Raw genomic sequence first — 115,343 nt, forward strand, 5'->3', positions numbered from 1 at the left:
GACCCGCGATCGACCACGGAGATCTCGATGCGACCAGCCGCCTTGTCATGGTGCTTGATGGCATTGCCGATCAGGTTCATCATGATCTGCTGCAAGGGCATGCGAAAGACCTCGATCGCGCCGAACGCGGGGTCGACGATCACCTCGAAGCCATCCGGCGGCGTCATCATGGCCAGCACGTCGTCCATGAGTTCGGCACCGGAAATGATCTCGCTGCCGGCGGCCTCGCGGCCAATGCGGCAGAATTCCAGGAGATCGTCGAGCAGTTTCTCGAGCCGTCTCACGCGGCCGCGCAGCAGCTGCATGCTCACCAGGTTTTCGCCGGTCAGGTGCGGCGCAAGATCCTCTTCGAGCCATTTCGAAGCATTGTCGATGACCCGCAGCGGCGCCTTGAGGTCGTGGGATGCCGCATAGGCAAAATCGTCGAGCTCCCTGTTCGCGGCCTCGAGCTCGGCGGTACGTTGCGCGACCTCTTGCTCCAGCCTTTCATTGAATTGACGGCGTTCCTCCTCGGCCAGCTTCCGGTGCGTGATATCGACGATCGCGCCGAGCACCATGACGCCCTCGTCCGTGTCGATCGGCGTGAGACTGATCTCGATGGGAAACTCGCTGCCATCCTTGCGCCGGCCATAGACTTCGCGCCCCGGACCCATCGCGCGTTGCAACGACTCCCTGAGCACCGGACTGGCGAAATACCATTCGAGGTGGGCATGGTGCCGATCTCGTTCGGCGGCCGGCAACAGCAGATCGATCCGACGCCGGAGCAATTCGTCGCTGTCGTAGCCGAACAGCCGTTCGGTCTGCCGGTTCACCAGCGAAATCAGACCGGAGCGGTCGACCATGACCATGGCGGTCGGGGTGGACTCGACCACGAGACGGAATCGCTCCTCTGCGGCCTTGCGCGCCGAGATGTCTCTGAGCGCGCCGACGATCCCGGTCGTCTCGCCCGAAGCCGGATCCTTGAGCGATCTCATCACCGCTTCGAGCCAGATCCGGCGGCCGTTCCGATCGTGGGCGCGGATGGAGATCGAACTCTGCTCGGCCTCGTCGGCCAGCAGCGAATTGAGGGTCGTCTGCAACTGCTCGACATCCTCGGGGTGGATCGGGCCGTACGGCTGTTGGCCCAGCAGCTCGCTTTCATCCACCCCCAAGATGTCCCGACACGCCGGAGAGACATAGCGGAGGCGAAGGTCACGATCGAGCTGGATGATCAGGTCCGAGCTGTTATCAGCCAGAATGCGATACCGGGCTTCGCTCTCCTTGATCATGCGCTGTGCTTCGCGCATCTCGGTGATGTCGGTGACGAGTACGAAAAAGCCGATTACGTCGCCGTTGGCGTCGCGATGCGGAATGTAGTTGGTCCAGGTGTTGCGGATGCTTCCATCCGCCTTGTTCAGCATGCGCTCGTAGTTCTGCGGCTGGCCCGACAGAGCGGCCTGGATATGAGGCTCGGCCTCGGCGAACAGGGTCTCGTCCAGCAGGGACGTGACGTGGCAACCGACGAGCTCCTCCGGCGACCGGCCGAACCATTCCGCATAGGCCGAGTTCGCGAAGCGGCATCGAAGGTCGCGGTCCCAATAGGCGATCACGCTCGGCACGGCATCGATGAGGGTCTTGAGCTCCGCCGTCCTGGCGGCGACCTCCTGCTCGAGGGAGACATTGCTCTTCCGAAACTGGTCCTCGACCCGCTTCTGCCGGCTGATATCGCGCTCGATGATCGATGCGCCGATGATCGTGCCATCACGCCGCCGGATCGGGATGGCCCTGATCGACACGTCGATCGCGGTGCCGTCCTTGCGCAAACGCCGCGTTTCCAGATTGTCGATATGTCGACCCTGCCTCACCTGATCGAGGATGTAGTCGTCATGGATCAGCTGCTCGGGCGGGATGTGGATACGGATGCTCCGGCCAATGACCTCGTTCGGCCGGAACTGGAAGAGACGCTCGGCCGCGACGTTCCATGACAGGATCGTACCCGAGAGGTCCTTGGCAACGATCGCGTCTTCCGATGAGTCGAGGAGGGCATCGGCGATTGCGGCCTTTTCTTCGAGCTCATTCTTCGCTCTTTCCAGTTCGCGGTGGCTCTTGCAGAGGATTCCGTTGATCTGTGAGCAGAGCGAGGTGGGATCGAAGGGTTTCGCGATGACCCCTGCGACGCCGACGCGCCGAAGGTCGTCCAGCTCCTTTGCGCTCGTGGTGCCGGTGACGTAGATAACGGGAATGCCTGCGGTCTGTGGTCGCTCCCGCAAACGCGCCAGCGTCGTGGGGCCGTCCATGCCTGGCATGTTGTGGTCGAGCAGGATGAGGTCGGGAGACCATTTTACGGTTGCGGCAAGTGCCTCCTCGCCGGAGGCGCAACTCCGCACATTGAAGTTCGAGTCGACTGCGATGGCCGTCCCGACGATCTCCCGGGCGTCGGCGTCGTCGTCGACATGCAATACGTCGACTGAGCGCAGCTGGAATTGCACATTCATGTCGATGTCGACCAACATCCAGTGATGAAAGTGAATACGCTGTCCATCGGACCAGATGCCGATGATAACTCTCAACTAATAGACGACGTGCATAAAAGGTGAGTTTCGCTGACGTGCGTAATGCTACCTAAAGCGGTAACTTAGACGATTGCATCACGAATATAAACAGCTAAGTGCAGGCTGATGCTGTTGCTGAGCCGTCGTTGTCGGCGTTATCCGGAGTTTTGCGGAGTTCTTTGTTCAGGCTGTGCAAAAACGATTGGCGAGAGAGAAGCGCTTCGATCGAGGTCTGGAGCGTGACGGTATCGGGTGCTTGGCCGACATCGAGTTTCGACTCCGAGTTGTGCAGGAAGTCGTTGATGTGAGAACCGTTGTCAGAATATCGACAGGCCGAATCAAATGCGCAGCAGATTCATGCAGCTCTTAGTTCGATCGGTGGTCTGGGGCGCGTTCGCCGGCTGCCTCTTCCATGGTCCGGCACTTGGCCGGCGCCTGGATGGCTTCAACGTCGTGGCGACACCAGATCATCCATTTGGCACCGCGACAGCGGAGCAGGCCTTGTCGATGGCGAAGAGGCTTGGCGCCAATTCGGTCGCCGTGATTCCATTTCTCTGGCAGTCGACCCCGTCGGCACCGGACATCGTCGCGGGAAGCGCCATGTCCGACGAGGCGCTGCGCGCGGCGATCCGGCAGGCGCGCCGGCTCGGTCTGACGGTGATCGTCAAGCCGCATGTCTGGGTGCCGGACAGCTGGGCCGGCGCCGTTGAGCCGGCATCGGAGCAGGATTGGAAAACCTGGTTCGTCCGGTACCAGGCCGAGCTTGAGCGCATGGCTCGAATTGCAGCCGACGAAGGTGCCGATGTCCTCGCCATCGGCACCGAGCTCGCAAAGACCACGCGGCGTCCCGAATGGAGCGCCGTGATCAAGACCGTGAGGTCAGCGTTTCCACGAACGCTGCTTTACGTCGCGCACAATGCGGACGAAGCCGAAGCGATCGGCTTCTGGCCGCTTCTGGATGTCATCGGCGTATCCCTGTATCCGCCCCTTGGCCCCGACGACGACCGTGGCGGCCGTATCGCTGCGATGGAAGCGGAGGCCAGGCGTGTCGACGCGCTGTCGGAGCGTTGGGGCAAGCCGGTGCTGGTGGCCGAGATTGGATTGCGTTCGGCCAAGGGCGCTGCCGCAAAACCCTGGGAGAGCGCCGAAGAGAGGGCTGCGCCCGTGGACATGCAGTTGCAGGCTGACGTGATCGCGGACTGGCTCGGAGTGCTCAAGCGCCCAGCGGTTGCGGGCGTGCTGGTCTGGCGCTGGTTTACCGATCCGGCCGCCGGCGGGACCGCCGACACCGACTTCACCGTGCAGGGCAAGCCGGCGGAAGCCGTGCTGTCCTGCGCATGGGCCGGCGTCTGCCGCAAACCCTGAGTCAGAACCTGTACCAGGCTCCGACCACGAGGCCGTTCTCTTGCAGCGCATTCCGCCCCCAATAGGTGGAGTAGCCGCCGATCTGCAGCGACAGCGCCGGAGTCAACGCGTAGACGGCGCTGAGCTGGGCCTTGTGATAGGCGTAGCTGCCGAAGCCTGTGGTGCCGGCGCCCTCGGACAGGACGTTGAACGATTGTGCGAGCAGCAGCCAGCGTTCGGTCGGGCGAATGCCGAAGGTGATGTCGGTCCGGAATTCGCTCGGCGGGCCGTTCAGGCGATAGCGTTGCGCGATCTGGAGATCGACGAAGGCGGGAAGCGTTCCTGCCTTGAAACTGTAGCCCGCGAGGCCGCGCAGCTCGATCTGCCGGTCGGTCTGGCCAATCGCTGCCAGGTTCGATGAGTCGGACGTGCCGGGCACGCGGAAGATCGCCTGTACGGAAAACACCCAGGAGGAGTCGGACCAGACACGGGCCCGGGCTCCGAGGTCGGTGTAACCGATGCCGCTGCGCTGCGCTCCGATGGGCGAGGCGATGTCGATGTGCTGCAGCGAGGGCTGGACGATGGCGGTGATCCAGTCCGTGAGGCCATACTCGATCAGCAGCTGGGCTTCGTCCTTGCTGTAGCGTGGGATGCGACGCAGCGCGCTGCCGCTGTCGAAAATGCGGGTCGACTGCATCGCCGTGCCGGTGAACACCAGGGCGCCTGTCCCGGCATCGAGCGTCCAGGCGCCGGCCCACGCCTGGCTCACGCAGCCCGCCGAGATCATGGCGATGAGGCACAGGATCTTCCAGCGCCCGGCCAGTGCGCTGAGCGACGTCGCGGCATACGCTCGGGCCGTGCAAAGAGCTAGGCGCATTGCGGCACGACACGGTCGCCGCCGGTTGCGGCAATGTCCGACACCGCCGCGATGGCGCGGGTGAGCAGATGGATGCGGCCTGCGCCATTGACGCGCTCGGTCACGACGGCAACGCTTGCGGTCGCGTGATGCGCCGCGATCGCTTCCGGATTGGAGATCCTGAGACCTGCGATCGAGGCGCGCAACGTCTCGGCCAGCTTCATGGCGGACGCGCGCGACTGGTCGGGGAGGATGAGGACGATGAGCCCGTCGCGGTAGATGGCCGCGACCACCCCGACAGAGGCCGTGGCGGCGCGCACCGCGGATGCGACCTTCGTCATGATGCCGGATTCCGCGGCCTTCCCGGTCTCCAGTTGCACGCAAAGCCGATCGACGGCGAGCGCGATGATGGAGGTCTCTGTGCCAGGCGGAAAGTTCACATCCGCGAGTAGATACGCCTCGGCCATTTCGCCGACGAACAGACCCGTGCTGCGATCGATCCAGTTCGATGCGCGACGGTCGCCTGATCCCGACGCCAGTCGCGTCAACTCGGCCTCGCGGGCTTCGCGGCGGTCGAATTCCGCCTTGAGCTTGAGCGCCGATCGCACGCGGGCCAGCAGTTCGACCCTGTCCACCGGCTTGGTGATGTAGTCGGTCGCGCCGGCGATGAACGCATTGCCGAGGCTCGCGGTATCGCCGAGCGCCGTCACCATGATGATCGGCACGCTGGCGTAGCGCGGGTCGTTGCGGATTCGCGCGCAGGCCTCGATGCCGTCGACCTCGGGCATGACGATGTCGAGCAGCACGAGATCGACCGTCACCGGCTCTGCCGACGATGCGCCGATCCCGAGCGCCCGGTAGGCATCGTGGGCCGACCCCGCCGTGACGACCTGTTCATAGCCCGCGGCCAGCAGCATCGCCTCGGTGATGTCCCGCCCGTCTTCGGAATCGTCGACAACGAGAATACGCATGGTGAACTCCCTCGAATGGTCCTCACATCAGAGCCGGCTGGCGGTTTGTCCGGGCATGACGTTCGTCCGCCCGAACAGTCGCCAGCCGGCCTTGTCGTAGATGAGCTCATAGCCCGCGGCTCCCCGCCGATAGAGCAGAGGGAAGGCCTTGTTCAGCCGGTCCTGCGCTCCGCTGCCGATGTCCGGATCGGGAACGGCCACGAACGGAGCGTCGATCCGCGAGAACAGAATCCCGAGCGTGAATGTCTCGTCGGATGGCGACAGCAATCCGCGCGCGCTGCCTCGCCCGATGACGATCGCGGGAGCGTTCAGCGTGTCGACGAGAATTCCATCGCGTCCGACGCTGGCCTGGCCGAGATCGATCGCCGCGCTCCGCTCCGCGTCGACGTGACGACCCTCCAGGGCGATGGCGACATTGACGGCTCCGCTGGGATCCGCGATCGCCAGGCCAGCGACGCCGCCGACCCAACCGAGCGCGAGCAATGCCATCACGATCTCCAACCGCTTGCGCACCGGCGGCATGTGGATGATGACGATCGCCGCCAGGACCGGCGGCATCACCGCAAGCGCCGCGGGATCACCGAACAGGCCGGTCGTGACCGCGAGAACGGCTGCCGCGACGGCCGTCGCGATGAACATCAGCATGGGCGCGAGCAGAGGCCGCTGGCGCCATATCGACACGATCGCGAAGCCTGCGATGGGCGCGCCGATCAGGATCGCCGCCATGATCGCAAGGCCGGCGTCGACCGAGAGGGAGCCGGACACTCCGCGGCCGAACAGGGTAAAGAATCCCGCCGCCCAGGTGGCGACCCCTTCTGCGGGCGCCACCAGGAAGGTCCAGCCGCTGCCGGGGAATATCCAGGACATGTAGGAGAAGGCCGCGACGCAGAACGCCGTCGGAAACAGCAAGGCGAGCACCAGGTTCAACGCCGTCCTGGAGAGCTGCTCGGGCTCGATCGCGAGAACCAGAAACGGGACGGCGGCACAAGTCATCGCGGCGCCCATCGGATGCGAGAAGGTCAATCCGAGCAGCGACAGCGCGACAGCCATCACCTCGGGCGCGCCGGTGCGGGCGCGCAGTCTGAACAAGGCGCAGCCGAGCAGGAACAGAAAGACCGTGAAGATCATCTCGGACGGCCCGGCCATCGCGGCACGCAGGATCGCGGGATGCATCACGATCAGAACGACGATCAACGGCGCGAGGGCGGCGGCGATGCCGATGCGATGGAAAGAGGTCAGCAAGCTGCCGGCGAGCAGCGCGAGGACGACGCCGGTCAGGAGAACGGGGGTGGGCGTCCCGGCCGGGGTGACGACTTGCAGCAGCGTCGTGGCGAGGAAGGGAATGGTGGGATAGGCCGCCAGAATGCGCCCGATCGGCATCTGCCCTTCGCCCGCGGTCATCGCGCTTGCCCACAACGTCACGGCATCGTTGGGAACGAGGCCGGCCGTTACGGCGCTGAGCGAGACGACGAAGACGGCCACGCAGGCGACGGCCATCAACGTCCCGAGCGGCAACAGGCGGCTCATGCGGCGGCCTCCTGCGCCTGCGCCAGTTCGCGAGCGACATGCTTGGACACGCCGTGGTGCGTCTTCTCCCAATAGAACGGATTGCGCAGCAACTGCCACAGACCGCGATAGGTCGCGATCGAGAGCATGACCCAGTAGCCGAACGCCGTGAGGCTATAGGGAATGAGATTGAGCCAGCCGCGCCGGATCGGCGCCAGCATGTTGAGGAACATCAACGCGCCATTGCCGGCGAGAAGGTTGAACAGGGCCAGGAACAGCAGCGGTTCCGGAAACACCGCCTCGAGCCCGCTGATCGCGGCGATCATCCAGGCGAGATAGAGCAGCCAGAACACCGGGTTGAGCAGGCCGGACAGCACGGTGCCGCCGATGAAGAAGACGAAGCCGAGAAAACCCAGCGGCCCGATCATGCGCATGAAGCGGAGCGGGCGCCTGGTGTGAACCAGAAGGGTCTGCATGTAGCCCTTCATCCAGCGCGAGCGCTGCCTGATCCAGTTGCCGGCGTGGCAGCTTGCCTCCTCGAACGTGGTGGAATCCACGATGCCGACGCGATAGCCATGCTGGGTCAGGCGCACGCCGAGATCGGCGTCCTCGGTGACGTTGAACGGATCCCAGCCGTGCAACTCGCGCAGCACGTCGATCTTGAAATGATTGGACGTGCCCCCCAAGGGGATCGGAATGCGGAGGTGGTCCAGCCCGGGCAGCATCTGGTCGAACCACAGGCCATAGTCCAGCGTGAACATGCGCGTGAGCCAGTTTTCGCTCGCGTTGAAATAGCTCAGGCTGCATTGCAGGCAGGCCGTATTGGCCGAGGACTTCCGGAACGTCGCGACCACCTTGCGAAGCTGGTCCGGCTCCGGCCGGTCCTCGGCATCGTAGATCACGAGGAATTCGCCGCGCGCGAACTGCAGCGCGAAATTGCAGGCCTTGGGCTTGGTTTGCGGCAGCGATGGCGGGACCCGGATTATCTCGAACATGCCTTCGAGACCGAGCTTGCTGGCGACCTCGATCGTCTCGTGGTCGCTGGCCTCCAGCACCAGCTTGATGTCGAGCTTTCCCAGGGGGTAGTCGAGGTCGCGCAGCGCCTGAGCCAGCATCGGCAGCATGGCCGGCTCCTTGTACATCGGCACCAGCACCGTGAAGACCGGCAGTTCGTCGTCCGTGAGCGCACGCGCTTCGATCGCGATGGTCTCGTCGGCCATGCGCACGCCGCCAAACAGCACGAGCAGGCCCTTGAAGGCGAAATTGCCGAGATAGAAGACGCTCATGGCGACGTTGAGGGCGATCAGCGTCGTGAGGGGCGATAGCGCCAGGCCGAGCAGGATCAGGCTGAGCAGCGCGTAGCCGAAGACGACCTGTCCCGGGGTGAAGACCCGCTGCGCGGAGAGCTCGGGGTTGAGGTCGGCGAGTTCGTAGACGGCGCGCGCCGACAATGCGTCGTCGAACGCGGCCTGCACCGCCCAGACGATGTCGAACTTGGTCGCGACGACGAAGCCGATGTTCGCTCCCCAGCGTTTTCTCGCAAACAGCAGCGTCTCGGGCCCGGGCTCGGCGGTCGCAATCATCAACCGCCCGTCGCTCTGCTTCCACGGCATGATCAGCATGCGGGCGTAGATATCCGCCTCCCCCTCGCGAAGGAGTGCGAGGTCCGGCGGATCGCGGATCAGGTCGACGAACGGCAATTCGTAATGGTAGGCGACGGCCTGATAGTAGATCGCCGGCTCCGCCCAGTTGCGCGACAGGATGGCGTTGCCGAGGCTGACGTGCCAGGCCTCGGCGAGGGCGATGGCCTCGTCGAGCTGGCCGAGCGTGAGGACGCGGCGGGCGACGAGGATGTCGCCGAGGGCGCGATCGGAAGCTGACAATGGCTGCATGGCAGAACCTATTCGCCGGCGCGGCGAGCTGCACGGCGGCGGTACATGCGCTGGGCCAGCATCAGCAGCGCGACGGTCGCGATCACCCAGGTGACGCCAACGATCCAGGGCCAGCCGCGATCGAGGTTGGCTGTCCACGACTGCTGGTCGGCATAGGTGACGCGTAGAAGGGTGTCGCGATAGCTGGAGAGCGCGAGGGCGACGCCGCTCCGGTCGAGAATTGCGACGTCGCCGCGGTCGAGATTGATGGCGGGCGCCGCGGACAATGATCCGTCGCCGCTCAGCGGGCGAATCCATAGTCCGGGAAAGCCATTCGCAGTCACGATTTGCGCGACGGCACCGGTGGTCATCCCGCCGAGGTCGAGCAGAACGCGGTCGTTGCGATCGGTGATGGCGACGCGGCCGCGATCGAACCGCACGCGCTGATCGGCTCCGGCGGGAGGCGAGCTGCCGACCGAAATGAAGGGCGCCGACGGTGACGCCGCGGCCTTGGCGTCGACATAGGTCACCTCGATCGGCGTCGTCCTGTTCGACAACCCGCTCACCACGCCGGACAACGACGCCAACACCGAGAGTGGGCGGTCAGCCGTCGATGCCGGCAGGTGAATCTGGATGCCGTCGCCCCACAAGCTCACCAGGTCGGAGAAGTCGCGTGCTGCCGGGCCGATCGGCGACAGAATCACCTGGCTCGAGCCGAGGAGCTCGGCAGGGTAGCCCTGCGGCTCGAACCGGCAGTCGCCCTGCGAACTGCGACGCTGCACCACCGTTCTGATATTCGCGATCGTGCCGACGAGTCCGTCCGGAAGGGCAAAATCGAGCCGCGTCGGTCCGCCGATCGCGGCGACCGTGCTGGCGAGCAGGTGCTCGTTGACGAAGGCGCTGACCACGGCCTTTTCGCCGGCACCGTCGGGAGCGACCATGACATCGAGGACGAGGCGCGAGGGACGGGTGCCCGCCGGCAGCGACTGGCTCGCGATCGTCATGGGAAGCTCGGCGCGGCCGAACACATCGACGCGCGGCGCAGTTAAACCGAGGTCGTTGAAGCTGATTCGATCGGTCGGCTTCCTGGCGACCGAGATCGTTCCGATCGACGCCGTCGGCGTATCACGGAGCGCCAGGAGCGAGGGATCGCCGAGCAGCCTTCCGATCTGAGACGAGCCGGAATCCGTGGCGAGAAGAACCGGAACGCCGCCGATCCGACCCGCCGCAAGCGCGTTGGTGGCGCGCGCGCCGCGCGCGTAGTTGACCAATGTTGCCGCCGGCCCATCGAGCCGGTCCGCGATTTCATCGAACGATCCGACGACGATCAGGCCACGCGTCCAGCGTCCTCTGTTGTCCTGGTCGACCAGGTCCGGCATGGCGTTCCTGCCGTGATGAAAACTGACGGTCCGGCCGCCGGCCTTCAGGGATCGGGCAATCGTCAACGCGGTCGCGATATCGGCAGCAGGCGGCGATGCGCTGGACAGCAGGATGCCGACGTCCCGGGGCATCAGCGCCGCGGTCACCGCAATGTTCGGTGTGCCCGAAAGTCCCAGGGTAAAATCGACCATGGTTTCGGGGCGGATGGTGACGCTGTCCCCGACATAGCGGACATCGATGCAGCGATCCTGCGTCGCTGCGCCGGAATACACGAACGACAGCTTGAGAAAGCCTTCGCGTGCTGACGCATTCGCAAGCGAGATGCGGGCGCTGCGCCCCGTACCCTTCCCATCCAAGGTCAGCGCGGCGATCGAACGATCGTTCGCCAGGATCTCCAGGCTGCGGCGCGCCTCGTGGGCGCTCACGTCGTCGTAGGCCAGAACGAGTTCGGCCAGATTGAGTTCGACGCCCTGCGGAACGCGAATATAGAGTTCGCGCCGGCCGCCGAGATTCGACAAACGAAACCCTTCGGGAAATCCGGCATCGGCGATGGGAATACCGACTCGCAGCGATTTGGGTGTCGTCTCGACGATCGTCGCCGGGAGCGCGGCCATGAGCGGCGACGGCTGGAAGGCGGCTGGTCGCGCCGGCTCCGGCGGAGCGGCTGGCGGCCTGCGTTGCTGGGCATGGACTGACGACGCCTGGATTGCGAGAGCCGCAGCCAGGACAAAACGCACGACATACGACACGATATTCCCCCGTCACTGTAGTATCAGGTCCCCCGGCTCGCATCCGTGCCGCATTGCGCGGCTTCAGCGGCAAGTCGCAGCCGTTCGAAATGAGTAGTCAAGTCATTGAGTTCTTCGGTCTCCAATCCTCGCCGCGAGCGATAAGGCCCGAGCAGAACGCTGTCGCATGCTCGCGCCGCCTGACCGATCGCCCCGAATCCGATCGTCGAGGCGATCCCGCAGATGTCGTGGATCCAGCAATAGGTCTTCGCGACCAGCTCCGCCGAAGTGGTCTGATCTCCTGTCATTCGCGGCAGGTCGATAGCGGCCTGCTCCAACCGTTCGGTCAGTCTGGTCGAAAAGCGCCCGCGCACGACGGCGAGGCGTGCCTCGAGTTGTTTGTCCATCGCCGCGCATTGTGACGTCTCGTCCAGCATCCGACGTTCCTTACGGTTCGACCGCCGCGGCCGCCGCGGAGAGATGAGGCAACACGACGGACGCACGCCGAAGCCAAGATGCTGCGAGCGCGGCCATCACTGGCATTCTTCCGATGGCATGGTGACATGGTGGTGCATGAATGACCGCTCCGCATCCCGGATGAATCGTCAGCGCGGCGTTCCCGCGCGTCGATAAAGGCTGAGCGACTTTCGTTACTTTCGGACGCACACTTTTTCGCGTAGAAATACGCTCGCTGACGACGGAGATGCTTCGTCGCGTCGAAACCGCGCTTGCGGGCGGCACATTCGCCGGGAGCTCCACGGCGACGATGCAGGCGCGATCGCTGCCCGCCGGCGGTCCACTCCGGTCGGCAATCGCGTAGTTCTACCTGCGATCGTCTTATCCTGACATTTAGGCTGCCTTGATCGGATCGCGGTGGCCGAACGCCGGATGCCGTCGGTGAGGTATTGCGCGGGTCGGCTGGAGCTACGGTGCAATCCCTCGTCAAGAATGGGATCTCGGACCGAAGTGGGAGCGCAAGCGATGGATGCACGACAGGTGAGCAGGGCGATCTCGACAATTTTAATTGTCGACGATGATCCCCTGGTCCTCAAGGCGACCGCCGACTGGTGTACTTGGATGGGCTTCTTCGTCCTGACAGCGACGACCGGATTGCAGGCTCTGATCAGGGCGGCCGAACACCGGCCTGACGTTCTCCTGATCGACGTGCACCTGCCGGAGATCGATGGATTGAGCGTCCTGGGCTATCTGTCGGACGCAGCCAAGAAAGCGCCTCATGTCATCGTGATGACCGGGAGGGCGGATGACAAGACCGTCGAGCTATGCGACGGGCTTGCCGCGACGTTCATACCCAAAGGCCGTCTGTTCTGGAAAGAGCTCGCGGCAAGCCTCGCCGAGATCTATCCCGAGCGAAATGCCGAGATCGCACAAGCGGCCGGACAATTTTCTGCGGCAGACGTCAGGCGACGTCCACGCGTGCTGCTCATCGATGACGATGTCAGCGTGAAGAAGATGCTCGAGCACCAGTTCGAAAGGCTGGGAGCCGATCTTCTGTATGCGAGCGATGCCACCCGAGGATTCTGGAAAGCGCGGCGTGAGCATCCGAGTGTCATCGTCGCTGATTTCTCCATGCCGTACGGCGATGCCAACTATCTTCTCGCGAAGCTGCGGAGTGCGTCAGAGACCCGCGACATTCCGGTCATCGTCCAGTCGGGACGGCATCTCAGCAGGTCGATCAAGCGCAAGCTTCAGGAGGATATCGACGGTCATCCTGGCGCGGCCCGGGTCCTGCATAAATCGACTGACGGCGCCGAGCTGCTGGACGTGTTGCGAAGGTATTGCGGTTTCGCCGCAATGCCAGAAGAGGCGCTGTCTGCCTGCTGATGGCAGCAATTCCCGCGTCGCAGGGATGGTCCTCCGTCGGCCTTCGCGGCACGCAGGGGCATCGCATCTGACCTCCAGCTGCGCCCGGCTGTTTCCATCTCCGCCGTCGAGGGCCCTCGAAATGCGATGGATGGCTGAGCCTTTGCCGCGCTGAAGCGGCTGCGGCCGCACGGGCGCGACAAGCCCTGGCACGGAGTGAACTATTGGCCGAGGGCAATCCGCGCTTGACGCATGTCGTCACATGCGATCGCACCTCGACGCGCGCTTCGGTGTGCCCCGCGTTCCATCGTCCCGATGAACAGTGCACGCGCGGGGGGCGGCGCCAGTGGCGCTCATGATCCGCTGCCCATTGGCAAGAATGAGCGAGGCGCCACCGCCCGCGCGCGGAGAGAGGCCAGCAAAGGCCGGCGCGTCTCAGCGTGTCGAAGCCCGTCGTGGCGGACGCGAGGACGTGTGATCAGGCGCGTCCTCACCGGGGCGGATCTGCTATCCACCGCGCTGATACATCATCCGCAATTCCGACGCTGCCGCCGATTGCAGATGAGCGAGCGCCTCCTTCAGGTTCGAGATCTCGCGACTGGTCGGCTTGCGCTTCTCCGCCATCGCGCGCAGCAGCGCCGTCTCGGCGGTGCGCGCCGCCTGCCCGGTCGCGGCGAAGCCGACCGTCGGACCGATGCCGCAGATGCCGTGCAGATGACGATACGACTCTGAAACGAGGGCGCCACTGGCGTCGTCTCCGCGCGACATGCGGTCTGCGAAGACGAGAGTAGCCGTGATCTTGCTTTCGAGTGCGGTTGCGAAGCGGTGCCTCACCTTGGCAAGGCGGGCCTCGAATTGGTCGCCGGTCATGCAGTCCTCCTGCTGCTACATTCCAGCAGCGTCCCGCTGAAGAATTAATTTCAAGTCATCGCACACGGATCAATGCGTTCGATCGCGAAGATGGTCGATCCGGCGAGCCCGCGTCGACGGTTCGCCGGAGCAAACCGCAGGCGGAGCCGCCCCGGGGCAGGGGCGGCCGATGGTTCAGGTAGTTTTACGTGCAGCGAAATTAACGCACCGTCAGACATGGCTGAATAGCTTTGCCGAGGCGTAGCGCCGCTGGTTGCATCGATCGCGGCGTTGCGAGGCTGTGATCTTGTCGCCGCTGGGGTTCTGCCATGTACGCGTCAGGGCAAGTCGCCCATATCCAGGTCGAACCAGCGGTCACGGCTGATCCGCTCTTGCGGGTTCTCGTCATCGACGACGACGAGAGCGTCGGAGCGGCGATCAAGGTGTTCCTGGCGCGCCGGAGATGTCGGACCGAGCTGGCGTCGGGCGCCTACGCAGGTATTCAAGCGCTCGCGCAATCGAGTTTCGACGTGGTTCTGGTCGATCTCTTCATGACCGGAATGAGCGGACTCGACGCGATTGCCTATATCCGGCAACGATCAGCGGTGCCCATTGTCGCCATGTCCGGCTTCAGGCTGCGTAGCTCGCTCGAGCCGGTCGACTATCTTCGGACGGCTCTCCAACGCGGCGCGTCGCGCTATCTTCGCAAGCCGTTCTCTTCCCACGAACTGATCGAGGCCATCGACCTGAGCTTGCCGCCTCACGCGCATTCTGGAGTTCTGCTGCGATGAGCCGGTTCAGCGGCGAGATGACGGACGCGGCTCCCTCCGAGGCGAAATCGCCGCGTGACGATCGTGCCATTGCCGCGAACGAGGTGGGCGCGGCGATCGCTCACCAATTGAATGGACCATTGACTGCGCTGCTGCTCTACCTCGAAGACCTTTGTCAGAGCGGCAGCCGCTTTCCCGAGATCGAACATGATGGCGTGTCGCTGAGGGAAGTCGCTGAGAACGCGCTGCGCGAGGCCGAGGCCGTCTGCAGACTGGTGCAACGGCTTGGCGATACGTTCGAGGCGCCACTCAGGCAGCAGACCGCGTTTGCGCAAAGTCGTGACGTCATCAGGTGGTGGTCGCGGGTCGGCAACGCCCACGATGAGACCAGACCGAGTCCGCAAAACGCAGTCTGGTTGCGTTCGCTGACCACGCGCGAGCAGGAGGTTCTCGGTCTGGTTCGGGACGGATATTCGAACAAAGAAGGTGCGGTGCGGCTGCAGATCAGCCCGCGAACCTATGAAGGTCACCGGGCGGCCCTGATGCGGAAATCCGGAGCGAAGAACCTCGCGGACCTGCTTCGCTTGGCGGCTCAAGATCAGGATGCGGCCGACGGTCAGCAATCGGCGAAGGCCGGGCGGCGTCGAGCGGTCCCGCCGGAGAGTTGCGGGAAGGTCAGATGCGGGAGTTGAACGGCGAGACCGAGATCGATCGTTCCGTCACCGAGCTGGCCGCTCGTCCAATCCAGGCTGACCGAAGCAGGCAGGCGCAATCCGGCACGTGCCATCGATCGATCAACGCGAGGCGGGGACAACATTGATCTCGGCATTCGGCAGGCACAGTGTTTTGCGGCGTGCGCGTCAGTCGATCCAGTCAAGGCTGTTCCGCATCATCCTCATGCTGTCGGTTCCTGCCTTCGTCGGGCTGGCTGCGCTGGCATGGGGGTTGTACCAGCACGAACGCGAGCAGGCCTCCCAGGGCGCTTTGGCGACAGTCCGCGCTCTCGTCGCAGCACTCGACAGGGACCTGGCGGGAACGTCCTCCGCGGCGCAGGTCCTGGCAGAGTCGGCGGCTCTCGCGACGGACGACCTGGCGACCTTCTACAACGAGGCGAAGGCAAGCCTTCCCTACCTGCACGGTTCTGCGGTCGTGGTGGCGGATGCGGCCGGCCAGCAGGTCGTCAACACGGGGCTGCCCTATGGCGCGCCGCTGCCCATGCGCGCAGATCTGGTGAACCACAGGAAGGTGTTTGAAACGGGCAAGCCGTCGGTCTCCGACATCTTCATCGGCGCCGTTTCGAAAAAGCCGGCTCTCTCTATCGATGTCCCGGTGTTTCGAGAGGGCAAGGTGAAATACACGCTCGGTGTGGGCCTGGGCATCGAGAGGCTGAACGGCCTGTTCGAGAACCAGAAACTGCCGGACGGTTGGATCGCGACCGTCACCGACTCGGCCGGCATCATCGTTGCGCGGACCCACGATCCCGAACTGATCGGCAGGTCGGCCCCCGTGAGGCTGGCCGACATCAAATCGTCGCAGCCGAGCGTCGTCGACACGACCCGGGCGGACGGGACGCCGATCTTGGTGGGCTTCGGCCGATCCGAGCGATCGAACTGGACGGTCGCGCTCGGGATCCCGCTTGCCGATCTGTATCGTCAACCGAACTCCATTCTCCTGTACGGCATCACCGGCATCTTCTGCGTCCTCCTCGTCGGGCTGATCGCGGTGATGTATGAGGCGAAGCGGATCGCGCGCGGCGTGCGAGGCCTTTTGCCGGCGGCACTGGCCTCGGAACCGGACGACGCCACCCCCGTTGCGCGATCTCACATCCAGGAAATCGACGATGTTGCCCTGGCGATCGAGCGGGCACGCCGATTGCTGCATCAGCGCACGCTTGAACGCGACAACGCTGAAATGGCCATGGCGGCAAGAAATCTCGCGGATGAGATGTTCCGCCTCGCGGTCGAGGCCTGTCCGAACGGGATGTTGATGATCGATGCCGAGGGCCGGATCTCGATGGTCAACAGCGAGATCGAACGGCAGTTCGGATACGCCAGGCAGGAACTGATCGGTCAACCCGTAAATATGCTGGTGCCGGAGCGTTCTCGCGTGAGCAGCGCCGCGCTCCAGCACCCTTTCGCGCTGCGGCCCGAAACCCGTCAGATGGAATCCGGCAGTGAACTCGCCGGACGGAGAAAGAACGGGACAGAGTTTCCCATCGAGGTCGGCCTCAATCCGATCCGGGCCGGAGAGGAGCTCATGATCCTCAGCGTCGTCGTCGACGTCAGCGAGCGTAGGCGTGCCGAACGTTTGAAGGACGAGTTCGTCGCGACCGTGAGCCACGAACTGCGGACGCCGCTGACATCGATCACCGGTTCGTTGGGCCTGCTCGTCGGATGCTGGAGCAAGAAGATCCCGGAGCCGGCGACGCGGTTGCTGAGCATCGCGCACGCCAACAGCGAGCGCCTGGTCCGTCTCGTCAACGACATTCTCGACATGGAAAGGATCGAGGCGGGTCATACCCCATTCCATCTCAGGCGGGTCGAAGTCAGATCGCTGGTCAAGCGTGTCGTCGAGGAGAGCCGCGGCCATGCGGACAATGTCGGCGTTCGCGTCGAACTCGGTGCGGGCGTTGCGGACGTCTATGCCAATGCCGATCCGCAGAGATTGGCGCAAGCGGTCGCGAACCTGCTCTCGAATGCCATCAAGTTCTCCTCGGCGGGCGGAAGCGTGCAGGTCACGGTGGAGGACAACGGGGACAGCCTGCGGATTGCCGTCCGCGATCACGGGCCGGGCATATCGGAGGATTTCGAGCCGCATCTGTTCGAGAGGTTCGCCCAGGCGGATGCGACAGATACCCGTCAGAAAGGCGGGACCGGTCTCGGCCTCAGTATCGTGAAGCAGATCGTGGCGCGCCTCGGAGGCAAGGCAGGTTTCGAAAATGCCGATGGCGGCGGCGCATTGTTCTACGTCGAGCTGCCGATGTGGGACGATACCGTCGGAGGTGCGATCGAGATCGCCACCACCGGCATTCCATCACGGATTCTGCTGTGCGAGACCGATCCGGTCGTGAAGCAGGCGGTGCGGATGAAATTGGCGCCGGCCGGTCTCACGGTGGATTTCGCGCATTCGGTCCAGGCCGCGCTGCTGCGCGCCAGCGCCAACCGCTACGCAGCGGTCGTCATCGGTCTTGCGCTCGACGAGATCGAGTGCCGCGACCTGGCGGCGCAGATTCGCCAGATTCCCCATCATGGCAACACGGCGATCGTCATCGCCTGCGATGCCACCTCGAGCGATCACTCCGATGCCCGATTGCGGGAGACGGGCGACCTGCAATGGATCAGGCGTCCGATCGACGTCGAGCAACTCCTGTCGCACCTGTCTGCCACGGCGCCGTCGTTCCGACCGAGGCCTCGCATTCTTCATGTCGACGACGATCCGGAGACGCTCGCCGCGGTCGCGCATGAGTTGGAGGTGATGGCCGACATGGTATCGGTCGGCAGCCCGGAGGCCGCGCGGCGCGTATTGGCGACGGAACACATCGACCTTGCGATCGTGGATGTCCGGCTCGGCGCTGAACCCGGGCTGGACCTGTTGCCACATCTGCGCGACGCCGCAGGCAAGATCATCCCCGTGATCATCTTCTCCAACTCAGATCAGAATTGGCCGGATGACGATCAGCTGCAACTGGCATTGTCCAGGAAGACGTCCCCGCTCCAGCGTCTGGGCTCCATCGTGCGCGATCGTCTGGGGCTGTCCCCGCCATTGACCGTAAGGGAGGTCGCATGACCGAAATTCGCATTCTGCATGTCGACGATGAGCCGGATATCCGCGAAGTCGTCGAGCTGTCACTCGGTCTGGATCCCGATTTCACGGTCCGGAGTTGCGGCTCAGGCCGCGAAGCGATGGCCATCGCGGCCGAACTGGCGCCGGACATCATCCTGCTCGATGTCATGATGCCGGTGCTGGATGGGCCGGCGACATTGGCTCAATTGCGTCAGAGTCCTGCGACCGCCGATGTCCCCGTGGTCTTCATGACGGCCCGGACCCAGGCACGGGAAACGGATCGCTTGAGGTCGCTCGGGGCCGTGGGTGTGATCCAGAAACCGTTCGATCCCATGACGCTCGCCGCATCGCTCCGGACCTATGTCCGGCCGTCCCGCGATCCGCTCGAGCATTTGCGGGCGGAGTTCGGGCGCAGGGTCGAGCGTGACGCCGAAACTCTTTCGGAGCACCGCGGGATGCTGGAGGCGGTGGGGCGATCATCAGATGTTCTGAATCAAATCAGAGTGATCGCCCATGCGCTGTCCGGCGCGAGCGGCATCTACGGCTTTGCAGAGCTGAGCGACGCGGCTGCGAATCTGGAGGATGCGGTCTTGGCCGAGATCCGCGGCGACGGGCCCCGTGCGGACACGGATCGTCTGCTGCAGGCGCTGCTGGTGGAGATGCAGCGGTGCGGACGGCCGGCACCTGTCGCCGCGCGGTCTTTGCAGCGGGCCTAGCGTTGATGGCCCGGTTGATCCGCGTAGTCATACCTGGGTGGCCGCTAAGGGAGCATTAGGTTCAACATTGTGATCTCGATCCCGGAAGCCGGACGAGCGTTTGACCAGGATCCGGCAATGATGACAGGAGCGAAGACATGCGGCAGGCAGCGCAGCCGATCGAAGCTTTCAGGGTACGGCGATCAGTCGACGGTTTCGATGCGGCGAGCTCATTTGGCCAGGCGCCCAGCCTGCTGATTGCGGATGATGACGCCGCGGTGGTCGGGCTCCTCTCACATCACTTCGCGCGCCTGGGCTTCGAGGTGGACACGGCGTCTGACGGCCTTCAGGCCTTTCTGAAGGCGACGCGGGGCAAGCCGAGCGTCCTGGTGATCGACGTCAACATGCCGGAGCTGGACGGCCTGTCGGTCTGCGGGCATCTTCTCGATGCCGACCGTGCGCCGGCCAACGTGATCATCATCACGGGCAGCAACAACCAGCATACGCTGCAGAGATGCGAGCGCGTGGGCACCCGCCACGTCAGGAAAGGCCCCGACTTCTGGAAGGACCTCGACGCCGCATTGCTCGACATGGACCCTCGGATGGCCCGTCGAATTCGGCGCACGACCTGCTAACAGCCGAACTCTCAGGATCGCCGGAAGTGTCGAGGCGTTCTACGCAAGACGTCGAGGCGCTGTACGCCGTGACGATGAGGAATTGCGACCACCGCTTCGGATGTATCGTGTCCCGACCATCACGGCCCAGAGCCTGCGCCCAGGCGTGGCGCCTCGCGCGGGACGAACACCTCTCGCTGTCCTGAGCGCCGCCGGCGGACGACATCGATGTTGTCGTGTCAAGTAATTATCCGGCCCGGGTCGCCACGTTTGCCAGCAAGCCGTTGAAATCGCTGGTGGGCCCGGCAGGACTCGAACCTGCAACCAGACCGCTATGAGCGGGAGGAGATTGATCGGATTTGTTGATTTGCTAGGTTTTCGTATGCTTTCGATCGCGTTTGTTGCATTCTGGTCAGTCTATGCGAAAAGGGTGCGCGCTAGAGACGTGCCCTTAGCGCGCAAGAGACGGCCTTCTTTCTGGAGCGATGAGATGCCGGCTGGAAGGACCTGATGCCTGAAGCGGGTGGCCGGCACGGTATCACGTCATGAAGTGGCAGATTTTCGTCGCTGCGGAACTCCAGAAGAGTTTCGTGCCCCTGAACTTGTCCATTTGCCAGGACATCCGGGGGCGGATCGTCAATCGCATCAATATCGGATGGTCGAGCAACGATTGGCCGCGCTGTTTTTGGCCGAGACTTTCACCACCGCCGATGCCTATCCGTTGGTGATCGCGAATTGGGCAAAGTTCTACCAGATCGATCGGGCGATCGTTCTTGTCGCGCGTTGGATCGCGCCACTCTGTTCGCGCCGCCCTTGCCGCCGAGAGGCAGGGCATGGTGAGTCTCGCTGAGGTCACGCCGGCGCCGTTAGCGTCCGGCGCGCAGTCCGGATAGCTCCACCACGGCCCATCATCTCATACCGAGACTCTACGCGCGGACGACGCGGCGCACATTTCTGTGCTGCCATGTCCAATGTTGGCTGTCAACCAATGCCTCGCTCAAGTTGACCGTCGCGAACACCTTCCTGTTTTTTTGCACCTACAACTTCCTCAATGGCACGCAGCACATCATCCTCTTCCCATAGCGCGCGCCGAGATTCATAAACGGGCTTGCAGTTTGCATCGAGAATTAGCAACTCGACGCTGTGCCGATTGGTCGTTGCTGGACCGAAGCCCACACCAAGATTGAAGTTCGCCTGGACCGGCTCGAAGGACCCGACGGTGCGGATGAACCGATTGTGGTCGTCGAACTTGAATCCGCGATCCATGCCGTACATCTGCAGACGAGCCGCTCGATCATAGGCGGGATCGTAAGTGAAGGCGCCGATATTGATATGGGATGCCAACCCCATCAGAGCGAGCCGAGCCTGCAACGCGGCAAGTTTGCTGATCGTGAGCGAGCACTTCCTGGGGTTCATGCAGCGCGTGTAGAAGAATGTCACCACGGAGGGCCGACCTTGGAAAAAATCTCGGTAGGTGAACGCTATGCCCGCTTGGTCTTCCAGAGCCAAGCCTTCTATGTCAGGTGGAGACTTTGGTAATCCGAGTTGTACCGGCGGCGGTGTCGTACAGCAGCAATGGCCTTCCGCCTGACTTGTAGGGGCGCTTCTGTCCCGATCTATCGCCGATACCACGCCGGGGCTGACCTTGCTGCCGCGAATTGCAGAAATGGTATTGTTTATTTCCGCTAGTGCGCTGGATCGGGGTGTAGTCCGGTCAGCCGGATCCATCGTCTCGTACTGCACGTAGTCATCGTTGATTTCGATGCGTTTAGCTGCCGCGATCAGAAACGCCATGGCGCGATCGGAAATAGCAGAGGCTCCGCGGAGCGCCCTAGCAGCCGCAGCAACTGTGTAAGGATTGTAACCGGTCTCGAGCTCCTCCAGCACGAATGGTAGCGCGGTTTCGGGAAGTCCCAACCGTTCGAAGCTCGCGAGCACGAATCCGCGAATCCGCTCCACCTCGCCGGTACCGAGTCCGCGATAGATCACCGCTTGCTCCACGAGCAGCGCGACCAGTTCCTCGCGACGTGCCGGCGAGAGGCGAAGCAAGCGGATGTGTTCCGCGATCGCAGACAAAATCGTTGGATATGCTTCCCCGGAGTTCATTCGACCGAGCGCATCTTTAGATATCTCGACGCTGCCGAGCGAAGTCCTTCGGACGTACCGGTCAGATCGAGCTTAGAAAGCGAATCCGTGAACGTCGGATCGGCTTTTGACGAGTAGCCTTGCAAGTGATCGAGCGCGCCAAGACAATTGGCGCGCACCTCGTCGTTCTCGCCGTCATCGACAACAATCTTTCGAGCCAGCTCTTCGAACTTCGTGGGATCAACCTCGCGAAGACTGGACGCACTGATGGACCTGAGTTGGGGCGGTTGCGCTCGATCCATCATAATCCGGGCGAATAGGTCGCCAGCTCCGAGATCCGCTGCCAGCACCCGCAATGCTTCTTCTTTGGCTCCGACGTCAAATTGACCGGCAACCACTTTGTGAGCAAGTGGTATGGCGACACCATGATCGTCATGGGCGAGAAGCTGGACAGCTTTGGCGATAGGCACTACGGCTTTGCCTGGATCATCAACGCCAGTCAGCAGCAGTTGCCGCGCCACGTCGTCCTTCTCCATGGCAAGGATCTCAAGAGCGGGCCTACGAACGTCTTGATCGGGATCCTGCAGGGCGACGGCACGCAACGCATCCATTTGGGCTGCGCGATAGGGAGCGAATCCCGGGCCCATGAAAGTTGCCGTCTGGACGTTACGTAGTGCAGCAAGCCTAACCTCGGTGGATTGCGTCTCATCCCGAAACAATGCGATCTCGTTGTGAATCCAGTGAGGGTTTCTTGTTAAGGAGGCGGCGGTCCCGGTCGCGTTCGACATCAAGACAAATTCGCTAGACCCGGACCCCCTCGTTGCTTTTTCGATTTCTGCCATATATTCCCTGCGGAATTCATCGACATCCATTATCGGCCTCCATTTTCCTGAGAATACAGCGCCTATTCTAATACGTAGCGTTAAACTAAACCGTCGGGCATCTCAAAGGGGACATCGTCATAGTCGAAGCCAAGATGTACACCGCCATTCACTGCTTGATAGTCTAGCATGCTGCTAACTTTCGGGCGCGGTCCCGGAGCAGAAGTCAGGGCCGAAGGTGCCAATGCCCCTCCCGGCGCTGTGTCAGGTCGTGTACCTCCGGTAACCCCGTTCCACGGCCACATCGTGTCGCCGAGGTTGTGACCCAGTTGGACAGGCGGCCCGTTGTAAAAGGCCTTAGCATCTACGTCGCTCGTGCGCTTGTAGAACCATTGCCATTTGGCCCATAGCCTATCGACGTTGGCATGCAAAAGGAAGAACATAGGATCGCGCGGCGCGAACCTTGGGTAATAAATCCGGCTGGCCGGCCCAAAGCTGGTATGAGCGTATCCGTGGGGGTCCAACTCCATGCCAGCATCGGGCGCACCGACGAACGGTTTGCCGAAAACGGCAAAGTTCCCTTCGCCCAGTGCAATAGTTTGGTCCTCAGTTTTCAGGCCTGGCGGTTTACTCGCAGGCGGAAATCCCCTCCCACGGATGATGCCAGGCTCGTCCTCCGCTTTCCATTGTCTGAAAGGGTGTCCGGCAGTGAACTGAACTCTATCGTGGCTATCGGGCACCCCCATGAAAGCAAGTGAGAGGACTTTCTCAGCGGGCTGATCAAATCGCCAATAAGGGAGACTTACGGTTGCGTCGATGGCCTGAAGTTCGCGCTCGAGATCGAGCAGATAGGAGCGGTGCCATGGCAAGAAGCCCCAATTGTTGTGGGACTCTCCCAATGTGACATCGACATGCATGTCGCGAAATTGAGTATAGCGGCCGGTACCTTGTCCGTTTAGAGTTGCGAACGCGGCGAGGAAGCGGTCGCGCTCTGCGTCAGACAAACTTTGTGCGTTCTTGCGAACACGCACCATCAGCTGCTTCGAACTCAGCGGAGCTGACGTATTAGCGTCCACCACCTCCAGGACTGCATCGCCGAAATTAGCGCTGGGTTTCTTGAATTCACCAGCGACCCAGAACTTTATCGGCGAGCCGTCCCCTGGCATATCTAGCTGTAAGGTCGGTGTTCCCCGATGCGAACGCTTCACATCGAATTTGACCTGTCCCACATTGCCGCCATTGCGCAGAAGGGCTTTCACGGTTTTGCCAGCTCCAGGGCCATCGATCAGACGGGCACTACATTGAATTGGCGTCCATGTCAGAAAGACGCGGCCATCAGTGTCACTGCTGGCTATTGAAACGTCGACGTGCATTAAAAACTCCTCCATTTTCTGAATAATAATTCTTATTGAAGGATATCAACCTGCAATTGCATCACGCCTAACGTTCGCATGCAATACTTTTTGTCGAGGTAATTTAGGTGAGCGCAGGCGTCGGTACGTTTTGCGCGCTGCCACAGACTGGCGGCATCTGCCCGAATCGTTCGAATCTGGATTCATGCAGCATTTCATATCGTTACCCTCCCGCCATTCGTGCATCCCGGGAAGGCCGATTAGATGTGCGACGTCTGCTGCGGCGCGAACAGCCGACAACCCGTCAATATATTCTTGTCATGCTGGTCATGGGCTGTGCGCGTTTAAGTTGGTTGCAGCCTTGCCGCGCGCGATCGATGCTGTCGTCTGCAGTCCTTTACCTCACCAAAACGTCCGGGTGCTGGCTTGAGCCGCTACTCGCTTAACTCTTCCAGCTTCCATACGAACAAAGATGGACATGGTATCTGGTGTGGCGAGGCCGCCGCAGAAAAATCAAAGCCAGCAAGGCGTTCAAATCGATGGTGGGCCCGGCAGGACTCGAACCTGCAACCAGACCGTTATGAGCGGCCGGCTCTAACCATTGAGCTACAGGCCCCGCGGCGCGGTGGGCTTGGCGGCGGCGGGCAGGGGGACCTGTCCGGCGCGGCGCGGATGGCCCGGCGACGGTGCGGGCTTCGTTTACAGCCTGACCGGCGATCCGGCAATGCCATTGCCGGCCGCTTTCGCGGACCGGCAGGGGGCATGAGCCCGCGCGTCAATCCACCGACACGCCGGCGAATTCGACCACCTTGCGCCATTTCTCGGTCTCGTCGGCGACCAGCTTGCCGAACTCGGCCGGCGTCATCGCGCGGGGGATGCCGCCGGTCTCGGCCAGCCGCGCCACCAGCTTGGGGTCCTTCAGCGCCTCGCCGACCGCCTTGTTGAGGGTCTCGACGATCTCCGGCGGCGTGCCCTTCGGGGCGGAGATGCCGTAGAAGCCGACTGATTCGTATCCTGGCACGGTCTCGGCGATCGCGGGCACGTCCGGCACCGTCGGCCAGCGCTGCGGCGAGGTCACGCCGAGCGCGCGCACGCTGCCGCCGCGCGCCTGCTCCAGCGCCGTCGGCAAATTGTCGAAGATCAGTTGCACCTTGTTGGAGATGATGTCCGGGAAGGCCAGCGCCGAGCCGCGATAGGGCACGTGCAGCATGTCGCATTTGGTCATCACCTTGAACAGCTCGGCGGCCATGTGCACCGAGGTGCCGTTGCCGGACGAGGCGAAGGCGATCTTGCCGGGATTGGCCTGGCAATAGGCGATGAACTCCTTCACCGTCTTGGCCGGCACGTCGTTGCTGACCACCAGCATGTTGGTGAGCTGCATGATGCTCGCGACCGGCACGGTATCGCGGATGAAGTCGTAAGGCAGCTTCTTGTACAGCGAGGTGCTGATCGCATTGTTCGGCGCGACGAACAGCAGCGTGTAGCCGTCCGGCGCTGAGTTGATCGCGGCGGCCGCGGCGATGTTGCCGCCCGAACCGGTGCGGTTCTCGACCACGACCTGCTGGCCGAGACGGTCGGACAGCCATTGCGCCATGATGCGCGCGACGATGTCGACCGGCCCGCCTGGCGCGAAGCCGATCAGCCAGCGGATCGGGCGGTCCGGATAGGCGGCTGCGGCCGGCTGGCTCATGAGGCAGGCCGTGGCCACGAGGCCGGCCAGGAACGCGCGCGCTAGTCTCATCTTGTCCTCCCGAAGCTGTTGTCATTGTCGTTGACGACATGCTTCCATAGATCCGCACGCTTGCCTACATGCGCGTGCCGGACAAAGGCCGGAAAGGCAGGCGAATGACAAGATGGCGATGGCTCGGGCTTGCGGTCGCGCTGCTCGCGGGCAGCGCCGCAGGACAGCAGGGAGGGACCGTGACCACCACGCGCACGCTCAGCCTCGGGACCGCGACACCGGGCGGCGGGTTCCCGCTCTATGGCGATGCGTTCGCCAAGGTCATGACGGAGGCCGATCCGGGGCTGCCGATCGTGCCGCGCAACACCAAGGGCAGCAACGAGAACATTCCGCTGCTGGAGCGGGGCGAGCTCGATCTCGGCCTCGTCGCCGGCGAGCCGGCCTATCAGGCCTTCATGGGCATCGATCGCCCGAAGACGCGGCTGAAGATCCTGACGGCGATCTTCTCCAGCCCCGGCCTGTTCGTGGTCCGGGCCGACAGTCCCTATCGCAACATCCGCGACCTCGTCGGCCAGACGGTCGTGTTCGGCGCCAAGGGCTCGGGCCTGCCGATCATGTCGCGCTACATGCTCGACGGTCTCGGCCTGAAGCAGGACGACGACTTCCATGCGATCTATCTCGATCGCGCCGGCGATGGTCCGGCCATGGTGCTGGATGGCCAGGCCGCGGCGCTGTGGGGCGCCGGCATCGGCTGGCCGGGTTTCCACGCGATGGCGAGCGCGCCGGGCGGCGCGCGCTTCATCGCGCCTTCGGCCGAGGAGATCGCGCAGGTCAGGGCGAAGCACAATTTTCTCAAGCTGCTGACCGTGCCGGCGAACAGTTATCCGGGCCAGAGTGAAGCCATCAATTCGATCGGCTCCTGGAGCTACGTGCTCGCGCGCGAAAACCTGCCGGACGACGTCGCCTACCAACTGGCGAGGACGCTGCATGGCGCCGAAGCGACGCTGTGTGCCACCCTGGCACAAGCGTGCGAGACCACGGCCGCCAACACCGTTGCGGCGGCGCCCAGCCTCGATCTCATTCACCCGGGCGTGCTGAAATATCTGCGGGAGGTCGGGTTGGCGAAATGAGAGGGGCCAATAGCGGGAATCAAAATGACCCCATTCGCCATTCGCTACTCGCCTATTTCATCGGACACGCCGGATCCGGCGGACCGAACGCGTCATCGCCTTTGATGGTCGCGAGGATCTTGTAGTAGTCCCACGGATATTTGCTTTCCTCCGGCGACTTGACCTGCGCCAGCACGAGGTCATGCACCATCAGATGGTCAGCGCGGAGCCTGCCGTTACGGGCGAAGAAATCCTCGACCGGCGTCTCCCGCATCTTGGCGGCGACCGCCAGCGGATCGTCGCTGCCGGCGGCCTTGACCGCGTTGAGATAGTGCGTGACGGCGGAGTAGACGCCGGCCTGCCACATCGTCGGCATCCGGTTCATCTTGGCGAAATAGCGCTTCGACCATTCGCGCGTCTTGTCGTCCATGTCCCAGTAGAACGAGGTCGTGAGCAGCAGGCCCTGCGCCGCGGGCAGGCCGAGCGAATGGATGTCGGTGATCAGCGCCAGCAGCGCGGCCATCTGTTGGCCGCCCTTGAGCAGGCCGAATTCGGCGGCCGTCTTGATCTCGTTCATGTTGTTCGGAGGGCCTGCGGCGATGCCGATGATCTTGGCCTTGGAGGCCTGCGCCTGCAGAATGAAGGATGATAGATCCGCCGTTGCGAAGGGCGGCCGGACGGCGCCGACCACCTTGCCGCCATTGGCGGTGACGACGCTGGAGGCGTCGCGCTCCAGCGAATGGCCGAAGGCGTAGTCGTCGGTGATGAAGAACCAGCTGTCGCCGCCGCGCTTGACCACTTCCTTCGCGGTGCCGGTAGCGAGCGCCTTGGTGTCGAACACCCACTGCATCGCGTAAGGCGAGCAGAACTTGCCATGGAAGTCGGCCGCGCCGGTCGACTGGGTGATGAACAGCTTCTTCTTCTCGGTGGCGATGGTCTGCACCGCCAAGCCGACCGCGGAGACCGGAACGTCGACGATCAGATCGACCTGCTCGGTGTCGTACCAGCGTCGCGCGATCGCGGCGCCGATGTCGGGCTTGAGCTGATGATCGCCGACGATCACGCTGATCGGCTTGTCCAGCACCTTGCCGCCGAAATCATCCACCGCCATCTGCGCCGCGGTGACCGAGCCCTGGCCGGTCGGCGTCGACGCCGGTCCGTTCATGTCGCTGAGCACGCCGATCTTGACGACGTTGTCGGAGATCTGGGCTTGAGCCGCCGTCGTGACCAGCAGCGCGGTGGCGGCCCATGCGGCCGTTCTCAAGGAGCTCAGTTGCAATGCGTCCTCCACGGATGCCGGCATGACACCGTTGTTCATCGCGGCTCTGCCGGCCGCTCCGCCTATCTGCAATCAATCGCGTGCGGCCGTCAATCACGCCGGGCATCGGAGCGGTGGAGCGATGCTGTGCGCTGCAGCGCCAGCGAAATGCCAGGGGATCACGCCCGGGCGGCCTCGTGCTCCTCATGCGCGGCTTCCCACACCTCGCGCGCGGCATCCGCATTCATCAGCGCGATGCCGATGCCGACGATCAGGTCCGGCCAGGCCGATCGCCATGCATAGGCCGTGACCAGACCCACGGCGATGATGGCGATGTTGGCGAACGCGTCGTTGCGCGCCGACAGGAAGGCAGCCCGGGTGAGGCTGCCCTGGTGATCTCGGACCCGTGCCAGGATCAGCGCGCAACTGAGGTTGACGATCAGCGCGCCGAAACCGGTGAGGGTGAGCGGCAGCGGAGCCGGCACGGCCGGCGCGAACAGCTTCTCGCCGGCGGTCCACAGTCCCGCGAGCGCCGGCGCCAGCAGGATCAGCGCCAGCACCTTGCCGAGTTGCGCGCGGCGCACGGGGCTCCAGCGCAGCGCCAGCGCGATCAGGATGTTGACCGAGGCATCCTCGAGAAAGTCGACGCTATCGGCGAACAGCGACACCGAGCCGATCGACAGCGCGACGGCGAACTCGATGCCGAAATAGCCGAGATTGAGCAGGGCGACCGCAAGCACCGCGCGGCGAACCGAAATCGTCGCATCCATCGGGAGTCCTCTAGCCGTCGGGGTCATCGTCCAGGGCGGCGAGCCGTTCCGCTTCGGCGAGATCGGCGATGGTGTTGGCATTGAAGAAGGGATCGCGCGGGGCGGCGGGCCAGCTCACGGTCGCGACCTTGTAGCGGGCCGTGAACCGGGTCACCTTGCGGATGTCCTCCGTCACCAGGGCGCGGCGGAGATCGTCGCGCAGGGCCACCGGCCACAGGCCGATCACCGGATGAGTCTGGCCTGATGACGCCGCCAGCGCCAGTTCGGCATGCTCCGCGGCCCGTGCTTCCGACAGCCGGACGGCGAGATCGCGCGGCAGGAACGGGCAGTCGCCGGGCGCGCTCAGCATCCAAGGCGCCGCCGGCAGATGCGTCGCGACCCAGTCCAGTCCGGCCAGGATGCCGGCGAGGGGGCCTGGAAAACCGGTCACGCCATCCGGCACGACGGGAAGGCCGAAGCCCAGGAATCGCGCGGGATCGCCGTTGGCGTTGAGGACCAGAAGGCTGCACTGCGGGGCCAGGCGGGCGATCACACGCGCGAGGATGGTCCGGCCGTCCACCAGGCGCAACGGCTTGTCGCCGCCACCCATTCGCTGCGCCAGGCCTCCGGCAAGCACCACGCCGGGAATCGAAGGAGAGATCGTCGCCATCATCACCGGTTCCGTACCACGTCTGCTGTCGTTGCGTCAGCGCGTGATGCGTCCGGCGTGTCGGAGCAGGGAGAGATTGCCCTCGCGGGGATGCAGCCTTGCGGAACCCGCGTGGCTGCTGGCATGAGGGGCTGGTCCATCGACGGAGCAGCGCGAGGCCTTGCCCGTCGATCAATCGTTTGCATGCGCCGCTTGCAGGAGCAGGCGCCCTCAGGAGACCGCGATGAACGTCATCGGCCTCGCCGGCTGGAGCGGCGCCGGCAAGACCACGCTGCTGACGCGGCTGATTCCCCATCTCATCGCGCAAGGGCTGCGTGTCTCCGTCATCAAGCACGCGCACCACAAGTTCGACGTCGATGTTCCCGGCAAGGATTCCTGGCGCCATCGCGAGGCCGGGGCTGCGGAGGTGCTGGTGGCGTCCGGCACGCGCTGGGCGCTGATGCACGAGCTTCGCGGCGCTGCCGAGCCATCGCTTGCGGACCTGCTGGCCAAAATGTCTCCGGTCGATCTCGTCATCATCGAAGGCTACAAGGCCGGACCGCATCACCGGATCGAGGTGCACCGTGTCGCCAACGGCAAGCCGCTGCTGTTCCCGAATGATCCCGGGATCGTCGGCCTCGTCACCGACGCGGCCGTCGAAACCGCTCTGCCGCGGGTGGACCTCGACGATGTCACGCGTGCGGCTGCGTTGGTTCGGCGACTCGCCATGCCCCTGGCCGACGTGCTCGCGCTCTCGAAGGCCGGCGAGTGAGTGCAGGAGCGAGCGCTGCGGAATCCGCGTGGAACTCGTGAGCCTGGCATTCCAGGAACCCGGTTCCACCATCGCGCCGCCGTTGCAACGATACCGTTGACGCGCCGGGCAGGCTTGGCCATGGTCCCGCGCATGACGAGAACGAGGCTGGATCTGACGGGCCTGAAGTGTCCGCTGCCGGCGCTGAAGACCCGCAAGGCGCTGCAATCGCTGAAGGCGGGAGAGCGGCTCGAGGTGTGCTGCACCGACCCGCTGGCGGTCATCGACATCCCGAACCTCATTCGCGAGACCGGTGATCACGTCGAGCTGCTCGAGCGCAGCGAGAGCCGTCTCACGTTTCTGATCGAGAAGGCGGCGAACCCCTAGCACGATCGATGCGAGCGAGCGTGGACGCGGCCTATGCTGCAGGTTGTCCCAACTAAGTAGTTCGTGCGCCGATCTTTCACGCTGCACGGCTGTCAAGCAGGCGTGCCGCTTCCTATCGTCGCAGCAGCGCCCATGCGCGCACATAACAATGCCGTCTTGTCAGTCCAAGCTTGCGTCATCGCCGCAAGGCAAGGCCTGGTTGTTGCTGCATCACTTTTTCGAGAGCCCGCGCGTGGCGCATCCGAGGGATCGCCTCTCTGCCGGCGGGCCATCTCATTAGTTGATTCTCTCAGGAATGGTTGTCGAGCTCTAAAGTAATCGACAGCAACAGGACTACAGCTGGGAGTGGCGGTGACGACGGTTGCACGCGAATTTCTGTGTTTGTTAGCAACACATCCGCGTTGCGGTGCAATCAATCCACGACGTTTGAGCAATTATTACCATTTTACTATCGACAATTTGCCTCGGTTCTGCACCAATTGGGGCGCTTCCGCAGAGGTTGCGGGAGGCGCGTCATGCCCGTTGGGGATCGGGCCAGGCGGAACCGCGGCACAACGATGGCAGCCGCATGAGGCCCGGTGGGGGGTGTCATGCCGTTGGAACCGTCTTTGGCGTTTGTGCGTCGCGAAAATGTTCTGGTACGTCCATAGCGGGCAGGGTGGGTAAGCGTATTGATTCTGATCAAGGGGACAGAACATGAGGTCGTTGCGTTGGACGGGTGTCCGTAGAGGGGGAAAGCATGGCTAGCATTGAGAGCGCGGGGGCGCTCCCCAACGCGCAAGCGGGCATCTTCGATCGTGAGCACACGGTCGCCAAGGCCGGGTTCAACCGCTGGCTGGTTCCTCCGGCTGCACTTTGCATCCATCTGTGCATCGGCATGGCCTATGGCTTCTCGGTGTTCTGGCTGCCTCTGTCGCGCGCCATCGGCGTGACGCAGAGCCAGGTCTGCACCGACATGACCCTGGTGCAGGAGCTGTTCACCACCAGCTGCGACTGGAAAGTCGCGAGCCTCGGCTGGATGTACACGCTGTTCTTCGTGCTGCTCGGCGGCTCCGCGGCGATCTGGGGCGGCTGGCTCGAGCGCGCCGGTCCGCGCAAGGCGGGCGCCGTCGCGGCGTGCTGCTGGGGTGGCGGCCTGCTGATCGCGGCGCTCGGCATCTATGTGCACCAGCTCTGGATGATGTGGCTCGGCGCCGGCGTCATCGGCGGCATCGGTCTCGGTCTCGGCTACATCTCGCCGGTGTCCACGCTGGTGAAATGGTTCCCTGACCGCCGCGGCATGGCGACGGGCATGGCCATCATGGGCTTCGGCGGCGGCGCCATGATCGGCGCTCCTCTGGCCAATTTGCTGATGAACTATTTCAAGACGCCGACCTCGGTGGGCGTCTGGGAGACGTTCGTCACCATGGGCGTGATCTACTTCGTTTTCATGATGATCGGCGCCTTCGCCTATCGCGTCGCCCCGGTCGGCTGGCAGCCCGAAGGCTGGACGCCGCCTGCGGTCAAGAAGGCGATGATCTCCGACCACCACGTCCACCTGAACAACGCGCACAAGACGCCGCAGTTCTGGCTGGTCTGGTGGGTGCTGTGCTTGAACGTGTCGGCCGGCATCGGCGTCATCGGCATGGCTTCGCCGATGCTGCAGGAGATCTTCGCCGGCAAGCTCATCGGGCTGCCTGACGTCAGCTTCAACCAGCTCGACGCCACGCAGAAGGCGACCGTCGCGGGTATCGCGGCAGGCTTTGCCGGCCTGCTCTCGCTGTTCAACATCGGTGGCCGCTTCTTCTGGGCGTCGATGTCGGACCATATCGGCCGCAAGGCGACCTACTACTGCTTCTTCCTGATCGGCATCGTGCTCTACGCGCTGGCGCCGACCTTCGCTGCGATGGGATCGAAGCTGCTGTTCGTCGGCGCCTTTGCCATCATCCTCTCGATGTATGGCGGCGGCTTTGCAACGGTGCCGGCCTATCTGGCCGACCTGTTCGGCACCCAGTTCGTGGGCGCCATCCATGGCCGGCTGCTGACGGCCTGGGCTACCGCGGGCATCATCGGCCCGGTGGTGGTGAACTACATCCGCGAGTTCCAGCTCGCCGCCGGTGTGCCGCGCGACCAGCTGTACAACACGACGATGTACATCCTCTGTGCCATGCTCCTGGCCGGCCTGATCTGCAACTTCCTGATCAAGCCCGTCGATCACAAGTGGAACATGAGCCCGGACGAGGTCGCCAAGTATCAGGCGCAGCTCGCCAAGAACGAGTCGGCGATCCAGCACGGATCGTTCGGCATCGGCAAGGGCGGACTCGACGCCAAGGCCGCGCTGTTCTGGGCCTTCGTCGGCGTGCCGCTGGCCTGGGGCGTCTGGAAGACACTGGAGAGCGCCGTCAAGATCTTCTGATCCGGTTCAATGGATTGAAGCAAACGGGGCGGCCGGTCTGGCCGCCCCGTTTCGTTTCGGCCCTTATGGCTTTCCTATGAAAGGCCCGATCGGCCCGTCTCGCATTCCTACGCCGAGGCGCCGCATTCTTCGCTTCGCCGGTCGATCTCGTGCCGGCTGCTTTGCGGAGAATGGACATGAGTTCGGTGACGCCGTTTCGTGACCTCCACGGTGCTGACGTCATCCGGGCACCCCGGCTGTCGCGCCTGGGCAGAGCATTGCGTCGGACCTTCAGGGCCATCCACGCGGCGATCGCCGCAGCCAAGCTCCGACGCCTGCGCAACGAGTTGCTGCTGCGCCGCGGCGCCATCGCGCGCATCGAGTCCGACATGTCGCGCCGGCCGCAGGTGCCGTTGCTTCTTTGTGAGAAGTGGGACTTCTGAGACCCGGCCGACCGGGGGCGCGGGCTTCTGTCTCATAGCAGGTCGGGCGAGCCCGGAGCGGTCTTGGAATGTGTAGTGCTCATCCGCGCCATGGCGTGGGCCACCATGCCTTTCGCAGCCGTGTCCAGCTCCGTCAGCGGCAGGCGGACATCGGCTGCGGCGAGGCCCTGCAGGCTCAGGGCCTGCTTCAAGGCTGCGGGCACCTCGCGGTTCGTCAACTCGATCAGCGGCAGCAACCGGCGATGCAGCCGTCGCGCCGCGGACCAGCGTCCGCACTGGCAGGCGGTGAGGATCGCGCTGCAGAGCTGCGGAGCGACATTGGCGACCAGTGAGAACCAGCCGTCACACCCGGCTGCCGCCAGCGGCACGGCTGCCGTATCATCGCCCGCCAGCAGGCGGAAGCCGGGCGGCACCAATGCGCGCAGGCGGACGACGCGCGCGACATCGCCGGTGGCATCGCGCAGGCCGACGAACTGCGCCCATCGTGCCAGCCGGACCAGGATCTCGTCGGGCAGCGCGCGGGCCGTCCGTGACGGGCAGTCGTGCAGGATGATCGGCAGCGCGGTGGCATCCCCGACCGCACGAAAATGCGCGTAGATGCCCTCCGCGGTCGGCCGGTTGTAGTAGGGGACCACCGACATCACCGCGTCGGCGCCCGCGGCAGCCGCCTGCCGTGTGTTCTGCACCGCTTGCAGCGTCGAATTGGAGCCGGCTCCGGCGATGACGAAAACGCGGTTGCGGGCCGCAGCCACCGCCGTGCGGATGACGGCGTCGCGCTCCGCCGCTGTCAGCGTGGATACTTCGCCTGCGATCTCGCACACCAGGATTGCGCTTGCGCCGGCTTCGATCTGCCGTGCGCAGAGTCTGTCGAGCGCTGGGATGTCGAGCGCACCATCGGCGGCGAATGGCGTTGGAATGTCCGCGATGGCGCCGGCCAGCCAGCGTGTCGCAGGTTCGCGTCGAGCCGGGGAGGTCTGGCTCATGCGACCGGCCGTTTTCCGTACAACAGGCCGACGGGAGCGAGGCGTCCCTCGGTGTCGAGCTCGATCGTGCGCGACAGCTCGACGATCGTTTCGGGGTGATGCCCGTTTTCGAACAGCGCGTATTTCATCGCCTCGGCGCGGCTGACGAACAGGCCGCCATAGAGGCCGGTCTGCTCCTGCGCGACCCATTGACCGCGGCTGTTGCGCCCGATCAGCACGAGCGCGGTCGCAGATTTGTTCGACGAGGGAGGTTCGACGAGCTTCATGGATATGGTCCTTCTGATGTGACGCGGAGCTGCCGCACGGCAGGGCGTCGGTGTCGTTGGTCGGATATCGGGTGGCCGGGATAGGAAATCGATGCGACGCAGCGGGACACCTCATAGCCACGGCATAAAGAGCGCGTGCTCTAGGATCCCGCCGATGTCGTCAGCGTCATCACGGCGCAATACAGCGCGAGGTATCCGGCCAACTCGTCCCAATGGTTCAGGCCGGCGGTGAAGGCGCGCTCGCGCCGCAGCGTGGCGAGCACGGCGCAGAGAATGACGGTCATCCACAGCAGCGCTGCGAGGCTGCGTCCGAAGCCGATGCTGCCGAAGCTCGCGAACACGACGAGGATCACGGTGCGCAAGCCGAAGCGCAGCAGGACACGGGCCGCGGAGAGCTCCACGGGATTGTCGGCCGAGACGATCATCGCAAAGCGCTTCGCCGTTAGAAATTGTCGCAACAGAGCAGGGCCGCGAGGTCGGGCTCGGCGGCGTGGCGTCCCGAGCCGGGGGCTGGCTGCGGCTCGAGACGCTGCGCCTCGACCGCGGCGTGGAGGATCGCCAGCGACAGGTCGCTATGCGTTGCCTCGGCGCAATGGTCGAGCCAGTCGGGCATCTCGCGCTGCTGTGACAGCGCGCAATGCCATTCACCGTCATCATAAGCGAGGCGGCGCAGCGACCAGCGCGGCAGCCGTAGCGCGATCAGCTCCAGCGCTGCGTCGATGCGAGCCTCGGCGCGCAGCAATTGGTCGATCCGCACCCGTCGCCGTCCGCGCGCCGACAGCGGCGAGACCCCCTCCTCCTCGCCGAGAAGATCCGTGAGCAGCGTGGCGGCTTCCTGCGCGGCCAGTTGGGGCTGCGCGGCATCCAGGGTGATCGTGTGCGGCATGATGTTGTTTCCGTCGTCCGTGAGCGGCGGCGGCCCGACCGGGGCCGCGCCCTGCAATCTGGCGGCAGAGGCCGTAGGAATGCGAGAGGGCGGGGACGGGGAAGAAATAGGCGCGGCATAAACGCCGGCCGCCAGCGCGGCTCCTATGCGCGCGAGCGCGGCGCCCGCCGATCCGGGCCGCGGAATCCTGCGGTCTTTATGGGATTCCTATAACTTTCCCGACCGCGCTGTCTCGAAAACCTATGCGGTCCGATGCCACCTGGGAGCGTGGAACGGACCGCGGCCGCCAATGCACGCGGCCGTCCGCTCCACGCGTTGCGCGCCCGTCGCGCACATGAGGAGCACACCATGCTGGACCTTCTGATGCTGGCGCTCGCCGCCGGCTTCTTCGCCTTGGCGATCGGCTACACTTATGCCTGCGAGCGGCTGTAGGAGACGCGCCATGATAGTCGACTATTCGCTCGCCGGCGCCGTTTCCATCGCGCTGCTCATCTATCTCACCTACGCGCTGCTGCGGCCCGAGCGGTTCTGATCCGCGCGCATCAGCATCTCCAAGGACAATCCCCATGACCGTCATCGGCTGGATCCAGATCCTGCTTTATTGCGCCGTCATCGTCGCGCTCGCCAGGCCGCTCGGCTGGTACATGACGCGCGTCTTCAGCGGCGAGCGTACCGTCCTCTCGCCCGTGCTGCGCCCTGTCGAATCCGCGATCTACTGGATCGGCGGCGTCGACGAGCGCCGCGAGCAGCATTGGCTGACCTACACGGTCGCGATGCTGCTGTTCCATGTCGGCGGCTTCCTGATCATCTACGGCGTGATGCGGCTGCAGGCCGTGCTGCCGTTCAACCCCGCCGGCCAGTCAGCCGTCGCTGAGGATCTGTCGTTCAACACCGCGATCAGCTTCCTCACCAACACCAACTGGCAGAACTACGGCGGCGAGAGCACGCTGTCCTATCTCGTGCAGATGCTCGGCCTGACGCACCAGAACTTTCTCTCGGCCGCCACCGGCATCGTGCTGGCGATCGCGCTGATCCGCGGCTTCGCGCGGGCTTCCGCGCGGACCGTCGGTAATTTCTGGGTGGATGTGACCCGCTGCACGCTCTACGTCCTGCTGCCGCTGTGCATCGTCTACACGCTCTTCCTCGTGTGGCAGGGCATCCCGCAGACGCTCGGGCCGTATGTCGAGGCGACGACGCTCGAAGGCGCCAAGCAGACCATCGCGGTCGGGCCGGTGGCCTCGCAGGTCGCGATCAAGATGCTCGGCACCAATGGCGGCGGCTTCTTCAATGCCAATGCCGCGCATCCGTTCGAGAATCCGACCGCGCTGTCGAACTTCATCCAGATGATCTCGATCTTCGCGCTCGGCGCCGCGCTCACCAACGTGTTCGGCCGCATGGTCGGCAACCAGCGCCAGGGCTGGGCGATCCTCGCCGTGATGGGCGTGCTGTTCATCGCCGGCGTCGCCGTGACGTACTGGGCGGAAGCGAGCGGCAGCAATGTGCTGAATGCGCTCGGACTGACCGGCGGCAACATGGAGGGCAAGGAGGTCCGCTTCGGCATCGTCGCGTCCGCGTTGTTCGCCGTGATCACGACCGCCGCGTCGTGCGGCGCCGTCAACGCGATGCATGACAGCTTCACCGCGCTCGGCGGCATGATCCCGCTGATCAACATGCAGCTCGGCGAGATCATCGTCGGCGGCGTCGGCGCCGGCCTCTACGGCATGCTGCTGTTTGTGGTGCTCGCGATCTTCGTCGCCGGCCTGATGGTCGGACGCACGCCGGAATATGTCGGCAAGAAGATCGAGGCCCGCGAGGTCAAGATGGCGATGCTGGCGATCCTCGTCCTGCCGCTGATGTATCTCGGCTGGACCGCGGTCGCCGTGGTGCTGCCGTCCGCCGTCGCGTCGATGGCCAATGCCGGCCCGCACGGCTTCACCGAGGTGCTCTACGCCTTCACCTCGGCGACCGCCAACAACGGCTCGGCATTCGGCGGCCTCACCGGCAACACCTTCTTCTACAATCTGACGCTCGCGTCCTCGATGTTCGTCGGCCGCTTCTTCATGATCATCCCGGCGATGGCGATCGCAGGTTCGCTCGCCGAGAAGAAGTCGATCCCGCCCTCCGCCGGCACCTTGCCGACGACTGGCGGCCTGTTCGTCGGCCTCGTCGTCGGCGTGATCCTGATCATCGGCGGCCTCACCTTCTTCCCCGCTCTCGCCCTCGGTCCCATCGTCGAGCATCTCGCGATGACCGCCGGCACCGTGTTCTGATCTCGGAGCAACCTCCATGGATACAATCAAAATGCAGACGCGCTCGTCGATGTCGACGATGCTCGATGTCAAGATCGTGCTGCCCGCCATCAAGGCCGCCTTCGTCAAGCTCGATCCACGGCTGATGATGAAGAACCCCGTGATGTTCGTGGTCGAAGTGGTCGCCGCGCTCACCACGGTCATCTTCCTGCGTGACGTCGTCACCGGCGGTGCCCATCTCGGCTTCACCTTCCAGATCATTCTCTGGCTGTGGTTCACCGTGCTGTTCGCCAATTTCGCCGAAGCCGTCGCCGAAGGGCGCGGCAAGGCGCAGGCGGAGTCACTGCGCAAGACCCGCACCGAGAGCCAGGCCAAGCTGCTGACCGGATCGAGCGCGGCTGACCACAGCTACAGACTGGTGGCAGGCACGAGCCTGAAGGTCGGCGACATCGTGCTGGTCGAGGCGGGGGACACCATCCCGTCCGACGGCGAGGTGATCGAAGGCGTCGCTTCGGTCAACGAGGCCGCCATCACCGGAGAGTCCGCGCCCGTGATCCGCGAATCCGGCGGCGACCGTTCGGCCGTGACCGGCGGCACGCAGGTGCTGTCGGACTGGATCCGGGTGCGCATCACGGCGGCCCAGGGCTCGACCTTCATCGACCGCATGATCAGACTGGTCGAGGGCGCCGAGCGACAGAAGACGCCGAACGAGATCGCGCTCAACATCCTGCTCGCCGGCCTCACCATCATCTTCGTGTTCGCGACCGTCACGATCCCGAGCTACGCGGCCTATGCCGGCGGCTCGATCTCGGTGGTGGTGCTGGTGGCGCTGTTCGTGACCTTGATCCCGACCACGATCGGCGCGCTGTTGTCGGCCATCGGCATCGCCGGCATGGACCGGCTGGTGCGCTTCAACGTGCTGGCGATGTCCGGCCGTGCGGTCGAGGCCGCCGGCGACGTCGATACCCTGCTGCTCGACAAGACCGGCACCATCACGCTCGGCAACCGCCAGGCGACCGCGTTCCGTCCCGTCAGGGGCGTCAGCGAGCAGGAGCTCGCCGACGCGGCGCAGCTCGCCTCGCTCGCCGACGAGACGCCGGAAGGGCGCTCGATCGTGGTGCTCGCCAAGGAGAAATACGGCATCCGCGGCCGCGACATGTCCGAGCTCGGCGCCACCTTCGTGCCGTTCACGGCGCAGACCCGCATGAGCGGCGTCGATGCTGGCGGCTCCTCGGTGCGGAAGGGCGCGGTCGACGCGATCCTCAACTATATCAACGGCGGCACGATGCAGGTCGCCTCGGGCAATACGATGCGCGCGATCCAGCCGATGGAGAGCGAGCTGGCCCGCGAGATCCGCGCCATTGCCGACGAGATCGCAAAGGCTGGCGGTACGCCGCTGGCCGTGGCGAAAGACGGCCGGCTGCTCGGCGTCATCCAGCTCAAGGACATCGTCAAGGGCGGCATCCGCGAGCGCTTCGCCGAGCTGCGCCGCATGGGCATCCGCACCATCATGATCACCGGCGACAATCCGATGACGGCGGCGGCGATCGCGGCCGAAGCCGGGGTCGACGACTTCCTGGCCCAGGCCACCCCCGAGGACAAGCTCAAGCTGATCCGCGACGAGCAGGCCAAGGGCAAGCTGGTGGCGATGTGCGGCGACGGCACCAACGACGCGCCGGCGCTGGCGCAGGCCGATGTCGGCGTCGCCATGAACACGGGCACGCAGGCGGCGCGCGAGGCCGGCAACATGGTCGATCTCGACTCCAACCCGACCAAGCTGATCGAGGTGGTCGAAATCGGCAAGCAGCTGTTGATGACGCGTGGCGCGCTGACCACGTTCTCGATCGCCAACGACGTCGCCAAATACTTCGCGATCATCCCGGCGATGTTCCTGGCGTTCTATCCGCAGCTCGACGTGCTGAACGTGATGCACCTCGCGAGCCCGCAGAGCGCGATCCTGTCGGCGATCATCTTCAACGCGCTGATCATCATCGCGCTGATCCCGCTGGCGCTGAAGGGCGTCGCCTACCGCGCCATCGGCGCCGGCGCGCTGCTCGGCCGCAACCTGCTGATCTATGGCCTAGGCGGCATCATCATCCCCTTCATCGGCATCAAGGCGATCGACCTGATCGTGACCGCCTTGCATCTGGCCTGACACCCCAATCGCCGTCATTGCGAGCGAAGCGAAGCAATCCAGATTCTCACACGCCGCCCTGGATTGCTTCGTCGCTTCGCTCCTCGCAATGACGGCAGACATAGGAGAGCTCATCATGCTCAAAGAAATCCGTCCCGCCATCTTCGTTCTGCTCGCACTGACGCTCATCACGGGCCTGCTCTATCCGCTCGGCATGACCGTCGTCGCCGGCACCATCTTCCCGGCGCAGGCCGAGGGCAGCCTGATCACGCGCAACGGCGAGGTGATCGGCTCGGCGCTGATCGGCCAGGAGTTCAAGGACGACAAGTATTTCCACGGCCGGCTCTCGGCGACGACGGCCGCCGACCCGAACGACGCCACCAAGACCGTGCCGGCGCCCTATAACGCCGCCAACTCCTCCGGCTCCAATCTCGGCCCGACCAGCAAGACGCTGGCCGATCGCGTCAAGGAGGACGTCGACAGGCTCAGGTCCGAGAACCCCGCGCAGCCGGTGCCCGTCGACCTGGTGACATCCTCGGCGAGCGGCCTCGATCCGGACATCTCGCCGGAGGCGGCGCTGTTCCAGGTGCCGCGCATCGCCAAGGCGCGCGGTATCCCTGAGGATCGCGTGCAGGCGCTGGTGGCGAAAAACACCGACGGGCGGCTGATCGGGCTGCTCGGCGAACCCCGCGTTAACGTGCTTGCGCTCAATCTGGCGCTCGATGCCGCAACGGCAACCAAGTAATGGTCGAGTGAGGTCGCGCCCCGCGTCCTCGTCTTGGTATCAAGATCTTGGCCTCGGGGGACCTCCGTCTATAATGCCGCATGGCCAGCCAACGCCGCGACCCTGACCAACGTCCCTCGCCGGAAGCCCTGCTCGAGGCCGCCCGGCGGGAGGAGAGTCCTGCCGGCAAGCTCAAGATCTTCGTCGGCGCCGCCCCCGGCGTCGGCAAGACCTATGAGATGCTGTCGAGCGCGCATGCCCGGATGAAGGCCGGCATCGACGTGGTCATTGGCTTCGTCGAGACCCACGGCCGGGTGGAGACCGAGGCGCTGGTGCGCGGGCTCGAGGTGATCCCGCGCAAGCGCATCGCCTACAAGGACCAGGTCATCGAGGAGATGGACCTGGACGCCGTCATCGCACGCCGCCCGAAGCTCGCGATCGTCGACGAGCTCGCGCATACCAACGTCGCCGGCAGCCGGCACCCGAAGCGCTATCTCGACGTCGAGGAGCTGCTGTCGCACGGCATCGACGTCTATACGGCCGTCAACGTCCAGCACATCGAGAGCCTCAACGACGTCGTCGCCCAGATCACCCATGTCCGGGTGCGGGAGACCGTGCCGGATTCGATCTTCGACCGCGCCGATGCGATCGAGCTGATCGACCTCACGCCCGACGACCTGATCCAGCGGCTGAAGGAGGGCAAGGTCTATGTGCCCAAGCAGGCCGAGCGCGCGCTGGAGCACTATTTCTCGCCCGGCAATCTGACCGCCTTGCGCGAGCTGGCGCTGCGCCGGACCGCCGAGCGGGTCGACGAGCAGCTGCTCAACCATATGCAGGCCAACGCGATCGCCGGGCCCTGGGCGGCCGGCGAGCGCATTCTGGTCTGCGTCTCCGAGGATCCGCGCGCCGCGGGCCTCGTGCGCTACACCAAGCGCCTCGCCGACCGGGTCCATGCGCCGTGGACGGCGGTCACGATCGAAACGCGGCGCAATCTCCAGCTCTCGGACAAGCAGCGCGACCGCCTTGCCGATACGCTGCGCCTGGCCGAATCGCTCGGCGGCGAAGCGCTGACCATCCCCGGCGTCGGCCGCCGCATCGCGGACGATCTCATCAGCTTCGCGCAAGGCCACAACGTCACCCAGATCGTCATCGGCAAGTCGCAGCGCTCGCGCCTGTTCGAGATCGTCAGGGGCTCGGTGGTGCACGATCTCGTGCGCCGCGCCGGCCACATCTCCATTCACGTCATTCCCGGCGAGGAGCCGTCGGACGCGGCAGAGCCCGTGGTGCAGACCCGCGCGCGCAGCGAGCCGCTGCGGCCCAAGCCGTATCTGATGGCGCTGCTGATCACGGCCGTCGGCCTCGGTCTCGCCGAGCTGATCCAGCCGTTTTTCGGCATCGAGAATGTCGACCTCGTCTTCCTCACCGCCGTGGTCAGCGTTGCCGCGCGCTACGGGCTGGGTCCGTCGCTGCTGGCGAGCTTCGTCTCCTCGCTCTGCTACAATTTCTTCTTCCTGCCGCCGCTCTACACCTTCACGATCACCGACCCGACCAACGTCGCGGCGTTCTTCTTCTTCATGCTCATCGCGATGCTGGTGTCGAACGTCGCCGCGCGCGTGCGCGTGCAGGCCGATGCGGCGACCCATCGCATCCGCACCACCGAGCAGCTCTATGCCTTCAGCCGCAAGCTCGCGGGGACGGCGACGCTCGACGACGTGCTGTGGGCGACGGCCTATCAGGCCGCGCTGATGCTCAAGGTCCGCGTCGTGCTGCTGCTGCCGCAGGACGGCAAGCTCACCGTGATGGCCGGCTATCCGCCGGAGGATCAGCTCGACGATGCCGATCTCGCCGCCGCGAGCTGGGCGTTCGCCAACGATCGCGCGGCGGGCCGCGGCTCCGACACCTTGCCCGGCGCCAAGCGCCTGTTCCTGCCGATGCGCACCGGGCGCGGGCTGATCGGCGTCATCGGCATCGACGACGACCGCACCGGGCCGCTGCTGACGCCCGACCAGCGCCGGCTGCTCGATGCGCTGGTCGACCAGGGCGCGCTGGCGATCGAGCGCGTGCTGCTGGTCGAGGACATGGACAAGGTCAAGCGCAGCATGGAGCAGGACCGGCTGCGCTCGGCGCTGCTGACCTCGATCTCGCACGACCTCAAGACGCCGCTCGCGTCGGTGCTCGGCGCGGCATCGACCATGCGCGACCTCGCGACGCGGTTGTCCGACCGCGAGAAGCTCGATCTGCTTGCCACCGTCATCGACGAGTCCGAGCGGCTGAACCGGTTCATCGCCAACCTGCTCGACATGACCAAGCTCGAATCCGGGGCCATCAAGCCGAACAGCGCGCTGCATGACCTCGGTGAGATCGTCGGCAGCGCGCTGCGCCGCGCCGGCAAGATCCTGTCGGGCCACACGATCGCGCTGGAGCTTGCCGCAGACCTGCCGATGCTCGAGCTCGACGCCGTGCTGTTCGAGCAGGTGCTGTTCAACCTGCTCGACAATGCCGCGAAATATGCGCCGGCCGGCACGACGATCGAGCTGCGCTCGCGGCGTGACGGCGCCTGGGTGGTGCTCGACGTCAGGGACGAGGGCGACGGCATTCCGCCCGACGAGGTCGAGCACGTGTTCGACAAGTTCTATCGCGTGCAGAAGGGCGACCAGGTGCGCCCCGGCACCGGCCTCGGCCTCGCGATCTCGCGCGGCTTCGTCGAGGCGATGCATGGCCGCATGACCGCGGGCAATCGCACCGACCGCAGCGGCGCCGTTCTCACCATCCGCCTGCCGGTGCCCGCGCAGGTGAGACCTCTGGAGACCGCCGCATGACCGGTGCGCCGATCAAGGTGCTCGTGATCGACGATGAGCCGCCGATCCGAAAACTGCTGCGGATGGGCCTGGCGACGCAGGGCTACGAGATCCTGGAGGCGCCGAGCGGCAAGGTCGCGCTCGAGAAGCTCGCCGAGGAACCGGCCTTGATCATCCTCGATCTCGGCCTGCCGGACATCGACGGCCACGAGCTGCTGCGCACCATCCGGGCACGCAACGACAGCATTCCGGTCGTGGTGCTGTCGAGCCGTGGCGACGAGGCCGGCAAGGTCAAGGCGCTCGATCTCGGCGCCGACGACTACATCACAAAGCCGTTCGGCATGGACGAGCTGCTGGCGCGCCTGCGCGCGGCGCTGCGCCATCAGTTGCAGGTCCAGGGCGAGCGCCCGGTGTTCCGCACCGGCGATCTCTCCGTCGATCTCGTTCGCCGCATCGTCAAGCTCGGCGAGCGCGAGATCAAGCTGTCGCCGAAGGAATATGATCTGCTGCGCGTGCTGGTCCAGCACGCCGGCAAGGTCCTGACGCATCGCTTCCTGCTGAAGGAGCTGTGGGACGAACTGACCGACGCGCAATATCTCCGCGTCTACGTCCGCCAGCTCCGCCAGAAGATCGAGACCGATCCGGAGCGCCCGCACTTCGTGCTCACGGAAACCGGCATCGGCTATCGCCTGCGCGCACCGGATTAGTGCTTCTTTGCAATGAAGAGCCACGCATGTCTATGGAGACGCGCCGTCTGGCCGACGCATCCCGAGCTGTTTGCCTCAAGCACGCTGCGCTCCCTCTCCCCGTTCTTACGGGGAGAGGGGTGGGGTGAGGGGCAGTCGCACGGGTAGTGTAGACCGACGTGCGAGAACTTTCCCAACCGCGTTAGTTCCTCCAAATCGGAACCTTCCTCTGCTCTCGTGATTGCCGTGCTGTCACAGGGAGACCATGTTGATGGCAAAGACAGCACGCAAATACTCCAAGGGCGCGTCGAAGGACGTCGAGCGCGCGATGAAGAAGCGCAAGGCCGGCACGCTGAAGAGCGGTGGCTCGGGGCGCAAGGTCAAGAGCCGCAAGCAGGCGATCGCGATCGGCCTGTCCGAGGCGCGCCGCGAAGGCAAGAAGGTGCCCGCGAAGAAAAGCGCGAAATCGTCGGCGAAGAAGACCGCAAAGAAGTCGTCGAAAAGTTCGAGCAAGAAGAGCACGAAGAAGACAACCAAGAAAACGACGAAGAAGAAGTCGTCGAAGACGAGCTGAGACCTCGGCCTCATGGTTCGAGACGCGCCGCCACGAACACCGCCTTCATGATCCGCTTTCGTGCTCGGCGCTCCTCACCATGAGGGTCTGGCACCCAAAAGGGGTCTTGCACACCGACCATGAACACGCTGAGAGGCGTGTTCATGGAAAGGGGCATGCACCGAGGGCGGTCCTGCACATTGACCATCAGTACGCCAGCCGGCGTCTCAATGGAGAGTTGAGGCGTAGAAAGCAGCGCCGTGGCGCTTAACTCTCCATGAACACGCCGGTCGGCATGTTCATGGTCGGTGCGCGGGACCCGTTTCGGTGCCAGACCCTCATGGTGAGGAGCGCCGAGCCGACCTGCGAACCAGACCAAAGGTGCACAGGGCGGCGCGTCTCGAACCATGAGGCCAGGATCGCGAGGCGGGCCTCTCCTGCGTGCTGTCCCCAAGATCCAGGGTCTCGCTAACCCGCCTTCCTCTGTCGCGCCGCCGAGCGATGCGCCTTCTTCGCCGGACGCCGATGCGCAGGCGCGCGCCGCGATGGCGCCCGTGCCGCCTTCTTCCCACCCTTGCCCAGGCTCTGCTTCAGCGCATCCATCAGGCTGACCACGTTGCCGGACGTCTCCTCCGGCTCCGGCAGCTTGATCGGCTTGCCCGCGGCCTTGCACTTGACCAGCGCCTTCAGCGCGGTCTCGTACTGGTCCTTGAACTCCGACGGCTTGAAGTGTGCGGCCTTGGTCTGGAGGATGTGGCCCGCCAGCTCCACCATGTCCTTGGTGATCTTCGGCGACTTGATATCGTCGAAGAACTCCGCCTCGTCGCGCAGCTCGTAGGGAAAGCGCAGCGTCGTCCCGAGCATGCCCTTGCCCAACGGCTCGATAGCGATGATGTGCTCGCGATGCGTCAGCACGATCCGCGCCAGCGCGACCCGGTCCTGGTCCTTCATGGCGTCGCGGATCACCGCGAAGGCGTCGACCGCCGCCTTGCCGTCGGGCGCGATGTAATAGGGGTGATTGAGATAGCGCTGGTCGATCTCCTCGCGCGGCACGAAGCTGTCGATGTCGATCGTATGGTTGCTCTCGATCTGGACCGCCTCCAGCTCCTCCGGTTCGATCTCGACATACTGTCCCTTGGACAGCTCATAGCCGCGGCCCTTCTGGTCGCCCTCGACGATGTCGCCGGTCTCGGCGTCGATCATCTGCTGCTTCAGCCGATTGCCGGTCTCGCGGTTGATCAGGTGGAAGCGCGTCTTCTCCACGGATGTGGACGCCGGATAGAGCACGACAGGACAACTGACGAGCGAGAGTTTGAGCGAGCCTTTCCAATAGGCGCGGGGGGCCATCGTGGTCTCCGTGAAAGCATTTTGAGCCCAACCAGATGGGACCTGTTTAGGTTCCGTCGGGATTGATGGACGACCGCAGCACGCTTGTGGCTTCGGCCAAACGGATCAACGATACTGCATGGATCTCGTCAGCTGCCACCATCTTGGCGGCGTGCTCAAGCGGGCGAGTTCATTGCCATTTATTGGCTTGAGAGTCCGAAGCTCGCTGAAAAGGTCTGCCCGTATCATCCAATCGCGGGGGTACAATGGCAGAGTCGCGGCGGTGTCCGTCGGGACGTTGAACAGGTAGTCTACCTTCCAGCGTGCGGCTTGGCTGGGGCGCTGCTTTGCGATCGCCGTGTCGCGCAGCTCTGCGAACTCTCCGGGAAGCGATCCCGTCGCCTCGAGATGGTCGCCGGCATCGTGTCGAACCTCCCACACACGCTCTCCGCCTTGCCAATATCCGGCATAGGAGACCATGGCATGTTCGAGCACGACGCACGCGACGCAGCGGGATTGCGCCGGCAGGCGAGCGAGCCGAGGCGGCGTCGTGCCGAACAGCATGTCCATAGCGAGCGCGTAATTACCAAAGATGGCGCACCAGCCTGGCTCTAGCTTGGCGCCCGCCAGAGGAACATGGCTCGTCCCAAGATCGGTATAATCCGGAGTTACGTCGGTGGGCTCAAGATCCAGAAATGTGTAGAGCTCGTGCAGGCTGACACCTTCTACGAATGCCCAAGACATGTTCGTTCCCATGATCGATCCTCCGCCCGCGCAACGTCCATGAAGACGCGATCCAATGCATTCACTGCGTTGGTAACATGTCACGCGGATGGCCGGGAAGAGACGCCTTCGTCGAAGGTCAACCCAAGACCACGTGCCCGTCGGGTTACTATGTCGCACCAACAATCCCTTGCCTCGTCGGGCAAATCAGACCGATCTTTCCGCGCATCCCGCCTCATGCAGAGGGCGTACGCGTCGTCACGATACGTGGAGTGTGGGAGGCGATGGACGAGACGGCAGCGTGCGCTTTCATGCGCGGACGAGCGCGGCCTCTCGGACGTGAAGTCGCGTGGTCCTGGCGCCCCGATGCTGGCGTCAAGTCCGTGCTGCCGGCGAGGCGCGCGGGCGACGGTGGCTAACAAGCCGGACACCGGGGAGATCGCGAAGTAAGCGTTAACACCATCGCGCAGGGAAGGCCGGTTGAGGGCCGTACCTGTGGTGACTGCCGCCTGCTTTTTGTGTTGCAGGCGGGCCATGGGCCGCGGTCAGCACCCGGCCTTCCCTGCACCCTCTCGCGTGTCGCGGAGGGCGGACGACGGCAACACCCGAGCCCCAACGAGCGCCGGGAACGCGGAACTTTGCCCGGTGTTATCCAACAGGATCGGCCGGTTCCACGACCCCGCCGGCTTTGCTACGCTACCGCTCAACGCGAGGGATCACCGTGGCGCTCAAGAAGCTCTCCACCTATCGCAAGAAACGTGATTTCGAGAAAACGGCAGAGCCGTCCGGCGAGGCCAAGGTCGCGCCGGCCGACCGTCCGCGCTTCGTCATTCAGAAGCACGACGCCACCCGGCTGCACTACGATCTCAGGCTCGAATTCGGCGGCGTCTTCAAGTCGTGGGCGGTGACCAAGGGGCCGTCGCTCGATCCGCACGACAAGCGGCTCGCGGTGGAGGTCGAGGATCATCCCCTCGATTATGGCGATTTCGAAGGCACCATTCCCGAAGGCGAGTATGGCGGCGGCACCGTCATGCTGTGGGACCGCGGTACTTGGGAGAGCGACGATCCCGAGCGCGGCTTCAAGAAGGGCGATCTGAAGTTCACGCTGGACGGCGAGAAGCTGCATGGCAGCTGGGTGCTGGTGCGGATGCGCCACGACCGCACCGGCGGCAAGCGCACCAATTGGCTGCTGATCAAGCATCGCGATGAATACGCCAGGGAAGGCGAGGCCAACGACATCCTCGAGGCCGACAAGTCGGTCGCGTCGGGACGTTCGATGGAGCAGATCGCCGCCGGCAAGGGCAAGGCGCCGAAGCCGTTCATGCTGGCCGAGAGCCAGCGCATGAACGCCGATGCGGTGTGGCACTCCAACCGCGGCGATAGCGAGACGAAGATCAACAAGGGATCGACCAAGGCGCGGTCGCCGAAAGCCAAAGCCACAAGAGCCAAGGCCACGAAGGCCAGTGGTGCGAAGGCCCAGCGTGCGACGAAGACGATCGAGCCCAAAACCGTCGCGTCGCTGCCCGACTTCGTGCCGCCCGAGCTGTGCACCTCCGTGGCCGCGCCGCCGAGCGGCGAGGGCTGGGCGCACGAGATCAAGTTCGACGGCTATCGCGTGCAGATCCGGGTCGAGAACGGTCAGGCGACGTTGAAGACGCGCAGGGGCCTCGATTGGACTGCCAAGTTCGGCGCGATCGCGGAAGCCGCGGCCAAGCTGCCGGATGCGATCATCGACGGCGAGATCGTCGCGCTCGACAAGGACGGCAACCCGAACTTCTCGGCACTGCAGGCGGCGATCTCGGCCGGGCAGACGGATGAGCTGGTGTTCTTTGCCTTCGACCTGATGTTCGTCGAGGAGTTCGATTTACGCCGCCAGCCGTTGCGTGAACGTAAGGCACGCCTGGCGAAGCTGCTGAAGGCGAACATCAAGGGCAGGACGCCCGTTATCCGCTATGTCGAGCATTTCGAGAGCGACGGCGAGGCCGTGCTGGACTCGGCACGCAAGCTGAACCTCGAAGGCATCGTGTCGAAGAAGCTGGACTCCGCCTATCACTCCGGCCGCACCGAGAGCTGGACCAAGGCCAAGACGCGGCCCGGCCACGAGGTCGTCATCGGCGGCTGGAAGACGACCAACGGCAAATTCCGCTCGCTGATGGTCGGCGTCAACAAGGACGATCATCTCGCTTATGTCGGCATCGTCGGCACCGGCTTCGGCCAGGATAAGGTGAAGGAGATCATGCCGGCGCTGAAGGCGGCTGCCTCCGACAAGAGCCCGTTCAGCGGCAAGAATGCGCCGCGCAAGGCGCGCGAGGTGCATTGGCTGAAGCCTGAGCTCGTCGCCGAGATCGAGTTCGCCGGCTGGACCGCAGACAACAATGTCAGGCAGGCCTCGTTCAAGGGACTGCGCCAGGACAAGCCGGCGCATGAGGTTGTCGCCGAGGAGCCGGTCGTCACGGCAAAGGTGACGAAGCCGGTGGCGCGTGCCGCGGCGACGGTCGCGACCGGCGGCACCACGATGCACAAGACGCCGTCGCGATCCAAGAGTTCGGCGACGGTAATGGGCGTTGCGATCTCGAAGCCCGACAAGGCGCTATGGCCGGATGCAGGTGACGGCGAGCCGGTCACTAAGCTCGATCTCGCCAACTATCTCGAAGCCGTCGGCGACTGGATGATCGATCATCTCAAGGGACGGCCATGTTCGATCGTGCGTGCGCCTGACGGTATCGGCGGCGAGCGGTTTTTCCAGCGGCATGGCATGCAGGGCATGTCCGATCTGCTGGAGCTGGTGAAAGTGTCCGGCGATCGAAAGCCCTATCTGCAGATCGATCGGGTCGAGGGCCTCATCGCGGTGGCGCAGGTCGCCGCGGTCGAGCTGCATCCGTGGAATTGCGCGCCGGATGCCTACGACGTGCCGGGACGCCTGGTGTTCGATCTCGATCCGGCGCCGAACGTCGCGTTCGAGGAGGTGATTGCGGCGGCCAAGGACATGCGGCAGCGCCTGAAGACGCTGGGCCTGGAGAGCTTCTGCAAGACCACCGGCGGCAAGGGGCTGCATGTGGTGACGCCGCTGCTGCATGGCGCGCGCGATAAGGTGACGTGGCCAGAGGCGAAGGCGTTTGCGCAGGGCGTGTGCCAGTGGATGGCCAATGACCATCCTGAGGATTACCTGCTGAACATGTCGAAGAAGCTGCGCAAAGGGAAGATCTTCCTCGACTATCTGCGCAATGATCGGATGTCGACCGCGGTCGCGGTGCTGTCGCCGCGGGCGCGCGACGGTGCGACCGCGTCGATGCCGATCACCTGGGCGCAGGTGAAGAATGGGTTGGATCCGAAGCGCTTTACGGTTCGCACAGTGCCGGGGTTGTTGGCCAAGACCAAGGCGTGGGATGGCTATGATGACGCGGCAGGAGCGATCAAGCCGGCGATCAAAAAGCTGACGGACAAATTGTGAGAGGCTGTTAGGACGTTCGGGCAGACATGGCCAATGCCACGTCTGCCCGAAGAATTATCGCACCTGAATCAAATCCGTCCGAGCAGGACCAGGATCAGCACGATAACGATGATCAGGCCGAGGCCGCCACCGCCGTAATAGCCGGTGCCGTAGAACGGGCCGCCGCCGATGCCGGAGAAGCCGCCGAGCAGGGCGATGATGAGAATGATGAGGATGATCGTTCCGATGGACATGTACTTCCCTCCAGAGCCCGGCAGCGGGGCGGTGCGTCACTCTGCCTTCGCCGAGGAAACTGGTCGGAACTTCGAAAGTTCCGGAAGTGGATCAGGTAAAATAAGGGGTGTGGCTTTGCGGTCGGAGCGCGGCGTGACTACATCAGGACGGTTGTTAGTCAGGAGATTGCGATGTCAAGGCCGCTTGTCGTTTCCATTCCGCACCGTCTCGGCAAGGACGAGGCGGTGCGTCGGCTGCAATCCGGACTGAGCAGGGCCGCGAGCAGTCTTCCGGTGCTCAGTGTCGATGAGGAGCGCTGGGAGGGCGACAAGATGTTCTTTCGCGTGCGCGCGCTCGGGCAGGCGGCGTCCGGCCATGTCGACGTCGGCGAGGATCGCGTCCAGGTCGAGGTCACGCTGCCCTGGCTGCTGCAGCGCTTTGCTGAAGCCGCGCAGAACGCCATCCGCAGTCGCGGCCAGCTGTTGCTGACGAAGAAGAGCTGATCAGCTCTGCGGCGCCAATGCAGGCGCTGGCTTGGCACTGTGATCGGAGGAACTTTCCACGCGGGCCGCAAGCACCGCAGCCGGGAGATGGGTGAACAGCGCGGAGACGGGGAGGGCGCCGTTCTGGATCTGAGGCGCGGAATAGCCGGGAAGATGCACGGTCGCGTCGAACGCATCCGCATGCGGCCAGACGCGGCCGCCGTCGGTGAACGGCGCCAGCGTGCGAGCGGCGACCACGATCACCGCCTCGCGGCCGCGGCGGCGCGCAAAGGCGATGATGTGATCGGCATGACGCCCGCTCACCTCGAGCGGCTCGTAGGCGCCGTCGGTGAACATCGATGGCATCTCGTTGCGGAGCTTAATGAGCTGCCGCGTCCAGGCCAGTTTGATGCGACCGTCCGGCCAGTGGTCTGCGAGGGCAGCCCAGTCCGGCGCTTCGCTCTCACGCAGCGCCTGCTCGCGCGCGGCAAAATCGACCGGGCGGCGGTTGTCGGGATCGACCATCGACAGATCCCAGAACTCCGTCCCCTGGTAGAAATCGGGTACGCCCGGCATGGTCGCCTTCAGCGTGACCTGCGTCAGCGAATTGACTGCGCCGAGCAGCGCCACGCGTTTGGCGACGGTCTCCAGCGACTGCAGGAACTCCGCCGAATGCTGGCGGTCCAGGATGCGCTCGATGAAGGCGCGCAATCCGGCCTCATACGCCTCATTCGGATTGAGCCAGCTGGTCTCCTCCTTGCCCTCCCGCGCCGCCTTCAGCGCATAGGCCTGCAAGCGCTCGGGGAGGCTGTCGTCCCAGCCCGTGGCGGGCCAGATGCCGACCAGGGTCTGGTAGAGCATGTATTCGAACGTCGCCGATGGCGCCCGCATGGAGCCGTCGGTGACGACATGCGGCGCGTTCATGGTCTTCCAGCGTGCCACTGCCGAGGTCCAGCCGTGGGGCAGCTCGGTCAGCGCCGCAAGGCGCGTGCGGGCGTCCTCGCCGCGCTTGGTGTCGTGGGTGGCCGTCGCCGTCATGCCGTGCGGCCAGTGCTTGGCGCGATCCTGCATCAGCTCGTGGAAGTCGGAAATCGCCATCGCATGCGCCGACGGATCGCCGCCGACCTCGTTGAGCGCGAGCAGCCGGTGGAAGCGGTAGAAGCCGGTGTCCTCCAGCGACTTCGCCATGACAGGCCCGGTGAACTGCTGCACCTTCAGCGCAAAGCGGCGCACGCGCGGGACGGAGTGGGTGGTGTTGCGGTCACGCTTGATGAGATCCATCGTCAGCGCGTCGCGCAGGAAATCGAAGATCGAGCCGTCGGACGCGAACCATTCGGCGCGGGCGCCGGCAATGGCATGGTCGATCAGCTTGCGGTCCGCCTCGGTCGGACCGGCGCCGGTGAGATAGGTGCGGTAGACCGGGAAGTGCAGCACGTACAATTCGAGTGCCTGGCGCAGGCTGTCCTCGGAATAGTCGCGCGTGGAGTAGTGGCCGTTGGCGATGCGTGCGAGCAGGCGCGTCAGCACGGTGAACTCGGAGGTCAGCAACGTCTCCAGCACGCGCCGCTTGGCTTCCTTGATGACGGGCGCAAGCTTCGGCGGCTTGTTGCTGATCTGGCGCCAGATCTCGTCGAGCGGCTCCAGCCCCTTGCCATCGATCAGGAGCTGCGTGATGACGTTCATCCACTCGTAGCCGGTGGTGCCGTGAACGCCGGCAAAGCTCGGCAGCTTCTCGTGCTCGCAGAGGATCTTCTCGATCACCACGTAGAACGGACCGACGGCCGGTCCGCGCGCGTCGCGAATGAGACGGCGCAGCCGCTGGAAGTACTGCGCGGGGTCGCGCAGGCCGTCGATATGGTCGAGCCTCAGCCCCTGCAACTGGCCGTCGGCGATCAGCTTCTTGACGAGCCGATGGATCGCCTCGAACGTGCCGGCGTCCTCGACGCGCAGGCCGGCGAGCGTGTTCACGTCGAAGAAGCGGCGGTAGTTGATGTCGCTGGATGCCAGCCGCCAATGGCCGAGCTTGTAGTGCTGCCGCTCCAGCAGATGGTGCAGAGCCAGTGTCTGCGCGGGGCGGCCTTCACCCGCCTTGTAGGCCGAGAGGCCGCGAGCAATGACGTCGGCAGCACCGGGAATGGTCTTGAGCGCCGCCTTGAAGCCCGGCGCTTCCTTGCGATTGGGATGGCGCAGGCCGGGATAGCGCGACACCAGCTCCAGGATCGCCTTGCCGGCCTCGCTGCTCTCCTCGCCGGCATCCTTGACGATGATGCGCAGCATCTCGCCATAGCGCTCCGGCGCGATCGGCAATCGGTGCTCGAAGTACCAGCAGGAGAACGAGCCTTCGTCCGGATCGTAGCGCAGCCCGATGTCGCCGTGTTCGAGCGCATGGCCGTAGGAGGTGCCGATGATCGGCAGCAGCACGCCGCCGCGCGCGCGATAGGGCAACTGGTCCCAGTCGATGTCGAACGAGGCCGCGTGCGGCGAGGCCTGGCCCCATTCGAGCACGTCGAGCCACCACGGATTGTCGTCGAAATGCACGCCGACATGGTTGGGCACGAAATCGAGGATCAGGCCGAGGTCGTGCGCCTTCAGCGCTGCGCTGAGCTTGGCAAAGCCGTCCTCGCCGCCGAGCTCCGGATTGAGCTTGGTATGGTCGGTGATGTCATAGCCGTGGGTCGAGCCCTTGCGCGCCGTCATGAACGGCGAGGCGTAGACATGGCTGATGCCGAGCGCCTTCAGGTACGGCACGATGCGCGCCGCCGCCTCGAAGTTGAAGTCGGCGGTGAGCTGCAGGCGATAGGTCGCGAGCGGAATGGCTGGAGGCATGACTATCCTCCAATGCTCCAGAACACCGACCAGGGCGGAAGACGATCGCCCGGCGTGCCGCCCCAGATTGGCGTGCTCGTGAGCAGGCTCGCATCACCCGCGATCTCCGTGTCGGAGACGTTGGCGAGCAGCCGCAGCTTGGTGCCGTCGCCCATGACCCAATGCGCGCTGAGGCGGCCATCATCGGTGACGTCGGCCTTGCCGAAGCTCGCGCCCGGCAGTCGCGGCGCTACATGCCGGTGGCGTGCGACGAGCAGATTGCGCACCAAGGCGAGGCGCTCGCGGCCTGGAGACTCGTTGCGCGCGTCCCAATCGATGATCGCGGACTTGAACGTCTCGATGTCGAGCGGATCGGGCACCTCGTCGCCATACTTGGCATACGCCCACTCATATTCGCTGCGGCGTCCCTTGCGCACGGCGTTCGCAAGATCGCCCTTGAAGTCGCAGAAGAACGGGAAGGGCTGCTTTGAGCCCCATTCCTCGCCCATGTACAGCATCGGCACGGTCGGCGCGAGCAGCGTGACCGCCAGCGCGGCCGCGATGCCTTCGGGCGGGGCCAGCGCTTCGAGACGGTCGCCGAACACGCGGTTGCCGATCTGGTCGTGGTTCTGCAGGAAATTCACGAACGCGCCGGGGGCGAGATGACCGCTCGGTTCGCCCCTGGCAATGCCTCCCCAGAAGGCGGCCTGCTCGCCCTGATAGACGAAGCCGGACGCGAGGGCGCGCGCGAGCCCGCTGCGCGGCGATTGCTGGTAGTCGCCATAATAGCCGCCGGTCTCGCCGGTCAGCATCACGTGCCAGACATGGTGATAGTCATCATTCCACTGCGCACGGAACTTGCCGCGCGGCGGGTCTTCCGCGGCGTCGAGCATGCTGGCGCGGTTGTCGCCGTTCTCGAGCACGAGATGGATGTGTCGCCCCGTCTGCGCGGCGAGCTTGCCGACCGCCGCACTGAGATCGTGCAGCATCGGGATCTCACCCTCATTGTGGAGGATGTGATTGACGGCGTCGAAGCGCAGTCCGTCGAAGCGATAGTCGGTCAACCAATGCAGCGCGTTCTCGATCGCGAAGGCGCGCACCTCCGGCTTGCGGTAGTCGATGGCGCTGCCCCACGGCGTGTGGGCGTCGGTGAAGAAGGTCGGCGCATAGCGACCGATGTAATTCCCTTCCGGGCCGAAGTGATTGTAGACGACGTCGAGGAACACCATCAGCCCGCGCAGATGCGCCTCGTCGATCAGCGCGCGCAGATCGTCGGGACGGCCGTAGACGTGATCGGGCGCGTAGAGCAGTACGCCGTCATAGCCCCAGTTGCGCGAGCCGGCGAAGTCCGCCAGCGGCATCAACTCGAGCGCGGTGATGCCGGTCTCGACGAGATGATCGAGCTTGTCGATCATCGCCCTGTAAGTGCCGTCCTGGGTGAAGGTGCCGACATGGCTTTCCAGGAACACCGCATCCTGCCACGGCCGTCCACGCCACTCCTTGGAGCGCCAGGTGTAGGTGCTGTGATCGATCACCTCGCTCGGGCCGAACACATCCTCGGGCTGGAAGTCGGAGCCGGGATCGGGAACGTCGAGCTCGTCATCAATACGAAACTTGTAGCGCGCGCCGCCGCCGACGCCGGGGAGATCGAGCGTGTACCAGCCGCCGTCGCCGCGCTGCATCTCATGACGTCCGTCGAGCACCAGATCGACCCGCTCGGCGGCGGGCGCCCACAGCCGGAAGGTCGTGCCGTTGGCGGTGATGCGAGGTCCGAACTGACGCGCGCTCATGACAGGCCCGCATACGCCAGGACAGAGCGGGGTGGTGCCTTCAGGTCAGCCCCTGCTGCGAAGTCGGCCTGCTTCTGCTGGGCTTGGGTGGTGTCGAGAACCTGTTGCCAAATCTTGGTTTCGGCGAGCTTGGGCAATTTGAATCCGATCTCTTCGGGGGCGGCGTTCAGAACGATAAAGATCGGAGCCTGTTCCTGTTCCACCGGGCCGAGCACATAGGCGAGAAATCGTCCGTCGGGAAAAGTCCAGTCGGTCTGCGTCATTTCCTCCGCCGCAGGCGTCAGCCACAACACGCCGAAGCTGCCGTCGGAGCGGCGGCCATCCAACCAGCGGCGCGCGCGGATCTGGCCGAAGCGACGGCGCAATTCTGTCATGTGCGCGATGAAGTCGGTGAGGTCGTCGCCCTCGCGGCCCATGCCGCTCCAATCGACCCAGCCGACCTCGTTGTCCTGGCAATAAGCGTTGTTGTTGCCGTGTTGCGAGTTGCCGACCTCGTCGCCCGCGAGCAGCAGCGGCAGGCCCTGCGCCAGGAACAGACAGGCGAGCTGGTTTTTGCGCGACTGCCGCCGCAGCGCATTGATCGTGACGTCGTCGGTCGGCCCTTCATGGCCGAAATTGTTGCTGTGATTGTCGTTGGAGCCGTCGCGATTGTCCTCGCCATTGGCCTCGTTGTGCTTGCTGTTGTAGGCGAACAGATCGGCCAGTGTGAAACCGTCATGGACGGTGACGTGGTTGACGCTGGCGCGCTGGGTGCGGCCGTCATGGTTGAAGATGTCGGACGAGCCGGTCATGCGGCTCGAGACTTCGCCGATCAGGCTGCCTTCGCCGCTCCAGTAGCGTCGCATGGCGCTGCGATAGCGGTCGTTCCACTCCGACCATTGCGACGGGAAGGCGCCGACCTGGTAGCCGCCGAGGCCGACGTCCCAGGGCTCGGCGACCAGCTTGACGCCGGCCAGAACAGGGTCCTGCCGGATCGCGGTGAGGAAACCGCTGCGCCGGTCGAAGCCGTGCTTCTCGCGCGCCAAGGTCGTGGCGAGGTCGAAGCGGAAGCCGTCGACATGGCAGACCTCGACCCAATAGCGCAGGGAATCCATCACCATTTGCAGCACGCGCGGATGCGTGAGATTCACCGACGAGCCGCATCCGGTGAAGTCGTCATAGAAGCGCGGATTGTCGGGCTTGAGCCAATAATAGGAGGCGTTGTCGATGCCGCGGTAGCACAGCGTCGGCCCGAGATGGTTGCCTTCGGCGGTGTGGTTGTAGACGACGTCGAGCATGACCTCGATGCCGGCGTCGTGCAGCCGCGCGATGGTCGTCCTGAATGCGTCGAGCGGATTGTCCTGCGCGTAGCGCTGCTCCGGCGCGAAGAACGAGATCGTGTTGTAGCCCCAGTAATTGACCAGCTTCTTCTCGACCAGCATGCGGTCGTCGATGAAGGCATGGATCGGAAGCAATTCGACCGTGGTCACGCCGAGCCGCTTCAGATGCTTGATCATCGCCGGCGACGACAGGCCGCCATAGGTGCCGCGGAGGTTCGGCGGCACGTCGTCGCGCTTGTTGGTCAGGCCCTTGACGTGGGCCTCGTAGATGATCGTGTCCTCCCATGGGATCTGCGGCCGCATCTCGCGCCGGCCCCAGTTGAAGGTCTCGTCGATGACGACGGCCTTGGGCATGCCGCGCGCATTGTCGCGGCGGTCGAACGACAGGTCCTCGCGCGGCGAGCCGGCGCGGTAGGCGAAATGCGCGTCGCTCCAGACCAGCCGGCCGGCGAGGCGCTTGGCATAGGGGTCGAGCAGCAGCTTGTTGGCGTTGAAGCGGTGGCCGCGCTCCGGCTCGTACGGGCCATAGACGCGGTAGCCATAGAGCTGGCCCGGCGAGACGTCGTTCAGGTAGCCGTGCCAGACGTCCTCGGTCCGCTCCGGCAGCTCGATGCGTTCGATCTCGCGCCGGCCCTGGCTGTCGAACAGGCAGAGCTCGACCTTCTCGGCATTGGCGGAAAACAACGCAAAATTCGTCCCCCGTCCGTCCCAGGTGGCGCCGAGACGGGCGTGGCTTCCTGCGGCCAAGCGCATGGAATCAGGCTTCCGGGACGAGAAATACCGCTGCCATGGGCGGGAGGATGAGGTTGAGGTGTTGATCTTCAGAGGCATGGACCTGGCCGACATTGCCGACATTGCTGCCGCCATAATGGAGGGAGTCGGAGTTGAAAGCTTCCCTCCATGTGCCGCCGAGCGGCACGCGGACCCGGTAATTGTAATACACGTTGGGCGAAAAGTTCACGACCACGACGCAGCGGGCATGGTCATCGAAACCTTTTCGCACCCAGGCGAAGACATTGCGGTCGGAATCGTCGGCGATCAGCCACTCGAAGCCGTCCGGTTCGCAGTCGCGTTCGTGCAGCGCCGGCACGTTGCGATAGAGATGATTGAGGTCGCGGATCAGCGCCTGGATGCCGGCATATCTGCCGTCACCGAGCAGGTGCCAATCGAGCGAGGTGTCGTGATTCCACTCCCGCTCCTGGGCGATCTCGCAGCCCATGAACAGCAGCTTCTTGCCGGGGTGGCCGAACATGAAGCTGTAATAGGCGCGCAGATTGGCAAAGCGCTGCCAGTCGTCGCCGGGCATGCGGCCGAGGATCGAGCGCTTGCCGTGCACGACCTCGTCGTGCGACAGCGGCAGAATGAAGTTTTCCGAGAAGGCGTAATGCAGCCCGAACAGGATCTCGCCGTGATGATATTTGCGGTGGATCGGATCCTTGCTGACGTAGCGCAAGGTGTCGTGCATCCAGCCCATGTTCCACTTGTAGCCGAAGCCGAGCCCGCCCATGTCGACCGGCCGCGACACCTGCGGCCACGCGGTGGACTCCTCGGCCGCCGTGGTGGCCTGCGGGAAATGGCCGAACACGTCGATGTTGGTCCGGCGCAGAAACTCGATGGCTTCGAGATTCTCGCGGCCGCCGAACTTGTTCGGGATCCAGCCGCCGGAGGGACGGCTGTAGTCGAGATAGAGCATCGAGGCGACGGCGTCGACGCGCAGGCCGTCGATGCCGTAGCGCTCGAGCCAGAACAGCGCATTGGAGCGCAGGAAATTGGCGACTTCCGTGCGGCCGTAATTGTAGATCAGCGTGCCCCAGTCGAGGTGCCGGCCCTGCATCGGGTTGGCATGCTCGTACAGCGCGGTGCCGTCGAAATGGCCGAGGCCGTGCGGATCGTCCGGGAAATGTCCCGGCACCCAGTCGAGCCACACCGCGAGGCCCTCGCGATGGCAGGCATCGATCAGTGTGCAGAAATCCTCAGGGCTGCCGAAGCGGCTGGTCGGCGCGTACAGGCCGGTGGGCTGATAACCCCAGGAGCCGTCGAACGGGTGCTCGTTGATAGGGAGAAATTCGATATGGGTGAAGCCCATGTCGCGCGCATAGGCCGGCAGCTGTTCGGCCAGCTCGCGATAGGTCAGCCATTGATTGTCGTCCTTGCGCCGCCACGAGCCGAGATGCACCTCGTAGATCGAGACCGGCCTGTTCAGCTTGTTGATGTCGTGCGGCGCCGGTTGCGGCCGGGGCAGGCGCGTTTCGTCGACGACGATCGAGGCCGTCTTCGGGCGCACTTCGGCTGCGAACGCCATCGGATCGGACTTCAGCGGCAGGTGCTCGCCCTGCGGGCCGATGATGTCGAACTTGTAGTGGTCGCCGGCGCGGGCGCGCGGAATGAACAGCTCCCAATAACCGTTGCCACGCACCCGCATCGGATGCCGCCGCGCATTCCAGAAGTTGAAATCCCCGACCACGCTGACGCGCCGCGCATTCGGCGCGAGCACGATGAAGCCGACGCCGTCGACGCCGTCGATCACCGTCGGGTGCGCGCCGAGCTTGTCGTAGAGCCGCTCGTGGTTGCCCTCGCCGAGCAGATGCAGGTCGAAATCGCTGAGAATGGGCAGGAAGCGGTAGGGGTCCTCGAGGTCGGTGACCTGATCGCCAAAGGTGGCGCGCAGGCGATAGCGCTGCATCGACGACATCGTCCCGGTGAACAGGCCGGCATCGTGGATGCGCGCCAGCGGTGCCACTTCGCCATGCTCGCCGACCACCTCCACCCGGGAAGCCTCCGGCAGGAACGCGCGCACGACGGTCTTGCCGTCCACATTGTGCTGACCGAGATAGCGAAACGGGTCGGCATGCCGGCCCTCGATGATCGCAAACGCCTCGGGAGAAAGATGTGTCATGAAGACTCGCTGGCAGGAGCTGGCACGGACAGGACGCGAAGCAGATTGCCCAGCGCGACGCGAAGCCAATCCGGCCGGTGGGCCAGATCATATTCGAGCGCGCCGAGGGCTTTTTCCAGCAGGAAAAAGTTAAGGAGCGCCTCCGCGCTGTGCGGATCGTCCGGCCAGAGGCGCTGGTTGGCCTTGACCTCGCGATAACCGCCCAGGAATGCGGCAGTCGCCTGATCGCGCCACTCCGACAACGCGGCGGCGATCCGGCCGTGATCGTCAGGACCTGCCTTCAACGCGCGCTCGAGTGCAACGCGGGCCGAGCAATCGATCGAGCGCAGGAAGCCTGCGATGTCGCGCGCCGGCGGGGCCTTGCGGCGGCGCTCGGCGAGCGGCAGTCCCTCGTCACCATCGAAGTCGATGATGACGATGTCGTCCTTGACGATCAGGATCTGGCCGAGATGGAAATCGCCATGCAGACGGATGTCGCAGCCGCCGATTTGGTGCAGAATCAAGGTGCTCAGCCGTTCCGACAATTCGCCGCGTCTGGCGAGCACCTGATCCGCCAGTCCCCGCTCTGGCTCCTTCAGGTGGTCGCGGCGTTCGCTCAGCCCGGCCACCACCCGGCCGGCCTCGGCGCGCAGCCGGTCGATCCAGTGATCGAGACCATCGGCCGTGGTCGGTTCGGGGGCGAACTCCGGCAGGTCGCTGCGCGAAGCGAGTGCGGCATGCAACTCGCCGAAGCGGCGGCCGGCCTGGGTCATGTAGCGCAGATAGGGCGAGAGCTCCTCGCTCTGGCGCTCGTCGCCGCTGGCGGCAAAGACGCGCTGATCGTCGACAAAGCGGTCGAGATAGGCGGCGCTCACGGTCCAGCCATCGCCCTGGTTCTCGATGTAGCCGTGGACACAGCCGACGGTCTGCCGCTCGCCCTCCTGAATCACCTCGACGCTGCCGAGCAGCGGCGGCACGTTGGCAAAGCCGACCGTCTCCGTCAGGAAGCGGCCGACGTCGACTTCTGGATGCGGACCTGCCTCGAGCTCACGGCGGATCTTGACGAAGAACTCGTTGTTGACGACCGCCTTGCTGCTGCAGCGGTCGGTCTCGACCACACGCACCTGCTCGGATTCACGGATCTGCTTGTCGGGGAATTTCGAGGTCGGGCGGAAGTCCAGCCGGACGCCATTCTCCTCCACGGTCAGCGAGCGCTGCAGATTGTGCAGCAGCAGCGCGAGGAAGATCGGGCTGGTGGCAGCGTCGAGCAGGGTGCCCTCACGGGCGCCCTGGCGCACGGCGGCAAGGGCCTGCGGATTGTAGCGGTCGCGATCGAAGCGCACCCATTCGATCTGCATCGGCAACAGGTAGCGCAGCTTGTCGTCGCGCTCGGACGCCTTGAAGAAGATCAGCCAGGGACGGTTGTCGCCGATGTCGCAGAACGGGATCGCCGAGGTCAGCGTCGGGTGGATCGCGTCGGCCGAGCGCTCGGGATACCAGCGCGTGCGCGACAGATGTCCCGGCAGCACGTCGCGCTCGAACACGCTGCGGGTACGCGCCAGCGAGACCCAGGTCGAGCCGAGCGGCACCACCAGCGTCTCGAATTCCGGAACGGCACGTTGAATGACGGGCTCGGACTTCTCGCGCTCCTTGAGCTGGAACCAATAGAAGCCGTAGGGCGCGAGCGTGATCATGTAGGGAAGATCGCCGATCGCGGGGAAACGCGACCGTCCGAGCATTTCGATCGGCACGCGGTCCTTGAAGGCCGAGAGATCGAGCTCGGTCGCCTGTGCCGAACGCGACAGGTTGGCGACGCAGAGGATGACCTCGTCCTTGTACTGTCGCACATACGCCAGCACCGACCGGTTGGCCGGCCGGATGAACGTCATGGTGCCCCGGCCGAAAGCGAGTGTCGACTTGCGCACCGAGATCAGCTTCTTGGTCGCGTGCAGCAGCGACGACTGGCTGCGCGATTGCGCCTCGACGTTGACCGCCTCGTAGCCATAGACAGGGTCCATGATCATCGGCGCGTAGAGCCGGGCCGGGTCGGCGCGCGAGAAGCCGCCGTTGCGATCCGGAGTCCATTGCATCGGCGTACGCACGCCGTTGCGGTCGCCGAGATAGATGTTGTCGCCCATGCCGATCTCGTCGCCGTAGTAGATGATCGGCGTGCCCGGGAACGACATCAAGAGCGAGTTCATCAGCTCGATCTTGCGCCGGTCATTGTCCATCAGCGGCGCGAGCCGCCGGCGGATGCCGACATTGATGCGGGCGCGCGGATCGTTGGCATAGGTCGACCACAGATAGTCGCGCTCGACGTCGGTCACCATCTCCAAGGTCAGCTCATCGTGGTTGCGCAGGAAGAGCGCCCATTGGCAGGTGGCGGGGATATCGGGAGTCTGGCGCAGGATGTCGGTGATCGGAAAGCGGTCTTCCTGCGCGATCGCCATGTAGATGCGCGGCATCAGCGGGAAATGATAGGCCATGTGGCACTCGTCGCCCTGGCCGAAATATTCCTGCACGTCCTCCGGCCACTGATTGGCCTCGGCCAGCAGCAGCTTGTCCTTGGCGTAATTGTCGAGTTCGACCCGCAGCCGCTTGATGATCGCGTGCGTCTCCGGCAGGTTCTCGTTGTTGGTGCCGTCGCGCTCGCAGAGATAAGGGATCGCGTCGAGCCGGAAGCCGTCGACGCCCGCGTCGAGCCAGCGCTTCATCACCTGGATGATCGCGCTGACCACCCGCGGATTGTCGAAGTTCAGGTCCGGCTGATGCGAGAAGAAGCGGTGCCAGTAGAACTGGCCGGCTTCGGGGTCCCAGGTCCAATTGGACTTCTCGGTGTCGGTGAAGATGATGCGCGTGCCCAGATATTTCTGGTCGGTGTCGCTCCAGACATACCAGTTGCGCGCGCTCGACCCGGGCGGACTGCGGCGGGCCCGCTTGAACCAATGATGCTGGTCGGAGGTGTGGTTGACCACGAGCTCCGTGATCACGCGCAGGCCCCGGCGCTGCGCTTCCTGGATGAAGCGCTTGAAATCCTTCATGGTCCCGAAATCGGGATTGATGCTGCCGTAGTCGGCGATGTCGTAGCCGTCGTCGCGCCCGGGCGAGGGATAGAACGGCAGCAGCCACAGCGCGGTGACGCCGAGATCCTGCAGGTAGTCGAGCTTTTCGGTGAGGCCGGCGAAATCGCCGATCCCGTCATTGTTGCTGTCGGCGAATGCCTTGACGTGCAACTGGTAGATGATCGCGTCCTTGTACCAGAGGCCGTCGCCATCGGTCTCGGTCTGGAGCGGGGCGTCCAGGGATGACATCAGGTTCATGAGGCCCTCACCGGGGAAGGAGGAGAACGAAGCGGCTGCAATCGCGCGGGGTGTGGTCCCATCGGCTCTGGTCGTGATGGCATCGGCCCCGCGAGATGCGGCTCTCCTCAAAAGAGGGCAGAATAGGGGAGAAAGCGTCTCGCCGGAGGACGCTCTCGAACGTGTGCGCGAATTTGTTCACGGTGATGCCATTGACAAGAAAACAGTGTCCCGGTTCGCTAGGACCCGAGACGACCCCATAACAAAGCTGCCACGGGCGATTTTGTTCCCCAGGGAACGAGCGCGAGGGCGGCGCGTTGGGGGTCTATCCTGTTGCCTTCCAACAACAATTTGACGACGTGCGACACTTGCCACGTCCAGAATCGCGTGCCGAATGGATCTCTTCAAAGAAGCTCACAGTCTCGGAATCCTGACAGAATTCTACGATGGTCAGGGACAACTCCGCGTCACCGACGAGGCGGCCCTCAAAATCATCGTCGAGGCCTTCCCAAGGGCCACGCCGCACCCGCTTCTGAACGGCGCCGTCGTGATTCGCTCCGGGCAACCGGCGCGCAGCCGATTGGACGAGGCGGCCAAGCTGCCGGTGGTCTGGGCGGTCAAGCGCGGAGATGTCGTGGTCGCGCGCGGCGAGGCGCAGGAGTTCTCCCTCGAATGGCCGGCCGATCTTCCGGTCGGCAGCTATCGGGTCGAATTGACCGATGCGTCGTCATGCCGCGATGAGCTGCCGCTGCTGGTCACGCCGGGCAAGGCTTTCAGTGGTGATTTCGATCGCGTCTGGGTGCTCGCGGTTCAGCTTTATGGCATCCGTTCACGCCGCAACTGGGGCATGGGCGATTTCACGGACCTGGCGGATCTGATCACGCAGTGTGCGAAGCTTGGTGCCGACGGTGTCGGCCTCAATCCGCTGCACGCGCTGTTCGACGACCGGCCCGGCGATTTCAGCCCCTATGCGCCGAACAGCCGGCTGTTTCTCAATGCGCTCTATGTCGACGTCGAGCAGGCGCCGGGTTTTGCCAACGGGCCGGACAGCAAGGCTCTCGAGCCGCTGCGGCAGGCCGAGTTGGTGGATTACAAGGGTGTCGCTGCATTGAAATGGCCGGCGCTGCGCGCAGCCTTCGATGCTTTCATGGCCGCGCCGAGCAGTGCTGACGCCGCCGAGTTCAAGGCCTACCGCGCCGAGCGCGGCGACCTCCTGGCGCGCTTCACCTGCTTCGAGGTGCTGCGTCACCAGTTTCAGACGCCGTGGTGGGAGTGGCCCGAGGAATGGCGCCAACCCGATCCGGCGCGCTGCGCGGCGCTGCTCGCCGGGCCTGATAGCCGCGAGGCCGATTTCGTCGCCTATGTGCAGTGGCTCGCCGAGCGGCAGCTGCGCCATTGCAAGGATCTCGCGCATCGCCTCGGCATGAAGGTCGGGCTCTATCTCGACGTCGCCGTCGGCGTTCAATCCGACGGCTTCGATGCCTGGAACGAGCAGGGCGCTATCTCGCGGACGCTGTCGGTCGGCGCGCCGCCCGATCCGCTCAACACGGTCGGTCAGAACTGGGGCCTGGCGGGCTTTAACGCGCCGGGGCTGGAGCTGAAGAATTTCGAGCCGTTCCGGGAGATGATCCGGGCCTCGATGCGCCATGCCGGCGCGATCCGGCTCGATCACGTGCTCGGGCTGAAGCGGCTCTATCTGGTCCCGCACGGCTTTCCGGCCAAGCAGGGCGCCTATGTCCTGATGCCGTTCGATGCGCTGCTTGCCGCCACCGCGATGGAAAGCGTCGCCAACCAGTGCATCGTCATCGGCGAGGATCTCGGCACCGTGCCGGAAGGTTTTCGCGAGCAGATGGCGGATTGGGGCCTGTGGTCCTACAAGGTGATGATCTTCGAGCGCGACGACAGCGGCCGCTTCCGCGATCTCGACTATTATCCGCCCAACGCGCTGGTCACGCTGAACACGCATGATCTGTCGACCTATGCCGGCTGGCGGTCGTTCGGCGATCTCAACACCAAGCGTGGTCTGGGCATCGATCCCGGCGAGACCGACCAGGATCGCTGGCGTGCGCTCGGGCTGTGGGACGAGGTGCTGCGCCATAATGGGATTCAGAGCAACGACGTGCATGCCGCGATCGGCTTCCTGTCGCGGACGCGGTCGCGCCTGCTCGTGATCTCGATCGAGGATCTGTTGGGGGTCGTCGAACAGCCGAACATTCCCGGCACCATCGACGAGCATCCGAACTGGCGCCGCAAGATTCCGGTTCCGATCGAAGACCTCGCCGCGAGCACCAGTTTGGAGGCGTTGCGAACGGCGACGGCCGAACGGATCAGCCCCGCCGGCGTTTAGAATGCGGGGTGCGGGTGGGGGCATTTGCACACGGATGTGGAATGTCCTGCAGGATCGAAGATTACGCGCTGATCGGTGATTGTGAGACGGCGGCGCTGGTGAGCCGCAACGGGTCGATCGACTGGCTGTGCTGGCCGGCGTTCGACTCGGACGCCTGCTTTGCCGCTCTCCTGGGCGATCATCGCAACGGCCGCTGGCTGATCGAGCCACGCGGCGAGGTGACCACGACGTCGCGTCGCTATCGCGGCGACAGCCTCATTCTCGAGACCCGGTTCGAGACGGCGACGGGCACGGTCGAGCTGATCGACTTCATGCCGCCGCGCGGCAGCGCCTCGGATGTCGTTCGGTTGGTCCGCGGCGTTTCGGGCAAGGTCCCGATGCGGATGGACCTCATCATCCGCTTCGGCTTCGGCGTCGAGATTCCCTGGGTGCGGCGCTCCGAGGATCGGTCCGCGCTGCTAGCCGTGTGCGGCCCGGACATGGCCGTGCTGCATACTCCGGTCGCGACGCATGGCGAAGACATGACCACGATCGCGGAATTCGAGGTGACCGCGGGCGAGACCGCGCCGTTCGTGTTGACCTATGGCCCCTCTCACCTGCCGGTCCCCAACGCGATCGACTACGAGCAGGCGCTTCGCGACACCGAGGCGTTCTGGTCGGAGTGGTCGCAGCGCTGCACGTTTCAGGGAGATCATCGTGATCTCGTGATGCGCTCGCTGATCACGCTGAAGGCGCTCACCTACGGCCCGAGCGGCGGCATCGTCGCGGCGCCCACGACATCATTGCCGGAAAAGCTCGGCGGTCGGCGCAATTGGGACTATCGCTTCTGCTGGCTGCGCGACGCCACGTTTACGCTGCTGGCGCTGATGAACTCCGGCTACACTGAGGAGGCCCTGGCCTGGCACAATTGGCTCCTGCGTGCAGCCGCCGGCGCGCCGGCGCATATGCAGATCATGTACGGCATCATGGGGCAGCGCCGGCTGACCGAATGGGAGGCGGAATGGCTGCCCGGCTATGAGGGCTCGCAGCCGGTGCGGATCGGCAACGCCGCGCATGCGCAGTTGCAACTCGACGTCTATGGCGAACTGATCGACGCCTTCCATCAGGCGCGCATGACAAAGCTCAAGCTGAATGACGGCACCTGGGCGCTCGAACGCGCCGTGGTCGACCATCTCACCGATGTCTGGGACCAGCCCGACCATGGCATCTGGGAGCGTCGCGGTGACGGCCGCCACTACGTGTTCTCAAAGGTCATGACCTGGGTCGCGTTCGATCGCGCCATCAAGAGCGCCGAGCGGTTCGGGCTGAAAGCGCCGCTCGAACGTTGGCGGCGGCTGCGCGAGACCATCCATCACGACGTCTGCGAGAAGGGCTACGATGCCTCCGTCGGTAGCTTCGTCGACTCCTACGGCTCGAAGCTGCTCGATGCGAGCTTGTTGCTGCTGCCCGCGGTCGGCTTTCTGCCGAGCTCGGATCCGCGCATTCGCGGCACCATCGCCGCGATCGAGCAGCATCTCGTTCACGACGGCTTCGTGCTGCGGCACGATCCGCGGGAGGTGCCGACAGATGAGCAGCAGCCGATCGAGGGCGCGTTCCTCGCCTGCACCCTGTGGCTGGCCGACGCCCATGTGCTCGGCGGCGACATCGCCAAGGCGGAGACGCTGTTCGAGCGCGTGGTCGGGATCGCCAACGATGTCGGCCTGCTGGCCGAAGAATATGATACGGACGCGCGCCGGCAGACCGGCAATTTTCCGCAGGCACTGACGCACATCGCGCTGATCAATACGGCGCAGAACCTGTGCAGCGCCAAGAGGGCCGCCGAAAAGCCGGCGAAGCAGCGTTCGGACGCGTGAGTCTCGCCCGCGCGTCGGCTACCCTTCCGCGTTCTCCGCCAGGATCATCTCCATCGCGTTGGCGAAGCCTTCGTCCTGGTTGGAGGTCGTGACGCGCGTGGCCTTGCTCTTCACGTCCTCGCTTGCATTACCCATGGCGATCGACAGTCCGCTGACCTCGAACATCGCGACGTCATTGTGCATGTCGCCGATGGTCGCGACCTGGTCGAGCGGAATGCCGAGCCGTTGTGCCATCGCCGAGACGAAGGTGCCCTTGTCATGACCGGGCGGGGTGATGTCGAGATAGTAGCTCTGCGAGCGGACGGCGGTGGCCTCACTGCCCAGTGCGTCGCGCATCTCGCCTTCGCAGCGGGCCAGCAGGTCGAAATCGCTGCTGGCGCCGACGATCTTGCAGGCGTTCGCGAGATGCGGCTGGAAGTCTTCGACGATCGTCGGCTCCGCGCGGATGGCGCGGCGCTCGTTCGGCACGTATTCGCCGTGCGGATTTCGCGTCAGCCAGGCATCGTTGGTGAACACCCAGATGTCGACTCCGGTGCGATGGAGGAGGTCAACGGCGCGCTCGGCTGCGCCTTGCGGGATCAGGCTCTGCTCCACGGGGCGCATGTCGGCATCGATGATCGAGCTGCCGTTGAACGGCCCGAGCGGCAGGGTGATCTGCAGCGGCTCGACCAGGAAGCGCATCCCGATCGCCGGGCGGCTGGAGGTCAACGTGAACGCAACGCCGGATTCGTGCAGCCGGCGCGCCGCCTTCGCGGCGCGCTCGGTCAGGACTTTGTCCTTCGTCAGCAGCGTGCCGTCGACATCGGACACCACGAGAGCGATGCGGGTCATGAGCCGTTCCTGTTCGCGGTCAGGGGCGACCCTGGCCGGCGTGAAGCTGTTGCAGAACCTCGTCGACGATTGCCGCGATGGGAGCGTCGACCGTGACGGTGATAGGACGCTCGTCGGCTGTCGGCGGTTCCAGCGTCGCAAACTGGCTGGCGAGCAGGCCAGGTGGCATGAAATGGTTCTCGCGGTGCTCCATCCGGTCCGCGATCAGCTCGCGGCTGCCGCTGAGATACACCAGGCGGACATCGTCGCGGCTGCCCACCAGGATATCGCGATAGGCTCTCTTGAGCGCCGAGCAGGCGAGAATGATGTGCTCGCCGTGAGCGCGGCAGCGCGCGATCTCCTCGGCGATGGCTCGCAGCCAAGGCCAGCGGTCTTCGTCCGTCAGCGGATGGCCCGCGCTCATCTTGGCGACATTGGCCGGCGGATGAAAGCTGTCGCCGTCCTCGAAGCGCCAGCCGAGCCGCTCGCCCAAGGCGGCGCCGACCGTGCTCTTGCCTGAACTCGACACGCCCATGACGATGAGCGCCTGGGGCAGGTCAGACGCCACTTTGCCCCTCCGGCCATGCATCGGCATCGATGAGAACAATCGTTTCCTGGAGCGAGCGGGCGCGATTGGCCGGCAGGTCCTCACCCGTCAGCACGCGCGACATGATCGCCCGCTTGTCGGCGCCCCCAACCTCGAACAGCATGGTCCGGCAGGAGGCGAGCGCGGGCAGGGTGAGGCTGATGCGCGGGACGAACGGCGCGACATGGGCCTTGTCGACGCCGACCACCCAGCGATCGGTCACTTCGATGGCCGGAAATCCGGGGAAGAGCGAGGCGACATGACCATCTGGTCCGATGCCGAGCAGCACGAGGTCGAACAACGGGCGGGCGGGATCAAGCTTCGCATCACCATAGAACGCTTGCAGTGCGCGATGATAGTCCGCGGCGCTGGCTTCCGGGCCGGACGCGTCGGTTGGGATCGGATGGATGTTGGCGGCCGGCGCGCAGGCATCGAGAAAGGCCTGGCGCGCCATCGTCATGTTGTGCAGCGGATCGCCCGGCGGCACGTCGCGCTCGTCACCGATGAACCAATGCACGCGCGCCCAGGGAATGCGGTCGCGATAGGCATCGGACGCCAACAGCTGGTACAGCTGCCTCGGACTGGATCCGCCGGTCAGGCAGATGGCCACGCGCCCCGGATTGGCGTCGATCCGTGTCAGCAATCGTTCGGCCGCGACCCTTGCCATCGTCGCCTTGTCGGCGACGCGCATCAGTTGGTGGTCCGCAAGCCCCGCCATCGTCAGACCGGCTTGCGCCAGCTGCGGCCGTCGCGCGCGAGCAGCTCGGCCGCAGCCTTGGGACCTTCGCTTCCTGCGACATACGTATGCAGGCCGTCGCGGCCAGCCTTCTTCCAGGCTTCGATGAACGGCTCCACCGCCTTCCAGCCGGCCTCGACGCTGTCGGCGCGCTGGAACAGGATGTTGTCGCCGATCATGCAGTCATAGATCAGGGTCTCGTAGCCGGTCGCGGGCTCGGCCTGGAAATAGTCCTTGTAGTTGAACTTCATCTGCACGCCGTCGGTGCGGATGGTCGGCCCCGGGATCTTGGTGTTGAACTGCAGGGTGATGCTCTGCGTCGGCTCGATGCCGATCACGAGATAGTTCTCCGCAAGCGTATCGATCGGCGTGCAGCTGAACATCGCGAACGGTGCCTGCCGGAACTTGATCGCGACCTCGGTGCGCTTGGCGCCGAGCGCCTTGCCGGTGCGCAGATAGAACGGCACGCCGGCCCAGCGCCAATTGTCGATCGTGAGCTTGAGCGCCGCATAGGTCTCGGTCGCGCTGTCGGGATTCACATCCCTGGTCTCGCGATAAGCAGCCAGCTCGGTGTCGCCGATCGTGCCCGCCTTGTACTGGCCGCGCACGGAATTCAGCAGCGCTTCCTCTTCGGTCAGCGGCTGGATCGCCGAGAGCACCTCGGCCTTCTCGGAGCGCACGGTATGCGCATCGAACCGCGCCGGCGGCTCCATCGCCACCAGCGACAGCAGCTGGAACAGATGGTTCGGCACCATGTCGCGCAGCGCGCCGGTGGCGTCGTAGAAGCTGCCGCGTGTGCCGACGCCGAGCTTCTCCTCGACCGTGATCTGGACGTGGTCGATGTGATGCCTGTTCCAGATCGGCTCGAACATGCCGTTGGCGAAGCGCAGCACCAGGATGTTCTGCACCGTCTCTTTGCCGAGATAGTGATCGATCCGGTAGATCTGATGCTCGGTCACGAGCTCCAGGAGCTGATCGTTGAGCTTCTTGGCGGAGGCGAGATCGGTGCCGAACGGCTTTTCCACCACCAGGCGGCGCCAGGCCTTGCCGTCCTCCTTCAACAGCCCGACGCGGCCGAGTTGCTGCGCGATCGGGGCGAAGGCGGCGGGCGGTGTCGCCAGGTAGAACAGCCGGTTGCCGTGTGTCTCCCTCGCGGCTTCGAGTTTTTCAAGCCGCTCCTTCAGCTCGTCAAAGCTGTCCGGCTCCTTCGGATCGGCCTCGATCGCGGTCACGCAATGCAGGAGGCGCTGCGCGATCTCGTCCTCGATCGGCCGCGTCGCGTATTTGCGCAGCCCTTCCATCAGATTGCTGCGGAGTTGCTCGCTCGACATGCCCTTGCGGGCGATGCCGACGATGCAGAACCGGTCCGGCAGCAGATTGCTGGCGGCGAGATTGTAGAGCGACGGCAGCACAAGCCGGTGCGTGAGATCGCCGCTGACACCGAAGATGACGAAGGCGCAGGCGTCGGGCTTCTGGTGCGGCGGCTGGTGAGGATGCAGCGGGGTCACGCGCGGTCCGCCTTGTCGGCCGTGTCAGATTTGGGCTTGACGATCTCCGGGGCGCTCTGGCGCGCCGGATCAGGATGCTGCTCGGGCTCCTTGTGGCCGCCGAAGCCTTCGCGCATGGCGGACAGGATCTTCTCCGCAAATGTGTGCTCCTGGCGCGAGCGGAAGCGTGCGAACAGCGCCGCGGTCAGCACCTCCGCCGGCACGGCTTCGTCGATCGCGGCATTGACGGTCCAGCGCCCTTCGCCGGAATCCTCGACATAGCCGGAATATTTTTCCAGGCCCGGCTGGCGCGCGAGCGCGCTCGCGGTGAGGTCGAGCAGCCAGGACGGGATCACGCTACCGCGGCGCCAGACCTCGGCGATGTCGGCGAGGTCGAAATCGAAGCGATGCGCCTCCGGCAACGCGTCGCTGTTGGCATGACGCAGGATGTCGAAGCCTTCGGCATAGGCCTGCATCAGGCCGTATTCGATGCCGTTATGGATCATCTTGACGAAATGCCCAGCGCCGGTCGGGCCGGCGTGGATATAGCCCTGCTCGACGCGAGGATCGCGGCCGTCCCGGCCGGGCGTGCGCGGGATGTCGCCGATGCCGGGAGCGAGCGTCGAAAATATCGGATCGAGCCGGTCGACGACCGCCTTGCCGCCGCCGATCATCATGCAATAGCCGCGCTCGAGACCCCAGACGCCGCCGGAGGTGCCGACGTCGACGTAATGCAGGCCACGCTCACGCAGCGCCTTGCCACGGCGAACGTCGTCCTGCCAGAAACTGTTGCCGCCGTCGATGATGACGTCGTCGGAGGACATCAGCTTGGTGAGCTGCTCGACGGTCGCTTCGGTGATCTTGCCGGCCGGCAGCATGATCCAGGCATGCCGAGGCGTCGCGAGCTTGCTGACGAACTCTTCCAGGCTCGCGGCACCCGTCGCGCCCTCGGAAACCAGGGCGGCGACCGCCTTCGCGTCACGATCATAGACCACGCACGAATGTCCCGCGCGCATCAGGCGGCGCACGATGTTGCCGCCCATCCGCCCGAGACCGATCATTCCCAACTGCATCGACGAGACCTTCCTAGCTCAGCGCTTCGGTGATGGCGCTGTCGAGCAGCTTCAGGCCCGACTTCAGATTGCCCTTGAGATGCACGCGCAAGGCTCGGCGGCCGCGCTCGGTAAGTACGTCGAAATCGCCGCGCGCCTGAGCCGCCTTGATGACGCCGAAGCTCGCCTTCTGGCCGGGGATCGGCAGGTCCTGCGCATCGTCGGCGGTGATCTGCAGGAACACGCCGCTGTCCGGTCCGCCCTTGTAGGCCTGGCCGGTCGAATGCAGGAAGCGCGGGCCGAACTCGGCGCAGGTCGCCAGATGCTTGGTGTCCCGCAGCTTGAGGCGCATGCGCTGCAGCGCGTCGGTGTTCGCATCATTGTGCTCGATATAGCCGAGCAGCGCGATGTAGTCGCCGTCGCCGGCGCGGCTGAGATGCGCCTTCAGCCAGGAGGCGAGGGTGCCGTTGGCGCCGTGCTCGCGCAGGCTCTCGGCGTTATGGCTGTCGGTGTAGAGCTCGCAACCCTTGATGGCGACGACCGGCTCTTCGGCGGGAAGCGATCCGGTCTCTTCGAACGCCGCCGTGAGCTCGCGGGTCTTGATCTTGGCGGACTCCACGTCGGGCTGATCGAACGGGTTGATGCCGAGCACGGCGCCGGCAACGGCCGTCGCCATCTCGAAGCGGAAGAACTCCTGCCCGAGCTGGTCGATCGAGGCCAACACGATGCGCACCACCGGATGACCCGCCTCTTCGAGGGCGGCGAGCTTGTCGTCATGGCCGGCGACATCGTCGCCATCGACCTTGATGTCGATGAAGAAGCGGTCATGGCCGTAGACCTCGGGCGCGGCGACCGGCTCGCCGTCGATCGGGATCAGGCCCTTGCCCTCCTTGCCGGTGGATTCGGCGATCAACTGCTCGGCCCAGGCGCCGAAATCAGCAATCTTGGGCGAGGCGAAGATCGTCACCTTGTCGCGGCCATCAAGCCCGGCAAGGCCCATCGCTAAGCCGAGTTGCACGCCCGAATTCTGCAGCGGCGGCACGTCCGGGCCGCAGGAGCGGACCATGGACAAGGCGTTGCTGATCAACTTGCGCACGTCGATGCCGGCGGTCGCGGCCGGCACCAGGCCGAACGGCGACAGCACCGAATAGCGGCCGCCAATGGTGGGCTCGCCATGAAAGATACGCGCAAAGCCCTGCGCCTTGGCCGCCTTTTCCAGCGACGAGCCGGGATCGGTGACCGCGATGAAGCGATGGCCGGCCTTCTTGGGCCCAATCGCCTCGCTGACGCGCGCGAAGAAATAATCCTTCATCGCGTTCGGCTCGGTCGTGCCGCCGGATTTCGAGGAGACGATGAACACGGTGTTCGCAACATCGATCTTCTTCTCCATCGCCCGCACCTGCGCCGGGTCGGTGGAGTCGAGCACGTGCAGCCGGGGGAAGCCGGACTTGCGCGGGAAGGTCTTCGCAAGCACCTCCGGCCCGAGGCTGGAGCCGCCCATGCCGAGCACGACCGCGTCGGAGAACTTCTGGCCCTTCACGCGCTGGGCATAGTCCTCATAGTCGGCGATATCCGCCTTCTCGGCGCTGGTCAGCCAGCCCAGCCATTTGTGCTCGTCCTTGCCGGTCCAGACCGAAGCATCCTTGTGCCAGAGGCGGCGGATCTTGGCGGCCTTGCGCCACTCCTCGGTGGCGGCCTGCACCTTCTTGTCGAGATCAGCAGCAACCGCGATCGACTGCTGCCCGAGCGCCTCGCCGAGCACGACGGCGCGCTTATGCGCCACCGCGCCATACAGCTTGTCGGCGGCATCGGCGAACTGCTTGACGCCGTCGACCACGAGATCGGCGGTGATGTCGTCGAGCGAGATGCCGGTCTTGGCCAGATCCTCGAGCGCCGCCTTGGCGGCGTCGACGTCCTCCTCCAGGCTGTCGCGCACCTCTCCGTGATCGCGGAAGGCGTCCAGCGTCGCCGGCGGCACGGTGTTGACCGTGTTCGGCCCGATCAGCTCCTCGACATAGAGGACGTCGCGATAATCCTTGTTCTTGGTGCCGGTGGAGGCCCAGAGCAGGCGCTGCGGCTTGGCGCCCTTAGCGGCCAGCTTCTCCCAACGGTCGCCGGAGAACAGGTGCTTGTAATCCTGATACGCCATCTTGGCATTGGCGATCGCGATCTTGCCCTTCAGCGCGGTCAGCCGCTCCTTCTCCGTGGGGTCGTTGGCCTGGGCGATCTTCTCGTCCAGCTGCTTGTCGACGACGCTGTCGATGCGGCTGACGAAGAACGACGCCACGCTCGCGACATGCGACGGATCGCCGCCATCGGCGACATAGGCTTCGAGACCGGCGAGATAGGCCTCGGCAACCTGTCGATAGACCTCCTGCGAGAACAGCAAGGTGATGTTGACGCTGATGCCCTTGGAGATCAGATGCTGGATTGCCGGCAGGCAGGCATCCGTCGCCGGGACCTTGATCATCAGGTTCTTGCGGTCGACGGCCTTCCAGAGCTGCTCGGCCTCGGCAATCGTGCCCTTGGCGTCCATCGCCAGATAGGGCGAGACTTCGAGGCTGACGAAGCCGTCATTGCCCTTGAACTGGTCATAGACTGGCCGCAGCACGTCGGCGGCGTTCTGGATGTCCTCGACGGCAACGGCCTCGAACAGCTGGGTTGGCGACCGGTCGCCGTGCTTCAGCGCCTTGGCGATCGGGGAGTCGTATTCGTCGGAGCTGCCGATCGCTTTCTCGAAGATCGCGGGATTTGAGGTGACGCCCTTGACGCCATCCTCGTCGATCAGCCGCTTGAGGTCGCCCTTGGCGACGAAGCCGCGTGCGAGGAAATCGAGCCAGACCGCCTGGCCGTGTTCTTCGAGAGCTTTGACCGGATTCATGATGCCTATCTATGTGCGTCGGCTTGCTTTTTCGGGTTCCAATCGGGGCATCCTGCCAGACCGACATGGACCCAATATGAACAACTATGCGCCACCGATATGGATAACGCCATTCATATTGGATTGATCCCTGTGCAATCCCAAGCGCTTTGGGCGGATTTCGGGTGTGGGGAGGGACGTCAGGGGCGGATGTAGAGATAGCCCTGGGATTGCAGCTCGGCGATCCTGACGACGCCGCCTTTCTCGGCCGCGACGAAGCCTGGCAGCAGATCGCCGAGAGCGATGTTCTGGGCCTTCATCGTGTTGCCGCAGGCGGCGAGCTCCAGGCCGGCCTTGGAGAAATGTCCGATGCGGCTGCGGATGTCCGGCGCCGCGCCCGTAGTGAAGGCGCGCAGCGCGGGGCCGTGGATCACCAGCGCGATCGTGACGTGATCCGGGCCGCCGACGCCGTCGTAGTGATTCTGAATGTTGCCAAGAACGAAGCCAACCTTGTCGCTCTCGTTCAAATGGTAAACGACTTTTAATCTGCCGGATGCGGCGCTCTCGGTCGCCGCTTGTGCGCGCGAGCTCGCGAACAGCGCGCCAAGGGCGGCGACGGCTGCTCTCAACATGTTGCGCCGATCCATCGTCCGCCTCCTTGCATTGCCAGCAACGCGCCACATCTGTTTCGTGATGGTCTCATTTGTGCCGGATCGCCGCGAGCTCCTTGCGGTCGGTCACCAGCCCCGCGCAGTCGGCGACGTCGCTGCGATCGACGCGGAAGATCTTGTCATCGGCGCCGGCGACCAGCGCGTCGCCAGCCTCGGCGTCAGGTTTGTTGTCGCGCTGCCAGACGGTGATGCGGGTCAAGCGCACGATCGCGGCCTTGTCATCCTTCGCCATCGCGATCTCGATGCCGCCGCCCTCGCAGTCAACGGGGCAATTGTAACGAATCTCTCCACCGGCGTCGTTGACACGCGCGTGTTCGCACGATCCACTGGAGTCGAAATCGCCGGGCCGGTCGCGATAGCTCACGCCCAGACGAAACGAATAGGTCATCTCGCGTTCGCCCGGCGGAATCTCCGCGGTCATGAGCAACTGCATGGCCGAAACCTTCTGCTTGGGATGGCGCGCGAGATGATCGGCATCGTAGCGACGCGTGAAACAGGCATAAGCCTTCAGTCCAGGCGCCTTGGTGAAGACGCGTGTGTCGAACATGCGCGCTTGCGTCTTGCTGACGATGTCGTCGGCGCGTGCCGCAACCACCATCGCGCAGCTCGTGAGCACGAGGAGAAGAATCCGTTTCATGAACGTGGCCAATTAAACCTGACTTGTTCGCGGCAAGCGCCGCGGATGAATCGTTCCAATCCTTCGTCGCGGCGAAGAATATTCTCGTTCATCCGCGGTTCACGTCCGGCGCGACCATCCTCATCGGGTGTCGCAGCTTCGGGTTCACGTGCCTTCACAAGGCCTTGTGCGACGCGGGGGGACTACGGTGCCGGGGTATTGCGGATGTTGCGAAGCAGAGACATTGAGGTACAAATAGAGCCGATTGGCACCAGTTTGCCGAACTATTGAGCGAAGTGCATGTTGATCAGGCATATGCTGCATGCACTTTGCGTTGCGGAAAAGGACGAAGACGGTGCCCAATAGGGGCTAGCGCGCTTCACTCTGAGTCGTTCGAGATCAGGAGGAACGTACTTCGATCTCGGCTCGTTGCAGCAGTGCGGCGGAACCTACGTGGAGAGGGATCATGTACAACGATTCGTTGTTCAACGCGTTCGCGAGGTCGTTCGAGGCCCGAAGCCAGACCGACATGTCGATGCAGGAATATCTGGAATCGTGTCGAACCGACCCGATGCGATACGCGAACGCCGCGGAGCGACTACTAGCTGCGATCGGTGAGCCTCAGATGATTGACACGGCCAAGGACCCACGCCTTGGCCGTATTTTTTTGAACCGGACGGTTCGCCTGTATCCCGCCTTCGCCGGCTTCTACGGCATGGAAGATACGATCGAGCGCATCGTCGGCTTCTTCCGCCACGCCGCGCAGGGCTTGGAAGAGCGCAAGCAGATCCTCTATCTGCTTGGCCCGGTCGGCGGCGGCAAGTCGTCGCTCTCCGAACGCCTGAAGCAGCTGATGGAGGTGCATCCGATCTACGTGCTCAAGGCCGGCGATGAATTGAGCCCGGTGTTCGAATCTCCGCTCAGCCTGTTCGATCCCGACACCTTGGGCCCGATGCTGGAGGAGAAATACGGCATTCCGCGCCGCCGCCTCACGGGACTGATGAGCCCATGGTGCTACAAGCGGCTCGAAGCCTTCGGCGGCGACATCTCGCAATTCCGCGTCGCCAAGATCCAGCCGTCGCGGCTGCGCCAGATCGGTATCGCCAAGACCGAGCCGGGCGACGAGAACAACCAGGACATCTCCTCGCTGGTCGGCAAGGTCGATATCCGCAAGCTGGAGACCTACGCGCAGAACGATCCGGACGCCTACAGCTATTCGGGCGGTCTCAACCGCGCCAACCAGGGCATTCTCGAATTCGTCGAGATGTTCAAGGCGCCGATCAAGATGCTGCACCCGCTGCTGACCGCGACGCAGGAAGGCAACTATATCGGCACCGAGAACATCGGCGCGATCCCCTATAACGGCGTGATCCTCGCTCACTCCAACGAAGCGGAGTGGCAGAGCTTCAAGACCAACAAGAACAACGAGGCCTTCATCGACCGCATCTGCGTCATCAAGGTGCCGTACTGCCTGCGCACCACCGAAGAGCGCAAGATCTACGAGAAGCTGATCCAGGGCTCCGAGCTCGCCACTGCGCCCTGCGCGCCGGCGACCTTGGACACCTTGGCCCGGTTCTCGGTGATGTCGCGCCTGCGCAAGCACGAGAACTCGACGCTCTACGCCAAGATGCGGGTCTATGACGGCGAGAGCCTGAAGGAGTCCGATCCGAAGGCGCGCAGCGTGCAGGAATATCGCGACGCCGCCGGCGTCGACGAGGGCATGGACGGCATCTCCACCCGCTTTGCCTTCAAGGTGCTGGCCGCGACCTACAATCACGACACGTCGGAAGTCTCGGCCGACGCCGTGCACCTGATGTACGTGCTGGAGCAGTCGATCAAGCGCGAGCAGCTGCCGGAGGAGATCGAGAAGCGCTATCTCGAGTTCATCAAGGCCGACCTCGCGCCACGCTACGCCGAGTTCATCGGCCACGAGATCCAGAAGGCGTATCTGGAATCCTACTCCGATTACGGCCAGAACCTGTTCGACCGCTACGTCGACTACGCCGATGCCTGGATCGAGGATCAGGACTTCAAGGATCCCGATACGGGACAGCTGCTCAATCGCGAGCTCTTGAACCAGGAGCTGACCAAGATCGAGAAGCCGGCGGGGATCGCCAACCCGAAGGACTTCCGCAACGAGGTTGTCAAGTTCTCGCTGCGCTCCCGGGCCCAGAACGGCGGAAAAAATCCGTCCTGGACCTCCTACGAAAAGATCCGCGAAGTCATCGAAAAGAGGATATTCTCGCAGGTCGAAGACCTTCTCCCGGTCATCTCCTTCGGCACCAAGAAGGACGGCGATACCGAGAAGAAGCACGCCGACTTCGTCCAGCGCATGGTCGAGCGCGGCTATACCGAGCGGCAGGTCCGCCGGCTGGTCGAGTGGTACATGCGGGTGAAGCAGGCGGGTTGATCGTGGTCCGGCGCCGATGGTCGCTGCATGTGCTGCAGGCCATCGGATGGACGTCGGCGCCTGGGCTATGATCGACGCGGAGCGTTCGGCGCCGAGCGTCGGACAGGAATGATGCGGGTGCGGTGTCGGATAGATGCTGCAACGCCGCATCGCGGCGGGGGAGAGCAGGAGCAGAAGCCGCTGCAGCAGGAGGCGTATGGAACGTGGTCATGCACATCATTGATCGGCGCCTGAATCCGGGCGGCAAAAGTCTCGAAAATCGTCAGCGATTTTTGCGACGCGCCAAGGCTCTCGTTCAAGGAGCGGTCAAGAAGACCTCGCAGGACCGCGACATCAAGGACGTGCTGGAGGGCGGCGAGGTCTCGATCCCGCTCGACGGCATGGACGAGCCGCGCTTCCGCCGCGAGGGCGGCACCCGCGACATGGTGCTGCCAGGGAACAAGAAATTCATCGAGGGCGACATCCTGCCGCGCTCCGGCGACGGCAGCGGCCGCAAGTCCGGGCCTGGGCAGGGCGACAGCGAGGATGCGTTCCGCTTCGTGCTGAGCAAGGAGGAGTTCGTCAACCTCTTCCTCGACGACCTCGAGCTTCCTGATCTCGCCAAGCGCAAATTCGCCGAGGCCGAGAGCGAGGGCCTGGTGCGCGCGGGCTATTCGACCTCGGGCTCGCCGGCCAACATTTCCATCAGCCGCACCGTCACACGGGCGATGGCTCGCCGCGTCGCGCTGCGCAGGCCGCGGCCTGAAGCGATTGCCGAACTCGAAGCCAGGATTGCCGAGGAGACCGACGAGGACAAGAAGGCCGCGCTGGTGGCCGAGCTCGAAGCCTTGAAAGCCAAGGCCAAGCGCATCCCCTTCATCGACCCGATCGACATCCGCTATCGCCGCTTCGAGGCGGTGCCGAAGCCGATCGCGCAGGCCGTGATGTTCTGCCTGATGGACGTCTCCGGCTCGATGTCCGAGCACATGAAGGACTTGGCCAAGCGGTTCTACATGCTGCTCTACGTGTTCCTGACGCGGCGCTACCGCCATGTCGAGATCGTGTTCATCCGCCACACCGACCGCGCCGAGGAGGTGGACGAGCAGACCTTCTTCTATGGCCCGGCCTCCGGTGGCACGCTGGTCTCCAGCGCCCTGCAATGCATGCACGACATCGTCCGCTCGCGCTTCCGTCCCTCCGACTGGAACATCTACGCGGCGCAGGCTTCCGACGGCGACAACGCCACCTCGGATTCGGAGAATGTGTCACGGCTCTTGGTCGACAACATCCTGCCGGTGTCGCAGTTCTTCGCCTATCTCGAGGTCGGCGAATCCGGCACCTATTCGTTCGAGATGCCGGACTCGGCGCTGTGGTCGCTGTATGAGCGTCTGCGCGCCAACGGCCAGCCGCTGTCGATGCGCAAGGTACGCGATCGCAGTGAGATCTTCCCCGTCTTCCACGATTTGTTTCAACGTCGTGGTACCACGCAGGAAAGGGCGGCATCATGAGCGGATTGCTGTTCGAAGGCGCCGACTGGAATTTCCTCACCCTGCAGCGCATTCACGATGCCTGCGAGGCCGTGGCGCAGAAGGAGCTCGGGCTCGACACCTATCCGAACCAGATCGAGGTCATCACCGCCGAGCAGATGCTCGACGCCTATTCCTCGGTCGGCATGCCGCTGTTCTACAAGCACTGGTCGTTCGGCAAGCACTTCGCCTATCACGAGGCCTCGTATCGCAAGGGCCTGATGGGCCTCGCCTATGAGATCGTGATCAACTCCTCGCCCTGCATCTCCTATCTGATGGAGGAGAACACGGCGACGATGCAGACGCTGGTCATCGCCCATGCCGCGTTTGGCCACAACCATTTCTTCAAGAACAACTACCTGTTCAAGCAGTGGACCGATGCCGACGGCATCCTGGACTATCTCGATTTCGCCCGCGGCTATATCGCGCAATGCGAGGAGCGGTTCGGCCGCATGGCGGTCGAGCACACGCTCGATGCCGCGCATGCGCTGATGTCGCATGGCGTCGACCGCTATCCCGGCAAGAAGAAGCTCGACTTCCGCGAGGAGGAGAAGCGCGCCGGCAAGCGCCGGCTTTATGAAGAGGAGCAGTTCAACGATCTCTGGCGCACGGTGCCGACGGGCCCCGCCAAGACCAGCGCGGTGCTCAACGTCGAACGTCGCAAGGCGCTGCTCGGCTTGCCGCAGGAGAACCTGCTTTATTTCCTGGAGAAGTCAGCGCCGCGGCTGGCGCCGTGGCAGCGCGAATTGCTGCGCATCGTCCGCCACATCGCGCAATATTTCTATCCGCAGGGCCAGACGAAGGTCATGAACGAGGGCACGGCGACCTACGTGCACTATCGCATCATGAAGCGGCTGCACGAGGACGGCCGGCTCACCGACGGCAATTTCCTCGAATTCCTGCAGTCGCACACCAATGTGGTGTTCCAACCGGAGTTCGACGATCCGCGCTTCTCCGGCTTCAATCCCTACGCGCTCGGCTTTGCGATCATGCAGGACATCGAGCGCATCGTGAAGGATCCGACCGAGGAGGACCGCGAGTGGTTCCCGGACATCGCCGGTACCGGAGACGAGATGGCGGTGCTGCGTGACGTCTGGGCGAATTACCGCGACGAGAGCTTCATCAGCCAGTTCTTGAGCCCGGCTCTGATCCGGCAGCTTCGGTTGTTCCATCTGCATGACGATCCGGCCGAGCGCGCCGGCATTTTGGTCGACGCCATCCACGACGAACGCGGCTACCGCCGCATCCGCCGCGAGCTGTCGAAGCAGTACGACGTCGGCTATATCGACCCGAACATCGAGGTGGTCGACGTCGACCTCGCCGGCGACCGCCGCCTGATGCTGCGGCATACGGTGGTCAAGGGCGCCCAGCTCAACGAGACCGACACCAAGCGCGTTCTGCAGCACCTCGCCGACCTCTGGAGCTACGACGTCCAGCTCACCGAGGTCGACGCGGCGACCGACAAGGTGCTGAAGGAGTATGTGCTCAATCCCCGGATACAACCGGCGGCCGCGTAGCGCGGCCGCCAGGGGTTAGATGTCCGCGTAGACTTCGAGCAGATTGCCGTCGGGATCCCGGAAGAACAGGGTGCGGTGGCCGAAGGGCTGGTCCGTTGGCGGCTCCACGAGAGCGATGCCCTTCTCTGTCAGCTCAGCTGCACAGCGGTCGACGTCGTCTCGCGACACTTTGAACGCCAGCTGGAGCGAGGCGCTTCCTCGCGGCGTCGACTGGTCCGATGCCAGCCGCTTCGGCTGAGCAAGTGCCAGCGTATTCGGGCCGATCTGGTATTCGATCCAGCCTTGTGACAGTTCCCTTAACAATGAAAAGCCGAGCACCTCCTCATAGAAGCCGCGCATGGCCTGCCAGTTGCGCGCCAGGATGATTGTGTAGTCGACAGCGCGAATGGCCCGGAATGCGGAAGTTGTGGCTCGATTGGTCATGGTCCTGCTCTTCGTCTGTCGGTCGAACTCGGCTTTCAATTCCGCAGCGAGTGACGCAAGCCCGCGCTCTCGCCGCGCAAGAGGTGCGCTCCCCTCCCCCTTGCGGGGAGGGGTCGGGCGGATTTTGTCGAGCGGCCTTGCCGCCTCTACGCTTATCCCGGTGAGCTTCTCACCTCGCTCGCCTCATATCCAGCGGAGTTCTTGGACCCCCACCCCCGACCCCTCCCCGCAAGGGGGAGGGGAGCCGACCGCCGCTGCGGCAATCTCCCGCGTCATACAGCAGAGGAATCAACTCAGAAATCGTTTCGCGGCGTGTTGAGACCGAGTGCGGCGTCTTCCGCGGCAAGTAGCGCAAGCCGGATCGGCCCGCTATGGTGCGCGCGGCGGGCTTGGGCCCAGCCGGTGACAACGTCGATCGAAGTGGGCGTAAGGCGCGTGGTTGAGGCAAAGGAGACGCTGGCGACGATCCGGCGGGACCGGTTCATTCCGATCCGCAAGTCCGATGTCCTCGACGCCGTGATCTCGCATGGCGGCCTCGACGAGGCCCAGTCGGCCGAGCTGCGCCGGCTGGCCCAGATGCTCGGCGCCATCCTGCACCATGAATATTTCGACGAGCTCGACCGCCTCCGCGACGCCTATTTCGATTTCGATCCTGAAGTCTCCGCCGGGCGCCATCGCGCCCCGGCCGAACTCGACGCCGCTTACAATAATCTGACCAATGAGTTCGTCCGTGTGCTCGGCGAAGCCAACTTCATCGAGATCACCCATGACGAGATCGAGCGCGCCTTCGCCGAGCATGCGCTGGTTCGGGTCAAGCTGAAGGCGCCGATCTCCGACTTTCGCGCGGTACGGATGTTCCGGCGCGGCACGCATCAGGAGACCATCGAGGTCCCCATGCTCTACGGCCTGCGCCGCCGCAAGCAGGACATCGAGGTCTATGACGACATCATCCTGATGGTCGCGACCAGGCCCGACGAGCCCACCAGGACAAAGCGCAAGACGGCGGCCTGGCGCGGCCGCAACAAGCTCCGCGGCGGCGCGGTGCTGTTCAAATATTTCCGCCACATCGCGCGCTTCGATCTCGAAGCGCTGCTGCCGAATGTCCGCGTCGTGATGGGCCTGCGCGAGCAGCTGACGCTCGGGGTGCCGGCGCTGGTTGGCGGCGTGCCGATCCTGCTCAAGCTCGCCTCGACGCTGACGGTGCTGTTCATCGTCGCCGGCTTCTATCTCGGCCTCAGCGGCACCGTGCATGACAACGACACCGAGCAGGCGCTGGCCGCACTGTCCGGCCTGTTCGCACTCGGCGCCTTCATCCTCAGGCAATGGGGCAATTTCCACCGCCAGTCGCTGATCCACCAGAAGCAGGTCACCGATAACATCTACTTCCGCAACGTCAACAACAACTCCGGCATCTTCAACTACCTGATCGGCGAGGCCGAGGACCAGGACTGGAAGGAGGCGCTGCTCGCCTATGGCGGCCTGCTGCTGGCATCGGTGCCGCTCAGCCGGGCGGCGCTGGGGAGCCATGTCGAGGAGTTGCTGCAGCAGATGTTCGGGCTGGGCCGCGCGTTCAACATCGATGAGGCGCTGATCAGGCTGCGCGAGCTCGGGCTCGTCAGCGGTGATGATGGCGCCTTGTCGGCGCTGCCGCTGCCGGAGGCGATTGCGCAGCTCGACCGCGTCTGGGCGAATGCGCTGCGGGCGTAGTCGAGCTCACCATGCGCAGCCTGCTGGTGAAGAACTTCGGCGACTTGCTTCTCTTGCCCCAGCAAATGCTCTCCACCCTCACCCTGAGGAGCCCGCCGCAGGCGGGCGTCTCGAAGGGCGAGGCCACAGCTCGGGCCTCGCGGTTCGAGGCGCGTCGCGAGGGCGACGCTCCTCAACGTGAGGGGGCGCACCGAGGACGGCGCTGCACTTGCCCCCCGAGGATTGTGTTCACGCGGGGTGAGCAGCCAAGCGTGATGTGTCCAAGCAGGGCTTTCCTCTGCTAACGCAGGCTCGCGTTGATCTTGTCGAGCACGCTCTGACCCGGGCAGAGATCGGCAGCCTCCAGCCGGTTCAACGGCCGCTCCACCGTGTTGAGATGGCTGTGCAGGTCATCCGCCTCGGGATCGACATACAGCAGCCCGGTCACGATCTGGCCTTGCGCGGCGTGCTTCTGCAAAAACGTCATCGCGCCCAGCCGGTCGTGCGGATCGTAGTCGGCGTCGAGCTTGCGCAGCGCCAGGCGCGAGCCGTCGTGCTGCTCGACGATCTGCACCGTGCCGGGGTCCTGGTCGATCTCGATCGGGTCGCGGCCCGTCAGCACGTCCAACCGGTTCACGGCGTCGTTGTGCTCGCGGACATAGTCGAAACTCTTGGTCGAGCCGGCGTGATTGTTGAAGGCGATGCACGGGCTGATGACGTCGATGAACGCCGCGCCCTTGTGCCGGATCGCACCCTCGATGATCGGCACCAGCTGCTTCTTGTCGCCGGAGAACGACCGCGCGACGTAGGTCGCCCCGAGCTGCAGCGCGATGCCGACGAGGTCGATCGGGTTGTCGGTGTTGGTGACGCCCTTCTTGGACTTCGAGCCGCGGTCCGCGGTCGCGGAGAACTGGCCCTTGGTCAGGCCGTAGACGCCGTTGTTCTCGACGATATAGGTCATGTTGACGCCGCGCCGGATCGCATGGGCGAACTGGCCGAAGCCGATCGAGGCGGAGTCGCCGTCGCCGGAGACGCCGAGATAGATCAGCTCGCGGTTGGCGAGGTTGGCCCCGGTCAGCACCGAGGGCATGCGGCCGTGCACGGTGTTGAAGCCGTGCGAATTGCCGAGAAAATAGTCCGGCGTCTTCGACGAGCAACCGATGCCGGAGATCTTGGCCACCCGATGCGGCTCGATCGACAGCTCGAAGCAGGCCTCGATGATCGACGCCGTGATCGAGTCGTGGCCGCAGCCGGCGCACAGGGTCGAGATCTTGCCCTCGTAGTCGCGATGGCTGTAGCCCAGCGCGTTCTTCTTGATGCCGGGATGCTGGAATTTCGGCTTTGCGATGTAGGTCATGGGAGCACCCTGTCACCCGGTGCCGTCATGGCCGGGCTTGTCCCGGCCATCCACGTCGGAGCCGGGAGGAAGGACGTGGATGCCCGGCACAAGGCCGGGCATGACGATGGAGAGAGTGGGGCGCTTATCACGACACCGCCTTGCGCAGTGGGGTGACTCGCATCTGGTCCTGGTGCGTGCCGATCGCGTCCGCGATGAAGCGCGCCGTGATCGGGGTGCCGTCATAATGCAGGATCGGCACCAGCCGGACCGGGTCGATGCCGTTCTCGGTGACGATCAGCTGGCGCAGCTGAGCGTCGCGATTCTGCTCGACGACGTAGACGAAGTCATGCTCGGCAATGAAGCTTGCCACGCTCGAATGGAACGGGAAGGCGCGGATGCGCAGGCGGTCGAGCTGGTGGCCGCGCGCCTCCAGCAAGCCGATCGCCTCGTCCATCGCCGGCGCGGTCGAGCCGAAATAGATGACGCCGTACTTCGTCGGCTTGGCCGCATTGGCCTGCAAGGGACGCGGCACCATGTCCTGCGCGGTCTGGAACTTGCGCAGCAGGCGCTGCACGTTGTCGGCATAGACGGCGCCTTCTTCCGAGTAGCGCGCGTAGCGGTCGCGCGAGGTGCCGCGGGTGAAGTAGGAGCCCTCGGTCGGATGCGTGCCGGGATAGGTGCGGAACGGAATGCCGTCGCCGTCGACGTCGAGATAGCGACCGAAGTCGCGGCCCTCGTCGAGCATCTCCGCCGTCATCACCTTGCCGCGGTCATACTGCTTGGCGTCGTCCCATTTCAGCGGCCGGCACAGCCGCTGGTTCATGCCGATGTCGAGATCGAGCATCAGGAACACGGTGGTCTGCAGCCGCTCGGCGAGATCGAAGGACGCGGCGGCGAATTCGAACGCCTCCGCCGGATCCTCGGGGAACAGCATCACGTGCTTGGTGTCGCCATGCGAGGCATAGCCGCAGGCGATCAGGTCGCATTGCTGCGTGCGGGTCGGCATGCCCGTCGAGGGACCGGCGCGCTGCACGTTCATGATCACGGCCGGAATCTCGGCGAAGTAGGACAGGCCGATGAATTCGGTCATCAGCGACACGCCCGGCCCCGATGTCGTGGTGAAGGCGCGGGCGCCGTTCCAGGACGCGCCGATCACCATGCCGATCGAGGCGAGCTCGTCCTCGGCCTGCACGATCGCGTATTTGGCCTGGCCCGTTTCGGGATCGTGGCGCAGCTTCTTGCAGTGATTGGTGAAGGCTTCCGCGAGCGACGATGACGGCGTGATCGGATACCACGCGCACACCGTGGCGCCGCCATACACGGCGCCAAGCGCGGCTGCGTTGTTGCCCTCGAGGAAGATGCGGTCGCCGACCTTGTCGGCCTTCCTGATCCGCAGGCCGATCGGGCATTTCAAATTCTGCAGCGCCCAGTCACGGCCGAGATGCAGCGCGTGGACGTTTGACGAGAGCAGCTTCTCCTTGCCCTTGTACTGTTCGCCGATCAGTTGCTCGATCAGCTTCGGATCCATGTCGAGCAAAGCGGAGAGGGCGCCGAGATAGATGATGTTCTTGAACAGCTGGCGCTGGCGCGGATCAGAGTAGGTCGAGTTGGTGATCGCCGTCAGCGGTACGCCGATCACGGTGACGTCGTCGCGGAATTTTGTCGACGGCATCGGCTTGGTCGAATCGTAGAACAGATAGCCGCCCGGCACGATGCCGGCGACGTCCTTGTCCCAGGTCTGCGGATTCATCGCCACCATCAGATCGGTGCCGCCGCCGCGGGCGCCGAGATGGCCGGCCTCGGTGACGCGCACCTCGTACCAGGTCGGCAGGCCCTGGATGTTCGAGGGAAAGATGTTGCGCGGGGACACCGGCACGCCATGACGGAGCACGGCGCGCGCGAACAATTCGTTGGCGCTGGCCGAGCCGGAGCCGTTGACGTTGGCGAAGCGGACGACGAAGTCGTTTACGCTGCTGAGCGGCGCTTGCTGGGACATGCGGTACCTGCGTGGGTCGTCTCGATGAAGTATTTCTGCATGTCCCACGCACCGGTGGGGCAGCGCTCGGCGCACAGGCCGCAATGGAGGCAGACGTCCTCGTCCTTCACCATCACGCGCCCGGTCTTCAGGTCCGACGACACGTAGAGGTCCTGGTCGGGATGCAGCGACGGCGCCCGCAAGCGCGCGCGCAGATCAGCCTCCTCGCCATTCTCGGTGAAGGTGATGCAGTCCATCGGGCAGATGTCGGCGCAGGCGTCGCACTCGATGCACAGCGTGTTGGAGAACACCGTCTGTACGTCGCAGTTCAGGCAGCGATGCGCCTCGCCGAGCGCGAGCTTCACATCGTAGCCGAGCTCGACCTCGGCGCGGATATCCTTCAGCGCCACCACCTTGTCGCGGTGCGGCACCTTGAAGCGCTTCTCCGGCGAGATGTCGTTGTCATAGCTCCATTCGTGGATGCCCATCTTCTGCGACGAGACATGCACCTCCGGCAGCGGCCGCTCGGTGATATCCTCGCCCGAGAGCAGGCGATGGATCGACAGCGCCGCCTCATGGCCCTGCGCGACCGCCCAGATGATGTTCTTCGGACCGAACGCGGCGTCGCCGCCGAAGAACACTTTTGAATTCGTCGAGACGAAGGTCTTGGGATCGACCACCGGCATATGCCATTTGTCGAACGTGATGCCGCAATCGGACTCGATCCAGGGGAAGGCGTTTTCCTGGCCGACGGCGACGAGAACGTCGTCGCATTCATACGTCACGTCGGGCTCGCCCGAGGGCACCAGCGAGCGCCGGCCCTTGTCGTCATACTCGGCCTTCACCTTCTGGAAGGTGACGCCGGTGAGCTTGCCATTGTCGTGATTGAAGGCGACCGGCACGAGATAGTTGAGGATCGGAATGTCCTCATGCAGCGCGTCTTCCTTTTCCCACGGCGAGGCCTTCATCTCCTCGAAGCCGGAGCGGACGATGACCTTGACGTCCTCGCCACCGAGGCGGCGCGCGGTGCGGCAGCAGTCCATCGCGGTGTTGCCGCCGCCGAGAACGATCACGCGCCTGCCGATCTTGTCGGTGTGGCCGAACGACACGCTGGACAGCCAGTCGATGCCGAGATGGATGTTCCCTGCGGCTTCCTTGCGGCCGGGAATGTTCAGCTCGCGGCCGCGCGGTGCACCGGAGCCGATGAAGATGGCGTCGTAATTGTCGGCGAGCAGCGTCTTCAGGCTGTCGATGCGATGGCCGGCCTTGTAGTCGACGCCGAAGCTGAGCACATAGCCGGTCTCCTCGTCGATCACGCTGTCGGGCAGCCGGAACTTTGGAATCTGCGAGCGCATCATGCCGCCGGGCTTGGGATCGGCGTCGAACACGGTGCAGTGATATCCGAGCGGCGCGAGATCGCGTGCGACTGTCAGCGAGGCAGGGCCGCCGCCGACCAGTGCGATGCGCCGGCCGTTCTTCGGCACGGGACGCGGCATGCGCTGTTGCACGTCGTCCTTGAAGTCGGCCGCGACGCGTTTCAGCCGGCAGATCGCAACCGGGCTCTCCTCGACGCGGCCGCGCCGACAGGCAGGCTCGCAGGGGCGATCGCAGGTGCGTCCGAGGATGCCGGGGAAGACGTTCGACTTCCAATTGATCATGTAGGCGTCGCTATAGCGACCCTCGGCGATCAGGCGAATGTATTCGGGGACCGGCGTGTGTGCGGGACAAGCCCATTGGCAATCGACCACTTTGTGGAAGTAGTCGGGCGCCGAGATATCAGTCGCTCTCATTCCTACCCTGTCCGCGCGGCGAACCACGAGCGCGCGGCCTTCCTGACGTGAGGACGACTGATGATCAGGATCAGCAGAGGATCGGTTGAGGTCCGTCAGCAGGCCCTGGTCGTCGCCCTTCTGTTTTTTGAATGGCTCAATTGAATAGTCGTATCAGACTAGAGCCATTCCAAGGCGTGCACAAAGGCAAATTTGCAGGGCTGCTGGTCATGCACAGTGGTGCAATGCCGCATTGCAGGCGCGATGTGGCCACGTGTTGCGATGCGATATTCGAAGCCGACTTCGAGACCGAACGGGTTGCGTTGGTATAGAGGTGGATGAGGAGGCACGCGCGTTGCCACATACTCGGTCGTCATGCCCGGGCTTGACCCGGGCATCCACGCACACTCAGGATGCCGGACGACGTGGATGGCCGGGTCAAGCCCGGCCATGACGTGTGGACAGAGAGGGGCTCAAACTTAGTTGGTCGCGATGTCGGCGCGGCTCAGGTCCCACATCAAGCGATAGATGCCAGCCGAAATCTGCGTTGCCAGCGGTCCATCAATTGCCGCAAACCGCGTCGTCATCAGCGTCGCGATGGCGTGGCTGTCGGTGCCGTCGATCAGGATGAACCAGTCGGCATCGCGTGAGGTTGCTGGGACGCCAGCCGCGGGGCCGGACAGATCCGCATCGCCTTCGAGCAGATGCATCGAGATCACGCCTCTGAGCTCGCGCGGATCGAGCTCGATCTGCAGCGCATCGCGTAAGCCGCCGTCCTGTCCCGGCTTCGGCCGCAGCCGGATGATGCCGAGCACGGCGCCACGGCCGGCCCCTTTCGAGATCGTGATGCGCGCGACGCTGCGGATCATGTTCTTGAACCGCGCCATCACCGTCTTCGACCAATCCGTCGGCGCCTCCAGCCGCGCGCGATAGGGCGCGCTGTCGAGCACGTCGATGCTCTCGGTCGAATACAGGCACAGATATTTCGGGCTGCCCTGTTCGGCGACATAGCGCCGCGCCTCGATGAAGCCGGGGATCGCCACGCGCTCCTCGAGATGCTCGCTGTCATACCAGCGGTTGAAATCGGCCTCGTCAGCGGCATCGATGTTCATCGATGTCAAAAGCATGCCTGTCCCGGCGATGGGCATTTCGAACCTCCTGGTGCGTGTGCTGATCCCTCATCCTGAGGAGGCCGCCAAAAGCGGCCGTCTCGAAGGATGAGGCCCGAGGTGTCACGGGCCCCATGCTTCGAGACGGCGCTGGTGCGCCTCCTCAGCATGAGGGGAATGAGTGATGTGTTTAAGGCGCGCTTGCGCGCGTCGCCATATCGCAGATGGCTTTCATGACCGCATCGCGGATGCCGGGGTCATAAAGATTGTGACCTGCGGCTTCGACGACACGGATTTCAGCCTCGCGCCACACTTCAGCCAGCCGTGCGGACGTCGATGGCGGACAGAGCAGGTCGTAGCGGCCCTGCACGATGATGCCGGGAATGCCGGCAAGCTTGCCTGCGTCGCGCAGCAACTGGTCCGGCGCCATGAAGCTGTCGTGCGAGAAGTAGTGCGCCTCCATGAACGGCGTCGCCGGCAAGGCGTTGCCCGAACGGATCGCGAGGCGGTCGAGGTGGGTGCGTGCGGGTTTCACTTCCGACAGCGCCCGCTCGACGTCGTGCCAGGCGCGCGCGGCCGGGCCGTTGATCGCGGGATCGGGATCGAGGATGCGGCGGAAATAGGCCTCGCACGGATTGGCGCGCTCGGTCTCCGGCAGCATCTCCAGGAAGTCGCGGTGGAGCGTGGGATGAAAGCGCGCCAGCGTCTCGCCGAACGCCATCTCCACCTCGGCGCGGGTGCCGAGAAAGGTCGCGCGCAGCACCAGACCCATGACGCGGTCCGGATGCGCCTCTGCATACGCCAGCGCGAGCGTCGCACCCCAGGAGCCGCCGATGACCATCCAGCGCTCGAAGCCGAACTTCGCGCGGATCGCCTCCATGTCGGCGATCAGATCGGGCAGGGTGTTGTTGTCTCGGCTGCGCGCAGGGCGCGAGCGTCCGGCGCCGCGCTGGTCGAATAGCACCGCATGGAAGCGCTCGGGATCGAACAGGCGGCGGTGATCCGGCTGGCAACCCGAGCCGGGACCGCCGTGCAGATAGACGGCGGGAATGCCGCCGGCGCGGCCGCTGCTCTCGACATAGATCTGGTGGCCGCCGGAGACGTCGAGCCATTCCGAGGTCAGCGGCGCGAATGGATCGTTGCGGCGCGCGGCGGCGCGGCCGGCTTCGGCGTCAGGCATCGGTGCTCTCGGGCGTGCCGCCGGCGAAATTGCGATACAGGAAGCGGTCCTGGCCCGAGGCCGCATCGCGCTCGGCCTGCTTGAAGATGCTCTCGTGCAGCGGCGACAAGGTGCAGGCTGGATCGGTATTGGCGGCGTCTCCGGTCAGCGCGAAGGCCTGGCAGCGGCAGCCGCCGAAATCGATCTCGCGGAACTCGCAGGATTTGCACGGCTCCTTCATCCAGCCGGTGCCGCGATAGCGGTTGAAGGCCTCGGAGTTCTGCCAGATCCACGCGATCGAGTTGTTCGAGCGCACCGACATGAAGTCGAGCCCCGTGATGCTCTCGGCGGCATGGCAGGGCAGCACCTTGCCCGACGGCGAGATGTTGAAGAACTGCCGGCCCCAGCCGCCCATGCACTTCTTCGGCCGCAGCGCGTAATAGTCCGGCACGACGTAGTCGATCGTCAGCGTGCCCTTGAGCCGCTCGCGCGCCTCCTCGACCAGGCGATCGGTCTCTTCGAGCTGTTCGTAGGTCGGCATCAGGCTGGCGCGGTTCTTCAGCGCCCAGCCGTAATATTGCACGTTGGCGACCTCGAGCCGGTCGGCGTCGAGATCGACCGCCATCTGGATGATGTCGGGCAACTGATGCAGGTTCTGCCGGTGCATGACGGCGTTGACCGTCAGCGGCAGATCGAGCTCCCTGGTCCAGCGCGCCACTTCGAGCTTCTTCGCATGGCCGCCCTTGTAGCCGCCGACGCGGTCGGCGACGACGGGCTCGTTGCCCTGGAAGCTGATCTGCACGTGGCAGAGCCCGGCATCGGCCAACTCCTTCAGACGCTCGCGCGTCAGCAGCACCGCCGACGTGATCAGGTTGGTGTAGAGGCCGACGTCGTTGGCGTGCTGCACCAACTCGACGATGTCCTTGCGCGCTGTCGGCTCGCCGCCGGAGAAATGCACCTGCAGCACGCCGATCTCGGCGAGCTCGGACAGCACCTTCTTCCACTCGGCCGTCGTCAGCTCCTGCCCGGCGCGGTCGAGCTCCAGCGGATTGGAGCAATACGGGCATTGCAGCGGACAGCGATGGGTGAGCTCGAGCAGCACGGCGAGCGGAATGCCGAAGGTCTCGGCGACGGAGCCGCGGCGCTCCAGCACGGCGAGGCCGTCATGGCTGTCGATCTGCGGCGTCGTATCGGTGAGATCGGTCATGATGTCGTCTCCCGAACCTCGGTGAGAAAGCCCTTGTCGGCGAGATCCTGCAGCATGGCGACGACGTCGGTGGCGATCACGTCACGCGGCGCGGCGTATTTCGCCGCGAGCTCGTCGATGATCCCGGCGACGCTGCGCGCGCCGTCGCACAGCTTCAGCACCTCGACCGCGATCTCGTCCGGCGCCAGCACGCGCTCCGGGGCCAGGATCACCCAGACCTGCCGCGTCTCGTCATATTTCAGCTTCGTATGCCGCGGCAGCACCACGCGGCTGGTTTCGGTGACCTGGATGTGACGCGGGGCCATGGGGGGTCTCTAAGCCGTTTGATTTTGCAGGAGCACAGTGGTCGCCCAGCATGCGGTGCAACTCCCCTCCCCCTTGCGGGGAGGGGTTGGGGGTGGGGGTCCCAGCAAAGACTGCCCGTGTGGACCCCCACCCCCGACCCCTCCCCGCAAGGGGGAGGGGGGCGCACCATTTGCGCGGCGGCAGCAGCGATCCACAACGCGCATGCTACCTCTCCTTCGGCACGAATGCGCCCGGCGGGATGTGGCCCTCCACATACGCATGATACAGCGCATCCAGCTGCACCCACAGCACGTTGGTCTTGAAGATCAGCGCGTTGCACACCGCGGCGCGCTGCTCGGGCGTGGTCGCATGCTCCTTGACATAATGCAGCGCAAAGTTGGCGTCGCGCGGCGCCTGGGTGAGGCGGCGCTTGAAGTAGCTCATCGTGTCGTTGTTGACGAAGTCGTAGTGCTCCAGCATCCCCGAGATGCGCTCCTCGTGAATCCCGGGCGCGAACAGCTCGGTCAGCGACGAGGCGATCGCCTCGAGCGGCGAACGGTCGCGGCAGAAATGCACATAGGCCTCCACCGCGAAGCGCGTCGCCGGCAGAATGCCTTCGGTGGATTCGACATACGCCGTGTCGAGGCCGAGGCCCTCGGTCAGCTTCAGCCAGCGCTCGATGCCGCCCTCGCTGCCGACATCGCCGTCATGATCCTCGATGCGGTGCCGCCATTCCAGCCGCGTGGCGCGGTCGCGGAAGCGCGTCATCACCATCGCGTCCTTCAGCGGGATCGTCGACTGGTAGTAGTAGCGGTTCAGCGCCCAGGCCTGCACCTGGCCCTTGTTCAGCTTGCCACCGTGCAGCAGCTTATGGAACGGATGATGGTTGTGATAACGCGTCGCGCCGATGTGGCGCAGCGCCGCTTCCAATTCCCCAGCATTGTTCAGCGTGACGCCGCGTCCGATCGACAGCGCCGTCATTCCGCTCAGATTGACCTCACTCACAATACGATCTCCATCCCTTCAGCGGGGATTTCCCATCCCTCGCGTTCCAACGTTTGCCGCTCGGGTGAGGCGTGCAGCCACGCCGGATTGGAGTTGTTGATGTGCAGGAAGATCTTCCTGCCTATCCCGAGGTCCGACAGCTGCCTGATCGCGCCGCTGTCTCCGGACATCGCGATATGCCCCATGCTCTGCCCGGTCTTGTTGCCGAGTCCGGCCTGGATCATCTCGTCGTCGCGCCACACCGTGCCGTCGAACAGCACCAGCGGCGCGCCCTTCAATCTCGTTTTCAAGTCAAAGTCGACAGCGGCGCAGGCCGTGATGACATAGGCATATTGCCCGCTCTCGACGTCCTCGATCCTCAGGCCCAGCGTGTCGCCGGCCGAGGCGCTGCCGCCGGGATGCTGCTTGTCGCGCAGATACCAGGCGCTGGTGCCGGACACCGCGAAGGCCGTGATCTCCAGGCCCGACGGCGCGCCGTCCTGCAGAGTGGGGCGGAACGGCACGTCGATCACGATCGGCACGCGCTTGACGTTCTCCTCCTTCAACACATCGAAGATGTTGTTGGACTTGAGGATCGCAAGCACCTTCGGGTGCGCATGGATCGAAAACGGCGAACTCTCGCGCATCGACAGCAGCCCGGTGATGGCGTCGATCTCGCCATTGGTCAGGATCACGCCGGCGATCGGGCTATGGCGCAGCGCGCCCGGTTTTGGATGCAATTGCGGCGTGCGCGTCACCTGCTGGCGCAGGTCGGGCGAGGCGTTGATCAGGAACCAGTTGGCGCCGTCGGCGCTGACGGCGACCGACGCCTGGCTGTTCTGGATCTCGGGATGAGATGTGCGCGCGGCGCGGCACACGGCGCAGCCGCAATTCCACTGCGGGACTCCGCCGCCCGCGGCGGCGCCCAGGACGACGAGGCGAAGCATGAGCCGTCTCCTGGAATTCAGCTGTGATGGCGCACGCGATTACCGGCGGCAGGATGACGAGCAATCTCGGGGGATTGGCAGGTCAGGACAGCGACGAGGGTGGGACATCGGACCTTCGTATGGGAACTTCGCATGGGCGCGTGCCCGGACGCGAGCACAGATCCCCACCCTCAAGCGTCGACGTCCCGATCCCAGCAGGACTTGATCCCAGCGGGACCTGGACGTCACACCCGCGAATTATTTGCGGGCGGCGCAAGCGTACATGTTGATTTCCATGCCGACCGGCACTTCAACAATCTTGGGAGCTTTCCAGGCCATTGTCCTCTCCTTCACGACGGGACGGTTGTCGTCCTCCGAATTAAACTACCGTTCTACGAAAAGTTCGCCAGTGGAATCTTTTTGTTTGAGCCTCTCAGGCCCGTTTATTGCAGTGCAAAGCCGCACCCGCGAGTTGTTGTCGTTTTCGCCCGGAGGAGCCGCGAAAACAACGAATTCGTGATCGATGGCTTCGCATGGCCGTTCTGTTCCGCCCTTAGATTTGGGGGCGGAATGGGCTGGATAAAGCAGTTGTGAGACGTTTGAGACTTCAAAACCCCAGCGCGCGACCCCATTGGAAACTGACGATGCCCCGATATTTCTTCAACACACGGATCGGCGAGGAACTGGTCTCCGACACCGACGGCGAAGTGCTGCGCAATCCCGACCGCGCCTGGGAAGTCGCACGCGACATGATCAAGGAACTGCTGCGCACCGAAGGCGGCAACGCGGCGCTGATGACGGCCGTCATCGAGGTCACCGACGAGGACGGCGAGATCGTGCTGGAGTTTCCGTTCTCGGAAGCGATCTTCAACATGAGCGCGCAATCGATGACACGCCATTGAGCGCATCGGCACGGCCGCTGATCGAACGCGGCCTCAGACGGAATGCCGAGGACGCACGAGTTCGCCGCGCGTGCTGGCGATTCCCATCTCGAAACTGTCGGCGATCCGCCGCGCGCGGACGATGAAGAGCTCGGCGAGCTCGGGCGGGAACAGGTCCGTCGCCGTCGCCTCGAACAGCTGCAGCCAGCGGTCGAAATGCGGGCCGTGCAATTCGAGCAACAGATGCGGCCGCATCGGCGCGCCACTGTAGCGGCCTGTCTTCAGGAACATCGACGACCAGAAATCGCTGATCTTGCCGATATGCTCGTCCCAATCCTCGACCGTGCGGTTGAAGATCGGCCCGATCAGCGCGTCCTCGCGCGCACGGCCGTAGAACGTCTCGACCAGCCGGCGGATCGCGGCGTCGTCGAGTTCCGGATTCTGAACCGCGAGAGGATGTCGTTCAGGCTGGGCGGGGGGCATGCTCATGGCATCGTATATAGGGACTGAGTACGCCCTGGGGAATGCCGCGCCGCAGCGGGGCCTCATGGTTCGAGACGCGCCGAAGACGGCGCTCCTCACCATGAGGGTAAACAGTCCGGTGTGCGGAGAGGAATGCGGAGAACAATCCTCGCCGCATATTCCGCCCTCATCCTGAGGAGCGCGCCTCCGGCGCGCGTCTCGAAGGATGGCCACAAGTTCGCTCTCTCCACCCGCCGCTCACGGCAAGCTGACGAACTCCACCCAATTGGGCTTCTTGCCGACCGCGTAGGACTTCACCTTGTCCAGCGCGCCGCTGGCCGGATCGATCTTGTACACGGTCATGCCGTTCGACACCTCGCCGACGGCGGCGAGATAGCGCCCCGTGGGATCGATGGCGAAGCCGCGCGGCTGGGTCTCGGTTGGCACGCTGCCGATGAGAGATACGCGCCCGCTCGCCGCCTCGATCTTGAACGCCGCCAGCGTGTTGGAGCCGCGCTCTGACGTGTAGAGGAAGGTGCCATCAGGCGTCGCATGAAGATCGGCCGCCCAGGGCTTGCCGGTGAAGCCAGGGGGCAGGGTGGTGACGCGCTGCTGCTCGCTCCAGATGCCCTTGTCGGCGTCATAGGCATACACCGCGAGATCGGCGTTGAGCTCGTGCAGGAGATAGATGAACTTGCCGTTCGGGTGGAAGATGAAGTGCCGCGGGCCGGACTTCTCCGGCGTCTTCACCGTCAGCGCCTCCTTCGCCGTCAGCGTGCCCGCGGCGGCATCGAAGGCGAGGCCGAGCACCTGGTCAGAGCCGAGATTGGTCGCGAACACGAAGCGGTTGTCGGGCGAGGGCAGGAACGCATGCGCGTTCAGCCCGGTCGGGATCACCTGGCTTGCTGCTGCGACGACGCCATTCGCTTGCACCGGATTCGCCGCGACCTTGTTGCCGCCATAGGAGGCGCTGAACAGCACCTTGCCGGTGCGGTCGAAGGCGATGTTGGCCATGCTGTCGGCGAGCGGCCCGTTGCCGAGATGCGTGAGCTGGCCGGTCTTGGCGTCGATCGCAAAACTCTCGGCCAGGAAGGGCTGCGAGCGAACGCCCGCGATCAGCACGCGCTTGTCCGGGCTGACCGCGAGCGGGGTCGACGCGCCCGGCTTCTCGACGCCGACGAACGCGGCCGTCTGCACCAGCGTCATCTCGCCGGAGGCAGCATCGAACTTGAACACGCTGATGTCGTTGCTGTCGGCATTGCCGACATAGGCGTAGGTCTCGGCGTGCCCCGCGCGCGGCGCCAGCGTTGCCGCGGCGGCGAGGACGAATGTAGCGGCCATGATGGTGCCCGTTCTGATCATGTGTTTCCCCCTTTGTGATGTTGTTGCTTCAGCTCTTAAAGTCGATTGCCAGGCTTGACCAAGCCTGTTTCCGGATCGATCGATGCAGGACGGGTATTGATCCCCGTGGGAGCTTTGGGGGCCTCGTGGTTCGAGACGCGCCGCGAGCGGCGCTCCTCACCATGAGGGGAAGCAGCGGCGCGCTGCGACGTGCGCTCGCCACAAGCTCAACCCTCGTCCTGAGGAACCCGCCGGAGGCGGGCGTCTCGAAGGACGGCCGCGGGCGCCAGCGCTCCCGCGGTTCTGCACGGTGAGACTGGCGCAGGCGAGGGGGCTGCTCTTGCATAGCCCACCACGCAATGCGCTGCTTTCTCCGTTCTGTCCGCCGCGCTAAGAACGCGAGACCATCACGGAGCTCCCCATGACCGATCTCTGGCGCCTGCCGGCTGCCGACCTTGCCGCCCTCATCAAGTCGAAACAGGTGTCCGCGCGCGATGCCGCCAAATCGGCGCTGGCGCGGCTCGACGCGGTCAATCCCGCGATCAACGCCGTGATCGATCACCGCCCCGAGGACGTGCTGCAGCAGGCCGACGCCATCGACGCCAGGCTCGCGCGTGGCGAAGATCCGGGGCCGCTCGCCGGCGTGCCTGTCACGATCAAGGTCAATGTCGATCAGACGGGCTACGCCACCACCAACGGTCTCAACCTGCAGAAGGACGCGATCGCGTCGGCGCATAACCCGGTGGTCAACAATTTCGTCAAGGCCGGCGCCGTGCTGCTCGGCCGCACCAATACGCCGGCGGTGTCGTATCGCTGGTTCACCAGCAACCTCATCCACGGCCACACCAAGAACCCGCGCGACCCCGGCATCACCCCGGGCGGCTCCTCCGGCGGCGCCGGCTCGGCCACCGCCGCGGGCATCGGCCATATCGGCCACGGCACCGACATCGCCGGCTCGGTGCGCTATCCCGCCTATGCCTGCGGTATCCACGGCCTGCGCCCGACGGTCGGCCGCATCCCCGCCTTCAACACCTGCCTGCCGGAGCGTCCGATCGGCCCGCAGATCAGCGCCGTCTCCGGCCCGCTCGCTCGCACCGTCAATGACGTCAGGATCGCGCTCGCGGCGATGTCGGCGCGCGATGTCCGCGATGTCTGGTGGATGCCGGTGCCGCTCGAGGGACCGCCGTTGCCGAAGCGCGTCACGCTCTGCGTCAATCCCGACGGCCTGAACCCGGTGCCCGAAGTGGTCGCCGCGCTGCGCGACGCCGCCAGGCGCCTCGAGGCCGTCGGCTGGACGGTCGAGGAGATCGCGGACACCCCGCCGATGCAGGAGGCCGCGCTGCTGCAGACCCGGCTCTGGCTCGGCGACGGCTACGAGGCGCAGCTCGCCGCCGCGGAGAAGGAAGGCGACCCCGGCGCGCTCGCCTGCCTGCGCGGCAACCGTGACAAGGTTTATCCGTTCGACCTCTCGGCGACCTTGGCGCGTCGCGCCGCGCTGACCCGGCAGTGGCTCCTGTTCATGGAGCAGCATCCGCTGCTGCTGATGCCGGTGTCGGGCATGCTGCCGTTCGCCGACCAGCTCGACCGCAAGGACGAGGACTCCTTCAAGCAGGTCTGGCACGCCCAGCTGACGCAGATCGCGATTCCCTTTTTCGGCCTGCCGGGCCTCGTGGTCTCGACCGGCATGGTCGGCCGCGTCCCCGTCGGCGTGCAGCTCGTCGGCCAGCGCTTTCGCGAGGACATGTGCCTCGCCGCGGGCGAAGCCATCGAGGCCGGCGGCACGCCGCCGTCGCCGATCGACCCGGTGCTCGGCTGATGGCGAGCATCTACGATTTCACCGCGGCCGCGCTGACCGGCGAGGAGGTGCCGCTGCAGCGCTTCGAGGGCCAGGTGCTCCTGATCGTCAACACGGCGAGTGCCTGCGGCTTCACGCCGCAATATCGCGGCCTCGAGGCGCTGCACCGCGCCTACGCTGACAGGGGCTTTGCCGTGCTCGGATTTCCCTGTAACCAGTTCGGCGCCCAGGAGCCCGGCACGGCCGAGGAGATCGGCGCGTTCTGCTCGTCGAAGTACGATGTCACCTTCCCGCTGTTCGCGAAGATCGACGTCAACGGCACGCACGCGCACCCGCTGTACAAGTTCCTGAAGGGCGAGAAGACGGGCCTGCTGGGCTCGGCGATCAAATGGAATTTCACCAAATTCCTGGTCGATCGCGCTGGCCATGTGGTGTCGCGCCATGCGCCGACCACCACGCCCGAGGCGCTGAAGAAAGAGATCGAGGCACTGCTGTGAGCGACAACGAGACCTTCACCTTCCCCGACCGCCTTTCGGTCGATCCGAAGAGCCCCTATTACAACGCGGAGATCCTGTCGCGCGACGTCGGCATCCGCTTCAAGGGCGCCGAGAAGACCAATGTCGAGGAATACTGCATCAGCGAAGGCTGGATCCGCGTCGCCGCCGGCACCGCCAAGGACCGCCACGGCAACCCGCTGACCATCAAGGTGCACGGCCCGGTGGAGCCGTATTTCAAGGATTGAGGGGCGGGGGGCATCGACAGCGTTAGCCGCAGACCTCGCGCCGCGGTTGGTCGTCATCGCGAGCCACCCGGTCCGCGCGAAGCGCGGCCGGATGACGGGCTCCGCGACGCGATCCAGGGCCGGAGCAAGGACTCTGGATTGCTTCGCTTCGCTCGCAATGACGCGGAAAAAGCTCGTTCCACCCCATCTGTCATCGTCCGCGCAGGCGGACGATCCAGTATTCCAGAGGCGGCAGTGATTGATCGAGAGGCCGCGGCGTACGGGATTCCCCGCCTGCGCGGGGAATGACGCGGGCGTCGGCCCCACGGACAGGAACCGATGCGCGGGAGCGGGAACTGAGCCCTGACCTCGGAAGTATTTGAGCAGCGCTCAAAATATTTCTTGAACGCCGCTCACGTTCCGCTACACTCACCCTTATCCGCCACACCGGCGTCGGCCCGGGACGCGCAACGCGAGCAGCGTTGGCGCGACCGGCCACCCGTGCCCGAATGCCGGCGGACCACCCGAGGTAACGACGATGTCCTATTCCGAAACCGACCTCCGCGCCGCATCGAGCGCCGGCGCCATCAGCCCGGACGAGCTGCACCGCCTGCTGGCCTACCTGCACCAGCGCGCCCCCTCCACCGACACGCCCCGCGCCAAATTCGATGCCGCGCATCTGCTCTGGTACGCCGGCGCGCTGATCGTGATCGGCGCCATGGGCCTGTTCTCGACGGTGGCCTTCTCGCAAATGGGCGGCCGCGCTTTGACCGCCTGCGCGCTCGCCTATGCCGCAGCCTTCGGCTTCGCCGGCGACCACCTCTGGCGCCGCAGCCTGCGTATCCCCGGTGGCCTCTTGATCGCCATCGCCGTGTCCATGGCGCCGCTCGCCGTCTACGGCATTCAAGCCGAGCTCGGCTGGTGGGGCAGGTTCGGCAAGCCCGGCACGGTTCAGGACTTCTATGTCTGGATCAAGGGCAGCTGGCTGTTCATGGAGCTCGCCACCATCGCAGCGGGCGCGATCGCGCTGCGCTTCTACCGCGTGCCCTTCATCTATGCGGTCATCTCGGTCGCCTTGTGGTTCATGTCGATGGACCTCACGCCCTGGATCTTCAATGTCAGCCACATCGATTGGGAGATGCGCCGCATCGTCTCGATCTGGTTCGGCCTGGGCATGCTCAGCCTGGCCTGGATCGTCGACTACACCAGCAACAACCGCGACTTCGGTTTCTGGCTGCATCTGTTCGGCCTGATGGCCTTCTGGGGCGGCATCAGCGCCACCGACGGCGCCACCGAGCTCGGCAAGGCGATCTACTGCCTGATGAATGTCGGCCTGCTCGCGATCGCCGTCATCATCGTCCGCCGCGCCTACGCCGTGTTCGGCGCCATCGGCATCACCATGTATCTCGGCCACCTCGCCGACGTCGTCTTCAAGGACTCGCTGCTGTTCCCGTTCGCGCTATCGCTGATCGGCGTCGCGGTGGTGGCCGCGGGGCTGGCGTATCACCGGAAGCAGGGAGCGATCGCGGATTGGCTGACGGCCAATCTGCCGGCAGCGGTGCTGCGGCTGCGGCCGCAACAAGTCGCGGCCTAAAGCCTGCGCTACGGCCGCTCTTCGAAACGCCCGCCTTCGGCGCGCTCCTCAGGACGAGGTCCGTATCCGCTGAGACGGCGGCGCTCCTCATGGTGAGGAGCGCCGCTCGCGGCGCGTCTCGGACCATGAGGCCCGAACGGTTGGCGCCTAGGCGCAACGCTACGATCCGAACGGTGCGATGCCATGGATTTTCAGCATCGCATCGACATATTGCGGGTAGCTGACAGAAAGATCGGCGCTGACAGGGCGCTCCCGGTTGGCAGCGACATATTGACGAAGGGTATCGAGCTGGCCGAGCTTGATGAGGAAGATCGGCACATACATCACGAAGGCAGGTGATGCCCTTCCTTCAGCCACGGCTGCGCGCCACAAGGCCTCAATGTTGGTGTGCGCCTGAATGTATGGGTACCCGCAGGTCCGGATGCAGTGAACGATGTCGTCCGCAACGTTCGGCTCCAACGCTTTGCCGCGATAAGTCCAAGAAATCTTGGCCCGATTGTCAGCGTCCTGTTCGGCAAGTTGCTGCAGGTTGATCATGATCAGTGGTGGTCCATTCTTGCCGTATCGCCATGGAGCACCCGACATCTTCAGCGCGTCGCTGCTGGCCTTCAGGAATTCGTCGTTGAAGACGCCGACAACCGGGCCCAAGCTGTAACGTCCGGAGTCCACACCGATCCATCCTCGCCACGCGTTGGTCCATGGCTTGACATAGATCCCGCGGGAAGGCTGCCGAAAGCCATCTTCCGAGAGCAGCTCGAATATGCGTTTCGAAATCTCTGCTGAGGTGCTCATGAATATCTCTCGGTGTCGGAATGCCCTCGGAGTTCCGGTGTCTGCTTCTCCCGGAGCAACAATTTCGCCGCCGTCACGCCCGCCCAAATTCCAAGGAGGCCGCCCAGGCCTATGCCAACCACGACACCCAACAGCGCCAGCATGCTCCAGTCGCTGTGGATCCCCCTGGGCGCGAAACTGAGAGCAAAGAAGCCGGCTGCCAAGGCCGCGTAGCCGAGACCGACCGCCCCAAGCGCGCCGCCGATCAGCGCGGTGGCGGCAACGACTGACGCTCGTATCGCTTGTCCCATCGACATCCTGCGGCCTCCCTGGAGGCAAGATTTGTTCTACGGTCTGTCGGGACCTGCCAGTCTGTATCGTCCTTCGAGCACAAACTCCTGCACGTCTGCAGCGAGCCGTCAAATCGAACCAAGGAGCAATGGTCATGCGGATCACCGTCGAAACCACCGTCGCAGCCCCGATCGATCAGGTCTGGCGCGCCTATACGACGCCGGCCGACATCGTGAAGTGGAACGCTGCGTCGGACGACTGGCATACGACCAAGGCCACGGTCGACCTGCGGGAGGGCGGAGATTTCTCCTCGCGGATGGAAGCCAAGGACGGCAGCATGGGCTTCGACTTCGCCGGCACCTACACGAAGATCGTCGAGCACAAGCTGATCGCCTACGCCTTCGGCGACCGGAAAGCGGACGTCCATTTCGAGACCGGTCCGAACGGCGTTCTCGTTCGCGTTGTCTTCGATCCTGAAACGACGCACCCGGTCGAGATGCAACAGCAGGGCTGGCAGGCCATTCTCGACAATTTCAAACGGCACGTGGAGGCGAAGGCGTCCTGAGCGTGCCGGGCGCGCGGCGCCCCGATGGGGGCGTCGTGAACGGCCCGGATCTTTGCCCTTGACAAATTCCGAAAATCAGCAATACTGCACGCATCCTGCCTCATCGCAGAGGGGCGTACGCGTCGTCACGAACGTCGGGGCAGGGATGCGGTGGCCGTAGCGGCGACGGTGGACGACCGGCGTCGCTGCGGACGGAGAAGTCGTGTGGTCCTGGCCTCTCGACGCTGAGGTCAAGTCTGCGTTGTTGCTTGGCGGCACGCGCGGGCGATGGGGGCAAAAGAGCCCGATCCCCAGGGAGAGCACGAAGGACACCGTGAAAACCATCGCGCAGGGAAGGCCGGAATGCACCGGTCGTACCTGTGGTTCCTGCCCCGTGCTTTTTCTCACGCACGGGGGCCATGGGTTGCGGCCAGCACCCGGTCTTCCCTGCGCCCTCTGTCTTTGATCAGAGGGACCTGTCGATCCAGCACTCGGGCGTGATGCGCCGCGAGGCTGCGGTCGCACGTCCTTCGAGCTGTTTGAGATGTGAAAGCGGTTTTCCCACAGCGTCGTCCCGGACAAGCCGTGACGCGCAAGGCGCGTCGCGGCGCCGATCCGGGACCCATACTCCGCGGCGGCTGTGGCTTGGCGAGGTCCAACGACTGGCCTGCCTCAAGCGGCGGCCTGTGGCTATGGATCCCGGCGTTCGCCGGGATGACGGTGGTGGTTGTTGTGGGAGCACACAAGCTCACCACGCGTCATTGCGAGCGAAGCGGTAACTACCCAGGTCGCCGCTCTGTCAAGCAAGGCGGATTGTATGGATGAGCTGTGTTGGGCATAGGGTCAATGTTTCGAGCATGTTCCATCCGCGCTTTCGTGCGGTGCCGATCAGGGTTCGGAGCGTTGCGAAATTGTCGGCACCTTGTGAGGTGCGAAAGCCGCCGGAGATCTTCTGCCGCAACTTCATCATGCGAGCATCGCGCTCGGCCTCGTTGTTGGTAAATGGTACGGCTGGGTTGCGCAGGAACAGCAGCACGGCGGCTTTATGCAGCTCGAGGCGCAACAGGAGATTATGGCCGGTGCGCCGTCTGATCCGCCCGCGTTTGACGTTGCGAGGCAACTCGGGAAGCGCCTTGTGCCAAGCGATGCCGTCGCGGATGATGCGGTCATACTGCCGTTCGGCGGCACGGATTTTGTCGGGAGGCAGCGCACCTGTCTGGCCGGCTGGACGCTCGAGCGCCAGATTGACCTCGTGGCACAGCTTGCGAAGCAGGGTGCGCATGCGCCGGGCCCAGGCCTCGCCATCGATGTCGACCAGCGCCGTCAACTCGCGCAGATGATGCGCATTGCACAGCGCATGGGTGACGCCCGGCATCTGGAAGTAGGATGTCCAGTGATCGTGCATCACGATATGCGCCGCTTGCGTCAGCACCTCACCTCGCCTGCGGGAGACGCGATAGTGCACCAGCCCATTGCTCCCGGCGGTGCCTGCGACATGCAGCCATTGCGGCGTGGCACCCACCCAAAACCCGGTCTCATCCAGGTGCTTGACCGGTGCCCGGCGGATCTCTTCGCAGACCGCCGCGGCGAAGGCCTGCGTCCGGCTGGCGGCACGGGCGATCATCTGCCCAATCGTGCCGGCCGAAACGGTCACGCCAAACAGATCGGTAAGGACTTGCCCCAAACGATCTTCCGGCAGGAACTGTCCGGCCGACAGATACGTCACGACGGCGGACAATCGTGCGCCATATTGCACCGGCGCCCTGACCTCCGGAGGAAACGATCCCGTCGTGACCGCGCCACAGCCGCTGCATCTGCAGCGATAACGCTGATGCTCCGTGACGAGCAGCGGTCTCGGCGCCGGCAGATCGAACACCTGACGGCGGTCGACAAGGTCCAGCGGCTCCTCGCCCAGCGCGGCTTGGCAGTGTCCGCACGTGGCAGGCCGGTGGATGATCGTATGATCGACCTGTTCCGACCGCTTCAGGTGTTTGCCGGGATGACCAGGCTGGCCGCCGGGCTTCCTCACCCCTCGCTCACGAAGGCTGCGCGTCCGGCGAGGACCCTGGCCCGGCCCATCGCTCGAAGGCGGCTTGCTGCTGTTGGAGCTATCCAGGCCAAGTCGGCGCTCCAGATCGGCCACACGGGTCAACAGCAACGCGTTCTGCTGTTCCAGCAGCGCGTTGCGCCCCTGCAGCTCCCCGATCAGGACCAGCAGCGAATCAACGGACAAAGCGTACGGCAGCTTCATCCATACCTTGACTCACAAACACATGTGGCCAGTCAAGCGATACAGACGGACACCTGGGCAGTTACGCGAAGCGAAGCAATCCAGGGCGGCGCGTGGGGCTCTGGATTGCTTCGCTTCGCTCGCAATGACGGAGTTTGGAGTGGATAGCGTGACTCAAGCCAGCAGCTGTCGAGCCATAAGCTATCGAACCTTAAGCTATCGAACCTTAAGCTTCAAAACAGCGCGACAACAGCGGACGCGATCGAACGCGTCCGTGCCATCCCTACGACGACAGTCTCATATCCAGCAGCCGCCGGCCTTCGCCGCGCAGCAGCTTCTTCACCGCGCTGGAGGCCACCACTTCGCCCTCGTTCGCATACGCCTCGTGGTTCTTTTCGATGTCCTCGAGCCGGTAGAGATAGTTCACCATCACTGTCGCCGACTCGCGCTGGCCCTTGGCGGAGAGGTCGCCCAGCCAATTGATGCGCTCGAGCCTTGCGCCGTTGCCGAGGTGGAAGCGGGCGACGGGGTCGATCAGCTTGCCCTTGGACGTCCGCGCCTTGAGGAAATAGTGCGCGGCGAGCGGCTCGATCACGGTGCGGAGCTCGGCGGTGATCGTGGCGTCCTCGACCCAGCGGGGCTCGTTGAGGAGCTTGAGCACGTTGCGATCCTCTTCGGTCGCATCCTCGGTGGATTTCAGCCAGCCCATGAAGCCCGGCACCGGCGACAGCGTCACGAACGTGTCGAGCTTCGGCAGCTCGCGCCGGAGCTCCTCAACAACCTGCTTGATCAGGAAGTTGCCGAACGAGATGCCGCCGAGACCGCGCTGGGTGTTGGAGATCGAATAGAACACCGCGGTGCGAGCGCGATCGGCGGGCACCGGCGCGCGATCCACCGCGAGCAGCGGCGCGATGGCGCCGGGAATGGTCTCGGTCAGCGCGATCTCGACGAAGATCAGCGGCGCATCGGGCATCGCCGGATGGAAGAAGGCGTAGCAGCGGCGGTCGACCGGATCGATGCGGCGGCGGAGGTCGTCCCAGTCGTGGATCTCGTGCACCGCCTCGTAGCGGATGATCTGCTCGAGGATGTTCGCCGGCGTCGACCAGTCGATCTTGCGCAGCACCAGAAACCCCCTGTTGAACCACGAACTCAAGAGATGCACGATGTCGCGATCGAGCGCGGCGAGTTCCGGATTTGCCTTCAGGAGATCCAGGAGATCAGTGCGCATCGCGACCAGCTCGGGCGTGCCGCCCGGCGCGCGGTTGAGGCGGCGGATCAGCTCCTGCCGCCGCGGCTCCGAGGCGAAATGCAGCGCGCTCGCGCCTTCGTCCGACGGCGCCGCGCGCCACGCCTCGATCGCCTTGGTGAGCCTGGCATTGTCGGGACCGAAATCGTGAACCAGCGCGGTGAAGAACGCCTTGCGGCCCTCGGCGTCGAGATCATGATAGCCGTCGAGCACGTCGCGGGCCATGGCAGTGCCCGAAGCCTCGCCGGCACCGGACACCAGCGCCTCGCACAGCTCGGCAAGGCTCGCCGCATCGTGCTTGTCGACGGCAGGCGAGCCGCCGCGCAGCAGTGTCCGGCCGCGTTCGGAAATGGTGGTGATCAGGTCAGTAAAAAAGGCGTTGGCCATCTGGTCTCGGTCGAATCCCGCAAAGCGACAGGCTGTGATGTTACATGGATTTATGGCAAAGGTGGCCACATTCAAACATAACAAATCGTCAACGCCGCCGTCGCTGCCCGCATGCGCGGCAGCGCCGTCATTCGCTTTGGCCGGCGAATTCGGTCGGTGTACGGCCGGTCATCTGCCGGAAGGCGTGCGAGAATGCCGGTACGCTGGCATAGCCGAGATCGGCGGCGAGCTGCTTGACGGAGAGGTGACGGTCGGTCGACAACCGCTCGATCGCCGCCGCGATGCGGGCGCGCTGGCACCACGCCTTGAAGCTCAGCCGCGTCTCGGCCGCGAACAGCCGCGACAAGGTGCGGGCCGAGCTGCCGACGGCGCTCGCGAGGGTCGTGAGATCCTGCTCGTTCGCGGGCGAGGCGAGCACCAGCAGCGCGGCGCGCCGGGCGCGCGGGTCCTGCGGAAGTGGGATGAAGGTCGAGGAATCCTCGGCGCGGCGCAATTCGAGCAGAGCGAGCCGCACCAGCAGGGCGGTGCGCTCGGGCCCGCTGCTGGCGTCGAACAGCGCGAGGATCGCCTGATGCAGCAGCGGCGAGACGTGCACGACGAATTCGCGATCGAGCCGGAGACCGCGCGCCTCGCGCGCGAGCCAGTCGAGCTCGAAATACAGCGTCCGCATCTCGCTGTCGGCCAGCATGTCGATCGCATGCGCATGCCGCGCCGGCACCCACACCGCGCGGTCCGGCGGCACCAGCCAGCGGCCTTGCGGCGTCGTCACCTGCATGGTGCCGGCGGAGGCGTAGATCAGCTGCGACTCCCGGTGCATGTGCGGATCGAGCCGGGCGCCCTTGCGGTAGCTGCGCGCGATCAGGTGCACGCCGGGCTCGGTCGTCACCCGGTCGGCGCCGAGCGGCTTCAATGGCGTGTCCACGATGGTCATTGGCGGCTTCTCGTTGGGGCGAGCCAGTATAACCGATTTATTCGGGAATCGAGGAACTGCCCATGAACACTCCCCGCCGCGTCATCGGCTTCGTCAACGCGGCCCATTTCATCGACCATTATGCGATGCTGATCTTCGCGGCCGCGGTCATCATCATGGGCCCCGCGCTCGGCATGGCCTATGCGGACCTGTTGCCCTATGCGACGCCGGGTTTCATCGCCTTCGGCGCCGGCGCGCTCGTGACCGGCTGGCTCGGCGACCGCTGGAGCCGGCGGCACATGATGCTGATCTTCTATCTCGGCATCGGCCTGTCGATGATCTCGGTCGGCCTGGTGCAGACGCCATGGCAGCTCGGCGCGGCGCTGTTCGCCATCGGCCTGTTCGCCTCGATCTATCACCCGGTGGGAACCGCGATGCTGGTGTCCTATGCCGACCGGCTCGGCCGCGACATGGGGTTGAACGGCGTATTCGGCAATCTCGGCGTCGCATCCTCGGCGCTGGTGACAGGCGTGGTCGGGCAATATCTCGGCTGGCGCTTCGCCTTCATCGTGCCAGGGGTGATCACGATCGGCATCGGCGCGGCCTTCGCGATGCTGGTCGCGCATGAGGACCGGCGCGGATCAAAGCAGGCGGCGGCGCAGGCCCGCGTCGCGCGCGAGCAGATGTGGCGCGTGGTGCTGGCGCTGCTGCTGGTGGTGATCGCGATATCCACGACCTTCAACGCGATCACGGTGGCGCTGCCCAAGCTGTTCGCGGAGCGGCTCGTGGGCCTGACGCAAAGCCCGGCGCTGCTCGGCGTGATCGCGGCCGGTGTCTACGTGTTCGGTGCGATGACGCAGTACACGATCGGGCGCCTGCTCGATCGCCATACGCTGAAGGCCGTCGCGCTGCCGCTATCGCTGGTGCTGGCGCCGCTGCTCTATCTCGCCGCCGACGCCCGCGACTGGGCGTTGATCGCGGCCTCGATCGGCATCGTCATGGGCGCGTTCGGGCAGGTCACCGTCAATGACGCCATGGTCGGCAAATACACCGCCGAAGAATGGCGCTCGCGCGCCTATGCGGTGCGCTATTTCGTCGGCTTCACCGCGGCCGGCGCCTCGGTCGGCCTGGTCGCCTGGCTGTATGAGCACGGCGGCTTCGTCACCATGCTGCAGGCTTTCGCCGCGCTGGCGCTGGTCGCTGTTATCGCCGCGCTCATCCTGCCGCCGGAGCTCCCGGCGGCGCGGCCGGTGTTGCGGGAGGTGCCGGCCGAATGATGGCTCATTCCGCGGGCTGCGCGATCACCGGTTTCGCCTCGCGCGCCGCGCGCCAGTTCTCGAAGCGCTGCACGACGACGAAGAACGCCGGCACGAACAGCACCGCGAGGCAGGTCGAGGCCAGCATGCCGGAGAATACGGTGATGCCGATCGACTTGCGCGCGCTGGCGCCGGCCCCGGTCGCGAGCACCAGCGGCACGACGCCGAGGATGAAGGCGAACGACGTCATCAGGATCGGCCGAAACCGCGACCGCGCCGCCTCGATCGCGGACTCGATCAGCGGCTTGCCGTCGCGGCCGTGCAGCTCGAGCCCGACCTCGACGATCAGGATCGCGTTCTTCGCCGACAGCGCGATCAGCAGGATCAACCCGATCTGGACATACAGATTGTTGTCGATCTTCAGCGCCGTCAGCACCGCCATCGGCCCGAGCAGCGACAGCGGCACCGCGAGGATGACGGAGACCGGCGCGTACCAGCTCTCATATTGGCCGGCGAGCACGAGATAGACGAGGAGGAGGGCGAGCGCGAAGGCGAGATAGATCTGATTGGAGACGACCTTCTCCTGATAGGACATCGCGGTCCATTCATAGCCCGCGCCCGGTGGCAGGGTCTTCGCCGCAATCTCCTCCATCAGCTTCAGCGACTGGCCGGAGGAATAGCCCTGCGCGGGCAGGCCGACGATCGCGGCGGAGGGATAGAGATTGTAGAGGCTGATCAAGGATGGCCCGACCGAGGGCTTGACCGTCGCGACCGTGCCGAGCGGGATCATGTCGCCGCTCTGGTTGCGCACCATCAGGCTCTCGATCTGCCGCGGCGTCAGCCGCGCCGCGGAATCGGCCTGAACATAGACCTGGAACACGCGGCCGAATTTGTTGAACTGGTTGACGTAGGAGGCACCGAGATAGGACGACAGTGCCGAGAACACCTGGTCGGTGGTGACGTGCAGGGTCTGGGTCTTGATCCGGTCGATCTCGACGTCGAACTGCGGCACCATCGCGCGGAACGGCGACTGCACGCGCTGCAGCGCGCTCTGGCTCTGGGCGCTGGCGACGATCGCCGAGGTCATCGCCTGCAGCTTGGCATAGTCGCTGTTGCCGTCGCGCAGCTCGACCTGCATGGCAAAGCCCGCGGCATTGCCGATGCCCTGGATGGGCGGCGGCGGCAGCACGAGGCTGCGGGCTTCAATGACCTCGGCAAGCTTGTCGTTGAGGCCATAGACGAGCGAGCGCAGATCCTCGCCCTTGCCTCGCGCCTCCCAATCCTTGAGGATGATGTAGGCGACCCCTGCATTGGCGAGGCTGGCGCTGTTGTCGAGTGCGGAGATGCCGGCGATGGTGATGACCTGGGCGACGCCGGGCGTCGCCTTGGCGATGGCGCCGACCTTGTCGAGGGCCTTCTGGGTGCGCTCCAGCGAGGCGCCGTCGGGCAGCTGCACGGCGGCGATCAGGTAGCCCTGGTCCTCGATCGGCAGGAAGCCGGTCGGCACGCGCGACAGCCCGTAGCCGCCGGCCGCGATCAGGACGAGCGCGACGATGACCGAGGCGTTGCTATGCCTGACCAAGCGCCCGATGAGATGGGTGTAGCGCCGCTCCAGCCGCGCATAGAGATTGTTGAAGACGCGGTAGAGGATGTTGCGTTGCTCCAGCGGCACCGGCGGCCGCAGCCACAGTGCGCATTGCGTCGGCTTCAGGGTGGCAGCGTTGATCGCGGAGAGCAGGGCGGTCGCCGCGATCACCAGCGCGAACTGCGCGTAGATGCGGCCCGTCAGGCCGGGCAGGAAGGCGGCCGGCAGGAACACCGCGATCAGCACCAGCGTGATGCCGACGATCGGTCCGAACAATTGGTCCATGGCGCGGATCGCCGCGTCGTGGCCGTTCATGCCGCGCTCGATGTTGTGCGCGGCGCCCTCGACCACCACGATGGCATCGTCGACCACGATGCCGATCGCGAGCACGATCGCGAACAGGGTCGAAAGATTGATGGTGAAGCCGAGCGCCGCCATCGCCGCGAACGCGCCGATGATCGTGACCGGCACCGTCGTGGTCGGCACCAGCATGGCGCGCCAGTCCTGCAGGAAGATCAGGATGACGATCAAGACCAGCACGCCGGCCTCGATCAGGGTCTTGTAGACCTCGTGGATCGAGGCATTGACGAACTTGGTGGTGTCGAACGGCGTGTCGTACTGGATTCCTTGCGGGAACGTCTTCGCCAGCTGCGCCATCCTGGCCTCGACCGCCTTCTCCACCTCCAGCGCGTTGGCGCCGGGCGACTGGAACACGCCGATGCCGACGGCGGGCTGGCCGTTGAGCGAGAACATCTGGCCGTAGGTCTGGGCGCCCAACTCGACCGAGCCGACGTCGCGCACGCGCGTGACGTCGCCATTGCTGCCGGTCTTGACGATGATGTCCTCGAACTCACGGGCGTCATCGAGCCGGCCGGCGACGTTGAGCGTGTACTGGAACGCCTGGCCGGAGGGCGCCGGCGGTGCGCCGATCTGGCCGGCGGCGACCTGCTGGCTCTGCTGCTGTATCGCCTGGATCACGTCCTGCGGCACCAGGTTGCGGACCTGCAGCTTGCTCGGATCGAGCCAGATCCGCATCGAATACTGCCCCGCGCCGAACACGGTGACATTGCCGACACCGGGCAGCCGCGCCAGCTCGTCCTTCAGGTTGATGGTCGCGTAGTTGCTCAGATAAAGGCTGTCGTACTTGGCCTCAGGCGAGGTCAGCGTGACGAACAGCAGAATCGACGTGGACCGCTTCTGCACCGTGACGCCCTGGTTCTGCACCGCCTGCGGCAATTGCGCGAGCGCACTGGAGACGCGGTTCTGGACCAGCACCTGCGCGAAGTTCAGATCGGTTCCGATCTTGAACGTGACCGTCAGCGAATAGCTGCCGTCCGCGCCGCTGTAGGACTGCATGTACAGCATGCCGTCGACGCCGTTGACCTGCTGCTCGATCGGCAGCGCGACGGTGTCGGCCACGGTCTTGGCGCTGGCGCCGGGATACCGTGTGGTGACCTGCACCGTCGGCGGAACCACCTCGGGATATTGCGCGATGGCGAGATTGAACAGCGCGACCGCGCCGATCAGCATCATCAGGATCGCGATGACGTTGGAGAGGACAGGGCGCTCGATGAAGAATTTGGAGATCACGGCCGGCCCTCATTTGCTCGCGGAGACCGGCTCGATCGCCTTCAACTGCGGATCGACCTTCTGCCCGGGAATGGCGCGCAGCAGGCCGGCGACGACCACGCGGTCGTCGGCCTTGAGGCCGCCATCGATCACGCGAAGGCCGCCGTCGAGCGGTCCCATTTTGACCTTGCGCTGCTCGACCAAATTGTCGCCGTTCACCACGAGCACGTAGCGCCCGCTCTGGTCGCTGCCGAGCGCGGAGTCGGGCACCAGCAGCGCGTCATTGGTGCGATCCACGGGAATGCGGATGCGCACGAAATAGCCGGGCAGCAGCACATGGTCGGGATTCGGCACCACCCCGCGAACGGCCAGCGTGCCGGTCGATGCATTGACGGTCGGCGCGGCGTAGTCGAGCTTGCCCTGGTGCGGATAGCCGCTCTCCGTCTGCAGGCCCAGCTCGATCGGGAACTGCTTGAGATCCGTCGCCGTCATGCCGCGGCGCCGCGCTTCGGCACGGATGCGCAGCACGTCCTGTTCGTTGACGGTGAAGTTGACGTAGACCGGATCGAGCGAAACGATCGTCGCCAACTGGGTCGGCGACGCCACGCCGACGAGTTCGCCGACCGAGACCTGGTGCGCGCTGACGACGCCGTCGAATGGCGCGATGACTTTGGTGTAGCCGTAATTGACCTTGGCGATCTTGGTGTTGACCTGCGCCTGCTGCAGATTGGCCTGTGCGTTGTCCCGAGCTGAGGTCGAATTGTCGAGCGCGACCTGCGACGCGGCCTGGCGCGCGACGAGGTCGGACTGCCGCTTGAAATCGGCAGCGGCCTGCTTGAACGACGCCTGCGCGCCGGCTTCCGCTGCCTGCGCCTGGTCGAGCTTCAGCTTGTAGGTCTCCGGCTCGATCGTGAACAGTGTCGTGCCCTCCTTGACCACGTCGCCGTCCTTGTAGTCGATCGACTGCAGGAAGCCCTGAACGCGGGCGACCAGATCGACGTTCTTGACCGGCGCGGTGTTGCCGGTGGCTTCGAGATAGCGGGTGACGGCGCGCTGCACCGGCAGGGCGACTTCCACCTTCGGCGGTGGCGGCGGCTGGTAGCTGTTCTGCTCGCAGCCCGCGAGCAGCGAGGCGCCGGACGCAAGCAGGAGGGCAGCCGTTCTGGGCAGCCAGGCGCAGGCGATGCGCTGTTTAGAAAATTCCGCCCGTGAGGAGATGGGAGTGTCGATCTGCGCCATTCCGCCTTCCGTATGAAATGATCTTCGGAGCAATCGTCGTGTCGGACAACAAACAACAATGTTGGTCGCCTCCATAACAACAATCGTTCAGCGGCGGAACAGCAATGCACTGCAGCAGCCGCGAAGAAATCCTGGCGTCTGGCCGATCCACCCAAATTTTCCCACTTGCCAAGCCCGTCCGGTCATCGCAGCCTCCCGGACCCATTCTCATCAGGTTGTCTCCGGGCGGAAGCACGTCGGCCGGGGACAGCCTGATATCGTGCTCATACTGACAAGTTGATGGCGCTTGCCGGATGCGGGCGATGTTTCACATTTGAGAGCAATCCAGGCTCAGCAGCATTGAGGATCGATCGATGATCAATCGTTACAAGCGGATGTTATTGCTCGGCTTGGCGGCAGCGGCCGGCTTCGCTGCAACGCAAGCGCTGGCGCAGACCGATGCGCAGCGCAACGCCATCAAGTCGTCCTGCCGGTCCGACTACATGTCGAAATGTTCGAGCGTGCCGCCCGGCGGGGCGGCGGCATTCCAGTGCCTGCAGAAGAACATGGCCGGCTTGTCCTCGTCGTGCCAAGCCGCGGTGAAGGCGCTCGAACCCGCGGCCGAGACCAAGCCGGCTGCTCCTTCACCGGCGGCTCCGAAGCCCGCGGCCGCGGAGGCGCCGAAGCCTGCCGTCGACGCACCGAAGGCCGCGGCGCAGCCGGCAGCGCCGTCGACCCCTCTGCCTGCAGCCGCGCCCGCCGCAGCGGCGGCGACGGCCAAACCGGAGCCGGCGAAGCCCGCGGCGGCAACACCGGCAGCAAAGCCGAGCGAAGCGCAGGTGGCCGCGATCCGCAGCGCCTGCGGCTCCGATTATCGCAGGGTCTGCAGCAGCGTGCCGCCGGGCGGCGCCGCTGCGATGCAGTGCCTGGAGCAGAACAAGGCCAAGGTTGCGCCGGCTTGCGCTCAGGCCATCGCGGCGACGAGTGGCGGCGGCGCGGCCGCCGCTGCGTCGTCCGCGGCGACGGCCGCCGTCGCGCCGACGACGGCTGCGGCGCCACCGGCGTCCCCTGCGATGGTGTTGAGGCCGCTCCGCCCGCTGGAGGAATTGCGCATCGTCAGGGCCGCCTGCGGCGCCGATGCCCGCGCTTACTGCAGCGGCGTCGAGCCGGGCGGCGGCCGTGTTGCGCAATGCCTTGCCGCCAATGCCGGCGCGCTGTCGCCGGCCTGCAAGGGCATGCTCGCCCAGTTTGCAGCCAATCGCTAGGCGGCCTCGCCGACCGGCCCCGTAGTTCGACGGGCATTGCACCCCGACGTGCGGATCGTTTCGATCCACCCAAATTGTCACAGTTGAAAAGCCGCCGGACGCCCGGCAAATTCAAGACAGGGTGGATATTTTCCTAATCAAATGATGACCATCAGGAGTTCGTCATGCGCAGCATTCTCTCACGTATCGTTCTTTCGACTCTCTGTGGCCTGTTCGTTCTGGCATTGATGCCGTTCGTCTCGATGTCGGATGCCAACGCCGTCGTCTGCGCGCGCGGCGTCGTTCGGGCAGGCTGCGCCGGTGCCGCCGGTGCGGTGGTCGTGCGCAAGCCGCCCGTTGCGGCGGCCACGACGGCGTGCCGGACCGTGATCGTGAATGGCGTGGCCGTTCGTCGTTGCGTTTAAGGCGGGTTTAATCGCCTTTCGATATCGAGCTATTCGAAACGGTAATGGCGGCGCGCAAGTTTTGCGCGTCGCTTGTTGCTTTGCGAGAGCAAGGTAAGCTGTATTTAACAGTGCTCCCGGCAAGGTGCGGCCCGTAACCACTTTGCAATTCGATGGGAGAGGGCCATGGCGTTCTGGCGCTGGCTGCGTGATGCAGCCCTGGCAGCTGCGGTAGTCACGTTTGTCGGTCACAGCGCCGGGGCCGCGGGCCTGAAGGACGAGATCGCGCCGGGCGGGAAGCTCAGAGTCGCTATCGCCGTCGGCCCGGCTGGTGGTGCGTTCTGGTGCGTCAAGTCCGATAGCGGCTATGCAGGTGTCCCCGTCGAACTCGGCAAGGCGATGGCTGCACAGGTGGGCGTCCCCGTCGAGTTCGTCGAGCATCCAAATGCGAATTCCATCATCGATGGAGCTTCACAGGGCGCCTGGGACGTCACTTTCCTGCCGAAGGATTCCGAGCGCGAGACCAAGGCATCATTCGGCCCGGTCTACGACTCCGTCGATACGACGTTCATCATCCGCGCCGGGCTCGATATTCCGAACCTTGCCGCGCTCGATCAGGCCGGCCATGAGATCGCGGCCATC

Annotated in this window: 94 protein-coding genes and 1 tRNA gene (2 of these 95 cut by a window edge); 38 read left to right on the forward strand and 57 right to left on the reverse strand. The window is 64.8% G+C overall.

The genetic code is table 11. From position 1 onward, the window contains the following. Positions 1 to 2,492 carry the 5' portion of a PAS domain S-box protein gene (locus tag ACQR0Z_RS06340; protein WP_434879190.1) on the reverse strand. 250 nt of this gene lie to the left of the window's left edge, so 2,492 of the gene's 2,742 nt are visible here — the first part of the coding sequence; its start codon is at positions 2,490 to 2,492; its stop codon lies beyond the left edge, outside the window. A gap of 417 nt (positions 2,493 to 2,909) precedes the next feature. Here ACQR0Z_RS06340 and ACQR0Z_RS06345 point away from each other — a divergent pair, with 417 nt between their 5' ends. After that, the gene (locus ACQR0Z_RS06345; protein WP_434879189.1) at positions 2,910 to 3,896 is read left to right on the forward strand and encodes a glycoside hydrolase family 113; all 987 of its coding nucleotides are present in this window, start codon (positions 2,910 to 2,912) and stop codon (positions 3,894 to 3,896) included. A 1-nt stretch (position 3,897) separates the two neighbouring features. Here the strand turns inward: ACQR0Z_RS06345 and ACQR0Z_RS06350 are convergent, their stop codons facing one another. From ACQR0Z_RS06350 to ACQR0Z_RS06375, 6 genes are all read right to left on the reverse strand, one after another. Then, a complete protein-coding gene (locus tag ACQR0Z_RS06350) occupies positions 3,898 to 4,644 on the reverse strand; it encodes a hypothetical protein (RefSeq protein WP_434879188.1) in 747 nt (248 codons plus the stop codon). Positions 4,645 to 4,742: 98 nt separating this feature from the next. After that, positions 4,743 to 5,702 carry a response regulator gene (locus ACQR0Z_RS06355; RefSeq protein WP_434879187.1) on the reverse strand — a complete coding sequence of 320 codons (960 nt, stop codon included), beginning with the start codon at positions 5,700 to 5,702 and terminating at the stop codon, positions 4,743 to 4,745. A 27-nt stretch (positions 5,703 to 5,729) separates the two neighbouring features. After that, positions 5,730 to 7,229, reverse strand: coding sequence for a hypothetical protein (locus tag ACQR0Z_RS06360; protein WP_434918069.1), 1,500 nt, complete (start codon positions 7,227 to 7,229; stop codon positions 5,730 to 5,732). Further along, positions 7,226 to 9,100 (reverse strand): glycosyltransferase family 2 protein, encoded by a 1,875-nt coding sequence (locus ACQR0Z_RS06365; protein ID WP_434918070.1) that lies wholly within the window; start codon positions 9,098 to 9,100, stop codon positions 7,226 to 7,228. Before ACQR0Z_RS06365 ends, ACQR0Z_RS06360 begins: the two co-directional genes overlap by 4 nt. 8 nt (positions 9,101 to 9,108) lie before the next feature. Continuing rightward, positions 9,109 to 11,073, reverse strand: coding sequence for a hypothetical protein (locus ACQR0Z_RS06370; RefSeq protein ID WP_434879184.1), 1,965 nt, complete (start codon positions 11,071 to 11,073; stop codon positions 9,109 to 9,111). Between the two features lie 158 nt (positions 11,074 to 11,231). After that, complete coding sequence (locus tag ACQR0Z_RS06375) at positions 11,232 to 11,624, reverse strand: hypothetical protein (protein ID WP_434918071.1); 393 nt, start codon at positions 11,622 to 11,624, stop codon at positions 11,232 to 11,234. Positions 11,625 to 12,168: 544 nt separating this feature from the next. On the opposite strand from ACQR0Z_RS06375, the gene ACQR0Z_RS06380 reads away from it, so the two are divergent. Beyond that, positions 12,169 to 13,029, forward strand: coding sequence for a response regulator (locus ACQR0Z_RS06380; RefSeq protein ID WP_434879182.1), 861 nt, complete (start codon positions 12,169 to 12,171; stop codon positions 13,027 to 13,029). A 486-nt stretch (positions 13,030 to 13,515) separates the two neighbouring features. Here ACQR0Z_RS06380 and ACQR0Z_RS06385 read toward each other — a convergent pair whose 3' ends face one another. Next, on the reverse strand, positions 13,516 to 13,878 hold the full coding sequence (locus tag ACQR0Z_RS06385; RefSeq protein WP_434860190.1) for a hypothetical protein: 363 nt from the start codon (positions 13,876 to 13,878) through the stop codon (positions 13,516 to 13,518). A 308-nt stretch (positions 13,879 to 14,186) separates the two neighbouring features. On the opposite strand from ACQR0Z_RS06385, the gene ACQR0Z_RS06390 reads away from it, so the two are divergent. From ACQR0Z_RS06390 to ACQR0Z_RS06410, 5 genes are all read left to right on the forward strand, one after another. Then, entirely contained in the window at positions 14,187 to 14,648 is a 462-nt protein-coding gene (locus tag ACQR0Z_RS06390) for a response regulator (protein ID WP_434918072.1), read from the forward strand. Next, positions 14,645 to 15,319, forward strand: a complete 675-nt coding sequence (locus ACQR0Z_RS06395; protein WP_434918073.1) for a LuxR C-terminal-related transcriptional regulator — start codon at positions 14,645 to 14,647, stop codon at positions 15,317 to 15,319. Before ACQR0Z_RS06390 ends, ACQR0Z_RS06395 begins: the two co-directional genes overlap by 4 nt. An 88-nt stretch (positions 15,320 to 15,407) precedes the next feature. Then, a complete protein-coding gene (locus tag ACQR0Z_RS06400) occupies positions 15,408 to 18,413 on the forward strand; it encodes an ATP-binding protein (RefSeq protein ID WP_434918074.1) in 3,006 nt (1,001 codons plus the stop codon). Continuing rightward, positions 18,410 to 19,126 carry a response regulator gene (locus ACQR0Z_RS06405; protein ID WP_434918075.1) on the forward strand — a complete coding sequence of 239 codons (717 nt, stop codon included), beginning with the start codon at positions 18,410 to 18,412 and terminating at the stop codon, positions 19,124 to 19,126. The genes ACQR0Z_RS06400 and ACQR0Z_RS06405 overlap by 4 nt, the downstream gene beginning before the upstream one ends. A 137-nt stretch (positions 19,127 to 19,263) precedes the next feature. Next, a complete protein-coding gene (locus ACQR0Z_RS06410; protein WP_434918076.1) occupies positions 19,264 to 19,740 on the forward strand; it encodes a response regulator in 477 nt (158 codons plus the stop codon). A 517-nt stretch (positions 19,741 to 20,257) separates the two neighbouring features. Here the strand turns inward: ACQR0Z_RS06410 and ACQR0Z_RS06415 are convergent. The 6 genes from ACQR0Z_RS06415 to ACQR0Z_RS06440 all read right to left on the reverse strand — a co-directional run bounded on the left by ACQR0Z_RS06415 (position 20,258) and on the right by ACQR0Z_RS06440 (position 25,718). Continuing rightward, entirely contained in the window at positions 20,258 to 20,554 is a 297-nt protein-coding gene (locus tag ACQR0Z_RS06415; protein ID WP_434918077.1) for a hypothetical protein, read from the reverse strand. Between the two features lie 146 nt (positions 20,555 to 20,700). After that, the gene (locus ACQR0Z_RS06420) at positions 20,701 to 21,825 is read right to left on the reverse strand and encodes an SCO family protein (RefSeq protein ID WP_434918078.1); all 1,125 of its coding nucleotides are present in this window, start codon (positions 21,823 to 21,825) and stop codon (positions 20,701 to 20,703) included. Further along, positions 21,822 to 22,676, reverse strand: a complete 855-nt coding sequence (locus ACQR0Z_RS06425) for a hypothetical protein (protein ID WP_434918079.1) — start codon at positions 22,674 to 22,676, stop codon at positions 21,822 to 21,824. Before ACQR0Z_RS06425 ends, ACQR0Z_RS06420 begins: the two co-directional genes overlap by 4 nt. A gap of 50 nt (positions 22,677 to 22,726) precedes the next feature. Then, a complete protein-coding gene (locus ACQR0Z_RS06430; RefSeq protein ID WP_434918080.1) occupies positions 22,727 to 23,998 on the reverse strand; it encodes a tyrosinase family protein in 1,272 nt (423 codons plus the stop codon). 519 nt (positions 23,999 to 24,517) lie between these two features. Next, positions 24,518 to 24,593: transfer RNA gene (locus ACQR0Z_RS06435), tRNA-Ile, on the reverse strand. 159 nt (positions 24,594 to 24,752) lie between these two features. Further along, entirely contained in the window at positions 24,753 to 25,718 is a 966-nt protein-coding gene (locus tag ACQR0Z_RS06440) for a Bug family tripartite tricarboxylate transporter substrate binding protein (RefSeq protein WP_434918081.1), read from the reverse strand. A 104-nt stretch (positions 25,719 to 25,822) separates the two neighbouring features. Between ACQR0Z_RS06440 and ACQR0Z_RS06445 the strand changes: the two genes are divergently transcribed. Continuing rightward, positions 25,823 to 26,788 (forward strand): TAXI family TRAP transporter solute-binding subunit, encoded by a 966-nt coding sequence (locus ACQR0Z_RS06445; protein ID WP_434918082.1) that lies wholly within the window; start codon positions 25,823 to 25,825, stop codon positions 26,786 to 26,788. 52 nt (positions 26,789 to 26,840) lie between these two features. Here the strand turns inward: ACQR0Z_RS06445 and ACQR0Z_RS06450 are convergent, their stop codons facing one another. From ACQR0Z_RS06450 to mobA, 3 genes are all read right to left on the reverse strand, one after another. After that, entirely contained in the window at positions 26,841 to 28,046 is a 1,206-nt protein-coding gene (locus tag ACQR0Z_RS06450; protein WP_434918707.1) for an ABC transporter substrate-binding protein, read from the reverse strand. 158 nt (positions 28,047 to 28,204) lie between these two features. Then, positions 28,205 to 28,795, reverse strand: coding sequence for a cation transporter (locus tag ACQR0Z_RS06455; protein ID WP_434918083.1), 591 nt, complete (start codon positions 28,793 to 28,795; stop codon positions 28,205 to 28,207). Positions 28,796 to 28,805: 10 nt separating this feature from the next. Continuing rightward, on the reverse strand, positions 28,806 to 29,444 hold the full coding sequence (gene mobA, locus ACQR0Z_RS06460) for a molybdenum cofactor guanylyltransferase MobA (protein WP_434860243.1): 639 nt from the start codon (positions 29,442 to 29,444) through the stop codon (positions 28,806 to 28,808). A gap of 223 nt (positions 29,445 to 29,667) precedes the next feature. On the opposite strand from mobA, the gene mobB reads away from it, so the two are divergent. The 4 genes from mobB (at position 29,668) to ACQR0Z_RS06480 (ending at position 33,378) form a co-directional block, all read left to right on the forward strand. Then, positions 29,668 to 30,195 carry a molybdopterin-guanine dinucleotide biosynthesis protein B gene (gene mobB / locus ACQR0Z_RS06465; protein WP_434918084.1) on the forward strand — a complete coding sequence of 176 codons (528 nt, stop codon included), beginning with the start codon at positions 29,668 to 29,670 and terminating at the stop codon, positions 30,193 to 30,195. A 132-nt stretch (positions 30,196 to 30,327) separates the two neighbouring features. After that, on the forward strand, positions 30,328 to 30,561 hold the full coding sequence (locus ACQR0Z_RS06470; RefSeq protein WP_434860177.1) for a sulfurtransferase TusA family protein: 234 nt from the start codon (positions 30,328 to 30,330) through the stop codon (positions 30,559 to 30,561). A gap of 739 nt (positions 30,562 to 31,300) precedes the next feature. Beyond that, positions 31,301 to 32,956, forward strand: a complete 1,656-nt coding sequence (locus tag ACQR0Z_RS06475) for an OFA family MFS transporter (RefSeq protein ID WP_434860176.1) — start codon at positions 31,301 to 31,303, stop codon at positions 32,954 to 32,956. Positions 32,957 to 33,132: 176 nt separating this feature from the next. Continuing rightward, positions 33,133 to 33,378, forward strand: coding sequence for a hypothetical protein (locus ACQR0Z_RS06480; RefSeq protein WP_434860175.1), 246 nt, complete (start codon positions 33,133 to 33,135; stop codon positions 33,376 to 33,378). 32 nt (positions 33,379 to 33,410) lie between these two features. Here ACQR0Z_RS06480 and dapA read toward each other — a convergent pair whose 3' ends face one another. The 4 genes from dapA to ACQR0Z_RS06500 form a co-directional block, all read right to left on the reverse strand. Beyond that, a complete protein-coding gene (gene dapA / locus ACQR0Z_RS06485) occupies positions 33,411 to 34,361 on the reverse strand; it encodes a 4-hydroxy-tetrahydrodipicolinate synthase (protein WP_434918085.1) in 951 nt (316 codons plus the stop codon). Then, positions 34,358 to 34,627 carry a hypothetical protein gene (locus tag ACQR0Z_RS06490; protein ID WP_434918086.1) on the reverse strand — a complete coding sequence of 90 codons (270 nt, stop codon included), beginning with the start codon at positions 34,625 to 34,627 and terminating at the stop codon, positions 34,358 to 34,360. Before ACQR0Z_RS06490 ends, dapA begins: the two co-directional genes overlap by 4 nt. Positions 34,628 to 34,767: 140 nt before the next feature. Then, positions 34,768 to 35,052 carry a hypothetical protein gene (locus ACQR0Z_RS06495; RefSeq protein ID WP_434918087.1) on the reverse strand — a complete coding sequence of 95 codons (285 nt, stop codon included), beginning with the start codon at positions 35,050 to 35,052 and terminating at the stop codon, positions 34,768 to 34,770. A 17-nt stretch (positions 35,053 to 35,069) separates the two neighbouring features. Further along, positions 35,070 to 35,513, reverse strand: coding sequence for a hypothetical protein (locus ACQR0Z_RS06500; RefSeq protein WP_434860171.1), 444 nt, complete (start codon positions 35,511 to 35,513; stop codon positions 35,070 to 35,072). Positions 35,514 to 35,780: 267 nt separating this feature from the next. On the opposite strand from ACQR0Z_RS06500, the gene ACQR0Z_RS06505 reads away from it, so the two are divergent. From ACQR0Z_RS06505 to ACQR0Z_RS06540, 8 genes are all read left to right on the forward strand, one after another. Continuing rightward, on the forward strand, positions 35,781 to 35,945 hold the full coding sequence (locus ACQR0Z_RS06505) for a hypothetical protein (RefSeq protein ID WP_434918088.1): 165 nt from the start codon (positions 35,781 to 35,783) through the stop codon (positions 35,943 to 35,945). A 10-nt stretch (positions 35,946 to 35,955) separates the two neighbouring features. After that, positions 35,956 to 36,045 carry a K(+)-transporting ATPase subunit F gene (locus ACQR0Z_RS06510; RefSeq protein ID WP_434860169.1) on the forward strand — a complete coding sequence of 30 codons (90 nt, stop codon included), beginning with the start codon at positions 35,956 to 35,958 and terminating at the stop codon, positions 36,043 to 36,045. A 34-nt stretch (positions 36,046 to 36,079) separates the two neighbouring features. Beyond that, entirely contained in the window at positions 36,080 to 37,783 is a 1,704-nt protein-coding gene (gene kdpA, locus ACQR0Z_RS06515; RefSeq protein ID WP_434918089.1) for a potassium-transporting ATPase subunit KdpA, read from the forward strand. A gap of 16 nt (positions 37,784 to 37,799) precedes the next feature. Further along, entirely contained in the window at positions 37,800 to 39,917 is a 2,118-nt protein-coding gene (kdpB, locus tag ACQR0Z_RS06520; protein ID WP_434918090.1) for a potassium-transporting ATPase subunit KdpB, read from the forward strand. 115 nt (positions 39,918 to 40,032) lie between these two features. Then, entirely contained in the window at positions 40,033 to 40,641 is a 609-nt protein-coding gene (locus ACQR0Z_RS06525; RefSeq protein ID WP_434918091.1) for a K(+)-transporting ATPase subunit C, read from the forward strand. Positions 40,642 to 40,721: 80 nt separating this feature from the next. Further along, a complete protein-coding gene (locus ACQR0Z_RS06530) occupies positions 40,722 to 43,439 on the forward strand; it encodes a DUF4118 domain-containing protein (RefSeq protein ID WP_434918092.1) in 2,718 nt (905 codons plus the stop codon). After that, positions 43,436 to 44,125, forward strand: coding sequence for a response regulator (locus ACQR0Z_RS06535; protein ID WP_434860164.1), 690 nt, complete (start codon positions 43,436 to 43,438; stop codon positions 44,123 to 44,125). Before ACQR0Z_RS06530 ends, ACQR0Z_RS06535 begins: the two co-directional genes overlap by 4 nt. Positions 44,126 to 44,375: 250 nt before the next feature. Continuing rightward, a complete protein-coding gene (locus ACQR0Z_RS06540) occupies positions 44,376 to 44,678 on the forward strand; it encodes a DUF6496 domain-containing protein (RefSeq protein ID WP_434860163.1) in 303 nt (100 codons plus the stop codon). 447 nt (positions 44,679 to 45,125) lie between these two features. Here the strand turns inward: ACQR0Z_RS06540 and ACQR0Z_RS06545 are convergent, their stop codons facing one another. Both ACQR0Z_RS06545 and ACQR0Z_RS06550 read right to left on the reverse strand, forming a co-directional pair. Further along, entirely contained in the window at positions 45,126 to 46,004 is an 879-nt protein-coding gene (locus ACQR0Z_RS06545) for a Ku protein (RefSeq protein WP_434918093.1), read from the reverse strand. A 105-nt stretch (positions 46,005 to 46,109) separates the two neighbouring features. Beyond that, complete coding sequence (locus ACQR0Z_RS06550) at positions 46,110 to 46,739, reverse strand: hypothetical protein (protein ID WP_434918094.1); 630 nt, start codon at positions 46,737 to 46,739, stop codon at positions 46,110 to 46,112. Positions 46,740 to 47,427: 688 nt separating this feature from the next. Here ACQR0Z_RS06550 and ligD point away from each other — a divergent pair. Beyond that, a complete protein-coding gene (gene ligD, locus ACQR0Z_RS06555; protein ID WP_434918095.1) occupies positions 47,428 to 50,157 on the forward strand; it encodes a DNA ligase D in 2,730 nt (909 codons plus the stop codon). Positions 50,158 to 50,225: 68 nt separating this feature from the next. On the opposite strand, the gene ACQR0Z_RS06560 is transcribed toward ligD, so the two are convergent. Next, the gene (locus ACQR0Z_RS06560) at positions 50,226 to 50,390 is read right to left on the reverse strand and encodes a DUF3309 family protein (RefSeq protein ID WP_006614022.1); all 165 of its coding nucleotides are present in this window, start codon (positions 50,388 to 50,390) and stop codon (positions 50,226 to 50,228) included. A 171-nt stretch (positions 50,391 to 50,561) separates the two neighbouring features. On the opposite strand from ACQR0Z_RS06560, the gene ACQR0Z_RS06565 reads away from it, so the two are divergent. Next, the gene (locus ACQR0Z_RS06565; RefSeq protein WP_434860160.1) at positions 50,562 to 50,873 is read left to right on the forward strand and encodes a polyhydroxyalkanoic acid system family protein; all 312 of its coding nucleotides are present in this window, start codon (positions 50,562 to 50,564) and stop codon (positions 50,871 to 50,873) included. Here ACQR0Z_RS06565 and treY read toward each other — a convergent pair whose 3' ends face one another. From treY to treS, 5 genes are read right to left on the reverse strand one after another with little or no spacing between them, the layout of a single operon-like run. Continuing rightward, complete coding sequence (gene treY / locus ACQR0Z_RS06570) at positions 50,874 to 53,678, reverse strand: malto-oligosyltrehalose synthase (RefSeq protein ID WP_434918096.1); 2,805 nt, start codon at positions 53,676 to 53,678, stop codon at positions 50,874 to 50,876. A 2-nt stretch (positions 53,679 to 53,680) separates the two neighbouring features. Next, the gene (gene treZ, locus ACQR0Z_RS06575; RefSeq protein ID WP_434918097.1) at positions 53,681 to 55,447 is read right to left on the reverse strand and encodes a malto-oligosyltrehalose trehalohydrolase; all 1,767 of its coding nucleotides are present in this window, start codon (positions 55,445 to 55,447) and stop codon (positions 53,681 to 53,683) included. Then, positions 55,444 to 57,519, reverse strand: a complete 2,076-nt coding sequence (gene glgX, locus ACQR0Z_RS06580) for a glycogen debranching protein GlgX (RefSeq protein ID WP_434918098.1) — start codon at positions 57,517 to 57,519, stop codon at positions 55,444 to 55,446. The genes treZ and glgX overlap by 4 nt, the downstream gene beginning before the upstream one ends. A 4-nt stretch (positions 57,520 to 57,523) precedes the next feature. Further along, a complete protein-coding gene (glgB, locus tag ACQR0Z_RS06585) occupies positions 57,524 to 59,662 on the reverse strand; it encodes a 1,4-alpha-glucan branching protein GlgB (RefSeq protein WP_434918099.1) in 2,139 nt (712 codons plus the stop codon). Continuing rightward, positions 59,659 to 62,961 (reverse strand): maltose alpha-D-glucosyltransferase, encoded by a 3,303-nt coding sequence (gene treS / locus ACQR0Z_RS06590; RefSeq protein WP_434918100.1) that lies wholly within the window; start codon positions 62,959 to 62,961, stop codon positions 59,659 to 59,661. Before treS ends, glgB begins: the two co-directional genes overlap by 4 nt. Positions 62,962 to 63,334: 373 nt before the next feature. Here treS and malQ point away from each other — a divergent pair, with 373 nt between their 5' ends. Beyond that, complete coding sequence (malQ, locus tag ACQR0Z_RS06595; protein ID WP_434918101.1) at positions 63,335 to 65,287, forward strand: 4-alpha-glucanotransferase; 1,953 nt, start codon at positions 63,335 to 63,337, stop codon at positions 65,285 to 65,287. A gap of 41 nt (positions 65,288 to 65,328) precedes the next feature. Further along, positions 65,329 to 67,140, forward strand: coding sequence for a glycoside hydrolase family 15 protein (locus tag ACQR0Z_RS06600; protein WP_434918102.1), 1,812 nt, complete (start codon positions 65,329 to 65,331; stop codon positions 67,138 to 67,140). 18 nt (positions 67,141 to 67,158) lie between these two features. Here the strand turns inward: ACQR0Z_RS06600 and ACQR0Z_RS06605 are convergent, their stop codons facing one another. The 8 genes from ACQR0Z_RS06605 to ACQR0Z_RS06640 all read right to left on the reverse strand — a co-directional run bounded on the left by ACQR0Z_RS06605 (position 67,159) and on the right by ACQR0Z_RS06640 (position 75,979). After that, on the reverse strand, positions 67,159 to 67,971 hold the full coding sequence (locus ACQR0Z_RS06605; RefSeq protein ID WP_434918103.1) for an HAD family hydrolase: 813 nt from the start codon (positions 67,969 to 67,971) through the stop codon (positions 67,159 to 67,161). A gap of 19 nt (positions 67,972 to 67,990) precedes the next feature. Continuing rightward, positions 67,991 to 68,518: a gluconokinase gene (locus ACQR0Z_RS06610; protein ID WP_434918104.1), complete on the reverse strand. Its 528-nt coding sequence runs from the start codon at positions 68,516 to 68,518 to the stop codon at positions 67,991 to 67,993. Next, complete coding sequence (pgl, locus tag ACQR0Z_RS06615) at positions 68,508 to 69,227, reverse strand: 6-phosphogluconolactonase (protein ID WP_434918105.1); 720 nt, start codon at positions 69,225 to 69,227, stop codon at positions 68,508 to 68,510. The genes ACQR0Z_RS06610 and pgl overlap by 11 nt, the downstream gene beginning before the upstream one ends. A gap of 29 nt (positions 69,228 to 69,256) precedes the next feature. Then, entirely contained in the window at positions 69,257 to 70,780 is a 1,524-nt protein-coding gene (zwf, locus tag ACQR0Z_RS06620) for a glucose-6-phosphate dehydrogenase (RefSeq protein WP_434918106.1), read from the reverse strand. Next, positions 70,777 to 71,832, reverse strand: coding sequence for a phosphogluconate dehydrogenase (NAD(+)-dependent, decarboxylating) (gene gnd / locus ACQR0Z_RS06625; protein WP_434918107.1), 1,056 nt, complete (start codon positions 71,830 to 71,832; stop codon positions 70,777 to 70,779). Before gnd ends, zwf begins: the two co-directional genes overlap by 4 nt. Positions 71,833 to 71,845: 13 nt before the next feature. Further along, a complete protein-coding gene (locus ACQR0Z_RS06630; RefSeq protein WP_434918108.1) occupies positions 71,846 to 74,692 on the reverse strand; it encodes a bifunctional transaldolase/phosoglucose isomerase in 2,847 nt (948 codons plus the stop codon). Between the two features lie 179 nt (positions 74,693 to 74,871). Then, positions 74,872 to 75,318: a DsrE family protein gene (locus ACQR0Z_RS06635; protein ID WP_434918109.1), complete on the reverse strand. Its 447-nt coding sequence runs from the start codon at positions 75,316 to 75,318 to the stop codon at positions 74,872 to 74,874. Between the two features lie 52 nt (positions 75,319 to 75,370). Then, entirely contained in the window at positions 75,371 to 75,979 is a 609-nt protein-coding gene (locus ACQR0Z_RS06640; RefSeq protein WP_434918110.1) for a hypothetical protein, read from the reverse strand. 445 nt (positions 75,980 to 76,424) lie between these two features. Between ACQR0Z_RS06640 and ACQR0Z_RS06645 the strand changes: the two genes are divergently transcribed. The 3 genes from ACQR0Z_RS06645 (at position 76,425) to ACQR0Z_RS06655 (ending at position 81,390) form a co-directional block, all read left to right on the forward strand. Further along, positions 76,425 to 78,368, forward strand: coding sequence for a PrkA family serine protein kinase (locus ACQR0Z_RS06645; RefSeq protein ID WP_008962211.1), 1,944 nt, complete (start codon positions 76,425 to 76,427; stop codon positions 78,366 to 78,368). A 209-nt stretch (positions 78,369 to 78,577) separates the two neighbouring features. Next, positions 78,578 to 79,855 carry a YeaH/YhbH family protein gene (locus ACQR0Z_RS06650; protein ID WP_434918111.1) on the forward strand — a complete coding sequence of 426 codons (1,278 nt, stop codon included), beginning with the start codon at positions 78,578 to 78,580 and terminating at the stop codon, positions 79,853 to 79,855. Then, positions 79,852 to 81,390 (forward strand): SpoVR family protein, encoded by a 1,539-nt coding sequence (locus ACQR0Z_RS06655; protein ID WP_434879147.1) that lies wholly within the window; start codon positions 79,852 to 79,854, stop codon positions 81,388 to 81,390. The genes ACQR0Z_RS06650 and ACQR0Z_RS06655 overlap by 4 nt, the downstream gene beginning before the upstream one ends. A 15-nt stretch (positions 81,391 to 81,405) precedes the next feature. Here ACQR0Z_RS06655 and ACQR0Z_RS06660 read toward each other — a convergent pair whose 3' ends face one another. Continuing rightward, entirely contained in the window at positions 81,406 to 81,813 is a 408-nt protein-coding gene (locus ACQR0Z_RS06660; protein ID WP_434860142.1) for a VOC family protein, read from the reverse strand. 435 nt (positions 81,814 to 82,248) lie between these two features. Here ACQR0Z_RS06660 and ACQR0Z_RS06665 point away from each other — a divergent pair, with 435 nt between their 5' ends. Continuing rightward, complete coding sequence (locus ACQR0Z_RS06665; RefSeq protein ID WP_434918112.1) at positions 82,249 to 83,520, forward strand: TMEM143 family protein; 1,272 nt, start codon at positions 82,249 to 82,251, stop codon at positions 83,518 to 83,520. Between the two features lie 280 nt (positions 83,521 to 83,800). Here the strand turns inward: ACQR0Z_RS06665 and ACQR0Z_RS06670 are convergent, their stop codons facing one another. The 10 genes from ACQR0Z_RS06670 to pqqA form a co-directional block, all read right to left on the reverse strand. After that, positions 83,801 to 84,856 carry a 2-oxoacid:ferredoxin oxidoreductase subunit beta gene (locus tag ACQR0Z_RS06670; protein WP_434918113.1) on the reverse strand — a complete coding sequence of 352 codons (1,056 nt, stop codon included), beginning with the start codon at positions 84,854 to 84,856 and terminating at the stop codon, positions 83,801 to 83,803. Between the two features lie 127 nt (positions 84,857 to 84,983). Beyond that, complete coding sequence (locus ACQR0Z_RS06675; protein WP_434918114.1) at positions 84,984 to 86,834, reverse strand: 2-oxoacid:acceptor oxidoreductase subunit alpha; 1,851 nt, start codon at positions 86,832 to 86,834, stop codon at positions 84,984 to 84,986. Continuing rightward, the gene (locus ACQR0Z_RS06680) at positions 86,804 to 88,603 is read right to left on the reverse strand and encodes an FAD-dependent oxidoreductase (RefSeq protein WP_434918115.1); all 1,800 of its coding nucleotides are present in this window, start codon (positions 88,601 to 88,603) and stop codon (positions 86,804 to 86,806) included. The genes ACQR0Z_RS06675 and ACQR0Z_RS06680 overlap by 31 nt, the downstream gene beginning before the upstream one ends. Positions 88,604 to 89,061: 458 nt before the next feature. Then, entirely contained in the window at positions 89,062 to 89,730 is a 669-nt protein-coding gene (locus tag ACQR0Z_RS06685) for a hypothetical protein (RefSeq protein WP_434918116.1), read from the reverse strand. 151 nt (positions 89,731 to 89,881) lie between these two features. After that, complete coding sequence (gene pip / locus ACQR0Z_RS06690; protein ID WP_434918117.1) at positions 89,882 to 90,871, reverse strand: prolyl aminopeptidase; 990 nt, start codon at positions 90,869 to 90,871, stop codon at positions 89,882 to 89,884. Then, positions 90,864 to 92,057, reverse strand: a complete 1,194-nt coding sequence (gene pqqE, locus ACQR0Z_RS06695) for a pyrroloquinoline quinone biosynthesis protein PqqE (protein WP_434918118.1) — start codon at positions 92,055 to 92,057, stop codon at positions 90,864 to 90,866. Before pqqE ends, pip begins: the two co-directional genes overlap by 8 nt. Further along, on the reverse strand, positions 92,054 to 92,362 hold the full coding sequence (gene pqqD, locus ACQR0Z_RS06700) for a pyrroloquinoline quinone biosynthesis peptide chaperone PqqD (protein WP_008966525.1): 309 nt from the start codon (positions 92,360 to 92,362) through the stop codon (positions 92,054 to 92,056). The genes pqqE and pqqD overlap by 4 nt, the downstream gene beginning before the upstream one ends. Positions 92,363 to 92,567: 205 nt before the next feature. Then, the gene (gene pqqC, locus ACQR0Z_RS06705; protein WP_434918708.1) at positions 92,568 to 93,323 is read right to left on the reverse strand and encodes a pyrroloquinoline-quinone synthase PqqC; all 756 of its coding nucleotides are present in this window, start codon (positions 93,321 to 93,323) and stop codon (positions 92,568 to 92,570) included. Between the two features lie 20 nt (positions 93,324 to 93,343). Continuing rightward, on the reverse strand, positions 93,344 to 94,273 hold the full coding sequence (gene pqqB / locus ACQR0Z_RS06710) for a pyrroloquinoline quinone biosynthesis protein PqqB (RefSeq protein WP_434918119.1): 930 nt from the start codon (positions 94,271 to 94,273) through the stop codon (positions 93,344 to 93,346). Positions 94,274 to 94,510: 237 nt separating this feature from the next. Beyond that, positions 94,511 to 94,591, reverse strand: a complete 81-nt coding sequence (gene pqqA, locus ACQR0Z_RS06715) for a pyrroloquinoline quinone precursor peptide PqqA (protein WP_012029362.1) — start codon at positions 94,589 to 94,591, stop codon at positions 94,511 to 94,513. 305 nt (positions 94,592 to 94,896) lie between these two features. Between pqqA and ACQR0Z_RS06720 the strand changes: the two genes are divergently transcribed. Then, positions 94,897 to 95,154, forward strand: a complete 258-nt coding sequence (locus tag ACQR0Z_RS06720; protein WP_434862309.1) for a DUF6894 family protein — start codon at positions 94,897 to 94,899, stop codon at positions 95,152 to 95,154. A 33-nt stretch (positions 95,155 to 95,187) separates the two neighbouring features. Here the strand turns inward: ACQR0Z_RS06720 and ACQR0Z_RS06725 are convergent, their stop codons facing one another. Both ACQR0Z_RS06725 and ACQR0Z_RS06730 read right to left on the reverse strand, forming a co-directional pair. Beyond that, the gene (locus ACQR0Z_RS06725; RefSeq protein ID WP_434918120.1) at positions 95,188 to 95,622 is read right to left on the reverse strand and encodes a group III truncated hemoglobin; all 435 of its coding nucleotides are present in this window, start codon (positions 95,620 to 95,622) and stop codon (positions 95,188 to 95,190) included. 231 nt (positions 95,623 to 95,853) lie between these two features. Next, on the reverse strand, positions 95,854 to 96,957 hold the full coding sequence (locus ACQR0Z_RS06730; protein ID WP_434918121.1) for a lactonase family protein: 1,104 nt from the start codon (positions 96,955 to 96,957) through the stop codon (positions 95,854 to 95,856). Between the two features lie 400 nt (positions 96,958 to 97,357). Here ACQR0Z_RS06730 and ACQR0Z_RS06735 point away from each other — a divergent pair, with 400 nt between their 5' ends. The 4 genes from ACQR0Z_RS06735 to ACQR0Z_RS06750 all read left to right on the forward strand — a co-directional run bounded on the left by ACQR0Z_RS06735 (position 97,358) and on the right by ACQR0Z_RS06750 (position 101,046). Further along, positions 97,358 to 98,752 (forward strand): amidase family protein, encoded by a 1,395-nt coding sequence (locus ACQR0Z_RS06735; protein ID WP_434918122.1) that lies wholly within the window; start codon positions 97,358 to 97,360, stop codon positions 98,750 to 98,752. Beyond that, a complete protein-coding gene (locus tag ACQR0Z_RS06740; RefSeq protein WP_434918123.1) occupies positions 98,752 to 99,228 on the forward strand; it encodes a glutathione peroxidase in 477 nt (158 codons plus the stop codon). The genes ACQR0Z_RS06735 and ACQR0Z_RS06740 overlap by 1 nt, the downstream gene beginning before the upstream one ends. Further along, positions 99,225 to 99,473: a DUF3297 family protein gene (locus tag ACQR0Z_RS06745; protein WP_006614234.1), complete on the forward strand. Its 249-nt coding sequence runs from the start codon at positions 99,225 to 99,227 to the stop codon at positions 99,471 to 99,473. Before ACQR0Z_RS06740 ends, ACQR0Z_RS06745 begins: the two co-directional genes overlap by 4 nt. Positions 99,474 to 99,990: 517 nt before the next feature. Then, the gene (locus ACQR0Z_RS06750; protein ID WP_434918124.1) at positions 99,991 to 101,046 is read left to right on the forward strand and encodes a hypothetical protein; all 1,056 of its coding nucleotides are present in this window, start codon (positions 99,991 to 99,993) and stop codon (positions 101,044 to 101,046) included. A gap of 159 nt (positions 101,047 to 101,205) precedes the next feature. Here ACQR0Z_RS06750 and ACQR0Z_RS06755 read toward each other — a convergent pair whose 3' ends face one another. Both ACQR0Z_RS06755 and ACQR0Z_RS06760 read right to left on the reverse strand, forming a co-directional pair. Continuing rightward, complete coding sequence (locus ACQR0Z_RS06755; protein WP_434918125.1) at positions 101,206 to 101,838, reverse strand: hypothetical protein; 633 nt, start codon at positions 101,836 to 101,838, stop codon at positions 101,206 to 101,208. Next, a complete protein-coding gene (locus ACQR0Z_RS06760) occupies positions 101,835 to 102,134 on the reverse strand; it encodes a hypothetical protein (protein WP_434879554.1) in 300 nt (99 codons plus the stop codon). The genes ACQR0Z_RS06755 and ACQR0Z_RS06760 overlap by 4 nt, the downstream gene beginning before the upstream one ends. 128 nt (positions 102,135 to 102,262) lie before the next feature. Between ACQR0Z_RS06760 and ACQR0Z_RS06765 the strand changes: the two genes are divergently transcribed. Then, a complete protein-coding gene (locus ACQR0Z_RS06765) occupies positions 102,263 to 102,673 on the forward strand; it encodes an SRPBCC family protein (protein ID WP_434918126.1) in 411 nt (136 codons plus the stop codon). A gap of 778 nt (positions 102,674 to 103,451) precedes the next feature. Here the strand turns inward: ACQR0Z_RS06765 and tnpC are convergent. The 3 genes from tnpC to ACQR0Z_RS06780 form a co-directional block, all read right to left on the reverse strand. Further along, positions 103,452 to 104,903 (reverse strand): IS66 family transposase, encoded by a 1,452-nt coding sequence (gene tnpC / locus ACQR0Z_RS06770; protein WP_434918127.1) that lies wholly within the window; start codon positions 104,901 to 104,903, stop codon positions 103,452 to 103,454. 262 nt (positions 104,904 to 105,165) lie between these two features. Then, positions 105,166 to 106,515: a malonyl-CoA decarboxylase gene (locus ACQR0Z_RS06775; protein WP_434918128.1), complete on the reverse strand. Its 1,350-nt coding sequence runs from the start codon at positions 106,513 to 106,515 to the stop codon at positions 105,166 to 105,168. Between the two features lie 127 nt (positions 106,516 to 106,642). After that, positions 106,643 to 107,446, reverse strand: coding sequence for an AraC family transcriptional regulator (locus tag ACQR0Z_RS06780; protein ID WP_434918129.1), 804 nt, complete (start codon positions 107,444 to 107,446; stop codon positions 106,643 to 106,645). Positions 107,447 to 107,508: 62 nt separating this feature from the next. Between ACQR0Z_RS06780 and ACQR0Z_RS06785 the strand changes: the two genes are divergently transcribed. Beyond that, positions 107,509 to 108,702 carry an MFS transporter gene (locus ACQR0Z_RS06785; protein WP_434918130.1) on the forward strand — a complete coding sequence of 398 codons (1,194 nt, stop codon included), beginning with the start codon at positions 107,509 to 107,511 and terminating at the stop codon, positions 108,700 to 108,702. Between the two features lie 4 nt (positions 108,703 to 108,706). Here ACQR0Z_RS06785 and ACQR0Z_RS06790 read toward each other — a convergent pair whose 3' ends face one another. Next, on the reverse strand, positions 108,707 to 111,856 hold the full coding sequence (locus tag ACQR0Z_RS06790) for an efflux RND transporter permease subunit (RefSeq protein WP_434918131.1): 3,150 nt from the start codon (positions 111,854 to 111,856) through the stop codon (positions 108,707 to 108,709). A 9-nt stretch (positions 111,857 to 111,865) separates the two neighbouring features. After that, positions 111,866 to 113,074, reverse strand: a complete 1,209-nt coding sequence (locus ACQR0Z_RS06795; RefSeq protein ID WP_434918132.1) for an efflux RND transporter periplasmic adaptor subunit — start codon at positions 113,072 to 113,074, stop codon at positions 111,866 to 111,868. 353 nt (positions 113,075 to 113,427) lie between these two features. Between ACQR0Z_RS06795 and ACQR0Z_RS06800 the strand changes: the two genes are divergently transcribed. The 3 genes from ACQR0Z_RS06800 to ACQR0Z_RS06810 all read left to right on the forward strand — a co-directional run. Continuing rightward, complete coding sequence (locus ACQR0Z_RS06800) at positions 113,428 to 114,318, forward strand: hypothetical protein (protein ID WP_434918133.1); 891 nt, start codon at positions 113,428 to 113,430, stop codon at positions 114,316 to 114,318. Positions 114,319 to 114,482: 164 nt separating this feature from the next. Beyond that, positions 114,483 to 114,722: a hypothetical protein gene (locus ACQR0Z_RS06805; protein ID WP_434862326.1), complete on the forward strand. Its 240-nt coding sequence runs from the start codon at positions 114,483 to 114,485 to the stop codon at positions 114,720 to 114,722. Between the two features lie 165 nt (positions 114,723 to 114,887). Then, positions 114,888 to 115,343, forward strand: the 5' portion of a protein-coding gene (locus tag ACQR0Z_RS06810) for a transporter substrate-binding domain-containing protein (RefSeq protein WP_434862327.1). It continues 342 nt past the right edge of the window; 456 of the gene's 798 nt are visible here — the first part of the coding sequence; the start codon lies at positions 114,888 to 114,890; its stop codon lies off the right edge, out of view.

This window comes from Bradyrhizobium sp. HKCCYLS3077 (assembly GCF_051167555.1).
Lineage (GTDB): Bacteria > Pseudomonadota > Alphaproteobacteria > Rhizobiales > Xanthobacteraceae > Bradyrhizobium.

Coding starts and splice junctions, on each gene's coding strand:
- ACQR0Z_RS06355 (WP_434879187.1), bottom strand. CDS start 5,702: ATGCGTATTCTCGTTGTCGACGATTCCGAAGACGGGCGGGACATCACC.
- ACQR0Z_RS06360 (WP_434918069.1), bottom strand. CDS start 7,229: ATGAGCCGCCTGTTGCCGCTCGGGACGTTGATGGCCGTCGCCTGCGTG.
- ACQR0Z_RS06365 (WP_434918070.1), bottom strand. CDS start 9,100: ATGCAGCCATTGTCAGCTTCCGATCGCGCCCTCGGCGACATCCTCGTC.
- ACQR0Z_RS06370 (WP_434879184.1), bottom strand. CDS start 11,073: ATGGCCGCGCTCCCGGCGACGATCGTCGAGACGACACCCAAATCGCTG.
- ACQR0Z_RS06375 (WP_434918071.1), bottom strand. CDS start 11,624: ATGCTGGACGAGACGTCACAATGCGCGGCGATGGACAAACAACTCGAG.
- ACQR0Z_RS06380 (WP_434879182.1), top strand. CDS start 12,169: ATGGATGCACGACAGGTGAGCAGGGCGATCTCGACAATTTTAATTGTC.
- ACQR0Z_RS06385 (WP_434860190.1), bottom strand. CDS start 13,878: ATGACCGGCGACCAATTCGAGGCCCGCCTTGCCAAGGTGAGGCACCGC.
- ACQR0Z_RS06390 (WP_434918072.1), top strand. CDS start 14,187: ATGTACGCGTCAGGGCAAGTCGCCCATATCCAGGTCGAACCAGCGGTC.
- ACQR0Z_RS06395 (WP_434918073.1), top strand. CDS start 14,645: ATGAGCCGGTTCAGCGGCGAGATGACGGACGCGGCTCCCTCCGAGGCG.
- ACQR0Z_RS06405 (WP_434918075.1), top strand. CDS start 18,410: ATGACCGAAATTCGCATTCTGCATGTCGACGATGAGCCGGATATCCGC.
- ACQR0Z_RS06410 (WP_434918076.1), top strand. CDS start 19,264: ATGCGGCAGGCAGCGCAGCCGATCGAAGCTTTCAGGGTACGGCGATCA.
- ACQR0Z_RS06415 (WP_434918077.1), bottom strand. CDS start 20,554: ATGCCCTGCCTCTCGGCGGCAAGGGCGGCGCGAACAGAGTGGCGCGAT.
- ACQR0Z_RS06420 (WP_434918078.1), bottom strand. CDS start 21,825: ATGAACTCCGGGGAAGCATATCCAACGATTTTGTCTGCGATCGCGGAA.
- ACQR0Z_RS06425 (WP_434918079.1), bottom strand. CDS start 22,676: ATGGATGTCGATGAATTCCGCAGGGAATATATGGCAGAAATCGAAAAA.
- ACQR0Z_RS06430 (WP_434918080.1), bottom strand. CDS start 23,998: ATGCACGTCGACGTTTCAATAGCCAGCAGTGACACTGATGGCCGCGTC.
- ACQR0Z_RS06440 (WP_434918081.1), bottom strand. CDS start 25,718: ATGAGACTAGCGCGCGCGTTCCTGGCCGGCCTCGTGGCCACGGCCTGC.
- ACQR0Z_RS06445 (WP_434918082.1), top strand. CDS start 25,823: ATGACAAGATGGCGATGGCTCGGGCTTGCGGTCGCGCTGCTCGCGGGC.
- ACQR0Z_RS06455 (WP_434918083.1), bottom strand. CDS start 28,795: ATGGATGCGACGATTTCGGTTCGCCGCGCGGTGCTTGCGGTCGCCCTG.
- mobA (WP_434860243.1), bottom strand. CDS start 29,444: ATGGCGACGATCTCTCCTTCGATTCCCGGCGTGGTGCTTGCCGGAGGC.
- mobB (WP_434918084.1), top strand. CDS start 29,668: ATGAACGTCATCGGCCTCGCCGGCTGGAGCGGCGCCGGCAAGACCACG.
- ACQR0Z_RS06470 (WP_434860177.1), top strand. CDS start 30,328: ATGACGAGAACGAGGCTGGATCTGACGGGCCTGAAGTGTCCGCTGCCG.
- ACQR0Z_RS06475 (WP_434860176.1), top strand. CDS start 31,301: ATGGCTAGCATTGAGAGCGCGGGGGCGCTCCCCAACGCGCAAGCGGGC.
- ACQR0Z_RS06480 (WP_434860175.1), top strand. CDS start 33,133: ATGAGTTCGGTGACGCCGTTTCGTGACCTCCACGGTGCTGACGTCATC.
- dapA (WP_434918085.1), bottom strand. CDS start 34,361: ATGAGCCAGACCTCCCCGGCTCGACGCGAACCTGCGACACGCTGGCTG.
- ACQR0Z_RS06490 (WP_434918086.1), bottom strand. CDS start 34,627: ATGAAGCTCGTCGAACCTCCCTCGTCGAACAAATCTGCGACCGCGCTC.
- ACQR0Z_RS06495 (WP_434918087.1), bottom strand. CDS start 35,052: ATGATCGTCTCGGCCGACAATCCCGTGGAGCTCTCCGCGGCCCGTGTC.
- ACQR0Z_RS06500 (WP_434860171.1), bottom strand. CDS start 35,513: ATGCCGCACACGATCACCCTGGATGCCGCGCAGCCCCAACTGGCCGCG.
- ACQR0Z_RS06510 (WP_434860169.1), top strand. CDS start 35,956: ATGATAGTCGACTATTCGCTCGCCGGCGCCGTTTCCATCGCGCTGCTC.
- kdpA (WP_434918089.1), top strand. CDS start 36,080: ATGACCGTCATCGGCTGGATCCAGATCCTGCTTTATTGCGCCGTCATC.
- kdpB (WP_434918090.1), top strand. CDS start 37,800: ATGGATACAATCAAAATGCAGACGCGCTCGTCGATGTCGACGATGCTC.
- ACQR0Z_RS06525 (WP_434918091.1), top strand. CDS start 40,033: ATGCTCAAAGAAATCCGTCCCGCCATCTTCGTTCTGCTCGCACTGACG.
- ACQR0Z_RS06530 (WP_434918092.1), top strand. CDS start 40,722: ATGGCCAGCCAACGCCGCGACCCTGACCAACGTCCCTCGCCGGAAGCC.
- ACQR0Z_RS06535 (WP_434860164.1), top strand. CDS start 43,436: ATGACCGGTGCGCCGATCAAGGTGCTCGTGATCGACGATGAGCCGCCG.
- ACQR0Z_RS06540 (WP_434860163.1), top strand. CDS start 44,376: ATGGCAAAGACAGCACGCAAATACTCCAAGGGCGCGTCGAAGGACGTC.
- ACQR0Z_RS06545 (WP_434918093.1), bottom strand. CDS start 46,004: ATGGCCCCCCGCGCCTATTGGAAAGGCTCGCTCAAACTCTCGCTCGTC.
- ACQR0Z_RS06550 (WP_434918094.1), bottom strand. CDS start 46,739: ATGGGAACGAACATGTCTTGGGCATTCGTAGAAGGTGTCAGCCTGCAC.
- ACQR0Z_RS06560 (WP_006614022.1), bottom strand. CDS start 50,390: ATGTCCATCGGAACGATCATCCTCATCATTCTCATCATCGCCCTGCTC.
- ACQR0Z_RS06565 (WP_434860160.1), top strand. CDS start 50,562: ATGTCAAGGCCGCTTGTCGTTTCCATTCCGCACCGTCTCGGCAAGGAC.
- treY (WP_434918096.1), bottom strand. CDS start 53,678: ATGCCTCCAGCCATTCCGCTCGCGACCTATCGCCTGCAGCTCACCGCC.
- treZ (WP_434918097.1), bottom strand. CDS start 55,447: ATGAGCGCGCGTCAGTTCGGACCTCGCATCACCGCCAACGGCACGACC.
- glgX (WP_434918098.1), bottom strand. CDS start 57,519: ATGCGCTTGGCCGCAGGAAGCCACGCCCGTCTCGGCGCCACCTGGGAC.
- glgB (WP_434918099.1), bottom strand. CDS start 59,662: ATGACACATCTTTCTCCCGAGGCGTTTGCGATCATCGAGGGCCGGCAT.
- treS (WP_434918100.1), bottom strand. CDS start 62,961: ATGAACCTGATGTCATCCCTGGACGCCCCGCTCCAGACCGAGACCGAT.
- malQ (WP_434918101.1), top strand. CDS start 63,335: ATGGATCTCTTCAAAGAAGCTCACAGTCTCGGAATCCTGACAGAATTC.
- ACQR0Z_RS06600 (WP_434918102.1), top strand. CDS start 65,329: ATGTCCTGCAGGATCGAAGATTACGCGCTGATCGGTGATTGTGAGACG.
- ACQR0Z_RS06605 (WP_434918103.1), bottom strand. CDS start 67,971: ATGACCCGCATCGCTCTCGTGGTGTCCGATGTCGACGGCACGCTGCTG.
- pgl (WP_434918105.1), bottom strand. CDS start 69,227: ATGCGCGTCGCCGACAAGGCGACGATGGCAAGGGTCGCGGCCGAACGA.
- gnd (WP_434918107.1), bottom strand. CDS start 71,832: ATGCAGTTGGGAATGATCGGTCTCGGGCGGATGGGCGGCAACATCGTG.
- ACQR0Z_RS06630 (WP_434918108.1), bottom strand. CDS start 74,692: ATGAATCCGGTCAAAGCTCTCGAAGAACACGGCCAGGCGGTCTGGCTC.
- ACQR0Z_RS06635 (WP_434918109.1), bottom strand. CDS start 75,318: ATGGATCGGCGCAACATGTTGAGAGCAGCCGTCGCCGCCCTTGGCGCG.
- ACQR0Z_RS06640 (WP_434918110.1), bottom strand. CDS start 75,979: ATGAAACGGATTCTTCTCCTCGTGCTCACGAGCTGCGCGATGGTGGTT.
- ACQR0Z_RS06645 (WP_008962211.1), top strand. CDS start 76,425: ATGTACAACGATTCGTTGTTCAACGCGTTCGCGAGGTCGTTCGAGGCC.
- ACQR0Z_RS06650 (WP_434918111.1), top strand. CDS start 78,578: ATGCACATCATTGATCGGCGCCTGAATCCGGGCGGCAAAAGTCTCGAA.
- ACQR0Z_RS06655 (WP_434879147.1), top strand. CDS start 79,852: ATGAGCGGATTGCTGTTCGAAGGCGCCGACTGGAATTTCCTCACCCTG.
- ACQR0Z_RS06660 (WP_434860142.1), bottom strand. CDS start 81,813: ATGACCAATCGAGCCACAACTTCCGCATTCCGGGCCATTCGCGCTGTC.
- ACQR0Z_RS06670 (WP_434918113.1), bottom strand. CDS start 84,856: ATGACCTACATCGCAAAGCCGAAATTCCAGCATCCCGGCATCAAGAAG.
- ACQR0Z_RS06675 (WP_434918114.1), bottom strand. CDS start 86,834: ATGTCCCAGCAAGCGCCGCTCAGCAGCGTAAACGACTTCGTCGTCCGC.
- ACQR0Z_RS06680 (WP_434918115.1), bottom strand. CDS start 88,603: ATGAGAGCGACTGATATCTCGGCGCCCGACTACTTCCACAAAGTGGTC.
- ACQR0Z_RS06685 (WP_434918116.1), bottom strand. CDS start 89,730: ATGCCCATCGCCGGGACAGGCATGCTTTTGACATCGATGAACATCGAT.
- pip (WP_434918117.1), bottom strand. CDS start 90,871: ATGCCTGACGCCGAAGCCGGCCGCGCCGCCGCGCGCCGCAACGATCCA.
- pqqE (WP_434918118.1), bottom strand. CDS start 92,057: ATGACCGATCTCACCGATACGACGCCGCAGATCGACAGCCATGACGGC.
- pqqD (WP_008966525.1), bottom strand. CDS start 92,362: ATGGCCCCGCGTCACATCCAGGTCACCGAAACCAGCCGCGTGGTGCTG.
- pqqC (WP_434918708.1), bottom strand. CDS start 93,323: ATGACGGCGCTGTCGATCGGACGCGGCGTCACGCTGAACAATGCTGGG.
- pqqB (WP_434918119.1), bottom strand. CDS start 94,273: ATGCTTCGCCTCGTCGTCCTGGGCGCCGCCGCGGGCGGCGGAGTCCCG.
- pqqA (WP_012029362.1), bottom strand. CDS start 94,591: ATGGCCTGGAAAGCTCCCAAGATTGTTGAAGTGCCGGTCGGCATGGAA.
- ACQR0Z_RS06720 (WP_434862309.1), top strand. CDS start 94,897: ATGCCCCGATATTTCTTCAACACACGGATCGGCGAGGAACTGGTCTCC.
- ACQR0Z_RS06725 (WP_434918120.1), bottom strand. CDS start 95,622: ATGAGCATGCCCCCCGCCCAGCCTGAACGACATCCTCTCGCGGTTCAG.
- ACQR0Z_RS06730 (WP_434918121.1), bottom strand. CDS start 96,957: ATGATCAGAACGGGCACCATCATGGCCGCTACATTCGTCCTCGCCGCC.
- ACQR0Z_RS06735 (WP_434918122.1), top strand. CDS start 97,358: ATGACCGATCTCTGGCGCCTGCCGGCTGCCGACCTTGCCGCCCTCATC.
- ACQR0Z_RS06740 (WP_434918123.1), top strand. CDS start 98,752: ATGGCGAGCATCTACGATTTCACCGCGGCCGCGCTGACCGGCGAGGAG.
- ACQR0Z_RS06750 (WP_434918124.1), top strand. CDS start 99,991: ATGTCCTATTCCGAAACCGACCTCCGCGCCGCATCGAGCGCCGGCGCC.
- ACQR0Z_RS06755 (WP_434918125.1), bottom strand. CDS start 101,838: ATGAGCACCTCAGCAGAGATTTCGAAACGCATATTCGAGCTGCTCTCG.
- ACQR0Z_RS06760 (WP_434879554.1), bottom strand. CDS start 102,134: ATGTCGATGGGACAAGCGATACGAGCGTCAGTCGTTGCCGCCACCGCG.
- ACQR0Z_RS06765 (WP_434918126.1), top strand. CDS start 102,263: ATGCGGATCACCGTCGAAACCACCGTCGCAGCCCCGATCGATCAGGTC.
- tnpC (WP_434918127.1), bottom strand. CDS start 104,903: ATGAAGCTGCCGTACGCTTTGTCCGTTGATTCGCTGCTGGTCCTGATC.
- ACQR0Z_RS06775 (WP_434918128.1), bottom strand. CDS start 106,515: ATGGCCAACGCCTTTTTTACTGACCTGATCACCACCATTTCCGAACGC.
- ACQR0Z_RS06780 (WP_434918129.1), bottom strand. CDS start 107,446: ATGACCATCGTGGACACGCCATTGAAGCCGCTCGGCGCCGACCGGGTG.
- ACQR0Z_RS06785 (WP_434918130.1), top strand. CDS start 107,509: ATGAACACTCCCCGCCGCGTCATCGGCTTCGTCAACGCGGCCCATTTC.
- ACQR0Z_RS06795 (WP_434918132.1), bottom strand. CDS start 113,074: ATGGCGCAGATCGACACTCCCATCTCCTCACGGGCGGAATTTTCTAAA.
- ACQR0Z_RS06800 (WP_434918133.1), top strand. CDS start 113,428: ATGATCAATCGTTACAAGCGGATGTTATTGCTCGGCTTGGCGGCAGCG.
- ACQR0Z_RS06805 (WP_434862326.1), top strand. CDS start 114,483: ATGCGCAGCATTCTCTCACGTATCGTTCTTTCGACTCTCTGTGGCCTG.